69 protein-coding genes (1 of these 69 only partly in view) are annotated in these 82,403 nt (G+C 62.2%); 42 read left to right on the forward strand and 27 right to left on the reverse strand.

Annotated features, from left to right (window positions below; all coding sequences use genetic code 11):
* Positions 1-111 precede the first annotated feature (111 nt).
* The 6 genes from ACFOW7_RS16315 to ACFOW7_RS16340 form a co-directional block, all read right to left on the reverse strand.
* A complete protein-coding gene (locus ACFOW7_RS16315) occupies positions 112-1,419 on the reverse strand; it encodes a S1 family peptidase (protein ID WP_378166236.1) in 1,308 nt (435 codons plus the stop codon).
* Positions 1,420-1,552: 133 nt separating this feature from the next.
* Positions 1,553-2,845 (reverse strand): S1 family peptidase, encoded by a 1,293-nt coding sequence (locus ACFOW7_RS16320; RefSeq protein WP_378166238.1) that lies wholly within the window; start codon positions 2,843-2,845, stop codon positions 1,553-1,555.
* Positions 2,846-2,959: 114 nt separating this feature from the next.
* Positions 2,960-3,526, reverse strand: a complete 567-nt coding sequence (locus ACFOW7_RS16325) for a YceI family protein (RefSeq protein ID WP_378166240.1) — start codon at positions 3,524-3,526, stop codon at positions 2,960-2,962.
* A gap of 88 nt (positions 3,527-3,614) precedes the next feature.
* A complete protein-coding gene (locus tag ACFOW7_RS16330) occupies positions 3,615-4,160 on the reverse strand; it encodes a YceI family protein (RefSeq protein WP_378166242.1) in 546 nt (181 codons plus the stop codon).
* Positions 4,161-4,192: 32 nt separating this feature from the next.
* Positions 4,193-4,717, reverse strand: coding sequence for a cytochrome b (locus ACFOW7_RS16335; RefSeq protein ID WP_378166245.1), 525 nt, complete (start codon positions 4,715-4,717; stop codon positions 4,193-4,195).
* 96 nt (positions 4,718-4,813) lie between these two features.
* Complete coding sequence (locus tag ACFOW7_RS16340) at positions 4,814-4,984, reverse strand: hypothetical protein (RefSeq protein WP_378166247.1); 171 nt, start codon at positions 4,982-4,984, stop codon at positions 4,814-4,816.
* Here ACFOW7_RS16340 and ACFOW7_RS16345 point away from each other — a divergent pair.
* The 17 genes from ACFOW7_RS16345 to ACFOW7_RS16425 all read left to right on the forward strand — a co-directional run bounded on the left by ACFOW7_RS16345 (position 4,971) and on the right by ACFOW7_RS16425 (position 28,719).
* Positions 4,971-6,680: an Hsp70 family protein gene (locus tag ACFOW7_RS16345; RefSeq protein WP_378166250.1), complete on the forward strand. Its 1,710-nt coding sequence runs from the start codon at positions 4,971-4,973 to the stop codon at positions 6,678-6,680. The two genes, ACFOW7_RS16340 and ACFOW7_RS16345, sit on opposite strands and share 14 nt — an antisense overlap.
* A gap of 143 nt (positions 6,681-6,823) precedes the next feature.
* Positions 6,824-8,896, forward strand: coding sequence for a hypothetical protein (locus tag ACFOW7_RS16350; protein WP_378166252.1), 2,073 nt, complete (start codon positions 6,824-6,826; stop codon positions 8,894-8,896).
* 57 nt (positions 8,897-8,953) lie between these two features.
* Positions 8,954-9,820: a hypothetical protein gene (locus ACFOW7_RS16355; RefSeq protein ID WP_378166254.1), complete on the forward strand. Its 867-nt coding sequence runs from the start codon at positions 8,954-8,956 to the stop codon at positions 9,818-9,820.
* Positions 9,821-10,255: 435 nt separating this feature from the next.
* A complete protein-coding gene (locus ACFOW7_RS16360) occupies positions 10,256-12,757 on the forward strand; it encodes a CHASE2 domain-containing serine/threonine-protein kinase (protein ID WP_378166256.1) in 2,502 nt (833 codons plus the stop codon).
* Between the two features lie 15 nt (positions 12,758-12,772).
* Positions 12,773-13,603, forward strand: coding sequence for a Stp1/IreP family PP2C-type Ser/Thr phosphatase (locus ACFOW7_RS16365; RefSeq protein ID WP_378166258.1), 831 nt, complete (start codon positions 12,773-12,775; stop codon positions 13,601-13,603).
* A gap of 22 nt (positions 13,604-13,625) precedes the next feature.
* A complete protein-coding gene (locus ACFOW7_RS16370; RefSeq protein WP_378166260.1) occupies positions 13,626-14,348 on the forward strand; it encodes an FHA domain-containing protein in 723 nt (240 codons plus the stop codon).
* A 74-nt stretch (positions 14,349-14,422) separates the two neighbouring features.
* On the forward strand, positions 14,423-16,651 hold the full coding sequence (locus ACFOW7_RS16375) for a CHASE2 domain-containing protein (protein WP_378166262.1): 2,229 nt from the start codon (positions 14,423-14,425) through the stop codon (positions 16,649-16,651).
* A 56-nt stretch (positions 16,652-16,707) separates the two neighbouring features.
* Positions 16,708-17,430, forward strand: a complete 723-nt coding sequence (locus ACFOW7_RS16380) for an MBL fold metallo-hydrolase (protein ID WP_378166264.1) — start codon at positions 16,708-16,710, stop codon at positions 17,428-17,430.
* Positions 17,431-17,465: 35 nt separating this feature from the next.
* Positions 17,466-19,838 (forward strand): GspE/PulE family protein, encoded by a 2,373-nt coding sequence (locus ACFOW7_RS16385; protein ID WP_378166267.1) that lies wholly within the window; start codon positions 17,466-17,468, stop codon positions 19,836-19,838.
* 50 nt (positions 19,839-19,888) lie between these two features.
* Entirely contained in the window at positions 19,889-21,481 is a 1,593-nt protein-coding gene (locus ACFOW7_RS16390) for a GAF and HD-GYP domain-containing protein (protein ID WP_378166269.1), read from the forward strand.
* Between the two features lie 77 nt (positions 21,482-21,558).
* A complete protein-coding gene (locus ACFOW7_RS16395) occupies positions 21,559-21,756 on the forward strand; it encodes a type IV pilin protein (RefSeq protein WP_378166271.1) in 198 nt (65 codons plus the stop codon).
* Between the two features lie 84 nt (positions 21,757-21,840).
* A complete protein-coding gene (locus ACFOW7_RS16400; RefSeq protein WP_378166273.1) occupies positions 21,841-22,029 on the forward strand; it encodes a prepilin-type N-terminal cleavage/methylation domain-containing protein in 189 nt (62 codons plus the stop codon).
* Between the two features lie 44 nt (positions 22,030-22,073).
* Positions 22,074-22,433 (forward strand): hypothetical protein, encoded by a 360-nt coding sequence (locus ACFOW7_RS16405; RefSeq protein ID WP_378166275.1) that lies wholly within the window; start codon positions 22,074-22,076, stop codon positions 22,431-22,433.
* A 173-nt stretch (positions 22,434-22,606) separates the two neighbouring features.
* Positions 22,607-23,398 (forward strand): ABC transporter permease subunit, encoded by a 792-nt coding sequence (locus ACFOW7_RS16410; protein WP_378166277.1) that lies wholly within the window; start codon positions 22,607-22,609, stop codon positions 23,396-23,398.
* Positions 23,399-23,433: 35 nt separating this feature from the next.
* Positions 23,434-26,946: a tetratricopeptide repeat protein gene (locus ACFOW7_RS16415; protein WP_378166279.1), complete on the forward strand. Its 3,513-nt coding sequence runs from the start codon at positions 23,434-23,436 to the stop codon at positions 26,944-26,946.
* Positions 26,947-26,962: 16 nt separating this feature from the next.
* Positions 26,963-27,799 (forward strand): hypothetical protein, encoded by an 837-nt coding sequence (locus ACFOW7_RS16420; RefSeq protein WP_378166281.1) that lies wholly within the window; start codon positions 26,963-26,965, stop codon positions 27,797-27,799.
* Positions 27,800-27,804: 5 nt separating this feature from the next.
* Positions 27,805-28,719: an ABC transporter ATP-binding protein gene (locus ACFOW7_RS16425; RefSeq protein WP_378166283.1), complete on the forward strand. Its 915-nt coding sequence runs from the start codon at positions 27,805-27,807 to the stop codon at positions 28,717-28,719.
* Positions 28,720-28,789: 70 nt separating this feature from the next.
* On the opposite strand, the gene rpoH is transcribed toward ACFOW7_RS16425, so the two are convergent.
* From rpoH to ftsY, 4 genes are all read right to left on the reverse strand, one after another.
* A complete protein-coding gene (gene rpoH, locus ACFOW7_RS16430) occupies positions 28,790-29,641 on the reverse strand; it encodes an RNA polymerase sigma factor RpoH (RefSeq protein ID WP_378166284.1) in 852 nt (283 codons plus the stop codon).
* Between the two features lie 161 nt (positions 29,642-29,802).
* Entirely contained in the window at positions 29,803-30,708 is a 906-nt protein-coding gene (gene ftsX / locus ACFOW7_RS16435; protein WP_378166286.1) for a permease-like cell division protein FtsX, read from the reverse strand.
* 8 nt (positions 30,709-30,716) lie between these two features.
* Positions 30,717-31,370: a cell division ATP-binding protein FtsE gene (gene ftsE, locus ACFOW7_RS16440; protein ID WP_378166289.1), complete on the reverse strand. Its 654-nt coding sequence runs from the start codon at positions 31,368-31,370 to the stop codon at positions 30,717-30,719.
* Between the two features lie 22 nt (positions 31,371-31,392).
* Complete coding sequence (ftsY, locus tag ACFOW7_RS16445) at positions 31,393-32,808, reverse strand: signal recognition particle-docking protein FtsY (protein ID WP_378168059.1); 1,416 nt, start codon at positions 32,806-32,808, stop codon at positions 31,393-31,395.
* A 261-nt stretch (positions 32,809-33,069) separates the two neighbouring features.
* Here ftsY and rsmD point away from each other — a divergent pair, with 261 nt between their 5' ends.
* Both rsmD and ACFOW7_RS16455 read left to right on the forward strand, forming a co-directional pair.
* Positions 33,070-33,675 carry a 16S rRNA (guanine(966)-N(2))-methyltransferase RsmD gene (gene rsmD, locus ACFOW7_RS16450; protein ID WP_378166291.1) on the forward strand — a complete coding sequence of 202 codons (606 nt, stop codon included), beginning with the start codon at positions 33,070-33,072 and terminating at the stop codon, positions 33,673-33,675.
* 155 nt (positions 33,676-33,830) lie between these two features.
* Positions 33,831-35,192, forward strand: coding sequence for a cation:proton antiporter (locus tag ACFOW7_RS16455; RefSeq protein ID WP_378166293.1), 1,362 nt, complete (start codon positions 33,831-33,833; stop codon positions 35,190-35,192).
* Between the two features lie 114 nt (positions 35,193-35,306).
* Here the strand turns inward: ACFOW7_RS16455 and ACFOW7_RS16460 are convergent, their stop codons facing one another.
* Positions 35,307-35,750, reverse strand: coding sequence for an acyl-CoA thioesterase (locus ACFOW7_RS16460; RefSeq protein ID WP_378166295.1), 444 nt, complete (start codon positions 35,748-35,750; stop codon positions 35,307-35,309).
* A 127-nt stretch (positions 35,751-35,877) separates the two neighbouring features.
* On the opposite strand from ACFOW7_RS16460, the gene ACFOW7_RS16465 reads away from it, so the two are divergent.
* The 11 genes from ACFOW7_RS16465 (at position 35,878) to ACFOW7_RS16515 (ending at position 50,162) form a co-directional block, all read left to right on the forward strand.
* Complete coding sequence (locus ACFOW7_RS16465; RefSeq protein ID WP_378166297.1) at positions 35,878-38,019, forward strand: AsmA family protein; 2,142 nt, start codon at positions 35,878-35,880, stop codon at positions 38,017-38,019.
* A gap of 621 nt (positions 38,020-38,640) precedes the next feature.
* Positions 38,641-40,164, forward strand: coding sequence for a histidine ammonia-lyase (gene hutH / locus ACFOW7_RS16470; RefSeq protein WP_378166299.1), 1,524 nt, complete (start codon positions 38,641-38,643; stop codon positions 40,162-40,164).
* Between the two features lie 63 nt (positions 40,165-40,227).
* Positions 40,228-40,923, forward strand: a complete 696-nt coding sequence (gene hutC, locus ACFOW7_RS16475; protein WP_378166302.1) for a histidine utilization repressor — start codon at positions 40,228-40,230, stop codon at positions 40,921-40,923.
* Positions 40,924-40,963: 40 nt separating this feature from the next.
* Entirely contained in the window at positions 40,964-42,634 is a 1,671-nt protein-coding gene (hutU, locus tag ACFOW7_RS16480) for a urocanate hydratase (RefSeq protein ID WP_378166304.1), read from the forward strand.
* An 84-nt stretch (positions 42,635-42,718) separates the two neighbouring features.
* A complete protein-coding gene (locus tag ACFOW7_RS16485) occupies positions 42,719-43,486 on the forward strand; it encodes a substrate-binding periplasmic protein (RefSeq protein WP_378166306.1) in 768 nt (255 codons plus the stop codon).
* Between the two features lie 43 nt (positions 43,487-43,529).
* Complete coding sequence (gene hutI / locus ACFOW7_RS16490; protein WP_378166309.1) at positions 43,530-44,741, forward strand: imidazolonepropionase; 1,212 nt, start codon at positions 43,530-43,532, stop codon at positions 44,739-44,741.
* 235 nt (positions 44,742-44,976) lie between these two features.
* Positions 44,977-45,918, forward strand: a complete 942-nt coding sequence (gene hutG / locus ACFOW7_RS16495) for a formimidoylglutamase (RefSeq protein ID WP_378166311.1) — start codon at positions 44,977-44,979, stop codon at positions 45,916-45,918.
* Positions 45,919-46,213: 295 nt separating this feature from the next.
* Positions 46,214-47,224 (forward strand): ABC transporter permease subunit, encoded by a 1,011-nt coding sequence (locus ACFOW7_RS16500; RefSeq protein WP_378166313.1) that lies wholly within the window; start codon positions 46,214-46,216, stop codon positions 47,222-47,224.
* A gap of 15 nt (positions 47,225-47,239) precedes the next feature.
* Positions 47,240-48,154: an ABC transporter permease subunit gene (locus ACFOW7_RS16505; RefSeq protein WP_378166315.1), complete on the forward strand. Its 915-nt coding sequence runs from the start codon at positions 47,240-47,242 to the stop codon at positions 48,152-48,154.
* A 63-nt stretch (positions 48,155-48,217) separates the two neighbouring features.
* Entirely contained in the window at positions 48,218-49,198 is a 981-nt protein-coding gene (locus ACFOW7_RS16510) for an ABC transporter ATP-binding protein (RefSeq protein WP_378166317.1), read from the forward strand.
* Positions 49,191-50,162: a peptide ABC transporter ATP-binding protein gene (locus tag ACFOW7_RS16515; protein ID WP_378166319.1), complete on the forward strand. Its 972-nt coding sequence runs from the start codon at positions 49,191-49,193 to the stop codon at positions 50,160-50,162. Before ACFOW7_RS16510 ends, ACFOW7_RS16515 begins: the two co-directional genes overlap by 8 nt.
* A 420-nt stretch (positions 50,163-50,582) precedes the next feature.
* On the opposite strand, the gene ACFOW7_RS16520 is transcribed toward ACFOW7_RS16515, so the two are convergent.
* The 3 genes from ACFOW7_RS16520 to ACFOW7_RS16530 all read right to left on the reverse strand — a co-directional run bounded on the left by ACFOW7_RS16520 (position 50,583) and on the right by ACFOW7_RS16530 (position 53,960).
* The gene (locus ACFOW7_RS16520; RefSeq protein ID WP_378166322.1) at positions 50,583-51,233 is read right to left on the reverse strand and encodes a TIGR01621 family pseudouridine synthase; all 651 of its coding nucleotides are present in this window, start codon (positions 51,231-51,233) and stop codon (positions 50,583-50,585) included.
* A gap of 5 nt (positions 51,234-51,238) precedes the next feature.
* Complete coding sequence (locus tag ACFOW7_RS16525; protein WP_378166325.1) at positions 51,239-51,952, reverse strand: SapC family protein; 714 nt, start codon at positions 51,950-51,952, stop codon at positions 51,239-51,241.
* Between the two features lie 118 nt (positions 51,953-52,070).
* Positions 52,071-53,960, reverse strand: coding sequence for an outer membrane protein assembly factor BamB family protein (locus ACFOW7_RS16530; protein ID WP_378166327.1), 1,890 nt, complete (start codon positions 53,958-53,960; stop codon positions 52,071-52,073).
* A 253-nt stretch (positions 53,961-54,213) separates the two neighbouring features.
* Here ACFOW7_RS16530 and xth point away from each other — a divergent pair, with 253 nt between their 5' ends.
* The 4 genes from xth (at position 54,214) to ACFOW7_RS16550 (ending at position 58,778) form a co-directional block, all read left to right on the forward strand.
* On the forward strand, positions 54,214-54,984 hold the full coding sequence (gene xth / locus ACFOW7_RS16535; RefSeq protein WP_378166329.1) for an exodeoxyribonuclease III: 771 nt from the start codon (positions 54,214-54,216) through the stop codon (positions 54,982-54,984).
* A gap of 246 nt (positions 54,985-55,230) precedes the next feature.
* Positions 55,231-56,127, forward strand: coding sequence for a LysR substrate-binding domain-containing protein (locus tag ACFOW7_RS16540; RefSeq protein WP_378166332.1), 897 nt, complete (start codon positions 55,231-55,233; stop codon positions 56,125-56,127).
* A 114-nt stretch (positions 56,128-56,241) separates the two neighbouring features.
* Positions 56,242-58,113: a S9 family peptidase gene (locus tag ACFOW7_RS16545; protein ID WP_378166335.1), complete on the forward strand. Its 1,872-nt coding sequence runs from the start codon at positions 56,242-56,244 to the stop codon at positions 58,111-58,113.
* Between the two features lie 143 nt (positions 58,114-58,256).
* On the forward strand, positions 58,257-58,778 hold the full coding sequence (locus ACFOW7_RS16550) for a GNAT family N-acetyltransferase (protein ID WP_378166337.1): 522 nt from the start codon (positions 58,257-58,259) through the stop codon (positions 58,776-58,778).
* A 377-nt stretch (positions 58,779-59,155) separates the two neighbouring features.
* On the opposite strand, the gene ACFOW7_RS16555 is transcribed toward ACFOW7_RS16550, so the two are convergent.
* The 3 genes from ACFOW7_RS16555 to ACFOW7_RS16565 all read right to left on the reverse strand — a co-directional run bounded on the left by ACFOW7_RS16555 (position 59,156) and on the right by ACFOW7_RS16565 (position 62,639).
* Positions 59,156-59,491, reverse strand: a complete 336-nt coding sequence (locus ACFOW7_RS16555; protein ID WP_378166339.1) for a hypothetical protein — start codon at positions 59,489-59,491, stop codon at positions 59,156-59,158.
* Positions 59,492-59,653: 162 nt separating this feature from the next.
* The gene (locus ACFOW7_RS16560) at positions 59,654-60,316 is read right to left on the reverse strand and encodes a lytic transglycosylase domain-containing protein (protein WP_378166341.1); all 663 of its coding nucleotides are present in this window, start codon (positions 60,314-60,316) and stop codon (positions 59,654-59,656) included.
* Between the two features lie 607 nt (positions 60,317-60,923).
* Positions 60,924-62,639, reverse strand: a complete 1,716-nt coding sequence (locus ACFOW7_RS16565) for a proline--tRNA ligase (protein WP_378166343.1) — start codon at positions 62,637-62,639, stop codon at positions 60,924-60,926.
* A 225-nt stretch (positions 62,640-62,864) separates the two neighbouring features.
* Here ACFOW7_RS16565 and ACFOW7_RS16570 point away from each other — a divergent pair, with 225 nt between their 5' ends.
* From ACFOW7_RS16570 to ACFOW7_RS16585, 4 genes are all read left to right on the forward strand, one after another.
* On the forward strand, positions 62,865-63,605 hold the full coding sequence (locus tag ACFOW7_RS16570; protein WP_378166345.1) for a GntR family transcriptional regulator: 741 nt from the start codon (positions 62,865-62,867) through the stop codon (positions 63,603-63,605).
* Positions 63,606-64,021: 416 nt separating this feature from the next.
* Positions 64,022-65,608 (forward strand): ABC transporter substrate-binding protein, encoded by a 1,587-nt coding sequence (locus ACFOW7_RS16575; protein WP_378166347.1) that lies wholly within the window; start codon positions 64,022-64,024, stop codon positions 65,606-65,608.
* Between the two features lie 93 nt (positions 65,609-65,701).
* Positions 65,702-67,291, forward strand: coding sequence for an ABC transporter substrate-binding protein (locus tag ACFOW7_RS16580; RefSeq protein ID WP_378166349.1), 1,590 nt, complete (start codon positions 65,702-65,704; stop codon positions 67,289-67,291).
* An 82-nt stretch (positions 67,292-67,373) separates the two neighbouring features.
* The gene (locus ACFOW7_RS16585; RefSeq protein WP_378166352.1) at positions 67,374-68,966 is read left to right on the forward strand and encodes an ABC transporter substrate-binding protein; all 1,593 of its coding nucleotides are present in this window, start codon (positions 67,374-67,376) and stop codon (positions 68,964-68,966) included.
* A gap of 293 nt (positions 68,967-69,259) precedes the next feature.
* Here the strand turns inward: ACFOW7_RS16585 and ACFOW7_RS16590 are convergent, their stop codons facing one another.
* The 5 genes from ACFOW7_RS16590 to queG all read right to left on the reverse strand — a co-directional run bounded on the left by ACFOW7_RS16590 (position 69,260) and on the right by queG (position 74,962).
* Positions 69,260-70,807 (reverse strand): YdgA family protein, encoded by a 1,548-nt coding sequence (locus ACFOW7_RS16590; RefSeq protein ID WP_378166354.1) that lies wholly within the window; start codon positions 70,805-70,807, stop codon positions 69,260-69,262.
* 30 nt (positions 70,808-70,837) lie between these two features.
* Positions 70,838-72,208, reverse strand: coding sequence for an adenylosuccinate lyase (gene purB / locus ACFOW7_RS16595; RefSeq protein ID WP_378166356.1), 1,371 nt, complete (start codon positions 72,206-72,208; stop codon positions 70,838-70,840).
* Positions 72,209-72,349: 141 nt separating this feature from the next.
* Positions 72,350-72,835 (reverse strand): hypothetical protein, encoded by a 486-nt coding sequence (locus ACFOW7_RS16600; RefSeq protein ID WP_378166358.1) that lies wholly within the window; start codon positions 72,833-72,835, stop codon positions 72,350-72,352.
* 179 nt (positions 72,836-73,014) lie between these two features.
* Positions 73,015-73,821, reverse strand: a complete 807-nt coding sequence (murI, locus tag ACFOW7_RS16605) for a glutamate racemase (RefSeq protein WP_378166360.1) — start codon at positions 73,819-73,821, stop codon at positions 73,015-73,017.
* Between the two features lie 49 nt (positions 73,822-73,870).
* Positions 73,871-74,962 (reverse strand): tRNA epoxyqueuosine(34) reductase QueG, encoded by a 1,092-nt coding sequence (gene queG / locus ACFOW7_RS16610; protein WP_378166363.1) that lies wholly within the window; start codon positions 74,960-74,962, stop codon positions 73,871-73,873.
* Between queG and tsaE the strand changes: the two genes are divergently transcribed.
* Entirely contained in the window at positions 74,957-75,430 is a 474-nt protein-coding gene (tsaE, locus tag ACFOW7_RS16615) for a tRNA (adenosine(37)-N6)-threonylcarbamoyltransferase complex ATPase subunit type 1 TsaE (protein WP_378166365.1), read from the forward strand. The two genes, queG and tsaE, sit on opposite strands and share 6 nt — an antisense overlap.
* Positions 75,406-76,725, forward strand: coding sequence for an N-acetylmuramoyl-L-alanine amidase (locus ACFOW7_RS16620; RefSeq protein WP_378166367.1), 1,320 nt, complete (start codon positions 75,406-75,408; stop codon positions 76,723-76,725). Before tsaE ends, ACFOW7_RS16620 begins: the two co-directional genes overlap by 25 nt.
* 394 nt (positions 76,726-77,119) lie before the next feature.
* On the opposite strand, the gene ACFOW7_RS16625 is transcribed toward ACFOW7_RS16620, so the two are convergent.
* Both ACFOW7_RS16625 and rfbC read right to left on the reverse strand, forming a co-directional pair.
* Positions 77,120-78,127: a DUF475 domain-containing protein gene (locus tag ACFOW7_RS16625; RefSeq protein ID WP_378166369.1), complete on the reverse strand. Its 1,008-nt coding sequence runs from the start codon at positions 78,125-78,127 to the stop codon at positions 77,120-77,122.
* A gap of 48 nt (positions 78,128-78,175) precedes the next feature.
* Positions 78,176-78,721, reverse strand: coding sequence for a dTDP-4-dehydrorhamnose 3,5-epimerase (gene rfbC / locus ACFOW7_RS16630; protein WP_378166371.1), 546 nt, complete (start codon positions 78,719-78,721; stop codon positions 78,176-78,178).
* A 153-nt stretch (positions 78,722-78,874) separates the two neighbouring features.
* On the opposite strand from rfbC, the gene bioF reads away from it, so the two are divergent.
* Positions 78,875-80,032, forward strand: coding sequence for an 8-amino-7-oxononanoate synthase (gene bioF, locus ACFOW7_RS16635; protein ID WP_378166373.1), 1,158 nt, complete (start codon positions 78,875-78,877; stop codon positions 80,030-80,032).
* Complete coding sequence (gene bioH, locus ACFOW7_RS16640) at positions 80,029-80,793, forward strand: pimeloyl-ACP methyl ester esterase BioH (RefSeq protein ID WP_378166375.1); 765 nt, start codon at positions 80,029-80,031, stop codon at positions 80,791-80,793. Before bioF ends, bioH begins: the two co-directional genes overlap by 4 nt.
* A gap of 149 nt (positions 80,794-80,942) precedes the next feature.
* On the opposite strand, the gene ACFOW7_RS16645 is transcribed toward bioH, so the two are convergent.
* The 3 genes in view from ACFOW7_RS16645 to secB are tightly spaced (each overlapping or abutting the next) and all read right to left on the reverse strand, a layout consistent with a single transcriptional unit that may run on beyond the window.
* Positions 80,943-81,932 (reverse strand): NAD(P)H-dependent glycerol-3-phosphate dehydrogenase, encoded by a 990-nt coding sequence (locus ACFOW7_RS16645; protein ID WP_378166378.1) that lies wholly within the window; start codon positions 81,930-81,932, stop codon positions 80,943-80,945.
* Positions 81,929-82,390: an SH3 domain-containing protein gene (locus ACFOW7_RS16650; protein WP_378166380.1), complete on the reverse strand. Its 462-nt coding sequence runs from the start codon at positions 82,388-82,390 to the stop codon at positions 81,929-81,931. Before ACFOW7_RS16650 ends, ACFOW7_RS16645 begins: the two co-directional genes overlap by 4 nt.
* On the reverse strand, positions 82,359-82,403 hold the end of the coding sequence (gene secB, locus ACFOW7_RS16655) for a protein-export chaperone SecB (RefSeq protein WP_378166382.1). The gene runs 423 nt beyond the window's last position; only the last 45 of its 468 coding nucleotides appear in the window; its start codon lies beyond the right edge, outside the window — the gene reads right to left on this strand; the stop codon is at positions 82,359-82,361. The genes ACFOW7_RS16650 and secB overlap by 32 nt, the downstream gene beginning before the upstream one ends.

An 82,403-nucleotide genomic window follows, 5' to 3' on the forward strand; every position in this document is an offset into this window, starting at 1 on the left:
GCGATAGGGGACGCCCGGAGGCTTGACCGGAGCCGCTGCTTTTCTTGATGGCCGACGCCCCATACCAATGAAAAACCCCAGCACAGGCTGGGGTTCTGAGGGGCCCGACGCTCAATAGCGTGCCTGGAGGGCCTGACTCATAAAGCTCTCCAGACTGCCGAGCGGACTGATATTGCGGCCGTCGTAGAAGTAGACCGTGCGGCCGTCGCTGCCGATGGCGGTATTGCTGCTCGGGTAGTAGCGCGCATAGTAGGGCGCAAACATTGCCGAGCGCTCGTCGCCGGCCGGCTTCAGCACGCCGGCGGCAATCATCTCGCCCCAGGTGAACAGACGGTCTTCGTTGAAGCGCGGCACATAGCCGCCGATCCAGTCGAAGTAGTTGGCGAGCTTGGTGTAGACGCCGTAGTTGGTGGCACAGGTGCCGCCGAAGCTGACGACGCCGATCTGGCGCCAATCCTTGCCCTGCTTGACGAACAGCGGACCGCCGCTGTCGCCCTGGCAGGTGTCCTTGGGCTGATTGGTATAGCCCGCGCACAGCATATTGTCGGTGACTGGGTAGCCGGCACTGCGGCAGGTGGCGGCATCGACCAGCGGCAGATCGACCTGGCGGGTCTCGTCCGAGCCCGAGGCGGCGATCAGGATGGTCCAGGCCATCTGCTCCAGCGTGATGCCGCGGCGCTTCAGCCCATTGACGATCTCGCCAAGCGAGGTGCTGGCCTGGACCGAACCGCCCTGGCGCTTATACAGCGCCACCAGCTCGGCATAGCCGATGCCCTGACGTGGGTCGCGGCTGCCGTTGGCGCTCAGCATCACCCCGACGATCTCCACCGGGTCGGGATTGTCGGTCTCGATTTCCTTGAGACAGGCGGAAAACTGCTGATAGCAATCGGTGCGCGGCCGGTAGCGGTCCATCAGGAAACCGGTGGGCGAGGCCAGGCCGCCATGGCCGGCAGTGCGGGCCATGGTGCCGGCCGGCGGCATTTCGGCCAGGGCGCCCAGCTTGGAAACCGGCACCGAGGTAATCGGGGTGGCCAGCTCGACCAGGGCGATATCGTGGTCGGTATTGGGATCTTTGCCGTCGTAGCCCGGGTGCGGAATGATCCGCTTGATCGCCACCCGCTGACCGCCGCTGCCGCTCAGGCGGTGACGGCCAATCGTCACGGTCAGGCTGTCGCTCTCATCGGTCTCGCCGAAGCAGTGGGCAGCGGTCAGCACCCAGGACGGGTGGATCAGGCTGCCGCCGCAGCGGTGGGCATCGTAGGCATTGCCGACGTTCTTGCTGCCCAGCGAGATCAGCCAGGGGTAAGCGTTATTGGGCGACTCTTCACCATTGACGATGCTGAAATCGTTGGCCTGAGCCGGGCACAGCGCACCGGCCACCAGCAGCGCCGCCAGACGGCGCAAGGGGAATGACTGCATGGAATTCCTCAATGATCCAGGCAGTCCGCGCAGAACGCGGACCGTGGTTGAACAAGGTAGGACTCCGGCGGTCCGCTTGGCCGCCGAAGGACGCGCAGACTCGCATGCTGCGCGTGAATCCGAGCTGAACGGCTCAGTAACGGTCCTTGACCGCCATATTCAGGAAGCCGTCGAGCGCGCCGAGCGGCAGGATAGTGCGACCGTCGTAGAAATAGACCGTCTTGCCGTCACTGCCGATGGCGGTATTGCTGTTGGGGTAGAGGCGGGCGTAATAGGGGCCGACCATCACGGAGCGTTCATTGCCACCCGGTTTCAGAATCGAGCGAGCGGCGTTCTCACCCCAGGCGAACAGCCGGTCTTCGTTGAAACGCGGCACATGGCTGCCGATCCAGTCAACATAGTTGGCGAGCTTGGTATAGACGCCGTAGGTGGTGGCGCAGGTCGCGCCAAAGCTGACGATGCCGATCTGGCGCCAGTCATTGCCGTGCCGGACGAACAGCGGGCCGCCGCTGTCGCCCTGACAGGTGTCCTTGGGCTGATTGATATAGCCCGCGCACAGCATATTGTCGCTGGGGGAATAGCCGGCGCTGCGGCAGGTGGCGTTATCGACCAGCGGCAAGGTCACTTCATGCAGGGCGTCGGAGCCGATGGCAGCGTTGCGGATGGTCCGGACCATCTCAAGCAGTGTCACCTTCTTGGTTTCGAGTGCGGCGACCAGCGCCTCCACGCTCATCGAGGCGGTCGGCGTACCGCCGCGCTGGCGCAGCAGGGTCAGTAGCTCGGCGTAGCCGATGCCCAGGCGGCGGTCGGCGCTGCCGTTGGCGCTCAACATCACATCGATCATCTGGGCCGTGGTGACGCCTTGCTGCTCGATTTCGGCCAGACAGGCCGCGAGTCCGCTATAGCAATCGCCCACGGGCTGATAACGGTCAATCAGAAAATCGAGCGGAGCGGCCAATCCGCCATGGCCGATGGCCCGAGCGTCTGTGCCGGGGGCGGGCAGCTCGGCCAGCGAGCCTAGCTTGGCCACCGGTACGCCTTGGATCGGCTCGGCCAGCTCGACCAGGGCAATATCGTGGTCGTTATTGTCGAACTGGGGATGGCGGATCAGCCGTTTGACCGCCACCCGCACTCCCTCATTGCTGCGCAGCCGATGCCGACCCACCGTCACCGACAGGCTGCCTGCCTCGTCGTCGCTGTCGAAACAGTGGGCAGCGGTCAACACCCAGGACGGATGGATCAGACTGCCGCCGCAACTGTGGGCATCGTAGGCATCGCTAATATGCTTGACGCCGATCGATGCAAACCACGGATAGCTGTTGCGGGCCACCTCTTCACCATTGACGATGCTGAAGTCGTTGGCCTGGGCCGGCCACAGACTGGTGCCGAACACCAGTGCCGTCAGGGAGCGCGAAAGCAATGACATACCGATTTCCTCGAAGACTCGTTATTAGAGTGAAAACTGTGCGATAGCTCACGCCAGACGCAACGACGCCGGCCTTGCGGGCCGGCGTCGTCGGGAACATGACGATGGCGTATCTTACTTCTTCATTGCTTCGACTTGAATCGCGATCTTCACTTCATCACCGATAAACGGCAGATAGGTCTTCATACCCCATTCGCTGCGCTTGATGGTGGTGGTGACATCACCGCCGCAGACGTACTTCTGGTCAGCGCCACGCACCCCGCACTTCATCGGCTCGATCTTCAGGGTGACTGGCTTGGTGACGCCCAGCATGGTCAGGCTGCCGCTGGCTTCGACCGGATTCTCGCCGTCGAACTTGAATTCCTGCGCCTTGAAGGTCAGGGTCGGGTGCTTCTCGACATTGAAGAAATCGGGCTTGCGCAGATGCTCATCGCGCTTGGCGTAGCCGGTTTCGATCGAAGTGGCCTTGATGGTGGCTTCGATCGAGCCGGTCTTGGCGGCGCGGTCGAGCGTGAGCTTGCCTTCGGTTTCCTTGAACATGCCGCGCTGCGGCGAGAAGCCCAGATGGCTGATCTCGAACGACGGGTAGGTATGGGTCGAATCGAGTTCGAAGGTTTCGGGCGCGGCCAGGGCCGACAGCGACAGGGTAGCGGCCAGGGCGGCGATCAGTTTGCGTTGCATTGTGGCTAACTCCATGGGGGGTAAGAGTGCTGGAGGGCGACCGGCCGGCACAGGGCGCCGGGGGCTGCCGGTCGCATTCCGGCTGGGTTTAACGTGGGACGAACAGTTTGAATTTCACCTGGACCTGGTCGGCCACGGCGCCGACATCGGCCCACTCGCCTTCGCCGACCTTATAGGCCAGCCGCGACAGGGGAAAGCTGCCTTCGAGCCAGTGGCCATTGCCTTCGGCCCGGGCGGTGAACGGCACGGTCAGATTGGCAGTGCGGCCCTTGAGACTGAACTGGCCAGTGGCCTGGAACTTGTTGCCACCGAGCGACTTGAAGCCGGCGGCGCTGAAGCTGGCGCGCGGAAAGCGCGACAGGTCGAACCATTCCTTGCTCTTGAGCGCTTCATTGGCATCGGGGCTGCCGGCATCGACGCTGGCGAGTTCGACGCTCAGGCTGACCTTGCCGGTTTCGGGCTTGGCCAGGTCAAAGCTGATATCGCCTGCCACCTTTTTGAAATGGCCTTCGACCGGCACATTCATCTGGGTAAAACCGAAACGGACCTGGCTCTTGGCCGGATCGACCGGCGCGGCATAGGCGGCCGACAGGCTCAGCAGCGCGGCAAGGGTAAGGGACTTCTTGGACAGCATGGCAACCTCGTGGTGGCAAAAGTTGAACGGCCTTACAGCATCCGCTTGAGGATGTCGTCACGGTCGATCAGATGATGTTTAAGCGCGGCAGCGGCATGGCCCAGTGCCAGCGCGATCAGTACCCAGGCGCCCAGTTCGTGCAGGGTGCGCAGTTGGGCGGCCAGTTCCTGGTTGGTGCTGACCAGGTCGGGCAGACGCAGCAGACCCAGATAGACCACCGGATAGCCCTTGGCCGAGGACATCAGCCAGCCACCGAGCGGTACGCCTATCATCAGCACATAGAGCAGGCCATGGGTGACGTGGGCCGCGCGCGCCTGCCAGGGCGGGGTATCGGCCGGCAGCGCCGGCGGCCGGTGGCGCAGGCGCCAGAGCAGCCGTAGCGCGACCAGCCCCAACACCGTGATGCCCACCCATTTGTGGTAATTGATCAGCTTGAGCTTCGCCAAGCCAAGCGGCATACCGTCAAAGGACAGTGCCAGCAGAAAGGCAGCGATGATGCTGAGCGCGCTGAGCCAATGCAGCAGCCGGGCAGGCAAGGTGTAGCGGACGCGGGCCATGGGAAGCTCCTTGGTTCTATCAATTTTTTCGTTTGATGGGAGGCATTATTTACCTGAGCTTTTCTTCCATAAAGCTGTTTTTTTTCAACTGGTCATTCATGTATTTTGATGAAAATTGGCGCCGGCAAGCGGCGGCTGGCTGCTGTCAGCGCCGCCCCAGCGCAAGCGGTCTTCAGTAAAATAGACACTTTGTTCGGCGCCGTCGTCGGGACAGGCCCGTCGGCGCCGCAGCTTCTTATAGGGTTGAGCATCCATGATCATCGGCATCGATCTCGGTACTACCAACAGTCTGGTGGCGGTATGGCGCGACGGTCGCGCGGAAATGATTCCCAACGCGCTCGGCCATCATCTGACCCCGTCGGTGGTCGGCCTCGACGACAACGGCGACGTGCTGGTCGGCCTCGCCGCCCGCGAACGCCTGATCACCCATCCACATCTGACGGCGGCAGTCTTCAAACGCTATATGGGCTCGGACCGGGTCACCCGGCTCGGCCGGCGCGATTTCCGCCCCGAAGAGCTGTCGGCCCTGGTGCTCAAATCGCTCAAGCTCGATGCCGAGCGCTATCTGGGCGAACCGGTCGAGGAGGCGGTGATCACCGTTCCCGCCTACTTCAGCGACGCCCAGCGCAAAGCCACCAAGATCGCCGGTCAACTGGCCGGGCTGCGGGTCGAGCGTCTGGTCAACGAACCGACTGCCGCCGCGCTGGCCTATGGCCTGCACCAATCCGAACCGGAAAGCCGTTTCCTGGTCTTTGACCTCGGCGGCGGCACCTTCGACATCTCGATCCTGGAATTGTTCGAAGGTGTGATGGAAGTTCGTGCTTCGGCCGGCGACAACTTCCTCGGCGGCGAGGATTTCACCGAAGCCCTGATCGACGGCTTTATCGACGCCGTCGGTCGCCCACGCGGCCTCAGCGACAAGGCTGCCACCCCCGCCCTCTATCAAGCCCTGCGCAAGCAGGCCGAACAGGCCAAGCGGGCGCTGTCGTCCAATCAGGAAGCCGAGATGCAGGTGCTGCACGACGGCCAGACCCTGAGCTGGCAGATCAACGACGCCGCCTTCCAACGGCTGACCGAGCCGCTGTTGAAGCGTCTGCGCGAACCGATCGAGCGGGCGCTGCGCGATGCGCGGCTCAAGGCCATCGATCTCGACCAGATCGTTCTGGCGGGCGGCGCCACCCGCAAGCCGCTGGTGCGTAAGCTGGTGGCCAAGCTGTTTGGCCGGATGCCGGCGATGAATATCAATCCCGACGAAGTGGTGGCGATGGGGGCGGCGGTGATGGCCGGCCTCAAATCGCGCGACGAGTCGCTCAATGAAGTAGTGATGACCGATGTCTGCCCCTATACCCTCGGTGTCGAGGTGTCGGAGCAGATCGCCCCCAACCGCTTCCAGGCGGGCTTTTTCCTGCCTATCATCGAGCGCAACTCGGTCGTGCCGATTTCACGCGAGCAGACCGTCAACACCATCCAGGACCGCCAGCAGGCCCTGCATGTCCGGGTGTTCCAGGGCGAGAGCCGCCAGGTCAAGGACAATATCTTTCTGGGCGAACTGACCATCCCGGTGCCGCCCAAGCCTGCCGGCGAGATCAGCGTCACCATCCGCTTCACCTACGACGTCAACGGTCTGCTCGAAGCCGAAATGACGGTCGAGGACACCGGCGAAAAGCATCGCCTGGTGATCGAAGAAAACCCTGGCGTGCTGACGCCTGAAGAGATCGAACAGCGGCTGCGCGAACTGGCCCGGCTCAAGATCCACCCGCGCGAACATCTGCCCAACGCCACCTTGCTGGCCCGGGCCGACCGGCTGTATCAGCAGACGCTTGGCGAGGAGCGGCAGTGGATTTCCAGCGAAACCGCCCGCTTCCAGGCGGTGCTGGAAACCCAGGACGAGGAAAGAATCAGCGCGGCCCGCCAGGCGCTCAAGCAGCTGCTCGATGAGGTCGAAGGGGAGAGCTGGCTGTAAAGCCTGTCAGATCAAAATGTTAATAATTTTCTAAATTGAATATGTTCGGCTATGTGTTTTGCGATCAATTTGCAGATATTTTTCATTTTGCCGATTGATCCGACCCGGAACCGACATCACCTCGAGCGATTGCTTTTCTTATCATGCCTTGGGATCAACTTGGCCTGGTCGCTACCGACGACGAACGGGCCATCCGCCGCGCTTATGCCGCCCGCCTGAAAGTCACCCGTCCCGAAGACGACCCGGAAGGCTTCCGCCGTCTGCGCGAAGCCTATGAATACGCTTTGGCGCTGGCGCGTCATGGCATGGTCGGAGAAGAGGCGGTCGTGGTCGAGGCGGCCGATGCAGCGGTCGAAACGCGGGCGCCGGTGCAGTTTGCCGCCCCGCCCACCGCGCAGCCACCTGCGGCCTTGTCCACCGCTGACCCGACTCCACCGCCAGCGCCGGCGATCGACCCGGCCGAATTCACCCGGCTTGGGCGCGGTGTGCTGCAACGGGCGGTCCATGATGAGGATTTTCCCGACGACGAATTGCTCGAAGCCGCCGAGCACTATGGCTGGTTCGAGCCTGGTGCCGACCGGCGCTGGCCGGCCGAGCTGCTTGGCACGGCGCGGGCGCGGGTCCATTGGGTGCAGGCGCGTCGGGTCACCGATCTGCTGGAGCGCAGTCTGAGCCACGATGAGCAGCAGGTCTGTGCCCGCTTTGCGGTGATCGGTCGGCAGGCCCGCTGGGAATCGCTCGATGCGCGCGACATGCTCAAGCGGGTGCTGGCCGACTGGCTGGCCGAGCGCTCGCCGCCGCCGCTCAAATTGATGGCGATGGTGGCCGACTGGGCCGATTGGCGTGACGAGACAGGGCAACCGCGCGAAGGCTTGAGTTCAGGCGCGGCGCTGGTCTGCCATTGTCTGCTGCTGGCGGCAACCACAGCCGAGGCGGAAGCGGCGCCGGTACGGACCGTGTTCTGGCGCGATGTGGTGGCGGCCGATGAGGTGCAGCAGGCACTGGCCGCTTTGCGCCGGGCGGCGTTCGAGCGCGATCTCGATGATGAGACGCTATTGGGGTTTGCCGACCGTTTCGCCTGGTTTGAGGCCGATGCCGACCAGCGAGGCTGGCCGCTCGAATGGCTGCTGCGCGCCAGACTGCGCGTGCGCCAGGTCGAAACCCAGCGCGTGCTGGCGGCGATGACGCTGCGGCTGGAGCAGGGCGCCAGCGAAGATGCCTGCGATCTGATGCGCAGCCTGTTCGCCACCGGCCGGCAGCGGCTGTCGCAGGACGAGCGTCTGCTGCTCGACAGCATGGTGGCCGAATGGCTGCTGGCTCAGGAAGCGCCGCCGCTCAGGCTGCTGGGCGCCGCGGTCGAGGGCGGCAACTGGCGCAACGAGCAAGGCGAGTGGCGCGCCAATCTGCCGCGTCCGGCCTGTCTGGCCTGTCGCCGCTACGAAATGGAAACCTTGTGGGCGACCTGGGAACTCAAGACCCAGCCCAAGGCGCCGGTCGGGGTCGATCCGTGGGAGCGGCGGGTGCTGATGGCGCTGCTGCGGCCGCAGCCATGGCGCCGTCGCCTCGATGGCTTGCGGCTGGAATTGCAGTATGAGGTGCGCGATCTGATTGGCCGGATCAGCGAGGTCTACCCTGAGCTATTGGAGCGGCTCGATCGCGCCAATCTCGACTGGTGGCAGCAGCGCCGCTTCGGGGTGTTCGGCAGTTTGCGCCAGAGCTGGACCCTGATGCTGCTGCTGTGGCTGATTCCGATGTTGAGCACGATCTCGCACTACACTTCGGACGCGTCGTCGGTACTGCTGGGCGGTCTGACGGCGGCTGCGGCGGCCAGCGGCGTGTGTGCATCGATCTGGATATTGCTGCATACCGGCTATGTGCTGCTGCGACAGCGGCTGAGCGAGCGCTCGCCCGTATGGCGGCGCATCTGGGACAACGGCTACAGCCCGTTTCTGCTGGCGGCGCGTACCATCCCGACCGCGCTTGCCATCAGTCTCGGCTTGACGATCAATCCCGAGCTGATCGACCTGCTCATCTGGGTATGGCTGCTGTGGCTGCTGCTGCCTGCACTGGTGCTGCCGCTCTACCGGCCGGAGCAGCCCAAAGCGTGGCAGCGGGCGCTGCTGTTTCCGTTTAATGAGCTGAGATTGGTCGGATGGAGCGTGGTCGGCGGGCTGCTGTTTATGCTGTTGCTGTTGACCATCGTCCTGTCGGCCTGAGCCTCATCAACTTTGTTCGCCGCGCCGGCAGCGTATGGGCGCGAGCGGGATACCACTATGGCAAATCAAGATTGCTGGCAGCTTCTGGGCATTGCTCCCACACCGGAGGAGCGCGATATCAAGCGCGCCTACGCCAAATTGGTCAAATCGACCCGGCCCGAGGACGACCCCGATGCCTTCCAGCGGCTGCGCGATGCGTTCGAGCAGGCGCTGTGGGCCGCCGACGATCTGCGGCGGACACCGCCCGTCGCGCCTGCCGAGGAGCCGGCGACCGACCTCGATGGTCGAGCGGCCGAAATCGAGGCCAAGCTGAAGCCCTGGATCGAACATCTGGCCGACCTCAACGAGCGAGGCAGCAAGGAAGATGCGCTGGCCGCGCTCGAGGGCTATCTGGCCGACCCGTTTCTCGCCGGTGCCGCCGAACGTGATCCGCAGGTATGGGAACTGTTCGAGGACGGCATGATGTGGGTGTGCTGCGATATCACCGCCAATCACGACGACTTTCTGCGCCGGGCCATCACCATGTTCGACTGGCTCAACCCCGAAGGCTGGCTGGCCCAGCGCGATCCCAAGACCTTCGAATGGCTCAAGTTGCGGCTCCAGGAAGCCGAGGCGCTCGATGCGGTCGATGTGCTGCTCGACCTGCTCGAGCGCGAAGGCGAGCAGCAGTCGATGCTGTGGCTCGATGCGCTGCTCGAAGGCGAATTGCTGGTCAACGTCGATGTCCGCCATCTGTTCGAGGCCGAACTGATGGTCGGGCTGTCGGAATTCCAGCCGCTGCCTCTGTGCTTTGCCAGCCAAGCGATCGAACTGTTCGGCTGGCGCCGCGACCATCGCCATCTCGAGGAATACCACCCCGAAGCCTGGGCCGATTTCCGCAAGAAAAGCGGGGTGCTGGCGCTGCTGCAACGGGCCGGGCTGTAGCGGACACTGTTCAGACAAGGCCCGTTCCGGCCTCGGCGGGTTGTCACACCGGCCGGTTGCCGTATCTTTCTCCTTGGGAAGGGCGCCTATAATGGCCCTCTGCCCAGTCGGCGTCCTTAGCTAGTGTGCCGCCTGCTCTGTGGTTTTCCTTGGCATCTATGCCATAGGATGCGCGGGACGATTGGACGCTGTGTTGAAAGAGAATTCATATTGAGCGGCTGGCATGGAACAGCCATCGATCAGCCCCCGTCCGTGGCAGAAAAATGTACTTTGGCTTTCCGATAGTGCTGAGCTATGAGATATCATGCGAATGGCATGATTAGACAGCGTAACGATTTCCGACTGGTCGCCCCGTCTGCCTCCGCTAAACTGGCGACCCGCTTCACCGAAGGCTAATCTTCCAAGAGCCTCGGTACGCGAGTTTAGGGAGAGACAATGAAAACGGCGTTTTGGAAAGCCGACTGGTTTGTGGGGCTGCTGGTCTTGCTGGTGTTCTTCGTCGTCAACCGTGCCACTCCCTTGCTGCAAAGCCTCGAACTCAAGGCTTACGACGTCGGCTCCTCGCTGGCGCAGCGCCCGCCATCCGACAAGATCGCCGTGATCGCCATCGATCAGGCCAGCCTCGACAATATCGGCCGCTGGCCCTGGTCGCGCGATATCCATGCCCAGTTGCTCGACCGTCTCTCCACTGCCAAACCCCGGGTAGTCGCCAATACCGTGCTGTTTACCGAGCCGCAGCAGGACAAGGGCGCCACCTATATCAACCAGCTTCTCGACCTCTACCGCAAGGAAGCGGGCGCCGTTCCCGAACAGTTCGGCCGTGCGCTGCGCGAAGCGGCTGTGCGGCTCGATGTCGACCGTCAACTGGCCGACAGCGTGGCGCGGACCCGCAACGTGGTGCTGGCCATGCATATCGAAAAGGGCGAGCCACAAGGCAACCCCGACGAGCCGACTCCTCCCTATGTCGAGCGCCATACCCTGACGCCGGCGGGCGACCCGTCGGCTGGCATGCCCTATCCGGGCGTGCGGCTGCTGCCGCCGATCCAGTCGATCGGCGCCCGCGCCGCCGGGTTGGGGCATCTGGTGGTGTTTCCCGATCTGGCCGACGGCGTGGTGCGCAGCGAGCAGCTGGCGATGCGCTACTACAACCAGCTCTATCCCTCGTTCGCGCTGGCAGTGGCGGCGCGCAGCCTCAATATCGATCCGCAGCAGGTCCAGCTTACCTTCGGTGAGGGAGTCAGATTGGGCGGGCTCGACCTTAAGACCTCGCCCGAGGCCAATTATCTGCCCTATTTCTATCGCTATGCCGACAACCGGCCGCCGTTTGCGGTCGATTCGTTCTTCGATGTCTATTCGGGGAAGGTGCCGGTTTCCAAATACCGCGACAAGATCGTGCTGATCGGTACCAATGTCGGCGGGGTCGGCAGCCTGTTCGTGACGCCGGGCAGCGAAACCACCTCGCCGGTGATGCTGGCGGCCAACAATATCTCGAGCATCCTGCAACAGCACTATTTCGAGATTCCGGCCTGGGGCATCTGGGTCGAATATGCCTTGCTGCTGCTGGTCTGCCTCTATCTGACGCTGCTGCTGCCACGACTGAGCGCAGGCGCCGGTGCCGCGGCCACGGCCGGGGCCGTTGCCCTGTGCCTGGGGCTGGAATTCGGCCTGCTGGCGGGCAAGCTGGTCTGGCTGAGCCTGATGACGCCGGCTGCACTGCTGCTGGTCGGTCATCTGGTGCTGACCACCAAGCGTTTTCTGGTTACCGAGCGCGGCAAGGAGCAGTCCGAATTGTCGGCCGCCGAGTCGAACCGCATGCTGGGCCTGGCCTTCCAGGGCCAGGGCCAGCTCGATATGGCCTTCGACAAGTTCCGCAAGGTGCCGATGGATCCATCGATGATGGACCTGCTCTATAACTTGGCACTCGATTTCGAACGCAAGCGCCAGTTCAACAAGGCCGAGGCGGTCTACAGCCATATGGCGAGCTTCGACCCCAAGTACAAGGATTTGCAGCAAAAGCTCAACCGCGCCCGCCAGATGTCGGAAACCGTGATCCTGGGCGGCGCCAATACGCGCGGCAATGCCAGCACCCTGATGCTCGAGGGCGCCATCGAAAAGCCGATGCTGGGGCGTTATCAGGTCGAGAAGGAATTGGGCAAAGGGGCGATGGGGGTGGTCTATCTGGGGCGCGACCCCAAGATCGGCCGGGTGGTGGCGATCAAGACCATGGCGCTCAGTCAGGAATTCGAGGCCGAGGAACTGGACGAGGCCCGCGCCCGCTTTTTCCGCGAGGCCGAGACGGCGGGGCGGCTGAACCACCCCAATATCGTCACCATCTACGACGCCGGTGAAGAGCACGACCTCGCCTATATCGCGATGGAATTCCTCAAGGGCAAGGATCTGGCTCCCTATACCAAGGCCGGTCAGTTGCTGCCCGTCAAGGAAGTGGCGCAGATCGTGGCCCAGGTGGCCGAGGCGCTCGACTATGCCCACCGCCAGCAGGTGGTGCACCGCGATATCAAACCGGCCAATATCATGTACGAGCTCGATACCAAGACGGTCAAGGTGACGGATTTCGGTATCGCCCGGATCACCGATTCCTCCAAGACCAAGACCGGGATGGTGCTCGGTACGCCGTCCTATATGTCGCCGGAACAGCTGTCGGGCAAAAAGATCGACGGTCGCTCCGACCTGTTTTCGCTCGGGGTGACGCTGTACCAGATGACGGTCGGGGCCTTGCCGTTCCAGGGCGATTCGATGGCCGAGCTGATGTTCCGGATCGCCAACGACCCCTATCGCAATCCCCGCGATCTCAACCCCACCCTGCCCGCCGGCCTGATCCCGGTGATCGACCGGGCGCTGAAGAAGAACGCCGACGAACGCTTCCAGAGCGGCAATGAATTTGCGGCCGCGCTAAGGCAGTGCTTCGCCGCGCCATAAAAGGGAGAATCATTGATGACGCAACTCGCGCATGCGCTGGAAATGGTCGGTCTGACCGACCCGGGCATGGTTCGCGGCCATAACGAGGATTCCATCGTCTTCCACCCCGAGTGCGGTCTGGCCGTGCTGGCCGACGGCATGGGCGGCTACAACGCCGGCGAAGTGGCCAGCGGTATTGCCACCACGCTGATTTCCGAAGGGGTGCGGGCTTCGATCGAAGTGGTGGCACCGCACCAGCCCGAACCGATGAGCGGCAAGCCGGCGGCTCATCGCATCCTGCGCAGCGAAATCGAAAAGGCCAATTTGGCGATCTTCCAGACCGCCCAGTCGCAACCGCAGTGCGCCGGAATGGGGACCACCCTGGTGGCGGCGCTGCTCTACGACAACCGACTGACCGTGGCCCATGTCGGTGATTCGCGGCTGTATCGGCTGCGCGGCGACCAGTTCATGGCGCTGACCAAGGACCACTCGCTGTTGCAAGAACAAATAGACAGCGGCCTGCTCACGCCAGAGCAGGCGCGGCTGTCGCAGAACAAGAATCTGGTGACGCGGGCCGTCGGCATCGACCCGCAGCTCGACCCCGAGCTTAACGATGTCGAGGTCCGTCCGGGCGATCTGTTCCTGCTGTGCTCCGACGGCTTGAACGATATGGTGCCCGAGGAGGATATCGGCCTGGTACTGACCACGCTGACCAGCAATCTGCCGCTGGCTGCGCAACAATTGATTCAAATGGCGAACGATAACGGCGGACGCGACAACGTCTCCGTGATCTTGATTCGGGTGAAGCACGACTTCAGCGCCGAGCGCGGGCTATGGGCACGCCTTTTCGGGTGGTTCGGCCGCTGAAACAGGAATGGTGAGGATAACGATGGCTAAATTGATTCTGAGTCTCGACGGGATGGTGCTGCGCGAGTTCAAGCTAGACCGCGAGAAGGTCAAGCTCGGACGCAAGCCGCATAACGAACTGCAAATCGACAATCTCGCCGTATCGGGCGAGCACGCCCTGATCACCACGATCCAGAACGATTCCTTCCTCGAAGACCTGGAAAGCACCAATGGCACGCTGGTCAACGGCCAGCCGGTGCACAAGCATTTCCTACAGGACGGCGATGTCATCGAGATCGGCAAGTACAAGATCAAGTACCTGCGCGAGGCGGTGGCCAGCAAGGGACCGTCGCCCGAGGATTTCGAGAAGACCATGGTGATCCGCTCGCCGGTCAGCGCCAAGGCCGCCGCCCCGGCGCCAACGCCAGCGGCGGCCGCCGAAGCAACCCAGCCCACCACGCCGATCGGCGATACGGTGCTCGAACCGCCCAAGGGGGCAGGCGAGCGGGCCGGGGCGATCCGGGTGGCTTCGGGCAGCAATGCCGGCAAAACGCTCGATTTGGTAAAAAATGTCACTTCTCTTGGAAAACCTGGTATGCAGGTCGCCATTATTACCAGACGTCCGGCAGGTTATTTTATTACTCATGTGGAAGGCCCAAGCCGGCCGTTGGTCAACGGCCAGCAGATCGGCCTCCAGGCCCATGAACTCAAGGACCACGACATCATCGAGCTGGCCGGTACCAAGATGGAGTTCTTCTACAAATAAGGGCACTGCCGGTCGCCCGCGCCGCGACCGGCCCCTTGCCTAATCCGATCGTCACGCCGGGAAAGGGGCCGGGCATGAAGACGCTACGCAAGAACTGGCTCCAGATCCTGCTGTCGGCCCTGCTGCTGGTATTCCTGCTCGGTTACGCCACCGAGCGCTGGCGGCCGCTGGTGCTGGAGCGGCTCGATCTGTGGTTCTACGACACCCGGCTGGCCCTGACCATGCCCGACAGCGTTGACCCGCGGGTGGTGGTGGTCGATATCGACGAGAAAAGCCTGGCGGAAATCGGCCGCTGGCCCTGGCGTCGCGATGTGGTGGCCAAGCTGGTCGATCAATTGACCGGCCGCTATCAGGCCGCCGTGGTGGGCTTCGATATCGTCTTTGCCGAAAAGGACGACAGCTCCGGCCTGGCGGTACTGCGCCAGCTCGCCGGCAATGAACTGCGCGATAACCCGGCCTTCCAGGCCCAGTTGCCGACGCTGGAAAGACGGCTCGACTACGACAGCCTGCTGGCGCAGCATCTGCGCAATCGGCCGGTGGTGCTGGGCTACTATTTCAATTTCGGCGACAGCCAGGAAAAGTCCGGCCAGATGCCGGCCCCGGTATTGCCGGCCGGGCTGTTCAGCGGCAAGCAGGTGTCTTTTCTCAAGGCAGCCGGCTACGGCGCCAATCTGCCGGTGCTGACCCAGGCGGCCAGCGCCGCCGGCCATTTCAATCCCGTCTCCGACCCCGACGGCGTGCTGCGCCGTGTCCCCTTGCTGGTCGAATACCAGGGCAATTACTATGAGTCCCTGTCCCTGGCGATGGTGAGGGCTTTTTTAAATTATCCTGCCGTAGAGCCGGTATACCCGGAGCCAATTCTAGGGAAAAGTTATAAGCAACTCGAATGGTTCAAAGTCGGCCCGCTGCGTATTCCGGTAGATAACGCCGGCTCGGCCCTGATTCCCTACCGTGGCCCGCAGGGCAGCTTTACCTATGTCTCGGCCGCCGATGTGATCGGCGGGCGTACCCCGGTCGAGTCGGTGGCCGGTCGGATGGTGCTGGTCGGCACCACCGCACCGGGGCTGAAGGATCTGCGGGTTGCCCCGGTCAGTCCGGTTTATGCCGGGGTCGAGGCCCACGCCAATATGGTGGCCGGGATGATGAGCGGCAAGGTGCCGGCCATGCCGAGCTATCTGATGGGGCTCGAAGTGGTGACGCTGCTGCTGGTCTGGCTGGCGCTGCTCTGGATACTGCTGCGGCTCGCTCCCTTGCCGGCCACGCTGTCGGTGGCCTTGCTGCTGGTCAGTGTGCTGGTGCTGAATTTCCTGGCCTGGCGCCAGGGCCTGACCGCCGTACCGCTGGCCGCCACGGTGACGCTGATCGTGCTGATGTACGCGATCAGCATGGCTTACGGCTATTTCTTTGTCGCGCGCAAGCAAAAGCAGATGGCCAATCTGTTTGGCCAGTATGTGCCGCCTGAACTGGTGGAAAAGATGAGCGAGGAGCCCGAGAAGTATTCGATGGAAGGGCAGAGCCACGAGCTGACGGTGCTGTTTTCCGATGTGCGCAGCTTTACCACCATCTCCGAAAGCATGGAGCCGCGCGAATTGGCGCGCTTTATGAACGAATTCCTGACTTCGCTCACTACAGTGATTCGCAACAACCATCTGGGCACCATCGATAAATATATGGGCGACTGCGTGATGGCCTTCTGGGGAGCGCCGGTCTATGACCCCGACCATGCCCGCAATGCGGTATTGGCCGGGATCGAGATGCAAAAGGCGATCACCGAGCTCGGCCCCCAGCTCAAGGCTCGCGGCTGGCCCGAGATCCATATCGGGGTCGGGGTCAATACCGGCCGGATGACCGTGGGCGATATGGGCTCGCAGATCCGCAAGGCGTATACGGTGATGGGCGACGCGGTCAATCTGGCCTCCCGGCTCGAAGGGATCACCAAACAGTACGGCGTCGGCATGATCGTCGGCGAAATGACCCGGCAGGCGGTGCGCGAGGGCATTGTGTTCCGTGAGCTCGATCGGGTCCGGGTCAAGGGCAAGGACGAGCCGGTATCGATCTATGAACCGATCGGTTTGACCGAGGCGGTGGACCGTTCGGTGAAAAGTGCCGTTGAACTGTTCCATCAAGCACTTAAATACTACCGCGCCCAGAATTGGGATATGGCGGAATTGCAGCTGCTCAACCTGAAGAAACAGGATGTCCATTGCAAGCTATACCAGGTATATCTCGACCGTATCGCCCGTTTCCGGCAAGACCCGCCACCTCCTGACTGGGATGGCGTCTACGAGTTTGAGACCAAGTGATGAGGTAGGGCATGCGGCTTAAGGTGTTGGGATGTAGCGGAGGGATAGGGGGCAGCTTGCGCACCACTTCGTTTCGGGTGGGGAGCAACTGTCTGCTCGACGCCGGAACCGGGGTGGCCGATCTGTCGGTCGCGGAACTGGCGCAGATCGACCATGTGTTCCTGACCCACGCCCATCTCGACCATATCGCCATGCTGCCGCTGCTGGTCGATACAGTAGGCAGCATGCGCGACCGACCGCTACAGGTGTATGCCACCTCCGCCACGCTCGATATTCTGCGGCGCCATGTCTTCAACTGGCTGGTCTGGCCCGATTTCAGCGAAATTCCCGACCGGGCCAATCCCTATCTGCGTTTCGTGCCGTTTGAGCTGGGCGAGCAGCTCAGCCTTGACAGCGGCCTTACCGTGACGGCGCTGCCGGCGCTCCATACCGTGCCGGCCGTGGGTTACCGGCTCGATTCAGGCCGCAGCAGTCTGGTGTTCAGCGGCGACACCACGGTCAACGACGAGTTCTGGCCGCTGGTCAATGACATCGACAATCTGCGCCATCTGATCATCGAGACGGCGTTTTGCAATCGTGAATACGAGCTGGCGGTACTGTCCAAGCATCTGTGTCCGTCGATGCTGGCCACTGAACTGTCGCGTTTGCAGCGGCGGGCCGAGGTCTGGGTCACGCATCTGAAGCCCGGCGAGATCGAGCTGACGATGCAGGAAATCGGGCGCGACGCCGCGGCTTACCATCCCCGCATGCTGAAAAACGGCCAGATATTGGAGTTTTAGTGCCGGGCCGTTGACTGTTTCTGACGAGGTTGTGCATGACTTCTACCGACCATACTGCACCGGAACTCAATCTCGAATTGCAGTTCATCCGCAACCTACAGGCCGTGACCAACCGGATTCACGCCACCAGCAACGTCGACGAGATCATGCTCGAAGTCAGCCAGGCCATCTGTGACCTGGTCAATGCCGACCGGTTGACGATCTATGTGCTCAACGACGAGGGCAATGCCATCGTCTCCAAGGTCAAGACTGGCCTCAATTCATTCAAGGACCTGAAGCTGCCGCTGTCGGAGCAGAGCATCGCCGGCTTTGTCGGTTGGTCGAAGCGGCTGGTCAATATCCGCGATGTATACGATCAGGCCGAGCTGAAAGCCCTCCATCCCTCGCTGAATTTCCTGCAGGAAGTCGATCGTCGCACCGGTTATCGCACCAAGCAGATGCTGGTGGCGCCCATCCTCGACGAGAAAAGCCACGAGCTGATCGGGGTGGTGCAGATCATCAATAATCGGGCCGGCCGACCGTTTCCCGCCCTGGCCGAGCGCGGTGTGGTCGAGGTATGCAAGACGCTGGCGATTGCGCTCAAGCAGCGGAAACGCGGCGGCGCCTTCATGCCACGTACCAAGTACGACTATCTGGTGGCCGATGGGGTACTGTCGAGCGCCGAACTCGAGCTGGCGATCAAGGGAGCGCGTGAGCATGGGGTCGAGGTGGCCGAGATCCTGACGCGGGAATTCCACGTCACGCCGGCCCAGCTCGGCAGTTCACTGGCGCGCTTTTTTGATGTGCCCTACGAGCCGTTCAAACCCGACCGTATCAAGCCAATCGACCTGCTCAAGACCATCAAGCGCGAATTTGCCGAATCGAGCCAGTGGCTGCCGATCGAAGAAATCAAGGAAGGGGTGGTGGTGCTGACGCCCGACCCCGAGAAGGTCAAGAGCAGTGGTATGGCACGGCAGGTATTCTCTGGTAAGAATATTATCTATAAGGTCTGTAGCCAGCACGAATTCTCGCAGACACTTGACCTGTTTTTTGGTAGTAGCACCGGGCCGCTCGATACGGGCTCGATCGGCGACCTGCTGTCCAATCTCGACGGCGGCGATGATGAGGACAATGAGGGTGCCAGCGCCGATGCCATCTCGATGGCGCAGGACAATGAGCTGGTCAAGCTGGTCAATAAGATCATTATCGATGCCTATAACCAGGGTGTATCCGATATCCATATCGAGCCATATCCGGGCAAGGCCAAGACCGAAATCCGCTTTCGCCGTGACGGTTCGCTGGTGCCGTATATCGAAGTCCCGGCCGCTTACCGCGATCCTTTGGTGACGCGGCTGAAGATCATGTGCGACCTCGATATTTCCGAGCGGCGCAAACCGCAGGACGGCAAGATCAAGTTCAAGAAGTTCGCCCCGCTCGATATCGAGCTGCGGGTGGCGACCGTGCCGACGGCCGGCGGAATCGAAGATGTGGTGATGCGTATCCTGGCAGCGGGTGAGCCGATTCCGCTCGATAAGCTGGGATTGTCCAAACGCAACAACACCAACCTCAAATCGGTGATCTCGAAGCCCTATGGGCTGTTCTTTGTCTGCGGTCCGACCGGTTCGGGCAAGACCACCACGCTGCATTCGGTCCTCAAATATCTCAATACCCCGGAAACCAAGATCTGGACCGCGGAGGACCCGGTTGAAATCACTCAGAAGGGTTTGCGCCAGGTTCAGATGAATCCCAAGGCCGGCCTGACCTTTGCCGTGGCGATGAAAGCGTTTCTGCGTGCCGATCCCGATGTGATCATGGTGGGGGAGATGCGCGACAAGGAAACCACATCGACTGGTATCGAGGCCTCATTGACTGGCCACCTGGTGCTGGCGACGCTGCATACCAATTCGGCGCCTGAGTCGATTATCCGGTTGCTCGATATGGGGATGGACCCGTTCAATTTCTCCGACGCCCTGCTGGGCATCCTGGCGCAGCGGCTGGCCAAGCGCCTGTGCGGCAAATGCAAGCAGGCCTACCAGCCGGACGAGTCGGAAATGCGGCTGATCGCCACCGAGTACGCCGAGGAGCTCAAGGAGACGGAGAGCTGGCGCAAGGATCCGGCCCAGGCGCTGCAGGCGCTTCATGAGGAATGGCGACGCGAGTTCGCCGATGCCGAAGGGCGTTTTACCTTATATAAGCCGGTCGGGTGCGAGGCTTGCCAAGGGACGGGCTATAAGGGGCGGGTTGGTCTGCATGAGTTGCTGGTGGGGACCGACGCAATCAAGAAGAAGATCCAGGAACATGCCCGAGTGGCCGAGTTGTTTGCGGTAGCGCTCGACGAAGGAATGCGTACACTGAAACAGGACGGCATCGAGAAGGTCCTGCAGGGCGTTACCGATCTGTTGCAGGTGCGGGCGGTCTGTATCAAATAGGGCGCGCCGGCGCTCGACTTATTGCCGTTCGCGAGTCTGCGGGGACGATCATGCAAAGCGCCGACGAACTGATGCGCCGACTGGAAATGCTCAATGCTATCGGCGTGGCATTGTCGGCCGAACGCGATATCAACCGGCTGGTCGAGCTGATCCTGCTTGCGGCCAAGAATCTGGCCAATGCCGATGCCGGCACGCTCTATCTGGTCCAGGACGGCAAACTCAATTTCGAGATCGTGCGCACCCAGTCGCTGGGTATCTCGCTGGGCGGCAGTACCGGTAAGAAGCCGCCGTTTCCGCCGATCGCGCTCCATCATCCCGATGGCACGCCCAATACCAGTACTGTGGTGGCCTGTGCCGCCTTGATGGGCGAGACCATCAATATCCCCGATGCCTACCAGGTGGTCGGTTTCGACTTTACCGGCACCCGGCGCTTCGATGCCTCCAATGGTTACCGCTCCAAATCGTTTTTGACCGTACCGCTGCGTAATCACGAAAACGAGATTATCGGCGTCCTGCAACTGATCAATGCGCTCGACGCCAACGGCCAGATCGTCACCTTCAGCGAAGAAGCACAGCGACTGGTCGAGTCGCTCGCGTCGCAGGCGGCTATTGCGCTGACCAATCGGCAGTTGATCGACCAGTTGGAAAAGCTGTTCGAGTCCCTGATCAAGCTGATCAATACGGCAATCGACGATAAGTCGCCCTATACAGGTGGTCATTGCGAGCGGGTGCCGGTCTTGACCATGCTGCTGGCTGAAGCGGCCAGCAGTATCGACTACGGGCCGTTCCAGTCCTTCCGAATGAACGACAGGGATCGCTACGAACTCAAGATCGCCGGCCTGTTGCACGACTGCGGCAAGATCACCACTCCAGTCCATGTGGTGGACAAGGCGACCAAGCTCGAAACCATCTTCGACCGGATCGCCCTGATCGATACCCGTTTCGAGGTGCTCAAGCGCGATGCCGAGATTGCCTATCTAAAGCGCGAGATCGACGAGACCGAATACCAGAGGCGCCTGCGGGACTATGACGAAGATCGGGATTTCCTGCGTCATGCCAATATCGGCGGCGAATTCATGACGGCTGAGGCGCAGGAGCGGGTACGGCGGATCGCCGGTTATCCATGGAGTGACGAAAATTGTCAGACCGTGCCCTTCTTGAGTACCGATGAAGTCGAAAATCTGACGATTGTTCGCGGTACGCTGAATACACGCGAACGCGGTATTATTAACCATCACATTGAAGTCACGATCCAGATGCTCGAAGCCCTGCCGTGGCCGCGGCACCTGAAGCAGGTGCCTGAGTTCGCCGGCGGCCATCATGAGCGCATGGACGGTCGCGGCTACCCACGCGGTCTGACCCGCGAGCAGATGAGTATCCAGGCCCGCATCATGGGCATCGCCGATATCTTCGAAGCCCTGACGGCGCGCGACCGGCCTTACAAGCCGGGCAAGACGCTGTCGGAATCCCTTACCATCCTGGCCCGGATGGCCCGCGAACAGCATATCGACATCGATCTGTTCGAGGTGTTCATGCGCGAAAGCGTCTATCAGCAATACGCAGAGATGTTCCTGGAGCCGCAGCAGATCGACAGTGTCGATGTCAAGGCGCTGCTCGAACTGGCTGGCGTCAAACGAGCATAGCGAATCAGTTTTTTCCACCTGGCCCGGAAGTTGCTGTTACCTCTGCCATACAAGGTTGCGCTCTCGAAGGAGTTGCCATGAAAACAGTAAGAACAGCAAAGATGGCTGGTTTTACGCTGATCGAGCTGATGATTGTGGTAGCCATTATTGGTATTCTCGCGGCAATTGCGATTCCGCAATTCTCCGAATATCAGAAAAGAGCGAATGACAAGGCAGCTCAATCAGATGCCAAGGCTGCAATTACCTTGTTCATCAGTAACGGCGCACCGTCATAGTTGACCAGCCGCAAGATTGATGCTAATGTCATAAACCTTAACTCATCGTTTGTCGTCGTCAACGTTCCTACAGGAGTCAGGAGCATGAAAAAGCTGCAAAAGGGCTTCACCTTGATCGAACTGATGATCGTGGTTGCCATCATCGGTATTCTGGCCGCGATTGCCATCCCCCAATTCGCCGAGTACCAAAAGAAGGGTAACGACAAGTCCGCTCAGTCCGACGCCAAGAACGCCCTGACCGCGTTCATCGCCTCGAACACCGCCACGCAGTAAGCTGGCTAATTTCTCTCTAAACAGATTATCCTAGGAGACTACAAATGGATATGAAGAAAACGGCTGAACTGGTGATGATGGGCGGTATGCTGGTCATTTCCATGGCAAACGCTAATGCAGCTGCGACCACCATCACTGCTAGCACCAAGGCACAAACTGCAGACGTCGCGACCAGCGCTGCTGGCGGCTATGTGCTCGAAGCCTTCAAGCTGAACCTGTCGGCTAACGTGGCTCTCTCCTACGACGGCGATACCACCGCTGTTGGTGTGAAGACCGGTAGCGCCAAGGGTATGCACACCTTCGGTGGCAGCAGCAACGGTGGTTCGGTGAAGCAGTGCGAAGCTGCCAGCATCGCTAGCCCGAACTCCTCCACCACCAACGTTTCGATCAGCGCTGGCTGCTAATCAAACGTGGATGGTAAAAAGCCCGAACTAATGTTCGGGCTTTTTGTTATTCAAGCGCAATAAACCTCTCGGGCCTGTTCTTTCCTCCGGCCAAGCCAGCGTAAAATCCCACAGCATCGCTAGAATTGTCTCTCCCAACCTTCCTATAGGTAATCCGAACAATGATCCGCCATATGATGATCGCCTGGCTGGCAGGGATTAGAGGAAAAAGCCTCCGCGTCGTCTCCATCATTGCCCTTTGCTTGATCAGTGTCGCTTATCTATCGAGCACTTTTTCCGGTCGTCATCCACAGACCGTCGCATTGGATGTAGGGATGTCCGGGGCACGAATTGTTCTGGCCCTATTGGCTATTTTCTGGGTCTATGAACTGGTCGGAAAAGAACTGGAAAGAAAGACGATCTTTTTCAGTCTTTCCTATCCTGTGCCCAGATATTATTTCTGGCTGGGCCGATTCCTTGGCATATTCCTTCTGCTATTGGCCGCCGCTGCGATATTGGCCGGGGCGATATATCTGATGGTCTATCTTTCCGGCCTGGAATATCAACAGCAGTTCGGTATCTCCTTTGGCTTGTCCTATTTGCTGGTCTGGCTGGGCGTCATGCTCGATGTCCTGACGATCTGCGCCTTTGCGCTGCTGATGACCAGCTTTGCAACGACGCCTCTCATTCCGATTGCCGCCAGCCTGATCTTTATGCTGGTGGCCAGATCCTATGGCGCGGTAATGGCCGTGATGTCCAATCCGGCCAGTGAAACTGCCGATATGGCCAGTGATTTCCTGCCGCTGCTGAAAACGATCGCTTATGTGGTGCCCGATCTCGGCGCGCTCGATTTCCGCAGCCTGATCCTTTATGGTGAGCCGCTGGTCTGGTCCAACGCCAGCCTGTTCCTTGGTCAGTCCGTGCTTTATGCCTGCTTGGCCCTTGTTATTTCCTCCGTGATTTTTTCCCGTCGGGAATTCTCCTGAGCACTGCTGGCCGGCCCAAGAGGGAAGCTGAAAAAATGCAAAATTTGATTGAGAAGGCATTCGAACATCATCGGTCCGGGGATTTCGCGGCAGCGGAGGCGCTGTACCGGAGTTTTCTGCAAGAACAGCCCGACCATATCGATGCCTTGTTCCTTCTGGGCACCTTGCTGATGCAGCAGGAGAATCTGCAAGCAGCCCTGCCCCTGCTGGAGCGGGTGGTAACGCAGAATCCTGAGCATGGCCAGGCGCTCTATAATATCGGCCTGTGCCTGTTTGTGCTGGAAGAGTGGGGACAGGCCGCCGACTGTTTTGCCAAGGCAGACGATCTGCTCGATCTCGGCTGGGATATTCCTTATAAGCGCGGCTACTGCGCATTGATGCAGAACCAGGATGTACTGGTCCTGCATTTCATGCGGCGCGTTTTGACGCTCAATCCGTTTGCACCCAATGTGCGCTTCTATATTGTCTCGTCGGCCATTCAGCTAGGCAGATTTGCCACTGCCGCCGTTGAGGCCGAAAGATGGGCCCGCCTGCCTGGGCAAAAGGAGATCGCCCAGGCGATGCTGAGCCGGGCGCTGTCAAAAGGTCGGCTGTTCGACCATGCTGCGCAAATGTGGCAGCCATTGCCTTCCGACGATCCCAACTACTGGTTTGCCCTCGGCCATGCCCATCATCTGGCTGGCGAACTGGAACAGTCAGCGGTTTTCTATAAAAAAGCTATCGCGATTCAACCCCAGCATAGCGCTTCGCATTTCAATCTTTCCATTTTGCTGCTGACAATGGGCCAGCTGGAAGAAGGGTGGCGCGAGTTCGAGTGGCGTTTTTCCTCGGGCATGCCGGTGCATAAAAAAATGCCGGAAGTGCCAATGTGGAATGGCGAGGATCTGACCGGAAAAGTCATTTTCGTCCATAGCGAACAGGGTTTTGGCGATGTGATCATGTTTCTGCGCTTTATGCCCTGGTTGGAGCAGCGCGGCGGACGGGTGGTATTCCAGAGCTACGACGATATTGTCGGTTTATTGAAGAATCAGGCCGATGCCAGACCCGCCGAGCAAGTTTCGCTGGAAAACCTCAAATACGACTATCACATTCCTATGCTGAGTCTGGGGCGGATTTTCGCCAATGACCTCAGCACAATTCCTAGCAGTCCCTATCTCGATGTGCCCCCTGATCTATTGCAGAAATGGGCCGACCGTTTACGCGCCGACGAGACCCGGCTGAAGGTCGGCCTGGTCTGGTCCGGCAATCCACATCACATCAACGATTACAACCGTTCGGCCACGCTGGCCGAGTTTGTGGCGCTGGCCGAACTGCCGGGCATCCGTTTCTATTCCTTGCAAAAAGGCCCGGTTGCCGAGCAGGCCAGCTATCCGCCCGAGGGCTGGGATATCGAATCGCTCTCGGCCGAGATCAACGACTTCTCCGATACCGCCGCCATTATCCAGAACCTTGACCTGGTGATCTGCGTCGATACCTCGGTCGCCCATCTGGCCGGTGCCTTGGGCAAGCAAGTCTGGATGCTGCTGCCAAGCTATGGTGACTGGCGCTGGGGCTATCAGGGTTCGACCTCGCCTTGGTATCCCAGCATGCGGATTTTCCGCCAGACCCGGGAACAAGACTGGCCCGAGCTGATCGAGCAGGTCCGGCAGGCGCTTCTTGATGAGATGGTGTGTCCGGCGGCCGGGCAAGACCCGCTGCTCGACTGTCTGCAAGCCGCTGCCCGCGATAAAGGCGATCGGCTGCTTGCCGCCTTGCAGCAGTCGACGTGGCCCGAGCAGGCGATCCGCTGTGCCCAGCGTTATTTACGCCAGGCTGGGGCCGATGAGACATTGAGGACGGCACTCGAGCAGAAAGCCGCTGAATACGGGGCGGTATTGGACGGCATATCGTCCGAGGCCGACACGGCCCGGCAGGCCGCCAATGCCATTCAAGGCCCGTTCCCCAATCGACTGCGTCTGCATGGTTTCCGCCATCTGCTCAAGCAGGCTTGGGGCCGCGGTGACCTGGCGCAGATTCGCAGCCTGCTCGACGAGATGGCTGCCTCCGGCCTGTCGGCGTGTCCCGATATCCACTACTGGCAGGCCCAGCTCCTCAGAAAGGACGAAGCCTGGCAGGAAGCGGCCGACTGCTATGACAGATATTTGGAAGTCTATCCGCGTTCGCCCGAAGCCCTGATCAACCAGGGACTCTGCTTCTGGCGCCTGGAACGGTCCGATCAGGCGCTGGCCCAGTTCGAAAAGGCGGTGCTGTGCAATAAGAACCATGAGAAAGCCTGGTTCTATCTGGGTTGGTATTTGCACGAACTACAGCATCTGGAAATCTCCAAAGCGGTGTTCGAGCATGCGGTGGCCCGCTTCAGCCATTCGGCCGATATGCGGTTGTGGCTCGGTAATCTGCGCCAGCGCGTGGGTGAGTTCGCCCAGGCCTGGGAAGATGTCCAGCTGGCGGCTCGGATGAATCCTAATCTCGAAGGTATTCCATTTCGTTTGATAAGCGCCAGGGGCGATGCAGAGGGTTGGCAGGAAGCTGACCATTTGCTGACCCAGGCTTATCGGGCCAACCCCACCGATACGACGCTGGGCCTCAAATACGCGATCCGACAGTTCTTCCGGAAAAACTGGTCGGAGGGCTGGCCTGCCTGGGAAAGTCGGCAACGGTTGCCCAATGGCGATACCTTTGCCCGGACTTTTCCCGATTCGACCCTGCCGCGCTGGGACGGCCAAGCCTTGCAACAGCGACGGCTGCTGGTGTTCTGCGAACAGGGGCTTGGGGACACGATCCAGTTTGCCCGCTTTGTCGAGCGCATCGAAGGCCACGTTACCTATGCTGTCCATGATCGCCTGTTCGATCTGTTCAGCGCGGCGGATCTGCCGTATCCGCTGCTCAAGCGCTCCGAAGTGGGCGACAGGCTGGCGCAATTCGACTGCTACGCCGATGTGATGAGTCTGCCCTGGCTGCTGGGACTGGCGTCGGATGCCGAGATGGCGCCGCTCCAGGAGCCTTATCTGCGACCCATGCTCAGCGGTCATCGACTGGAAGGCCATCTGGCTGATTATCGACGGCCACGGGTCGGCATCGTCTGGGCCGGCAATCAGAAGCACGGCGATACCCATCGGCGTGACTGTCCGTTCGAGAAGCTGCTGCCTTTGCTGGCACGCCAGGATATCAGTTGGTTCAGCCTGCAAAAGGACGAGCCGTCCAATATCGTCCTCTACTATCCGGAAATCCATCCGCTGCTCAACAATGTGGCGCCCGAGATGGAAGGCTGGACCGACACCGCCTGCATCCTTCAGCAGTTGGACCTGTTGATCTGCGTCGATACCGCCCTGGCCCATCTGGCCGGGGCCATGGGACGGCCGGTGTGGGCCTTGCTGTCCAAGTGGAATGACTGGCGTTGGGGTGAACAGGGCGAGAGCACGGTCTGGTATTCCTCGATGCGCCTGTTCCGTCAGGACAAACTGAACGACTGGGCGGGCCTGGTGACACAGATCGATCAGGCGCTGAACGAGTTTGTCCGGCAATTCCCGGCGACAGGTGAGACAAGCTGAACCAGGGGCTGCCACTATGCATCAACGATTGATTCTGTCCCGGCCGTTCTTGGGGCTGACGCTGTTGCTCTGTGCCATGCTGGCTGCCTATGTCTCGGTGGTCAAAGCGCTCAACGAGCTGCCGCGCAAGTATCGGCTGATCGAAATGGAAGTCGCGATGCCGCCCGAGCTGCAACTGGTCGCGGCGGGCGGCGATAGATATCTGGCGGCCAATATCGGTGCTTTCCGCTCGCAGACAGTGGGGGTGCACGAGTTGCAGAAGAATACCTACAAGGTCTTGGCCAAGGTGCAGCTGGCGACGGCGGTGCTGAACCCGATGCACGAGGACAATTACTATACGGCGGCGGCCATTCTGCCGTGGAATGGCGAATTCCAGGCCGGCCAGACCATTCTGCAACTGGCTACCGAGGCGCGTAAGCGCGATTACCTGCCACCGTTCTTCCGGGGTTTCAACTGGTACTACTTCGAGAAGAACTACGCGGCGGCTGCGGCCGATCTGCGGATAGCGGCCTCGCGCGCCGAAGGCGTCAATCGCAATGCCCTGACGGCCATGGCGGCCCGCTGGACCGAACGTGGTTATGAGCCTGAACAGGCTTTGCAGATGGTCGAGGCGATGGCCAAGCAAAGTGCGCCGCCGCTTAAATACTTTTTGGAACAGCGGGCGGCCCGGCTGCGTAATCTGATTACGCTCAAGCAGGCAGTCGAGACTTATCGCCGCCGCCATGGCGCGGCGCCGACCGAACTGGCGCAGTTGGTACAGGAAAAACTGCTTCCCGCCATACCCCCGGACCCACTGGGCGGAAGCTATATCATCAAAAACGGCAACGTCGAGTTGCAAGTTGCGGCAAGGTGAGCTGGATGGCGATTGCAATAAAAATCCAAGATATCCGCAAAACATATCGCGATGCGCGGCTAAAGCGCAGCGAAGTGCTCAAAGGGATCTCGTTCGAGGTCGAGGAGGGCGAAGCCTTCGGCTTTATCGGTCCCAACGGGGCCGGCAAGAGCAGCACTATCAAGATCCTGGTCGGCGTCTCGCGTCCGACCAGCGGTGAGGCCGAGATCTTCGGCCGCCCGATTGCCGAGCATGCTTCGCGGATCGGTATGGGCTATGTGCCGGAGAGTCCGTATCTGAACGACTATCTGACGCCCTATGAAGTGCTGTCGGCCGGGATTGCGCTGCATAAGCTCAAGGTGCCCGATGTGCGGCGCTATTGTCTCGAATGGCTGGAGCGCTTTCGCATCGCCCATGTGGCCGACAAGAAGATCCGCAGCTTTTCCAAAGGTATGGTGCAGCGTACCGCTCTGGCCCATGCCTTGGCGGTCAAGCCGCGTCTGCTGATTCTGGACGAGCCGCTGTCGGGGCTTGATCCGATCGGGCGGCGCGAAACCGTCGATATCCTGCATGAATATCACAGCCAGGGCGGCACGCTGTTCTTCTCCTCCCATGTGCTGCACGATGTCGAGCGGCTGGCGCAGCGCTTTGGCTTTATCCACAAGGGCCTGATCAAGACCGTGCAGACACCGGCTGAATTGCTCAATAAGCACGGCAATTATTCGGTGTTCTTCTGCTGCACCGGTCAGATCGGGATTGAAGGTGCCGTCAGGCTCGATTCGAGTAACTGGTGCGTCGAGGTCTCCACGGCGGCGCTGTGGGATACCTTGCAGCGGCTGCGCGAGTGCGGGGCCGAATTGCGTGAGGTGCGGCCGATGATCAGCCTGGAAAAAGCCTTCCTCGAATTCATCGGCGAAGATATCAAGACCGTGGCGGTGTGAACCGACTGCGGCAACGAAAAGGCCGAGCATTGCTGCTCGGCCTTTTTCATGGGAAGTGGAGCCGCTGCGGCTAAGCCGCCGTCAAGGCACCCTTCATCTTCTGTAGCGCCTTGCCTTCGATCTGGCGGATACGCTCGGCCGATACGCCGAATTCGGCTGCCAGTTCATGCAGCGTGGCGGCTTCGTCATCGGCAAGCCAGCGGGCTTCGACGATACGGCGTGAACGGGGGTCCAGTGTGTCGAGTGCTTTTTCCAGTCCTTCGCCTTGCAACTGATCGAATGCCCGTCGTTGCAGCACGGCCACCGGCTCGTTGTCGTGGTCGGCTAGCCAGTCGATCGGGGCGTAATGATTGTCGTCGTCGTTGTCTTCGGCCATCAGGGCGATATCCTGGCCCGACAGACGGGTTTCCATTTCCAGCACTTCCTCAGGCTTGACCCCGAGGTCTTCGGCGATCTGGCGCGCTTCTTTGTGGGTCAGGGCGGCGAAGCTCTGCTTCATGCTGCGCAGATTGAAGAACAGCTTGCGCTGCGCCTTGGTGGTGGCGATCCGGACCATCCGCCAGTTGCGAATGATGTATTCGTGGATCTCGGCCTTGATCCAGTGCACTGCAAAGGAGAACAGGCGCACGCCCCGAGTCGGTTCGAAGCGTTTGACGGCCTTCATCAGGCCGATATTGCCTTCCTGGATCAGATCGGCCTGGGGCAGTCCGTAACCGGAGTAGCCACGGGCAATCGATACCACCACCCGCAGATGGGAAAGCACCAGCCGCCCGGCGGCTTCGAGGTCGTTGCCGCTGCGGTAACGCTGCGCCAGATCGGCTTCTTCCTCGGCGGTCAGCATCGGAATGGTATTGACCTGACGGATATAGCTATCAAGGCTATCGCCGGCGGAAATGACCGGCAGGCTCATGGTGGCGCTCATTATTCGACTCCTTCTTGGCCGGGGATAGAACCGACCCACTGCATATTAGCACTCGACATCTGAGAGTGCCAGACAGGGGCAGGAGTTCCTGGGTTGCAGAACTGGAACGAACTGTTCCAATAGGAGACCGGATCGGGGGTGCCAGCAAAAACCCTGCTATATCAAGGGTCTATGGCCTGGAGGTGACGCCGTACCGACAGGCTGGCTCCAGCCAGGCTGACGAGGGTGACGGTAAGCAGGGCCATGGCCAGGATATTGGCCGGCGGCAGGGTCAGTTCGAACCGGTCGTTATAGAGTCGGGCCAGTTCCGCTACCGGATGGGCCAGTCGCTCAACCGCCAGGGCGACCATGGCAAGGCCGATCAGGCTGCCCAATATCCCCTGTGTCGCCGCGAAATAGAGAAACGGCCGCCGGATGAATCCGTCAGTCGCCCCCATCAGGCGTGCCACTTCGATCTCCTCGCGTCGGGTCAGGATCTGCATACGGATCAGATTGGCCGTCACCAGCAATAAGCCCGCGCCGAACAATGCCGCCACCACCAGGGTGGCTTCCTGGCCCAGCGCTACCAGGGCCTGCAAGCGGCGCGCCCAGTCGGCGTCGAGCTGGACCGTCTCGACGGCCGGATCGGTCCTGACCTGCTCGGCCAGTGTGGTCAGTCTGGCCGGGTCGTTGTCCTTGAGTTCCACGGCAAAGGCATCGGGCAGCGGATTGCCTTCCAGCCCCGCCAGCAATTCGGCAATTCCGCTGCTTTGCTCAAGTGCTTTCAAGGCTTCGGCCTTATCGACAAAGCGGGCGCGCGCCACCTGCGGGCTGCCTTCGAGCTGCTTTTTCAGGCGGGCGATATCGTCGGGACTGGCATGGGTATGCAGAAACACCGTCAGTTGCGGCCGCACCGGCAGCTTGTCGGTAAGCTTGCCCAGATTGGCCACCACGGTATACAGCCCAAGCGGCAGGGCGACTGCCACGCCAATCACCAGCAGATTGACGAAAGTGGCGAATGGCGCCTGCCCCAGCAGCTTGACGGTGCGAGCGAGCGCCATGCGGTGCAGCAGCAACCATTGCTTCATGGCGGTCCTTACTGGGTGAACTGGCCGTGCGCCAGCCGCAGAATGCGGCGGCCATAGTCGGCCATCAACGATTCGTCGTGGGCCGCGATCAGAATCGTTACCCCGACCTGATGAAAGCTCTTGAACAGCTCCATGATGTCGTGGGCGTAATCGCGGTCTAGATTGCCGGTCGGTTCGTCGGCCAGCAGGATGGCGGGCCGGTGCACCACGGCGCGGGCAATGCACAGTCGCTGCTGCTCTCCACCCGACAGCGAGATGGGATTGAGCTTTTCCCGCCCCAGCAGCCCGACCTTGTCGAGCGCCGCCCGCACCCGCTTGCCGGCATCACGCCGGTCGTAGCCGAGGATGTCGAGCGGCAGCATCACATTGTCGAACACGCTGCGGTCGAACAGGATCTTGTGATCCTGGAAGATCAAACCGATATGGCGCCGTACAAAAGGCAGCGATTGCCGCGTGATGCTGGCCAGATTCTGCCCATTGACCACCACCGCGCCGGCGCTCGGCCGCTCTATCCCGGCAATCAGCTTAAGCAGCGTGCTCTTGCCCGCGCCCGAGTGGCCGGCCAGAAACACCAGCTCGCCCGTCTCGATCCGGAAGGTCAGATGCTTAAGCGCCTCGAAACCACCTGGATAGCGCTTGCTGACTTGATTGAACTGAATCATCGCGGGCCGTCGGCCGTTGGGCTTATTCGATCAACGCATCGACATAGTCGGCGGCTTCAAACGGCCGCAGATCGTCGATGCCTTCCCCGACGCCGATAAAGCGCAGCGGAATGGGTTTTTGCTTGGCAATCGCGGCGATGATCCCGCCCTTGGCCGTGCCGTCGAGCTTGGTCAGCACCAGACCGGTCAAGCCCAGCGCGTCGTCGAACGCCTTGACCTGATTGAGCGCGTTCTGGCCGATATTGGCGTCCAGCACCAGCAGAACCTCGTGCGGGCCGGCCGGATCGGCCTTCTGGATCACCCGCTTCACCTTCTTGATCTCTTCCATCAGATGAAGCTGGGTCGGCAGACGACCGGCCGTGTCGGCCAGTACCACGTCGATCTGCCGCGCGCGGGCGGCATTGATGGCGTCGAAGATAACCGCCGCCGAGTCGCCGCCGTCCTGCGCAATCACCGTCACATCGTTGCGCTCGCCCCAGGCCATCAGCTGCTCGCGCGCCGCCGCGCGGAAGGTGTCGCCAGCGGCCAGCAGCACCGATTTGCCCTGACTCTGGAAATACTTTGCCAGTTTGCCAATCGAGGTGGTCTTACCGGCGCCGTTGACCCCGGCCACCATAATGATAAAAGGCTTGTGGCCTTCGACCGACAACGGCGCTTCCAGCGGCGTGATCAGCTCGGTCAACGCTCCCTTGAGCGCTCCCTTGAGTTCGGCCGCATCCTTCAATCCGGCCAAGGTGACCCGCTCACGCACATCCTTGAGCAGATGGTTGGTCGCATCGATTCCCATATCCGCCGTCAACAGCACCGTTTCCAGCTCTTCATACAGATCCTCGTCGATCTGCCCGCCGCCAAACAGCGCTGCCAGCTCCTTGCCCAGCTTGTCGCGCGTCTTGGCCAGACCCGCCTTGAGCTTGTAACGCCAGACTTCCTTGCTCGCCTCGGCGACATCGCGGGCCAGCACCGTCACATCGGTATTCAGAATCTCGACCGTGCGCTGCCAGAACGACTTCTCGACCACCGGCTCCCCCGTCGCCTGTGGCTGCGGAGCTGGTTGCGGTGGCGGAGCTGGTTGCGGTGCCGGAGCCGGCTGAGGTGTCGGAGCCGGCTGAGGTGTCGGAGCCGGCTGAGGTGTCGGAGCCGGCTGAGGTGTCGGAGCCGGCTGAGGTGCTGGAGCCGGCAGAGGTGCTGGAGCCGGTTGAGGTGCTGGAGCCGGCTGAGGTGCTGGAGCCGGCTGAGGTGTCGGAGCCGGCTGAGGTGCTGGAGCCGGTTGAGGTGCTGGAGCCGGTTGAGGTGCTGGAGCCGGTTGAGGTGCTGGAGCCGGCTGAGGTACTGGAGCCGGCTGAGGTGCTGGAGCCGGTTGAGGTGTCGGAATCGACTGAGGTGCCGGAACCGGCTCAGGTGTCGGGTCCGGTTGAGGTGCCTGAGCCGGTTGCGGCATCGGCGCCTGGCTCAGCGCTTCGGGCTGAGGGGCGGGTGTCGGCGCGGAGGGTTCCACCGTGGGCGGCGTCGCCTTGTCGCCGCTCATCAGTTGGCCGATGTCGGTATTAAGTGCCTTCCAGAGCTTTTTGCCCCAGCCGGACGATTCGGGTTGTTTGTGCTTGCTATCCGTCATGCGGTAGAACCGAGTGGTGAAACGAGCCGGACCGGCCGGCGGTGGGGTAGGATTCTATCTTTTCCCGCCAGTCCCAAGAAGGGTGTCATGAAGAACGCGCCGCCCCGCACGGCTAAGTCGGGCAAGTCCAAGCCCGATGCCCATCGTAATCAGGTCCGCATCATCGCCGGGGAATTCCGCCGCCGCCTGCTGTCATTTCCCGATGGCGAAGGGCTGCGCCCCACACCCGACCGGGTACGCGAAACCCTGTTCAACTGGTTGGGACAGGAACTCCATGGCCTGGAATGCCTCGACCTGTTTGCCGGCAGCGGGGCACTGGCCTTTGAAGCCGCCTCACGCGGCGCCCGCCGGGTAGTGGCAGTGGAAAACAACCGCCAGGCCATCGCCGCCTTGCAGGAAAACCGTCGCCTGCTCGACGCCCGCCAGATCGATATCGTCGGCCGCGACGCCCTGAGTTTTCTTGCCAGCGACCGCCAGCAGTTCGACCTGATCTTTCTCGACCCGCCGTTTGCCTCCGATCTGGCCGCCCGTGTGCTGCCGCAGATGCGCGACCGGCTCCAGCCCGGCGGCCGGGTCTATCTCGAATGCGCCGCCTTTCCACCACTCGATGGCTGGGAAATCGTGCGCCAGGGCCAGGCCGGACTGGTCCACTACGCTGTTCTGCAAGCCGCCGCCACAACTGAACCAGCCTAGCGCCTCAGCCTGCCATTTGCCGGCAATTCGCCCGGGGTTTCAATGGGGTTATTTATTTTTTAATAAAAACCGCTACTGATCTTGCAAAGAAAATGCAGATAGTTTTCTATCAAGCAGCCCTTCTTTGCTGACCCGCTATCCGAGGCGATTTGTCGATGATCAAAGCTTCCTTCTCGCTGCGTTTTATCCTGCCAGCCCTGGCGCTGCTCGGTATGGCACCGGCCTGGGCCGCTGCTGGCGAACCGGCTGGCGAACGTTTCCTGTGGATCATGTTGCTGCTGCTGCTGGCCCGACTGTCGGGGCTGGTCGAGCGGATTGGCCAGCCGGCGGTGCTGGGCGAGCTGACCATCGGCATCTTGCTGGGCAATCTGACCTTGCTGGGTTTTGGCGGGCTGGAACCGCTGAAAACCGACCCGATCCTGCATTTCCTGGCCGAGCTTGGCGTGGTGGTGCTGCTGTTTCAGATCGGTCTGGAGTCCGATCTGCGCGCCATGCGGCAGGTCGGCTGGCGTGCCTTTCTGGTGGCGGTGGTCGGGGTGGTACTGCCCTTCCTGCTCGGCACCTGGGTGATCGGACCGTGGCTGCTGCCTGATGTGAGCTTTACTGCCCATCTATTCCTGGGCGCTGCCCTGACTGCCACCTCGGTCGGCATCACCGGCCGGGTGTTCAAGGACGCGGGCAGCCTGCAAAGCCCCGAAGCGCGCACCGTGCTGGGGGCGGCGGTGATCGACGATGTGCTGGGGCTGATCATCCTGGCGGTGGTTTCGGCCATTGCCAGCCGTGGCGGCGTCGGTGCGCTCGAAGTCGCCCGGATCACGGGCCTGGCGCTGGGCTTCCTGATCGGCGCCATCGTGCTGGGCCAATGGCTGGCGCCGCGTCTTGCCCGACTGCTTGCCCGCGTCGATTCGGGCGCTGCGATGCAATTCACCGTGCTGCTGAGTTTCTGCCTCGGTTTTGCCTATCTGGCCCATCTGGTGGGGCTGGCGCCCATCGTCGGGGCGTTTGCTGCCGGTCTGATTCTGGAAGCGGGCTTTTACCGCGATTTCGACCACGACGGTTTCCATGTCGCGCTGCGTGAGACGCTGAAGCCGGGCGAAGCATCACTCAAGGCCGAAGTGCATGACCTGCTCGAACGCGAGCATGCCCACCGGATGCAAAGGATGGTCGAGCCAATCGGCTTTATGCTGGTGCCGCTGTTCTTTGTTCTGACCGGGATGCAGGTCAATCTGCAATTGCTGGCCGACACCTCAACCGTGCTCGTTGCACTGCTGGTCACGCTGGTGGCGGTGCTGGGCAAGATCGCGGCGGGGCTGGCGGCCGGGCCGGTCGATAAATGGCTGGTCGGCTGGGGCATGGTGCCGCGTGGCGAGGTCGGCCTGATCTTCGCTGCGATCGGCCGTCAGCTCGGGGTGGTGTCGGACGCGCTCTACTCGGTGATCGTGGTGGTGATCGTGCTGACCACCCTGGTGACGCCACCGGTGCTGGCCTGGCTGCTGCGGCGGCGTGGCCGCGGCTGAGGCAGAGCGAAAGGAAAATTACAGGAAAAATCTCTGCAAGATACAGAGCTGGATATGAATAAAAATAAATAAAGCGGCGTGGACTTGATGGGGTCCGCGCCGTTTTTCCTTCTATCAGGCAGAGGCAGCCGCTTCAGGCCAGGTCGGCAGCGACAGGAAGCGCTCGCGCAGTTCGCCATCGAGTGCCACGGCGCTGCCGCGCTTGCCGTCGAACATCACAAAGGTGACGTCGGCCTGGGCGATCAGGGTGTCGGTGCCCTTGAGTTTGACGGTCTGGTGGATCACGGCGCTGCGGTTGCCGACCTTTTTCATGGCGGTTTCGATCAGCAGCGCTTCGCCCATCATGGCCGGGCGGCGGTAATCGATATTGATATTGACGATCACGAAAGCCAGGCCGCTATCGATCACCCATTGCAGGAAGCCCTGGTCTTCGGTGAACCCCCAGCGTGCTTCTTCGAGGAATTCGAGGTAACGGGCGTTGTTGACGTGACCGTACAGGTCGAGATGGTAGCCGCGTACTTTGATTTCGGTCAGATGGGGCTGGAAGGGGGTGGTCATGGGGCGATTCCGTAGCGGTAAAGCGGCGATGTTAGCGGGCCACGCCGTTTTCGCAAGCGAGACGGGGGGCTGATCTGGTCCTAATCGATTTGGGGGAGGCGGCATGAATCTGGAATAATCGGCCCCCATGCATCTGCGTCAACTTTCTCCCCGCCGGCGTCGCTGGCTTTTTTCTGCGGTTGCGGTCCTGCTGGCCGTGATTGTCCTGCCTTTGCTGGACATCGCGCCCCTGAAGGAACGGATCGCGGCCGATGCCTCGGAATCGCTGGGCCGGCGCCTGGAAGTCGGCGCCCTGCGGCTGGCGCTGCTGCCCCGGCCAAGCATCACGCTCGAAGACGTCACCCTGGCCCAGCCCGGTGGTACCGAATTCGCCAAATTCGAATCGGCCCGCTTTTCCCTCGGTTGGGGCGGCCTGCTGCAAGGGCGGGCCGAATTTGTCGATGGCCGGGTCGAAGGTCTCAAACTCAAGGTTCTGCAATACGAAGACGGCAGCCTCAGTTGCGACGACCTGCTACAGCGCAAGCCGCGTCGTGGCCGGGTCGAATGGCATCTGAACCGGGTGCAGCTGGTCGATGCCGGCCTCGATTGGCAAGACCGCTTCGGCGAGCGGATGCGGCTCGACGGAATTGAACTGCACGCGGTCGACCCCGAAGCCGAAGGCGGCGTGATGACGGTGCAGGGCCAACTGGCCGCCGCCGACTGGCGCGGCGCCCTCAAGATCGAAAGCGGCCTGCGTTTCGATCGGGAGAAATTGACGGCGCAACTGAGCCAATTCCGCCTGGGACTCAGGGTGGAAACCCCCGAATGGCGCGAAGGGGTCTTTGCGCTGCAAGGCGACTTCCATGCCGCCGCCTTGCCCTGGCGGGCCAGCGCCAGCCGGGTCAGCGCCAACGCCAGCGTCAAGCGCGGCGAATCGCTGTGGCGGGCCGGCTTCAAGACGCCGCAACTGCAATTTGGCGAGAATGGCTTTGGCACGGGCCAGCTCGATGCCGATTTTCTGATCAAGGGCAGCCGTACCGAACTCAGCGGCACGCTGGGCGTGGCGCGGCTCAGCGCCGTCACCCACCGTGGCACGCTGGCGGCCGATAGCGCCGACCTCAAGCTCAAGCTGATGGACCCGGTGCAGAGCGTCTCGCTCGATGTCAAAAGCCCGCTGCGACTCGATGGCTGGCAGCGGGTTGAACTCTCGCAACTGGCGCTGACCGGCGCCTACCGTCACCGTTCGCTGCCGCGCGGGGCGATCCAGCTGGCGCTGGGCGGCCGCGCCCGGGTCGATCTGCAACGCGAGCGGCTCGATTGGGAAACCAGCGGCAGTCTCGACGGCGCGGCCCTGCAAGCCAAGCTGTCGCTCGAAGATTTCGTCAGCCCGCGTTATGCCTTTGGCCTGGATCTGGCCAAACTCGACCTTACCCCCTATCTGCCGGTCGCCAGCGAGACCGAGCTGGTCAGCGGCGCCGCCCCGCTCGATTGGAGCTGGCTCTATGGCCTTAATGCGCGCGGCGATCTGCGGCTGGGCCAACTCGATATTGGCCGCTTCAAGGTAAACGAGCTGCGCACCCATATCGAAGCGGCCGACCGGCGCGCTACCTTGGAGCCGCTTGAAGCCGAAGTCTATGGCGGCCGCCTCAAGGGCCGGCTCAGCATCGATGTGCGCAAGGAGCCAAAGCTCGCGCTGCGCCAGTCCCTGACCGGCATGGAAGTCGAAGCGCTGCTCGGTGATGTGCTGCAACTGGACCGTATCGCCGGACGCGGCAATCTCCAGCTCGATCTCTACAGCCGGGCCGACAGTGTCGAGTCGATCCGCCGTCATCTGGGTGGTGCAATCGAAGTGAGTCTGACCCGAGGCACCTTGAGCGGCATCGATATCGGCGACACGCTGCGCAGCCTGCGCGCCAATCTGGCCCAGCTGACCGGCGTGCCGCTGCCGGCCGATTCGGGCCGGCGCACCCGCTTCTCCGAATTGCAGGCTCGGTTTGAAGTGCGTGAGGGCGTGGCCAACGGCCGCCATCTGGCCGTGCAGGCGCCGTTTATCCAGATGGGCGGTGAAGGCAAGGTCGATCTGATCCAGGGCGAGGTCGACTATGACCTCAAGGCCCGGGTGGTGGGCGGCAGCGGCATTCCCGAACTCGATGCGCTCAAAGGGGTGATCGTGCCGATCTCGATCAAGGGTGCACTGGCTTCGCCGGCTTATCGGGTCGATACCAGCGCCCTGTCGGCCAAGTTGGGTCAGGCGGTGAAGCCGACCTTGAATTCGAATCGGAAGAAGTAAGAATTTTTCTTTTTTTAAATATCCGGTTATTTATCTAGCACAGGTTTTGCCTGATTTTTGATTCTGCCTATCCAGGGCCGCCCTCCACCCCCATGGACGGCGGCCTTGCTGTTTTTCGCCTCACTTTTCCCCGCAAGCAGCCTAAACCCGCAGCGCAATGGGCCTTTGCTGGACACCAGCCCTCGGCACAGGCTGCCATGGCACCAGATGGTGTGGGTGACTGTTGCATGAATGAAGTATCGGACCGGAGAGCGGGGGAGGCGTTGGGGAGGCGGTTGCCCGGCGTGGCTGGCGGCTCGTCTTGGCCGTCTTTTCCATAGCAATTGTAAAATTTGCCCAGTCTTGTGGCGGATTGACGCGATTCTTGTAATTTTTATCCGCTGTTTTGCTGACCGATGGCTGCTCGGTTTTCTGGGCTCCCGTTCGGGGCTTTCCGCTTGTCGATCAGCGGGTTCTGTTGCCTGTGGAGTAGGCGTGGCCTTCGCTTGGGCAAGCGTAAAACTCACTGTCTATACTACCGCCGCCAGACGACAGCCTTGTATGTATAAGCGAATGGTTGTCTATACAAATGTCTGCTTGTATAGTCAACGCACCGATTTGCGACAGAAGGACGGAGAGGATATGCCCCTGCTGACCCTGACCCCGGGTAAGCTGACCCTGGAACACCTGCGCGCCGTGGCCCGTGGCGGCGTGCATCTGGCACTCGATGCGTCGGCCGTGCCGGCAATCGAGGCAAGTGCTGCCACCATCGACGCCATCGTGGCGGCTGGCCGTCCGGCCTACGGCATCAATACCGGCTTTGGCCGGCTGGCCCAGACCCAGATTCCCGACGATCAACTGCAACAGCTGCAACGTAATCTGGTGTTGTCGCACGCCGTCGGTATCGGCGAGGCGATGACGGCGGAAGTGGTGCGGCTGCTGATGGTGCTCAAGCTATCGAGCCTTGGCCGTGGCTATTCGGGCGTGCGGCTGGAGACGATGCAGCGGCTGATCACCCTGTTCAATGCCGAGGTATTGCCGCGTATTCCGGTCAAGGGTTCGGTCGGTGCATCGGGGGATCTGGCGCCGCTGGCCCATATGTCGGCCATGTTGCTTGGGGTGGGTGAAGTCACCATCGAAGGCCGCGCGGCATCGGCGCTCGACGGCCTGCGGCATGCCGGGCTCGAGCCGCAGGAGCTTGCCGCCAAGGAAGGTCTGGCGCTGCTCAACGGCACCCAGGCGTCTGCCGCACTGGCCTTGTCTGCCCTGTTTTCGATCGAGAATCTGTACCAGACCGCCCTGGTCTCGGGTGCCCTGTCGGTCGATGCGGCGCAAGGCTCGGTGGTGCCGTTCGATGCACGCATCCATGAATTGCGCGGCCATCGCGGCCAGATCGATGCGGCGGCGGCGTATCGGACCCTGCTGCAAGGCTCGGCCATCAACGCCTCGCACCGTGACTGCGGCAAGGTGCAGGATCCGTACTGCCTGCGCTGCCAGCCGCAGGTGATGGGCGCCTGCCTAGACCAGATCCGCCATGCCGCCGCGGTGCTGCTGACCGAAGCCAATGCGGTCTCGGACAACCCGCTGATCTTCTCTGATACCGGTGAGGCAATCTCGGGTGGCAACTTCCACGCCGAACCGGTCGCTTTCGCCGCCGACAATCTGGCGCTGGCTGCCAGCGAAATCGGCGCGATTGCCGAGCGGCGCATTGCCCTGCTGATCGATTCCTCGATGTCGGGCGGCCTGCCGGCCTTCCTGGTACGGGAAGGCGGGCTGAACTCGGGCTTTATGATCGCCCATGTGACGGCTGCGGCGCTGGCGAGCGAAAACAAGACCCTGGCCCATCCGGCCTCGGTCGACTCGCTGCCGACCTCGGCCAACCAGGAAGACCATGTGTCGATGGCCACCTTTGCCGCGCGCAAGCTCGGCGAGATTGCGGCCAATGTGGAACATATCCTGGCGATCGAACTGCTGGCGGCAGCCCAGGGTATCGATTTCCGTGCCCCGTATCAGAGTTCGGCCGTGTTGCAGACGGCCCATCAGGCCATCCGTGCCCGGGTGCCGTTCTACGAGAGCGACCGCTATTTCGCCCCCGATATCGACGCCATTGCCGCGCTGGTACGTTCGGGCGGGCTGGCGGCGCTGGCACCGCATCGTTTCGACTGACGATCTCGCGCCCCGGTCCTGTCCGCAGGGGCAGGCCGGCGGCCCAGCCAAGGAGGAAGCCCTATGACCGTACCCGCTTACCAACGCATCAAGGATTACGTTCTCGGCGAGATCCATGCCGGCACCTGGCGTGCCGGCGATCTGGTGCCGTCGGAGAACGAGTTGTCGAAGCGTTTCAGCGTAGCGCGGATGACGGTCAACCGGGCGATCCGTGAGCTGACCACCGACGGGGTGCTGACCCGTACCCAGGGTTCCGGCACCTTTGTCGCCGCCACCAAGTACCAGTCCACCCTGGTCGAGATCAAGAACATCGCCGACGAAATCCGGGCCCGTGGCCATCTGCATACGGCCGAGCTGCTGGTGCTCGACGAGGTCTACGCCGATGCGGCGCTGGCGATGGAAATGGATATGGAAGTCGGCGAAAAACTGTTTCATTCGCTGGTGCTGCACCGCGAGGACGGCAGCCCGATCCAGCTCGAAGACCGCTGGATCAAGCCGCTGCTGGCGCCTGACTATATGAAGCAGGATTTCACCCGCATCACCCCCAACGAGTATCTGACCCAGGTCGCCCCCTTATCGGGCGCCGAATACCGTATCGAGGCCAAGATGCCCGAGCGCACCACCCGACAGCGCCTGGCGATGGAGCGCGACGAGCCTTGCCTGGTGCTCCATCGACGCACCTTCTCGCGCGGAACGGTGGCGACCGTGGTCAACCTCTATCATCCCGCCGGACGCTACCAGTTCAGCGGCTTCTATTGACCGTGGCGCGGCGTTCGCGCCTTCCGCCGGAGAACCGAGCATGACCGACCCCCGTTTCGACCCCAATCGTGTGGTGCGCGCACCGCGTGGCACCGAACTGAGCTGCCGCAGCTGGCTGACCGAAGCGGCTTTCCGCATGCTGCAGAACAATCTCGACCCCGAAGTGGCCGAGCATCCGCAATCGCTGGTGGTCTATGGCGGCATTGGCCGTGCAGCCCGCGACTGGGCCTGTTTCGATCAGATTCTGGCCAGTCTGAAGGCCCTGGGCGACGACGAAACCCTGCTGATCCAGTCGGGTAAGCCGGTCGGGGTATTCCGCACCCATGCCGACGCACCGCGCGTGCTGCTGGCCAATTCCAACCTGGTGCCGCATTGGGCCAACTGGGACCATTTCAACGAACTCGACCGCAAGGGCCTGATGATGTACGGCCAGATGACGGCCGGTTCGTGGATCTATATCGGCTCGCAGGGCATCGTCCAGGGCACTTACGAGACCTTCTTCTCGGTCGCTGACCGTCATTTCGACGGCCAGCCGCAAGGCCGCTGGATCCTGACCGGTGGCCTGGGCGGCATGGGTGGCGCCCAGCCGCTGGCCGCCACCATGGCCGGTTTCTCGATGCTGGCCGTCGAATGCGACGAGAGCCGGATCGATTTCCGCCTCAAGACCCGCTATCTCGACCGCAAGGCCGGCACGCTCGATGAGGCGCTGGCCATGCTGGAGGAGGCGCGCAGCCGTCGGCAGGCCATCTCGGTCGGTCTGCTTGGCAATGCCGCCGATGTCTTTACCGAACTGGTCCGGCGCGGCATCACCCCCGATGTGGTGACCGACCAGACCTCGGCCCACGACCCGGTGCACGGCTATCTGCCGCAGGGCTGGAATCTGGCCGATTGGCGCGCCCGTCAGAAAAGCGACCCGCAGTCGGTGGTCGAAGCGGCCAAGCGCTCGATGGCGGTACAGGTCGAAGCGATGCTGACGCTGCAAAACCGGGGCGCCGCCACGCTCGACTACGGCAACAACATCCGCCAGATGGCCTTCGAGATGGGGGTGAAGAACGCCTTCGACTTCCCGGGTTTCGTACCGGCCTATATCCGGCCGCTGTTCTGCAAGGGGGTCGGGCCGTTCCGTTGGGTGGCCCTGTCGGGTGACCCGGAAGATATCTACAAGACCGATCAGAAGGTCAAGGAACTGATCCCGGACGACCCGCATCTGCATAACTGGCTCGATATGGCGCGCGAGCGGATCGCCTTCCAGGGCCTGCCGGCGCGGATCTGCTGGGTGGGCCTGGGCGACCGTCACCGGCTGGGGCTCGCCTTCAACGAGATGGTGCGCAAAGGCGAACTCAAGGCACCGATCGTGATCGGGCGCGATCACCTCGACTCGGGCTCGGTCGCCAGCCCCAACCGCGAAACCGAAGCGATGCGCGATGGTTCGGACGCCGTCAGCGACTGGCCACTGCTCAATGCGCTGCTCAATACCGCCGGCGGCGCGACCTGGGTGTCGCTGCACCATGGCGGCGGTGTGGGGATGGGCTTCAGCCAGCACGCCGGGGTGGTGATCGTGTGCGACGGCAGCGAAGCGGCCGACCGCCGACTGGAGCGGGTGCTGTGGAACGACCCGGGCAGCGGGGTGATGCGCCATGCCGATGCGGGCTATCCCGAGGCCATCGAGCATGCGCGGCGGATGAAGCTCAATCTGCCGATGTTGGGCTAGTGTCTGGCTCGGCGTCGCCGACGCCGGTCCGAGCGGGTGGCCCGGGAACGGGCCGCCCGGCCTGTAGCGCAAGGAGCCACTTTGATGAAGACGCTGGCACTGCTGGGAATGATCGCCTTGCTTGGTCTGGGCCGGGCTCAGGCGATCGAGGTCGAGGTGGTCGGCAACGACTACTCGGTTCCGAAGATCTACAACGAACAGGGCGAGGCGCGCGGCATTCTGGTCGATATCCTGCGCTATCTCGACCGCGAACTGCCACAGGATACGCTGTCGCTGCGGCTCTACCCGTGGGCGCGCGCCTACAAACTCGCCGAGTCGGGCCAGGTGGCCATTGTCGGTCTGAGCCTGACCAAGGAGCGGCTGGCGATCTTCGACTATTCCGAGCCGCTGTTCTACGACGAGGTGGTGATGGTGGTGAGAAAGGGACGCGAGTTCGAATTCACCGGCATCGAGGCGCTCAGCGGCAAACGGCTCGGCATCGGCTCGGGCGGCACGTTCGGGGACGATTTCGAGCAGGCTCGCCGCAGCGGGGTCTTCATGGTCGATGAAGACAACGGCCCCACGGTGCGGCTGAAAAAGCTGCTGACCGGCCGGATCGACGTGGCCCTGATCAACCCGGGCCGGGCCGGGCTCAATGCGGCGCTCAAGCGCGATCCGGCGCTGATCGGCCGCGAGGACGATTTCTCGGTGCTCGACCGGCCGCTCAAGCGCGATGCCAATTATCTTGGCGTGCCCAAATCGCTCAAGCTGGGCGATTTCCTCGAACGCTTCAATCAGGCGGTGCGGCGCGGTTATTCGAACGGCGCGATTCCGCGCCTGATCGAGCAGTACCAACCCAGACCCACCCCCTGATCCCGGCTCCGGCCGGTTTTCTCAACGATTGACCGATCCGACCATGTCCTACGACACGCTTTTCCGCAGCGTCCATCTGGCGACCTTCGCCGACGCCACTCCCTATGGCGAATTGCGCGACGCCGCCTTGCTGGTGCGCGATGGCCAAATTGCCTGGCTGGGCCGCGAGGCCGAACTGCCGGCCGATCTGATCGACGACGAGACGCTGGAACTCGACTGCGAGGGGCGCTGGCTGACCCCGGGCCTGATCGACTGCCATACCCATCTGGTGTTTGGCGGCGACCGGGCCGCCGAGTGGGAACAGCGGCTCGAAGGGGTGAGCTATGAAGCGATCGCCCGCGCCGGCGGCGGTATCCGCTCCACTGTCCGCGCCACCCGCCAAAGCAGCGAGGACGAGCTGGTCGATGCCGCGCTGCCCCGGCTCGATTGCCTGTTGGCCGAAGGTGTGACCACGCTCGAAGTCAAATCGGGTTACGGTCTCGATTTCGAGCACGAGCGCAAGATGCTGCGCGCCGCGCGGCGCCTGGCTGAGGAGCGCGAGCTGACCGTGCATACCACTTTTCTGGGCGCCCATGCGCTGCCCGAGGAATTCACGGGTCGCGCCGACGACTATATCGATGCCTGTATCGACTGGATGGGACGGTTGGCGCACGAACAGCTGGTCGATGCCGTCGATGCCTTCTGCGAGCACATCGCCTTCAGCCCGGCCCAGGTCGAGCGGCTGTTCGAGGCGGCTGCCGCGCTGAAGCTGCCGGTCAAGCTCCATGCCGAACAGCTGTCCGACCAGGGCGGTGCCGGGCTGGTGGCGCGGCGGCACGGCCTATCGGCCGACCATCTCGAATGGCTGTCGGAGCAGGATATTGCCGCGATGGCCCAGTCGGGCACCACGGCCGTGTTGTTGCCGATCGCCTACTACTGCCTGCGCGACACTCGTCCGCCGCCGATCGAGGCGCTGCGCCGCGCCGGGGTGCCGCTGGCGGTGGCGACCGACTGCAATCCGGGCACGGCGCCGGCGAGCAGTCTTTTGCTGGCGCTCAATATGGCCTGCACCCTGTTCCGCCTGACCCCGGCCGAGGCACTTGCCGGCGTCACGCGCCATGCGGCAGGTGCCCTGGGGCTCAAGGACCGTGGTCGTCTGGCGGTCGGGCTGCGGGCCGATCTGGCGCTCTGGTCGATCGAGCGGCCGGCGCAGTTGTGCTACTGGCTGGGCGGCGCACCGATGGCCGGCCGCTGGTGTGGCGGCGAGGCGGTATAGCGACAAATAGAAATATTTCTGAAAAACATGTGCAAGACATAAGGCGGTGAAGAAGCCATATATAAATATATATGCACCGCCTCCTCAGCAATGTCACATCGACTCCCCTCTGTCCTTCGCCCAGCTATTGACGCGCTCAAGGGCGCGTCCCCCGGACGGTTCCGCGCTGGCCACTTGATCCATGTCAGCACCGGCGAGGGTGGAGGTTTGTTTTCCCTTTCCCGAGGATTTCCCGATGTATTACCCCGCAGACATGAGCAACTGGACCGGCCGGGTCGATGCCGAAGAAGGGGCGTTGGCGCGGCGCTGGCATGAGCGTGTGCTGCCCTGGCGTGCCGAGGAGGTGCCGCTGGGCACGGTGCTGCTCGGCTTTGCCTGCGATGCCGGCGTGCAGCGCAATCAGGGCCGCCCGGGCGCCAAGGCTGGGCCGATGGCGCTGCGTAAAGCGCTGGCCAGTCTGGCCTGGCATCAGAAACGTCCGGTCTACGATGCAGGCGACGTGGTCTGTGAAGGTGACGAGCTAGAAGGTGCCCAGGCGGAGTTGGGCCGCCAGGTGGCTGGACTGCTCAATGCCGGTCATCTGCCGCTGGTGATGGGTGGCGGCCATGAGATTGCCTACGGCAGCTTTCTCGGACTGGCCCGTCATGCCGAACTGCACAGCAAGCCGCCGCGTATCGGCGTGATCAATCTCGACGCCCATTTCGATCTGCGCGCCTCGATTCTGCCGTCGAGCGGCACGCCGTTTCGGCAGATCGCCGAAGCCTGCAATGAGAATGGCTGGCCGTTCCGTTACTGCGTGTTCGGGATTTCGGAGCCAGCCAATACCGAAGCGCTGTTCCACCGGGCGCGCGAGCTGGGGGTGCTGTGGCGGCTCGATGACGAATGCGGCATCGATCAGCTTGAGGCCTTGCGCGATACGGTGACGCTGTTTGCCGACGAGGTTGACTGGCTCTATCTGACCATCTGCCTCGATGTGCTGCCCGGGGCGGTGGCGCCCGGCGTGTCGGCGCCGGCGCCGCGCGGTATCGATCTGGCGGTGGTCGAAGCGCTGATCGACAGCGTGCGGAGCAGCGGCAAACTCAAGCTCGCCGATATCGCCGAACTCAATCCGGCCTTCGACCAGGACCAGCGTACCGCCAAGGTGGCCGCCCGGCTGCTGTGGCGGCTGGCCCGCTGAGCCTGTCAAGGGAAATTTTCCTGCCAGCTTGGTGCAAGGCTGGTAATATCCAATATTCGTTTATTAAAAAACGATAAATCTACGTGCCGGAGCGGCCTCAATAAAAGCCGATCCGGCTCGTCTTGTTTGGCGCTGTCCTGGCGCAACACCGATAGTTTTACGCTGCGCTGCAAATTGCCCCTGGTCGTGATCAGGGTTTAATATCGCGCGCTTTTCCCGTTTCGCCCGTTCTTTCCGGAACGGGCGATCGATCAACCAGGGCCGTGTTCACGGCTTTCGAGGAAGGAGTGAGGGGATGTTTTCCTTCATCCTGCGCAAACTGGCGACGGTGATTCCGACTTTCATCGGCATCACACTGGTTGCTTTCGCGCTGATACGCATGATTCCTGGCGACCCGATCGAGGTCATGGTAGGCGAACGACGCCTTGACCCCGAGATGCACGCCGCCGCCATCAAACGCCTCGGGCTGGACCAGCCGCTGCCGGTGCAATATTTCGATTACCTGGGCAAATTGCTCCAGGGCGATCTGGGTATTTCGCTGGTGACGCGCGAACCGGTGATGAAGGAATTCCTGGTGCTGTTCCCGGCCACGATCGAACTGGCACTGTGTGCGCTGTTGTTCGCCACCCTGCTGGGGCTGCCTGCCGGGATGATCGCCGGCCTCAAGCGCGGTTCGGTGTTCGACCATGGCGTGATGGGCGCCTCGCTGACCGGCTTCTCGATGCCGATCTTCTGGTGGGGTCTGGTGCTGATCATGTTCTTCTCGGTCAAGCTGGGCTGGACACCCGTGTCGGGCCGGATCGACATCGAATACGACATCGCCCAGAAAACCGGCTTTCTATTGATCGACAGTTATCTGTCGGGTGAGGAAGGCGCCTTCAAATCGGCGCTGATGCACCTGATCCTGCCCACCATCGTGCTGGGCACCATTCCGCTGGCGGTGATCGCGCGGATGACCCGTTCCTCGATGCTTGAAGTGCTCAAGGAAGACTATATCCGCACCGCCCGCGCCAAGGGCCTGGCGCCCACCCGCATCGTGGTGATCCATGCGCTGCGCAATGCCCTGATTCCGGTGATTACCGTGATCGGGCTCCAGACCGGCGCCTTGCTCGCTGGCGCCGTGCTGACCGAGAGCATCTTCTCCTGGCCCGGCATCGGCAAATGGCTGATCGAATCGATCCAGCGCCGCGACTACCCGGTGGTACAGGCCGGCATTCTGATTTCCGCCACGATCTTTATCGTGGTCAACCTGGTCGTGGACGTGCTCTACGGCATCGTCAACCCGCGCGTGCGCGGCGGCAAATAAGCCCAGGAGACGATAGTGACGACATCCCTGCCCGGTAGCACGACCGTCGAGGTCGTGCCGAATTTCCCCTCGCCGCTCAAAGAGTTCTGGCAGAGCTTCTCGGCCAACAAGGGCGCGCTGGTGGCGCTGCTGATCTTTGTGTTCCTGCTGCTGTGCGCACTGTTCGCCGGCTGGATCGCTCCGCATGACCCGGTCGAGCAGTACCGCGACCATATGCTGACGCCGCCGTCGTGGATGGAAGGCGGCCTGTCACAGTTTGTGCTGGGCACCGACGAACTGGGACGCGATATTCTGTCGCGGCTGATCTACGGCGCCCGCGTCTCGTTGCTGATCGGCTTTATGTCGGTGCTGCTGTCGATGATCCCGGGCATCGTGCTCGGTTTGCTGGCCGCGTTCTATCCGAACCGGCTCGGCTCCGCGATCATGCGGCTGACCGATATCATGCTGGCGCTGCCCTCGCTGCTGCTGGCCATCTGCATCATCACCATCCTCGGCCCTGGCCTGATCAATACCATGCTGGCGATCGCCATCGGTACGCTGCCGTCCTATGTGCGGCTGACCCGGGCGGCGGCGCTGGCCGAGATCAACAAGGAATACGTCACCGCCTCGCGCGTGGCCGGTGCCGGCACCCTGCGACTGATGTTCCTGACCGTGCTGCCCAACTGCATGGCACCGCTGATCGTGAATGCCACGCTGGGTTTCTCCTCGGCGATTCTCGAAGCGGCGGCGCTGGGCTTTCTGGGTCTGGGCGTGCAGCCGCCCACGCCTGAGTGGGGAACGATGCTGAGTTCGGCGCGCGACTATATCGAGCGTGCCCCGTGGGTCGTGACCATGCCCGGCCTCACGGTGCTGGTCTCGGTGCTGTCGATCAACCTGATGGGCGACGGTCTGCGCGATGCGCTCGACCCCAAGCTCAAGCGCGCGGCCTGACCGCAGCGTCAGTCTGATCCGGCGGGCTTCGGGCCCGCCTCGCCAACTCCCCGGGATTCGCTTATGAGCCTGCTGCAAATCAACAATCTTTGCGTCGAGTTCGGCGCCAAGAACCATCCGTTCCCGGCCGTGGATGGCCTCGATTTCCAGATCGACCGGGGCGAAATCGTCGGTATCGTCGGGGAATCGGGTTCGGGCAAGTCGGTCACCATGATGGCCCTGATGGGCCTGGTGGACGCTCCCGGCCGCGTGACTGCCGATACCCTGCGCTTTGATGGCCACGACCTGCTCAAGCTCAGGGAGAGCGAGCGGCGGCGTATCGTCGGCAAAGATATCTCGATGATCTTCCAGGACGCGCTGACCAGCCTCAACCCGTCCTATACCGTCGGCTACCAGATCATGGAGTCGCTCAAGGTCCATCTGGGCCTGCGCGGCGCCGAGCTGAAGAAGCGGGCGCTGGAGCTGCTGGAAATGGTCGAGATTCCGGCCGCCGCCAGCCGGCTCGATGCCTATCCGCATCAGCTGTCGGGCGGGATGAACCAGCGCGTGATGATCGCGATGGCCATTTCCTGCAACCCCAAGCTGCTGATTGCCGACGAGCCGACCACGGCGCTCGATGTGACCATCCAGGCCCAGATCATGGATCTGCTGGTGCGCTTGCAGAAAGAGCACCATATGGCGCTGATCCTGATCACCCACGATCTCGGGGTGGTGGCCGAAGCGGCGCAGCGGCTGTGTGTGATGTACGCCGGCCAGGTGGTGGAGCAGGCCGAGGTCAATACGATCTTCTCGCAGCCGCGCCATCCGTATACCCAGGCATTGCTCGACGCCATTCCCGAACACAATAAGGGTGCTCGTCGTTTGTCGGCGCTGCCCGGCATCGTGCCCGGTCATTACGATCGTCCCAAGGGCTGTCTGCTCAGTCCGCGCTGCCGCTATGTCCAGGAGCGCTGCCGCCAGACGCGGCCGACGCTCGACGGCGAGATCGCCAAGGTCCGCTGTTTTTTCCCGCTCGACGCCGAAGGAAAGCCGACCCATGTCTGAATTGCTGATCGCTCGCGACCTGACCCGCCATTACCAGGTGAGCCGGGGCTTTCTCAAGGGCCATGCCACGGTCAAGGCGCTCAACGGAGTGTCGTTCTCGCTGGCGCCGCGCCGCACGCTGGCGGTCGTGGGTGAGTCGGGCTGTGGTAAATCGACCCTGGCGCGCCAGCTCACCATGATCGAGTCGGCGACTTCGGGCGAACTGCGTATCGATGGGGTCGAGGTGGCGCACGCCAGCCTTGCCACGATCAAGCAGATGCGCAGCAAGGTGCAGATGGTGTTCCAGAACCCTTACGCCTCGCTCAATCCGCGCAAGCAGATCAGCTCGACGCTCGATGAGCCGCTCAAGATCAATAGCGCGCTGTCCAAGGCCGAACGGCTGGAAAAGGTCAAAGCCATCGTCGCCAAGGTCGGTCTGCGGCCCGAGCATATCCACCGCTATCCGCATATGTTCTCGGGCGGCCAGCGCCAGCGGATCGCGATTGCCCGCGCCATGATCCTCAACCCGAAGATCGTGGTGGCCGACGAGCCGGTGTCGGCGCTCGATGTGTCGATCCAGGCGCAGATTCTCAATCTGTTCATGGATTTGCAGGACGAGTTCGGCACTGGCTATGTGTTCATTTCGCATAACCTGGCGGTGGTCGAGCATGTGGCCAACGATCTGCTGGTGATGTATCTGGGCTCGGCGGTCGAATACGGCGACAAGGCCAAGATCTACGCCCGGCCGCTCCATCCCTATACCCAGGCGCTGATGAGCGCGACCCCGGCGATCCGGCCGGAAGACCGGCGCATCAAGATCAAGATCCAGGGCGAGTTGCCCTCACCGCTCAATCCGCCCACGGGCTGCGCCTTCCATAAACGCTGCCCGTATGCCGTGGAGCGTTGCAGCCAGGAAGTGCCGCTGCTGCGCCAGATCGACGGCCGCCTGGTGGCCTGCCACCGGGTCGAAGAGATCAACGTCTAAGGCCACCTTGCAGAAATCTGGCCGAAATTCAATATTTCGGCCAGAACCTTGCAAGACGAAGTAACAAAGCTAGTAAAAATATATATTTTTCTGTCCAACCTTCTATTGGGCAGCCGCATCCTCCCCCGACCGGAATCCTTCCGGACTCCCCCCGTCTCCCAGCCCTGTCGCCGCCAGACCTGCTGTAGCGCCGCGTCGGACGCTGCTGATCTCGGCAGCAAAGCTCTTCAATCGATAGCACCTGTGGTGCATTGCCGCAGAGGCTGGCGTCTCCCGCATCGCCAAGTGACGACTTGCGCCCATGGCGGCTTCCGTTCCAGCGGACGGGCGTTGGTTGCCAAGCGGCAGCAGGCAGCGTTGTCCTGTGGGTCTTGCTGGGAGGTGGCGGGAGGCCGGGGAGGCTCGGGTGGTGTTGAACGCTCAGGTGCCTTGGATCAGCGCGTCGAGCGCCGGGCCGATGTCGGTCCACAGTTGGCCATGGTGGGGCGGGCACTCGAGCCGGATCGCTTCACCCTGCCAGTCGAATTCAAGGCGCCAAGCGTGCAGATAGCCGCGGTCGGCGGGACTGCCGCCGTAGCGCTCGTCACCGATGATCGGGGCGCCCAGGCTTTTGAGTGCCACGCGCAATTGGTGGGTGCGGCCGGTGTGCGGTTCGAGCAGGAACAGACGCAGTCCGGGCCGGACGGTCTGGCTGCGAAAACGGGTGATGGCGGGATCGCTGCGTTCGCGGCTGAGTCGCCAGCAGCCGTTGCGGCCCTTTTCCATATCGCCGCTGATCAGCCCCTGCTTCTTGAGCGGCTTATGGTCGGACAGCGCCAGATAGGTCTTATGGATACGCCGCTCGGCAAACAACCGACCAAGCTCGGCGGCAGCCGAGGGATGGCGGGCGAGCAGCCATAGGCCCGAAGTGAGGCGATCGAGCCGGTGCACCGGATGCAGGCCATCGAGGCCGCTGGCGCTGCGGGCGAGATCGAGTGCGCTGGTGCCGTCCTGATCGCGGTGGACCGAGAAGCCGGGCGGCTTCTCGACCACCAGGAAGTCGGCGTGGCGATACAGCAGTTCCACGCCCATCAACGTCAGGCTGCCGTCTTCTTTTGCAGACGATCGACCAGCACGTCGAGATTGCGCAGCGAGAACAGGTGAGCGTAGATCAGCGACATCAGACCGTTGGCGAACCACTTGTAGGCGGTTTCCTTGGGCAGCTTGCGCAGCTTTTCGTCGTCGATCACGAACATGCCGTCCATGCTGATGTTCTCGCCGCCGGGCAGTTCGGCCGAGGCCGAGACTTGCTTGAACAGGCCGGCATCGGCCAGTTCCTTCGACCACTCGGCACAGCGCTTGGCGTCGTCGCGCAGGGCGAACAGGGTCTGGGCGATCTGTTTCATGCGCTCGCTGGGCTTGCCGTCTTCGAACACCGGCATGCCGTCATCACGCTTGAGGCTTTCAATGGCGGCTTCGTCGATGCAGACCACGGCCTGGTTGTCCGGGGTTTCCGAGGTGACGAAGGGGTAGCGGCTGATATAGAGCGGGATATAGCGGGCTTGCCAGTGGCCTTCGGCATCGACGAACAGATTCTCGTCGGCGCGCATACCCAGCATCACGGTGGGCAGATAGGCGCCGTTCTCGTCGACGGCGAACACGATCGGGTAGTCACGCATCGCATCGATGAATTCGAAACCGACCACCGGCAGGGCGTGCATGGTATTGGCGAAGCTGAAGTCCGTGACCGGGCCGAGCTTGAGATCGCCGTGGCGGGTCGGATCAACGGGCATGACGTCGCGGTAGAACATGGGTAAGTCCTCGAATCTGGCGCAGGGCGCCGGCTGTGCAGTCAAATAAAACGCTGGGTCGGGAGAGGCCCGACCCAGCGCCGATGCCGCGCCGCCGGAGGGCGGCGGGATGATCCGTCTAGTTTACCGTGTAGACCAGCTTGTAGTCGCCACGTGCCAGCATGTCTTCGAAACTGACACCCATCCCGGCATAGACATTCATGCCACGGGTAGCGCTCAGATCGTTGCCCCGGAACACCGGGATGGTCTTGGGCAGCAATTGGCCGGTAAAGACCGAGGCCAGCGCTTGCGTGCCGTTCCAGGGCACCCACGATTGGCCGTTATAGGCGCTCCAGGCACCCTGGTACTCGGTGGCGATATAGATGCGGCCCATCTTGTTGGCCGCGGCCGAGGACGGCGACACCAACACCGACAGCGTCAGGTTGTTGGCCGTACCGCTGACCTGGGCGGTGGCGTTGAACGGATTGTTCGGCGTCACCACGCTGCCGGCGGTGATGTCGAAGGGGAAGGTACCACTGCCCAGCTTCAGGGTGACCGTATTGGTCTGACCGGTGACACCGGGCACCCGGCCGTATACGGCGATCTTGTCGCCTTCCTTGACCAGGCCCGGCGTGCGGGTCATGGTCTGGCCGTTGACCGAGTAGTCGCCGTTATCGACCGAGATCGGGATCAGCGAATTGACGCCCTTGATCTCGACCACATTGGACATCACCAGCACATTGAGGTTGGTGGTGTAGTAGGCGTCGAAAGCGAAGTCATCGGGCATATCGTCGAGCTTGCCCGGCGCCAGCTTGATCAGATTGCCGTCGTCGGTGGCAATCAACATGGCATTGCGGGTCAGGGCGATCTGGCCGCTGGCGTTGTAGACCCAGTCGGTCTGGCCGCTGTTGAGCGAGATGGCGAACAACTGGCTCAGGCCCGACAGGAACAGGTGACTGTCGGTGACGATCAGATGACCGCGCAGCCATTCGGGGGCCGGGGCGGTCCAGCGCCACAGCAGCCGACCGTCGGTTTCGTCACGGGCCACCACCGAGTGGTTGCCTTCGCGGGCATAGGCGACGCCGTTGGCCACCGAGACCTGGCCCATATGCTGGCCGTCGGCCATCCAGGCGATGCGTCGGTTGGCAAGGTCGATGCTGACCAGACGGCCGCTGTCCGTCACCAAGGCATTGTTATAGCTGCCCAGCGCCGGTGCCTGCTGGTCGAGGTCGCGCCGCACACTGGCGTAGGGCACGTTGACGATAAAGTCGCCCTGACCGGTGACACGGTTTTGCGCCGTCAGCGCACCTTGTGCATAGGTCAGCACATGCTGGGAGTTGATCGAGGGAACCAGCAGCTTGTAGGCACCGGCATTGGCTCCCCAGGTACGTGCCCCGGTGGAGAGGCTGATGCTGTCGACGCCACCGTTGACCGCATTGGCTAGATAGGCCTGGTTTTCATAGAGCGTCGGCGACAGGAAGGAACCCCACAGGGTCGGCACGCCTTCGTTACGCTGAAACAGCGGCTCGCCGTTGAGCGAGTTGTAGATACGGAATAGCGAGCTTTCGTTTTCCTTGGCGGTCTGGGCGTAGATACGGCCATAACCCGGGGCACAGCTGTGGGTGGCACGCTCATCTTCGCTGCAAGGCGGGGCAAAGAGGCTTTGATAGGTGGGGCCGCTCGCGGTGGTCGGGATGCCGAAGTTCATGCGCCAGACCGGCTGACCCTTGTCGAGTTCGAGTGCGACGATATATTTGGAGGCGCAGCGGTCGGTCAGATAGACCATATGGCCGCCGATTACCGGCTGGTCGTTCAGATCGAGGCACGGGCCGCTGACCAGACGGAAGCGAGTACTCCACTTTTTCAGATTGAAATGGTCGCCGACGAAGAACGGTTGATAGCCATTATGGGAGGCGTTGTTCTGGTACATCGGCCAGATGTCGGCGCCTTCGTCTGGGTCGGCGGCATAAGCCGGCAGCGCACCCAGGATCGAAGCCAGTATGGTCAAGTGAGCGATCTTCTTGGACATGGTAATCGAGATAGCCTATGTACGTTGAACTTGGGGCGGGGCCGGCCGGTCCGTGGACGCCGGGTCGATGAAGCCGGGCGGGCGCAAATGCTGTATTCGTAAACGGTTGTATAGTAAAGCAAATCGCTATAAGGCGAAAGCGCGCCAGCACACCGTCATCAAATCTTAGACCAAGTCGCGGCTCCGGTGCGATGGTGGCATCGTTTAGACTATTGGCCATTTTCACGGCCGAGAACTTCCTAACGAGACCGCTATGCAAATTGCCACCTGGAACGTCAATTCCCTCAAAGTCCGCCTGCCGCAGGTGCTCGATTGGCTGGCCGCCCGCCCGGCACTGACCGTGCTGGCCTTGCAGGAGACTAAGCTCGAAGACAATGCCTTCCCGCGCGAGGAATTGGCCGCCGCCGGCTTTCATGTGGCCTATACGGGGCAGAAGACCTATAACGGCGTCGCGCTGATCTCGCGTCTGCCGCTCGAGGACGTGGTGCTGGCACTGCCCGATTTCGTCGACCCGCAAAAGCGCCTGATTGCCGCGACGGTAGGCGGGGTGCGGGTAGTGGGTGGCTATTTCCCCAATGGCCAGAGCCTCGATTCCGACAAGTATCTCTATAAGCTGTCCTGGCTCGATGCGCTGCTGTCCTGGCTGCCGGGCGAGCTGGCCCGCTATCCGAAGCTCGCCCTGGTTGGTGACTACAATATTGCCCCGGAAGACCGCGATGTCCACGACCCGGCCAAATGGGTCGGCGAAGTGCTGGTCAGCCCCGAAGAGCGCCGGCGTTTCCAGCAACTGCTAGATCTGGGTCTGGTGGACAGCTTCCGGCTGTTCGAGCAGGCCGAGCAGAGCTTTTCCTGGTGGGATTACCGCGCCGCCGGCTTTCGCCGCAATGCCGGACTGCGGATCGACCATATCCTGCTGTCGCCGGCGCTGCGCGATCTGTGCCGGAGCTGTGAAATCGACAAAGTGCCGCGCCATGCCGAGCGACCGTCCGACCACGCGCCGGTGATTGCCACGCTCGATATTTGAGTGATATGAGAAAAACGAATAGCTATTCTGGATAAATGCCAAGCAGGATGTGGCATTGGACTCGATAGATATTCCTGAATGGCATGGCTGGTGCTCAATGCCCTTTTTACGCTAACTCACTGGCCGCTATGCGTTTTCCACATGGCGGTTTTTTTATATTGTCTGTCCAACTAGGGCAGTGGCTGCGCCAAACGACTTTATGGCATGTAAGCTATGAGCATTCCTCATAGCTTTAAAGGTCCTGCCATGAACCGTTTGCCGCCGCTCGACGCCCTGCATTGTTTTGTCGTGGTCGCCCGTGAGGGCAATATGAGCCGGGCGGCCGAGCGGCTGTTCATTACCCAGAGTGCGGTCAGCCGGCAGATTCGGCAACTGGAGAACCATCTCGGTCTGGCGCTGTTTGTTCGCGAACCCCGCGGACTCAGCCTCACCCTCGAAGGCCGCACCCTGCTGCCGGCAGCCGAAGCTGCGTTTGACGGGCTGGCGCGGGCGGTCGAGGCACTCGCTGGGCGACCGGCCGAGTTGCAGCTCAAATTGCCGCCGCTGTTTGCCCTGCGCTGTTTCCTGCCTCGTCTGGGCGAATTCCAGGCCCGCCATCCCGATATCGAAGTGCGGATGAATGCCGTGCCGTTCCAGCGCATCCATTTCGAGCGCGAGGACTTCGATGCCGCCATCCTGTATGCCCGCACCCCCCCGCCCGAGGTATATGCCGAAGCGTTGGCCAGCGAACGGCTGACTGTGGTCTGCTCGCCTGCGACAGCCGCGAGGCTGGAGCGTCCGGCCGATCTGGCCCTGCAACCGCTGATCCGACTCGGCGCCGATCTGGGCCCATGGACTGCCTGGCTCACGGCCGCCGGCATCAACCATCCGGCCGTGCAGACCGGCCCTGAGCGGGCTCAGCTCGAGGGCGCCATCGATGCGGCCAGCCAGGGTCTTGGCGTATTGCTGACCGATCCCCTGTTGATCGCCGGCGAACTGGCCAGTGGTCGTCTGCTTGAACCTTTCCCGACCCTGCGGCTCGATAGCGGCTTTGCCTACTGGTTCTGCTGCCCGCGCACGCGGCGCGACGAGCGGCCGCTGGCGGCCCTGCGGCAATGGCTGCGCGAAAGCATGGCGATGTCGATGCCACAATCCGCTGGCTGAGCCTGGTCCACTATTGACCATACTCACCGGTATGTTTATTGTCGCGAAGGCTGCTGCCTCGGCCGGGTCGGCGTGGCGCTTTACTAGGATCGATTCATAAGGAGAGAGAAACTGATGCCCAAGATGCTCAAGCCCCTGGCGCTGGCGACATTACTGGCGCTGGGTCAGGCCCATGCCTCGACCGAGGTTCCGCTGCGCGATTTCTTCCGTAACCCGGAGAAGGCGGGCTTCCAACTGTCGCCCAACGGCAAATATGTTTCCTTCGTTCAGCCGCATGAAAATCGGCTCAATATCCATGTGATGGAGCGGGGGGGCGAAGCCCGGCGCGTGACGGCGGTCAAGGATCGCGACATCCGCAATTACTTCTGGAAGGGCAACGATTTCCTGCTCTATCTGAAGGACAACGGCGGCGACGAGAATTTCCATCTGTTCACGGTGGACCGCGAAGGCAAGTCCAGCCGCGATCTGACCCCGTTCGATGGCGTCAAGGTAACGTTGATCGACGATCTGGAGCGCCATCCGACCGATGTGATCATCGGCCTCAATAAGCGCAAGAAAGAGGTGTTCGATCCCTACCGCCTCAACGTCAAGACCGGCGAACTGACCCAGATCGCCGAGAATCCGGGCAATATCATCGGCTGGCTGACCGACCACGAGGGCAAGCTGCGGGTGGCGATTGCTTCCGATGGCGTCAATACCAGCTTCCTGCACCGCACCGACGAAAAGTCGCCGTTCAAGAACGTGCTGACCACCGGTTTCAAGGACCTGCTGGCGCCCCTGTTCTTCACGCCCGATAACCAGCGCCTCTACGTCGCTTCCAATATCGGCCGCGACAAGGCGGCCATCGTCGAGATCGACCCCAATACGGCCAAGGAAGTCCGGCTGGTGTACGAGCACCCCGAGGTCGATGTGACCCAACTGGGCTACTCGGAAAAGCGCAAGGTGGTGACGGCGGCGGTCTATGAAACCTGGAAGTACGAACGCAAATTCCTCGATGCCGAAGCCGAGAAGCTGTACGGCAAGGTCGCGGCCAAGCTGCCGGGCTACGAGGTGTCGCTGACCAGCAGCGACCTCGACGAGCAGACCTATACCGTCTCGGCCTGGAACGACCGCACCCGTGGCAGCCAGTACCTGTACGACGTCAAGACCGACAAGCTGGAAAAGCTCGCCGATATCGCGCCGTGGATCGACGAAAAGAAAATGGCGCCGATGCGCCCGATCAGCTACAAGAGCCGCGACGGCCTGACCATCCATGGCTATCTGACCCTGCCGCTCAACCGCGAAGCCAAGGGCCTGCCGGTGGTGGTCAATCCGCACGGTGGTCCATGGGCACGCGATTCCTGGCGCTTCAACCCCGAAGTCCAGTGGCTGGCCAACCGTGGCTATGCGGTGCTGCAAATGAACTTCCGTGGCTCGACCGGCTACGGCAAGCAGTTCTGGCAGTCCTCGTTCAAGCAATGGGGTCTCAAGATGCAGGATGACGTCAGCGATGGCGTCAAATGGCTGGTCGATCAGGGTATCGCCGACCCGAAGAAGGTCTGCATCTACGGCGCGAGCTACGGCGGCTACGCCACGCTCGCCGGCGTGACCTTCACGCCCGACCTGTACAGCTGCGCGGTCGACTATGTCGGGGTGTCCAATCTGTTCACCTTCCTGCAAACCATTCCGCCTTACTGGAAGCCCATGCTCGACAAGATGTACGAGATGGTGGGCCATCCGGAAAAGGACAAGGAACTGCTGAAGAAGACCTCGCCGGTATTCCACGTCGATAAGATCAAGACCCCGCTGCTGGTGCTGCAAGGCGCGCGCGATCCGCGCGTGGTTAAGGCCGAGTCCGACCAGGTGGTCGAGGCGCTGAAAAAGCGCGGTGTGGCGGTCGAGTATCTGGTCAAGGACAACGAGGGCCACGGTTTCTCCAACGAGGAAAACCGCTTCGAAGCCTACGAGACCATGGAGCGCTTCTTCAAGAAGCATCTGGGCAGCTGATCCGCCCACGGGCAAAGAGAACGGACGCTTCGGCGTCCGTTTTTCTATTTCTAACGTATGGACGAGTATATCTTGCACACGCTTTGCAGAAAATTCACTAATCGGCATGGATCGATGACGCCGACCAATCGGGAGGAACGGTGATGACCCAAGACTGGATCCGCAGCGAGCGTCTGCGGCTGCGTCCGTGGCACGAGGATGATCTCGATGTGTTTGCGGCGCTGACGGCCGACCCGCAGGTGGTGCGCTATGTCGGCGACGGCCAGCCGCTCGATCGGGCACAGACCGCCTATTGGCTGGAGCAGGCCAATCGCAACCGACGCCGCTGGGGACTGGGTACCCATGCCATCATCGAGCGCGCCAGCGACCGGCCGATAGGCTGGGCCGGCCTGATCCATAACGACAACGCCCCAGCACCCATGGCCGCCGAAATCATCTATGCCCTGGCACCCGACTGCTGGGGCCGCGGCTATGGCTCGGAACTGGTCGCCGCCCTGGTCGATTGGGCCTGGCAACAGCGTGGGCTGGCCAGTCTGCTGGCAACCGTCGACCCGGACAATGCCGGGTCGATCCGGGTATTGCAGCGCAATGGCTTTGTGTTCGAACAGATCGCGGAGGAGGCGGACGGGGCGAAGACGGCTTATTACTGGTTGGGGAGAGGCTGAGGCGTCTTTTGACAGAAAAAGGCGGACTGAGCAGGAATTACTTGCGGGGCGGCTGGTGGACAGTGCTGCAGCACGGCTTCGAGATCGGCCACGTTGCAACCCCCGGTCGGTGTTCGATCAGAAAGATCAGGGTTTTCGGGCCGAATCGGCGAGTCAGCGTCACATAAGCGCCGAGTTGGGACCACTACGGTCGGCAAGCGCCACTGCTCCAGCGGTCAGGGATGACCACAGCTGCTTATTCTGGCCGCGGCCGTGGTGCTTGCGGCTAATGGTGCGATGGTGACGAGTTGGGGCTTCAGCCAGGACGCCTGAGAGAGCTTGAGGGGAGAGTTCAGAAGACGCCGCATCCCGGGCAGGGGACGCAGCGTCCGGCGGGCTTAGCCGCCTACGGTCATCGGACGCCGCATATGCTGCATCATCCGATCAGCTTCGACCGATTCGATGCCGGGCTGCTGGCGCAGCTTGGCCATCAGGGCTTCCAGCGCGGCTTCGTTGAGCCGGCTGGGCAGTTTGACGATCCAGCTGCGTTCGCCCATCTGCCGCACGAACACCATATCGGTGCCGACAGCCTGGCTGAGTGAGGGCAGATGCTTGCTCGGCTCGGCGAGCAGGGCCGGGGTGACGCCGATAATGAGCTGGTCGGTGGTTTCGGCAGCGTGCGGGCTGATGGCCGCAGCCAGGATGACGGTAGCGAGTGGGGCACGTAATGCCATGGCAGAACTCCCTTGTGCGCTCGATGGCGCATCGTCTTTGGTTTGGATAATCGATCAGCTTAGTGAATTTTTGGCCGGGCTGGGCCGTGATCGACAGCAAAGCCGCGACCGGGAAGACCGATCGCGGCAGGTTCTGCCAGGAGCAAACGTAGTGCCCGCGCTTTAGCGTTTGATCTGGACCGGCTGGGCCGGCTCGTAGGATGCCCGGCGGACGGTGACCGGATTGGCCGGTGCACTGTAGCTCCAGTGATGACGCCAGGCGCCCAGCACCAGATTAGGGTATTCGGCCCGACCAAGGCTGCCGTTGTAGCGACCCAGCGCGCGGAACAGGTCGCCTTTTTCGATATCGAGATAGTGGCGCAGGATGGTGCAGCCATAGCGCAGATTGGTGGACATATCGAACAGGCTGTGGTCCTTGTTGCCGATCTGGCGTACCCAGAACGGCATCACCTGCATCAGGCCCCGGGCGCCAGCCGAGGAAATCGCGTATTTGCGAAAACCGCTTTCGACCTGGATCAGCCCCAGCACCAGTTGCGGATCGAGTCCGGCGCGGGTGGCTTCGTAGTGGATGGCGGTCAGCAGTTTTTCCCGCATATAGGGGTCGGGAATCTTCTTGGCCAGCCGGCCCGACATCTCGGACAGCCAGGCATCGCCTTCACCCGGGTTGGCAAAGACCAGCCGCGGGGCCAGCGAATCGTTGATCGAGCGCTGCATCGTGGTCGCGACCGAGGAGGACAGGGCTTCCTCTTTCTGGGCACCGGCATGGACGACCGTGGCGGTGAGCAGCAGGGTGACAAGGGCAGGAACGAAAGCAGACTTTTTCATGTACACCAGCTTAATTCGGTTTTGGGACATTTGCCGCAGCACAGCATGGTCGGTCATGCCGACTGTGCTTGCGGACCGGGGAAGGGCGATAGACCGGCTCAGCCAATAAGTGTTCCGAATCAAGGAACTGGCTAGGTATTTCCCCGGCCATCCCCGCCAGTGTCATGACTGATGGGGATGGAGAAATAATCCATTAGCATAAACTGAATCCGGGCCTTGCGGCCAACGTTGTAAGGAAAAAAATCCAGTCCTGTCGTCTCTGATGACCGGTTTTGCTTAAAAACGATGTCCAGGCCCAGACAAACTACAAAATCCTGGTCAGTGGCCGGTAAGCCGACGCACGCTGCAAGGTGCCCTGAGACGGTTTCCTGCCCACTCGGGCCTGGCTGGCATATCGCAGAATTGTAGGGAGGGTGAGCTGCAAAGCCAGGTAAGGCACCGTTGGTTTTCCTGGGCTAACCAGGCAGCTCAGGGCTTATCACCCGATCCCCTGACTGCTCGGCTAGCGCGGACGCAAATGGCCGATGGGGAGATAAGTCAGCAAAACGACAGCTGCAATGCCGCCGACCTGACTCGGGTCGGCGGCTATCTGACTTGATTCAGTTGATTAAATGCCGAATTTGGCGCGGATAAACGCCAGTGCTTCCTCGACACCCACCATCTCGGTCTCGCCGCCGGCGCGGCTGACATATTCGAGACGGCCCTCGGCCAGCGACTTGTCGCCGATGGTGATCCGGTGCGGGATGCCGATCAGTTCCATATCGGCGAACATCACACCCGGCCGCTCGTTGCGATCGTCAAGCAGCACTTCGATGCCGGCTGCGACCAGTTCGGCGTAGAGCTTGTCGGCTGCGGCCTTGACTGCTTCCGAGCGTTGGTAGCCGACCGGCACCAGGGCCACGCCGAACGGGGCGATAGGCTGCGGGAAGATGATGCCGCGAGCGTCATGGCTCTGCTCGATGGCGGCAGCGACGATACGGCTGACGCCGATACCGTAGCAGCCCATTTCCATCGGCCGGGTCTGGCCTTCGGCGTCGAGATAGGTGCAGTTGAGCGCTTCGGAATACTTGGTGCCGAGCTGGAAGATATGGCCGATTTCGGTGCCACGGCAGATTTCCAGCCGGCCCTTGCCATCGGGGCTCGGGTCGCCGGCCACCACGTCGCGGATATCGGCGACCAGATCGGCTTCAGGCAGATCGCGGCCCCAGTTGACGCCGGCCAGGTGGAACTTGGGCTTGTTGGCGCCGCAGACGAAGTCGGCCAGCGCGGCCACGCTGCGGTCGGCGATCAGTCGGATACGGCTGCGGTCGATACCGACCGGACCCAGGAAACCGGGCGGGCAGTTGAGGTGTTCGCGGATCTCGGCTTCGGTGGCGAAGCGGAAATCCTCCAGACCGGCGAGCTTGCCGGTCTTGACTTCATTGAGGTTATGGTCGCCGCGCAGCAGCATCATATGGAAGCGCTCGCCGGCCATCAGGGCGATCACCTTGACGGTGCGCTCAAGACCGATGCCCAGCAGTTCGGCCACCTGTTCGCAGGTGGTCTGCTTCGGGGTATCGACATCGCGCATCGCTTCGGCGGCAGCCGGACGGGCCGCGGCCGGGGCCAGCGCTTCGGCCAGCTCGACGTTGGCGGCGAAATCGGAATCGGGGCAGTAGGCCAGTGCATCTTCGCCCGAGTCGGCCAGCGCATGGAATTCATGCGAGGCATCGCCACCGATGGCGCCCGAGTCGGCTGCCACGGCGCGGAACTTGAGGCCGAGCCGGGTAAAGATATTGGTGTAGGCCCGGTGCATCACCACATAGGTTTCCCGCAGGCTGGCCCGGTCGGTATGGAAGGAGTAGGCGTCCTTCATGATGAATTCGCGCGCCCGGATCACGCCGAAACGCGGGCGGATCTCGTCGCGGAACTTGGTTTGAATCTGGTAGAAATTGAGCGGAAGTTGCTTGTAGCTCTTGATCTCGCTGCGGGCGATATCGGTGATGACTTCCTCATGGGTCGGGCCGAAGCAGAAATCGCGCTGGTGGCGATCCTTGATCTTGAGCATCTGCGGCCCCATGGCCTCCCAGCGGCCCGATTCCTGCCATAGCTCGGCCGGTTGCACGGCCGGCATCAGGACTTCGAGCGCCCCGGCCTTGTTCATCTCGTCGCGTACCACGGCTTCGACCTTGCGCAGCACCCGCAGACCCAGTGGCATCCAGGTATAGAGCCCGGAACCGAGCTTTTTGATCAGGCCGGCGCGCAGCATCAGTTTATGCGAGGGCAGTTCGGCTTCGTTCGGGGCTTCTTTGAGCGTGGCGAGGAAGAATTGCGAGGTGCGCATGGCCTTGTTCTTGTAAGAAAACGTAGAAAAAACGCGAGTTTACTCTAGCTCCACGCCCGGCGGTAGCGCTGCTTTCGGCCTTGACTGGTATTTCCCGGCATAGCCCCAGGGCTCGATCGATGTCACCATCGCCGCGCCGCCTGCCGCCTTTCTTCGTGGCGGCAAACATGGCACAGTGGCCGAGCAATTGCTCGAACGCCGCCGTGCCCAACCCTTACCGGAATCATGGAATCCCTGTCTCCCGTCTCGAAGTCCCCGCGCTATCGTCAGGTGGCCGACGAGCTGTCGGCCGCCATCCTGGGTGGCCGCTACCCGGTCAACAGCCTGTTGCCGACCGAAAAGGAACTGTGTCGCCACTATGCGATCAGCCGCCATACCGCGCGCGAAGCGCTGCGACTGCTGGAAATCGCCGGTCTGATCTCGCGTCGTCAGGGCGCAGGCTCCCTGGTGATCGCCGACACCCCGCCCGATCGCTATAACCAGTTCGCCCAATCGGTCGAGGATCTGCTCCAGTACGGCAATGCCACCCGCTTTCATATCGAGCGGGCCGAATCGATCGCAGCCGATACGCTGGCCGCCAGCCTGTTGGGCATTGCGCCCGGTACCGCCTGTGTGCGGCTCTACGGCATCCGCCGGCCGCGCCACGATCGTCGGCCGTTGGCCGTCACCGAGGTCTATCTGCCCGAGCCCGAACCGGCTGCCCGCTCGGCCCTGCTCGATCTGGGTCAGAGCATCTACCGGCTGCTCGATATTCTCGACCTGGCCAAACTGGGTTCGGTCGAACAGAACTTCACTGCCGTCTGCGCCGACCCCGAGCGGGCCACGGCGCTCGGGATGGCCCCGGGCGCGGCGGCCCTGCGTACCGTGCGGCGCTACTTCGACCGACAGGGCGAGTTGCTGGCCGCTGCGGTCAGCCTGCATCCGGGCGAGTCGTTCAGCTACTCGACCGTGCTGCGGCGGGCCTGAAGGGTGGCCTGGGCTTTATAGGAAGATTTCCTGCAAAACATCTGCAAGATGTAATGCTTAAAATCAAAAAAAATAAAAAAGCCCGCATAACTTTGCGGGCAGTGGTGGCGGCCGCCGACCGGACTCGGCGACGCGACCCCCGGTTTTTTCCCGCGCCAAGAGCTGGTACGGAAAAAAGGCCGAGCGGCATTCTGCCGTAAATAAAAACCCTGTTTCATGGCGTCGAGTTCTTTGTTTAGACGTTCCGGTATCTGCCTAAACCCCTGCTTCGTTGCGTTTACGCTACGCCTCTGTCGTTTCCCCGAACCCTTGTGTTACCGTTCTGCCGCCGCGCGGCCTGCCGCAATGCCTTGCCCAGGCTGGTTCCAGGCCCTGCTATGAAGATCACCAGATCACCTTTTCGAGGATTGACACCGATGAAGCGAAACACCGTGTTGCAGCTCGCCGTTATCGCCGCCCTGACTGCTGGCGTCCAGGCTGCGGGAACCCTGAAATACTGCTCCGAGGGCAGCCCCGCCGGTTTCGACCCGGGCCAGGTCACCGCCGGTACCGACTTCGACGCATCGGCCGAACCGATCTTCAACCGCCTGGCCGAATTCCAACGCGGCGGCACCACCGTTCAACCGGGCCTGGCCGAGAGCTGGACCGTCTCGCCCGATGGCCTGCAATACACCTTCAAGCTGCGCCGTGGCGTCAAATTCCATACCACCGACTGGTTCAAGCCCAGCCGTGAGTTCAACGCCGACGACGTGCTGTTCACCTTCGAGCGGATGCTGAGCAAGGACCATCCGTTCCGCAAGGCTTACCCGTCCGAATTCCCGTATTTCACCGATATGGGCATGGACGAGAACATCGCCAAGATCGAAAAAGTCGACCCCTACACCGTGCGCTTCACGCTGAAGAAGGTCGATGCCGCCTTTGTGCAGAATCTGGCCATGTCGTTTGCCTCGATCCACTCGGCCGAATACGCCGACCAACTGCTCAAGGCCGGCAAGCCCGCCCAGATCGTCAGCCAGCCGATCGGCACCGGTCCCTTTGTGTTCAAGAGCTACCAGAAGGACTCGGTGATCCGCTACACCGCCAACAAGGACTACTGGAAGAAGGGCGAAGTCAAGATCGACAACCTGATCTTCGTGATCGCCACCGACGGCTCGGTTCGCTACCAGAAGCTCAAGGCCGGCGAATGCGATGTGATGGCCTATCCGAAGCCGGCCGATCTGGCCCTGGCGCTCAAGGAACCCAAGCTGCAAGTGCCGTCGCAGGCCGGTTTCAACCTGGGCTACCTGGGCTATAACGTCAAGCACGCTCCGCTCGACAAGCTCGATGTGCGCCGCGCCCTCGATATGGCGATCAACAAGAAGGCCATCATCGACGCCGTCTACCAGGGCGCCGGTCAGCCGGCCGTGGCACCGATGCCGCCGACCCAGTGGTCGTACAACAAGAACCTCAAGGACCAGGGCTATAACGTCGAGCAGGCCAAGGCGCTGCTGGCCAAGGCCGGCGTCAAGGACCTCGAGATCACCCTGTGGGCCATGCCGGTGCAGCGCCCGTACAACCCCAATGCCAAGCTGATGGCCGAGATGATCCAGGCCGACTGGGCCAAGATCGGCGTCAAGGCCAAGATCACCAGCTACGAGTGGGGCGAGTACCTCAAGCGCGCCAAGGCCGGCGAGCACGACAGCGTGCTGGTTGGCTGGACCGGCGACAATGGCGACCCGGACAACTGGCTCGGCACCAACCTGAGCTGCGACGCCGTGGGCGGCAACAACTACGCCCAGTGGTGCGACAAGACCTTCAACGATCTGATCGTCAAGGCCAAGCAGACCACCGACGTCAAGCAGCGCACCGAGCTGTACACCAAGGCCCAGGAAATCTTCAAGCGCGAGCTGCCCTGGACCACCATCGCTCACTCGACCGTCTATGTGCCGATGAGCAAGCGGGTCGAAGGCTTCAAGATCAGCCCGTTCGGTCTGATGTCGTTCTACGGCGTCTCGATCAAATAAGAAGACGACAGGGCGGCCGGTCACGGCCGCCCTGGCTTGTGCACGGAGGATGTGGCGGCGCCCGGTGCCGCTGCACGAGAGGACACCCCTATCATGAAAAAAGCACTGCGTATCCTGCCGCTGGCCGGGCTGCTGGCCCTGGCGGGCGCGGCCGGCGCCAAGCCGCTGGTCTTCTGTTCCGAAGCCTCGCCCGAGGGGTTCGACGGTGGCATGTTCACCGCAGCCACCACCCAGGATGCCTCAAGCGAAGCCGTCTATAACCGGCTGGTCGATTTCGAGCGCGGCACCACCAAGGTGATCCCCGGACTGGCCGAACGCTGGGAGATCAGCAAGGACGGCCTCGAATACACCTTTCATCTGCGTCGTGGCGTCAAATTTCATACCACCGACTGGTTCAAGCCCACGCGCGATTTCAATGCCGATGATGTGCTGTGGACCTTCCAGCGCATGATCGACCCCAAGCACCCGGGCGCCAATGCCTCGCCGCAGGGCTGGCCTTATGCGGCCGATATGGGTTTCCCGACGCTGATCAAGAAGATCGAGCGGCTTGACGACTACAAGGTCAAGTTCGTGCTGAGCAAGCCCGAGGCGCCGTTCCTGGCTGACCTCGGCATGGGCTTCGCGAGCATCGTGTCGGCCGAATACGCCCAGCAATTGCACAAGGCCAATAAGCCGGGCCAGATTGCCCTGCTGCCCGTCGGCACCGGCCCCTATGTGTTCAAGCGCTACGACAAGGGCGCCCAGACCCGCTACGAAGCCAACCCACAGTATTGGCGCGGCAAGCCCGGCAGCGACAAGCTGATCTTCGCCATTACCGAAGACCCGGCCGTGCGGGTGCAGAAGCTCAAGCGTGGCGAATGCAATTTCACCGTCTATCCGAAGCCGGCCGATATTCCGCAACTGAAGGCCGACCCCAAGCTGCAAGTGCTGTCGACCAAGGCGCTGACGCTGGCCTATCTGGCCTTCAATACCCAGAAAAAGCCGTTTACCGACAAGCGGGTGCGCCAGGCCCTGGCGCTGGCGATCGACAAGGGTGCGATGGTCAAGGCGGTCTACGAAGGTTCGGCCGCCCCGGCACATTTGCCGCTGCCTTCGTCGATGTGGAGCTATAACAAGTCGATCAAGCCGTATTCGCTCGATCTGGCCCAGGCCAAGAAGCTGCTGGCCGAGGCCGGTCTGCCCAATGGCTTCGAGACCACCATGTATGTGCGCAACGGCGGTGGCGGCACCAATCCCAATCCCAAGTTGACGGCCGAGATGGTGCAGGCCGACTGGGCCAAGATCGGCGTCAAGCTCAAGATCGTGCCGATGGAATGGGCCGAACTGCTCAAGCGCACCAAGGCGGGCGAGCACGACACCACCATCAACGGCTGGGCCGGCGACAATGGCGACCCCGATAACTTCCTGACGCCCAACCTGACCTGCGCCTCGGCCCAGAGCGGCGAAAACCGCGCCCGCTGGTGCAACAAGTCCTTTGATGATCTGGTGGAAAAAGCCAAGCGCGCCACCGACATCAAGGAGCGCACCAAGCTGTATGAGCAGGCGCAGCAGGTGTTCATCGATGAAATGCCGTGGGCTACCCTGGTCGAGCCGATGACTACCGTCGTGTTCCAGAAGACCGTTACCGGCTTTGTGCCCAGCCCGTTCACCAACAACAATTTCGAAGCGGTGGCGATACGCTGAGGCGCTAGCGGCAAAGCATTAAAAGGCTCTGGACGGACCTCGTGTCCGTCTTTTTTTATCCAGCAGAAGGAGGAGGAGGACCATGAAGACGCAACAAAAGCGTATCGGTATCTGGACTGCGCTGGTATTGACGGCGCTGACGGCGCAAGCCAAGCCGCTGGTGTTCTGTTCCGAGGCCGAGCCCGAAGGCTTCGACTACGCCATGTTTACCGCCAGCTCGACCTATAACGCGGCCTCGGCCACGATCTACAACCGTCTGGTCGAGTTCGAGACGGGCGGCACCCGGCTGGTGCCGGGGCTGGCCGAGAGCTGGACCGTGTCGCCCGATGGCCTGCAATACACATTCAAGTTGCGGCGTGGCATCAAGTTCCATAGCACCGACTGGTTCAAGCCCACCCGCACCCTCAATGCCGATGATGTGCTCTATAGCTTCCGGCGCCAGCTCGACCCCAAGCATCCGGGCGCCCGGGCTTCGCCGCAGGGTTGGCCTTACGCCGAGAGCATGAGCATGGCCGCGCTGGTGGCATCGATCGATAAGCTCGACGATCTGACGGTGCGCTTCACCCTCAAGTCGCCCGAGGCGCCTTTCCTGTCCAATCTGGCGATGGGCTTTGCCAATATCGTGTCGGCCGAATACGCCGGCCAGCTCGAAGCCGCCGGCCAGCCGGGCCGGATCAATACCCAGCCCATCGGTACCGGTCCGTTCATCTTCAAGCGCTACGAGAAGGGCGCCCAGATCCGCTACGAGGCCAACCCCGACTATTGGCGCGGCCGCCAGCCCATCGAGAAGCTGATCTTCGCCATTACGCCCGACCCGGCCGTGCGGGCACAGAAACTCAAGGCAGGCGAATGCAATTTCATCAGCTACCCCAAGCCCGCCGATATGGTCGAACTCAAGCGCGACCCACGTCTGCATGTCGATACCCAATCGTCGCTCAGCGTGGCCTATCTGGCCTTCAATACCGAACGTAAACCGTTTACCGATAAGCGGGTGCGTCAGGCCCTGGCGCTGGCGACCGACAAGGAGGCAATCAGCCGCAGCGTGTTCGAGGGCTACGCCAAACCGGCCCATCTGCCGCTGCCGTCTCAGATGTGGAGCTACGCCAAGTCGATCCAGCCCTACCGGCCCGATCTGGCCCGTGCCAAGAAGCTGCTGGCCGAAGCCGGCTATCCGCAAGGTTTCCAGACCCGGATCTGGGTGCGGATCGGCGGTGGCGGCGCCAACCCCAATTCCCGCCTGACCGCTGAATTGATCCAGGCCGACTGGGCCAAGATCGGTGTCAAGGCCGAGGTGGTGGCGCTCGAATGGGCCGAACTGCTACGCCGCACCAAGGCCGGCGAGCATGAAGTGACGATCAACGGCTGGGCCAGCGACAACGGCGACCCCGATAACTTCCTGACCCCCAACTTGAGCTGCGTCGCCGCCCGCAACGGCGAAAACCGGGCACGCTGGTGCAATCCGAAGTTCGATGCGCTGCTCAACCAGGCCCGGGTCAGCAATGACACGGCCCTGCGCAGCAAACTCTACCAACAGGCCCAGGCGATCTTTATCGAGGAAATGCCGTGGATCACCCTGGTCGAGCCGCTGGTGTCGGTGGTCTACAGCAAGAACGTGGTCGGCTTTAAACAGAACCCGTTCCTTAATATCGGGTTTTCAGGGGTGGCGGTGAAGTAGGGGAGGAGAGATAAGACAGAGGTTGGGTTTTGCCTGGATTTTGATAAAACGTTTAAATCTTGCACTGGATCTTGCACAAGATTTGCCGATTTATTTATTCTGGGTTGCACCACTTTCCCTTCCTCTGTTTCAGCGAGCATGGGCGAGTAGGGTACCTGGCGCGTTTGCGGTAAATCGCTGGAAATGCGCTGAGGCCCCGTTGCGTCCGCACTTGCCGCAGTCTGCGAGGGCTTCGGTGCGGACGCGACAACGCCCGGTCGGGACGGACCGGGCGTTGTCAAATGGCGTGGCGATCAATCGGGTTCTTCGTTTTCCTCGACGGTCGCCTCGTCACCGCCCACCTGGGGCAATTCGCTGCTCTTGGTCGGGATCTGCCAGGGCAGCGGCACATGATTGCCGTTGACCAGCAACTTGCCGGCCTTCCACTCGGCGGTGGTGGCCAGGTCTTTGCCCTCGACCCGGATCAGCTTCTGCTGGGTCAGCCGCTTGATCTGCACTTCCATCAGATTGCGCGCCAGATTGTCGAGATCGGCGGCATTGGGCTGCTCACCCTCGGCGGTATCGGTGGCGATCATGCTGCGGGCCTGCCACAGCACATAGGTTTCCAGCACCTGCTTGGGCACCCGCAGATCGGCCCGTGCGTTGAGCTTGCTGAGCAGTTGGGCCGGGTTGTCGATATCGGGGTCCTGGAAGCCCTTGAGCGCCAGATCGGCCCGGAAGCTGACCTCACCATCAGGCAGCTTGACCGACAGCTGGCGGATGGCCAGTTGCGGCTCGTTGCGCAACAGCGGCAGACCTTCCTTGAGGAACAGATCGAAGCCCTTGCGTGCCTGCACGCGCGGATCGGGATTCTCACGCTGGATCTTGGTCAGCAGCGGCGACAGCTTGCCGAGGGTCGGGCCATGCAGATGGTTGGCTTCCGCCACCAGCTTGGCCGGGCCGTAGGTCTTGCCGTTGAGCACCATCTGTTCAAGGCCGACATCGCGGCGCGAATCGACGAATTCACCCTGGGCGGTGGCGCCGGTCTTGTAGACCATATTGCGCAGCAGCAGCTCGACCGGCAGCCCGCTGTCCTTGGCGCTCGCTTCGACCAGCTTGAGCTGGCTGTCGCCCAGCATCACATCGCCAAAGGCGCGGGTATGGCGGGCGGTGAATTCCATTCCCTTCAATTCGATGCGCCGGCTCCGTTCCTGATTGACCTCGAACAGGAAGTAGGGCGCCTTGGCATCGATATCGACCCGGGTGAAATCGCGACCGTAGCGGATCTGGGCTTCCAGCCCTTCCCAGATCGAGCGGGCCTTGGCGAGCTTGCTCTGCCGGTTGAATTTCGGGATACGCAGGGCAAACGCCCCTTCATCGTCGAAACGGATACGGTTTTCCAGCTGCAAGGGCGGCTGTTCTCCGAAGATTTCACTCAGCGTCTCGCGCAGGTCGGGCGAGAACTGGAAATCGGTGGTGACCGCAGCCTTCAGCAGCGAGAAGTCGCCCTGCTTGAGCAGCGGGAACGGGCCGTGGCGCACGGTCTGGACATAGGTGAATTCGAGCTTGGACAGATCCTGGCCCGTCATCCCTTCGATATCGTGGCCGGCGAGCTTGAGCAGCTCGGCGTAGGGCTTGACGATATTGGGGTTCAGGGCCAGCGTCGCCCGCTCGCTCGACGAGAACCAGCCGCGCTGGTACTCGTGCGACTTGATCACGAAATAAGGTAGATCGGTCAGCAACTGACGCTGGCGCTCCAGGGTCCGCTCGGCCTCGACCCCGGCCCAGCGGGTGGTGCCGAGGTAGCCGAGCGCCAGCGCGCCGACAGCGGCGGCCGAAATCACAAGCGCTTTGTATTTCACAGTAGGTTTCCGTCCAGGATTCGGTAAGGATCAGACCCGACGCGCCAGGGCGCTGGCCTGACCGAGGTAGGTCCAGGGCGTCAGGGCCAGCAGGCGCGCCTTTTCCTCCTCGGGAATGGTGAGATTGCGGATAAAGGCGTGCAGCGTTTCCCGGTTGATGCCAGCATTGCCGCGCGTCAGATCCTTGAGCTGTTCATAGGCATTGGCCACCCGGTGGCGCCGCATCACGGTCTGGATCGGTTCGGCCAGCACTTCCCAGTTGGCGTCGAGATCGTCACGCATCGCCTGCGGATTGGCCTCGAGCTTGCCCAGACCCTTAAGCGCCGAGCTGTAGGCCAGCAGGCCATAGCCGAACGCCACGCCCATATTGCGCAGCACGGTGGAATCGGTCAGGTCTCGCTGCCAGCGCGAGATCGGCAGCTTCTGCGACAGATGGGTCAGCATGGCGTTGGCCAGACCCAGATTGCCTTCGGAATTCTCGAAGTCGATCGGATTGACCTTATGCGGCATGGCCGAGCTGCCGACTTCGCCCGCCTTGACCTTCTGCTTGAAGAAGCCGAGCGAGATATAGCCCCAGATGTCGCGGTTGGCGTCGATCAGGATGGTATGGATACGGATAAAGGCGTCGTACAACTCGGCCATATAGTCGTGCGGCTCGATCTGGATCGTGTAGGGATTGAAGCTGATCCCGAGCGATTCGACGAAGCGGCGCGCCAGACGTTCCCAGTCGACATCGGGGTAGGCCACCAGATGGGCGTTGTAGTTGCCGACGGCGCCGTTGATCTTGCCCAGCAGTTCGACTGCGGCGATCCGTTCGAGCTGACGGTCGAGCCGGTAGGCGATATTGGCCATTTCCTTGCCAAGCGTGGTCGGCGTGGCCGGCTGGCCATGGGTGCGCGACATCATCGGCAGATCGGCCAGTTGATGGGCCAGCGCGCGGTAGGCGGCGTGGACCTCGCGCAGCTTGGGCAGTAGGACTTCGTCGCGCGCCTGCTTGAGCATCAGCGCGTGCGACAGATTGTTGATGTCTTCCGAGGTGCAGGCGAAATGGATGAATTCGGTGATCGGGCCGATCTCGGGGTTGCCGGCCAGTCGTTCCTTGAGCCAGTACTCGATCGCCTTGACGTCGTGGTTGGTGGTGGCTTCGATCACCTTGATCTCTTCGGCATGGCTGACCGAGAACTGCTCGATGGTCTCATCGAGTTCGGCCAGCGTGGCAGCCGAGAAAGGCGGGACTTCGCCGATGGCCGGTTCGGCAGCCAGGGCCTTCAGCCACTCGACTTCGATTTTGACCCGCTGGCGGATCAGGGCGTATTCGCTGAAACAGTCGCGAAGGGCGTCTACCTGCTTCTGATAGCGGCCGTCGAGAGGGGACAGGGCGGTCAAGGCGGAAAGCGTCATGGCGATACGGCGTCGGGTGGAAACAAGCCCGGCATTCTAGCACGCCCCGCGCCCGGCTTAGGCGGCCCAAGCCAAGAAAAAAGCGACGTTGCCGTCGCTTTTTCTTCAATCTGCCTAAGGACTTAGCGCCGATTGTTGAGCTTATTTCTTGTCGACCCGCAACCGGCCGGTATAGCTGCCGGTATCGGTGTTGTAGGTCAAGGGGCCGTTGAGGCGCGGTTTGCCGTCCTTGTCGCCCAGCGTCAGGGTGTAGGCGGCATTGGTCTTGTGTTTGACGTCGAGCTTCTGACCGTCGAAGCTCGCCTGCTCGAACGCTTCGGTCAGATCGCCGTAGGGGGTGTCGTACATGGTGGCGCGGCCGACCACCCGATTGCCTTCAAGGCCGGTGATTTCAAGAATGGCGCGGCCTTCATAGCCCATGCTGTCGACGGTCCACTTGCCTTCCCAGGTGCCCAGCAGCGGCGATTGGCTGCTCGGGGCGGCCGACACCGGGGCGACCGGGGCAGGACTTGCTGGGGTGGCCGGCGGGGTCGGCGCTGCCGGCGCGCTCGACGGGCCGGACGGACTGGCACAGGCGCCCAGCAACAGGGTGGCTGCAAGGCCGCTCAGGGCGACGATACGCTTCATGGAAACTCCTTGGTTGCGATCTGACATGGCTTTGAATGATGGCATGCCCGCCCACGGCTCGCCAGTACTGGCCGATAAAGCGGCGATGCTGGGCAGGCAATAGAAAAATTTTTCACATTTTTTTGTAAAAACAACAAATGGTGCTGTGGACCTTACAACGGTTTTGCAGAATATTTTCTTTAGAGCTGGACCATTTCCAGATGCTGCAAACTGCGGCCAAGAAAGCGCTCGCCCACGGTCTGAAAGCGCAGCGGAATGTCGGTGACGTAGTAGCGGTAATGCGCCATCTCGCGATTCGGGGTGGCCAGATCGAGTTCGGCCAGCGTGCGCGCCGCCTGCTCGGCCACGCTGACCGCCGAGTCGACCAGCGCCACCGACGGCCCGGCCAGCTCGGCCAGCAAGGGCTTGAGCAGCGGGTAGTGGGTGCAGCCCAGCACCAGGGTATCGACCCCTTCGGCCAGCACCGGCTTGAGATATTCCTGGGCGGTGAGCCGGGTGACGGGATGTTCGAGCCAGCCTTCCTCGACCAGCGGCACCAGCAGCGGACAGGCTTGCGAATAGACCCGCATCTCGGCATCGAGCGCATGGATGCCCCGGGCGTAGGCATTGCTGTTGACCGTGGTCGGGGTGGCCATCACGCCGATCGAGCGCGAACGGGTGGCGGTCACGGCGTTGCGGCTGCCGGCGTCGATCACATCGAGCACCGGGATGCCGGCATGGGCGCGCACCTTGGCATCGGCCACCGCCGCGATGGTATTGCAGGCGATCACCAGCATCTTGACTTCATGGCGCAGCAGGAAATCCACCATCTGGAGGCTGAACTGCTCGATGGTGGCAACCGATTTGACCCCGTAGGGCACGCGGGCGGTATCGCCGAAGTAGACGATATCCTCGAACGGCAGCCGTTCCATCAACGCACGGGTGACGGTCAGGCCGCCGATACCGGAATCGAACACACCGATCGGACGTTGGGCAAGGCTGGGCATGGCGAGGGTCGGGAAAGACGGGACGCGCGATTGTAGCAGCACCGTGCAGCTAGCCAGCAGCCTTGTCGCGCTGGCAGGCCAGTGCCCAGTCGATATGTTCGCGTACCAGCTCGGACGGATGATCGGCCCGGGCTTCGAGCGCCGCTACGATGGCCGGGTCGGCCGGGGCATTGCCCAGTCCCACCGCGATATTGCGCAGCCAGCGCTCATAGCCGATCCGGTAGATGGCGGTGCCGGCGAGCCGGTTCTGGAAGTCGGTTTCGCTCCAGCTGAACAGTTCGAGCAAGGTGACGTCGTCGAGCCCGTTTCTGACCGCGAAATCGGCTTCGCGGCTATCGACGGCAAAGCGGTTCCACGGACAGAACAGTTGGCAATCGTCGCATCCATACACCCGATTGCCGATCAATGGCCGCAGTTCAGGCGGAATCGGGCCTTTGAGTTCTATGGTGAGATAGGACACGCAACGGCGGGCATCGAGCCGGTAGGGTGCGACGATGGCGCCGGTCGGGCAGACGTCGAGGCAGCGGCGGCAGCGACCGCAGTGTTCCTGGGCGGCGGGTGGGTCGAGCGGCAGCGGCAGATCGGTGAAGAGTTCACCCAGAAAGAAGTAGGAACCGTGTTCCCGGGTCAGCAGCAGCGTATGCTTGCCTCGCCAGCCGAGCCCGGCCCGGGTGGCCGCCTCGACTTCGAGTACCGGCGCTGAATCGACAAAGGCGCGATAGCCGAACGGGCCGATGGCCGTTTCGATCCGTTCGGCCAGCTGCTGTAGACGCCGGCGCAGCACCTTGTGATAGTCGCGCCCCAGCGCATAGCGCGAAACGAAGGCGCGCCGGCCGTCCTGCAATACGGTCTCGGCCGGGAAGGCGGCCGGGGCGCGGTAGTTCATCCGTACCGAGATCAGTCGCAGTGTGCCGGGCACCAGCTCGGCGGGCCGAGCCCGTTTCATCCCGTGGCTGGCCATATAGTCCATGTCGCCGTGGTAGCCGGCTTCCAGCCAGTCAGCCAGGCCGCGTTCGGCGCTGGCTGACGGGTCGGCCGGGCCGATTGCCAGGGCATCGAAGCCCAATTCTTGACCCCAGTGCTTGATTTGTTGCGCCAATGCCGCAAAATCGAGGGGTTTGTCGGAAGAGCCTTTATGCATAGTCGCCATCACATCCTGAGCGAATTCCTGCCGGACGAGGCCGCCACCTTGGCCTGTGGCGCCCGGCTGGCCCGGGCTTTGCGGCCGGGTACCGTGGTCTATCTTGAAGGGGATCTGGGTGCCGGCAAGACCACCCTGACGCGCGGTATTCTGCGCGGCATGGGCTATGCCGGTCGGGTGAAGAGTCCTACCTATACCTTGGTTGAACCGTACTCTTTGCCTAATTTATACTTCCATCACTTTGATTTATATAGATTTGCCGACCCGCTGGAGTGGGAAGACGCCGGTTTCCGCGAGTATTTCAACCGCGAATCGGTCTGCCTGGTCGAGTGGCCGGATAAGGCCGAGGGCTTTCTGCCCGAGCCTGACTGGCGAATCGCCCTGCGACCCGAGCAAACCGGTCGTCGTCTCACCCTCGTCGCTCCGACGACTCACGGACAAGCATGCCTCGCTCAACTGACCGCCTGAATCCCGATCGCCGCTTTTTCCTGCGCGGCGCCGTTGCCACCCTGCTGCTGGGCGTTGCCCCGCGGGCGCTGGCCGGTCCTTCGGTGGTCGCGGTACGGGTCTGGCCGGCCCGAGCCTATACCCGCGTCACCCTGGAGTCGACCGCTCCGCTGAAATTCAACCAGTTCATGGTGCCCGACCCCGACCGCCTGGTGGTCGATCTCGAAGGCGTCGATTGGAATAACGAACTCGCCACCGTGCAAGGCCGCGTCGGCAGTGACGACCCTTATATCAAACAACTGCGCGCCGGCCGCTATAAACCGGGCACGGTGCGCATGGTGCTCGATCTCAAGGCCGAGGTGAAACCGCAGGTCTTTCTGCTTGAGCCGTTCGGCGAATACAAGCACCGTCTGGTGATCGACCTCTATCCGACCAAGCCGGACGACCCGCTGCTCGCGCTGCTGGGCGAAGACGACCCGCCACCTGCCGATGCCAAGCCGCCCGCCGAGGTCAAGCCCGAGCGCCCTGCCAAGCCCGACAGCAAACCGGTCGAGGCCAAGGCCGAGGAGCCGGCCATCGACCGCAAGAAACTCGATGTGGCACGGCTGGTCACCATCGTGATCGATCCGGGCCACGGCGGCGAGGATCCAGGCGCGGTGGGCAAGGGCGGTACCTATGAAAAGACCGTGACGCTGGCCATCGGCAAGAAGCTGCAGGCGCTGATCGACAAGGAAGCCAATATGCGCGCGGTGCTGACCCGCGACGACGACTTCTTCGTCCCGCTCGGCAAGCGCGTCTCCAAGGCGCGCAAGGTCGGCGCCGACCTGTTCGTCTCGATTCACGCCGATGCCTTTGTCCGGCCCGATGCGCGCGGCTCCTCGGTGTTTGCCCTGTCCGAGCGCGGCGCCACCAGCGCCGCTGCCAAATGGCTGGCGCAGAAGGAGAACGAGGCCGACCTGATCGGCGGTGTCCGCCTCAATATCAAAGATCCGCATCTGGCGCAGACCCTGTTCGACCTGACCCAGACTGCCACCATCAACGACAGCCTCAAGTTCGGCCGCGCCGTGCTGTCTTCGCTGGGCGAGATCAACCGCTTGCATAAATCGCAGGTCGAACAGGCCGGTTTTGCCGTGCTCAAGGCACCTGATATTCCCTCGATCCTGGTCGAGACGGCATTCATCTCCAATCCCGAAGAGGAAAAGCGCCTGTCCGACGATAAATACCAGGACAAGATGGCCGAGTCGCTGCTGGCCGGCATCAAGCGCTATCTGGCCAAGAATCCTCCCCTGTCGCGTAATAAGCTCGCTGTCCTCTGAATGGCTGCGCCGGTTCCCTGCGAATCGGCGTACCAGCCTCTGTTTTCCGGAAATTTTCCTTTTTGATTGTGCTTTGCAGCAAAGCTTGCACGGGTTTTTCCGAATATTTTCTTATATGATCTGGCGCCACCATGATGGCGCAAAGGTCCAAGCCTGGGAACGGCATCTGCGTCAAACGCGACGTAAGACCGGCGCGACGGTCGCGCCCCGCTTGGATCGAGGAGGTAACAATGAGACTGATCAAGCCCAGAACCCGGGAAAGGAAACAGAGCCGGCTGGCCGCTTTGACGACCCTGTGTGTACTGGTGGTAGTCCGCGTCCTGATCAACTAGGGCATCCCAATAAAAAACGGCCTGTGCAAACAGGCCGTTTTCATTGGCAGACGGAAAACCGCTTATGTCTGGCTCGCTTCACGCGCATTGGCGCGCTTGGAGCTCCAGAACGCGATACCGATCAGGGCCAGACCGATACCGCCGGTCAGGGCTTCGGGGATATGGAACGACACCCCGCCCAGCATGATGGCCGCCAGGGCACCGATGGCCCAGAAGGCGCCGTGTTCGAGATAGCGGTAGTTCGACAGCGTGCCCTGATCGACCAGCATCAAGGTGAAGCTACGCACGAACATCGCCCCGACACCGAGGCCCAGTGCAATCACGAACAGATCGTTCGACAGCGCAAAGGCAGCGATCACCCCGTCGAAACTGAACGAGGCATCGAGCACTTCCAGATACAGAAAGCCCGCCAGACCCTGCTTGGCCGCACCGCCTGCCACATCATCGCTGCCGACCAGTCCGCCGATGCCGTCAGCGAGCACGAAGGTAATGATGCCGAACATGCCGGCGATCAGGAAATCCTGCTGGTGCTTGATATCGAGCGTCTTGCTGGCGGCGTAGAGCGCCAGGATGGCAAGGGCGATTTCAATCGTATCGAGCTTGCCGAGCTTGGTGAGCTGGGCTTCGATCCAGCCGAGCCAGTGGTGATCCTTGGCCTGGTCAACGAAGAACTTGAGGAACACCAGCAACAGGAAGGTGCCGCCAAACGCCGCAATCTGCGGGTGGGCGCTGGTCAGGACGCGCGAATATTCGGCTTTTTCGAAAATGGCCAGTCGCAGCACATCGATCGGCCCGAGCTGGGCGATCACGCCGACGATCAGCAGCGGGAAGATCAGCCGCATCAGGAACACGGCGATCAACATCCCCCAGACCAGGAAGCGCTGACGCCAGACCGGGTCCATATCCTTGAGAATCCGGGCGTTGACCACGGCATTGTCGAACGACACCGAGGTTTCGAGTGCGGCCAGAACCAGCACGATCCAGGCGCCACCGAGGCCGCCCAGCATATAGCCGCCTACCACCGAGAGGGCGGTAAAGATCAGCGAACCGCGAAAATACTTGAGTACCACGGGACTATCCTTTCCTTCGCCTGCCGCCATCCCCGGCGGCCAGGACGATCAAGCGTAGAGATCGGCCTCGGCAAGGCTGCGGCCGACCTGATCCTTGGCCGAGAGTTGCGGGGCGAAATCGATCGGCCATTGCACGCCGACCGCCGGATCGTTCCACATCAGGCAGCGTTCGTGGGCAGGGGCGTAATAGTCGGTGGTCTTGTAGAGGAATTCGGCGCTGTCCGACAGCACCACGAAACCGTGGGCAAAACCGGCCGGCACCCAGAGCTGGCGCTTGTTGTCGGCTGACAGATGGACGCCGACCCATTTGCCGAAGGTAGGCGAGCTGCGCCGCAGGTCGACTGCGACATCGTAGACTTCGCCGGCCACTACCCGCACCAGCTTGCCCTGGGCCTGTTCGATCTGATAATGCAGGCCACGCAGCACGCCGTGTGCCGACTTGGAATGGTTATCCTGCACGAAGTCGACCTGGCAGCCGGTCAGCTCGGCAAAACGCTGGGCATTGAAACTTTCGTAGAAGAAGCCTCGCTCGTCGCCGAACACCTTGGGTTCGAGAATCACGACGTCGGGAATGGCGGTTTTGATCGCTTGCATAAGCTGGATGGGAGCGGTTTTTTATTGACGGTCGAACGATAGCAGATTCACTCCGGGCGCGCTTATGACAAGGCGATGATTGACCGCTGGCAAGGAATGAAATGCCCGCTTTGGCACTACAATGCCAGACTTCGTTTTTACCGGGCCATCGTCATGAGCGATTGTTCCGCGCTGTTCGCCCCCTTGCAGCAGGGATTGGCACGTCTGGAGCAGGAACGGCTCCGTCGCCGCCACCGGGTGGTCGATTCGGCCACCGGCCGTTTCGCCCTGGTCGAAGGTCGCCAGCTGCTCAATTTCTGCGCCAACGACTATCTGGGTCTTGCCACGGCCCCCGCGCTTGCCGGGGCTGCCCAGGTCGCGTTGAGCCGCTATGGCAGCGGCAGTGGCGCCTCTCATCTGGTGTGCGGTCATCTGCGTCCGCATCAGACGCTGGCTGAGCGGCTGGCGCAATTTCTCGGCCTGCCGGCCGCGTTGACCTTTGCCACCGGCTATCTGGCCAATCTGGCTGTCCCGACTGCGCTGCTCGGTCGTGGCGATGCGGTGTTCGCCGACCGACTCAACCATGCTTCGCTCAACGACGGCTGTCTGCTGAGCCGGGCCGATTTCGTGCGCTATCCACATAACGATCTGGACGCACTGGCACGCAGGCTGGAAGCCTCAAGCGCCCGGGTCAGGCTGATCGCGGTCGATGCGGTCTTCAGTATGGATGGCGATCTGGCCCCGCTTGACCGCTTGCTCGCCCTGGCCGAGCGCTACGATGCCTGGCTCTATCTCGACGATGCCCATGGTTTCGGCGTCCTGGGTCAGGGGCGCGGCAGCCTCGCCCACTGGGGTATCGCTTCGCCCCGGATCATCTATATGGCCACCTTGGGCAAGGCCGCCGGCTCGGCTGGTGCCGTGGTGGCGGGCGATCCGGTACTGATCGAATGGCTGCAAAACCGGGCCCGCAGCTATATCTATACCACCGCCGCTCCCCCAGCCGTGGCGGCCACCACGCTGGCCGCGCTCGATCTGATCGAGGCAGATTCATGGCGACGCGAGCAGCTCCGGCAGCATATCGAGCGGCTGCGCAGCGGGCTGGCCGGGACATGCTATCGATTGATGGACTCGACCACCCCGATCCAGCCGATCCTTCTGCCTGATAACGCCACCGCGCTGGCCCTGGCCGAGGCCCTGTTCGAGCGCGGTCTGTGGGTTGCGGCGATCCGCCCGCCCACCGTGCCGACCCCACGCTTGCGCATCACCCTGTCGGCTGCCCACGAAGCTGCTGACATCGACCGCCTGCTCGAGGCACTCAAGGATTTGCAATGACGATCCATATCGACAGCGACGGTCGCGGCGATGACCTGGTGCTGATCCACGGCTGGGGTATCCACGGCGGCGTCTGGCAAAGTGTGGCCGAACGGCTCGCCGAGGATTACTGCGTCCATCGGGTAGATCTGCCCGGCTGCGGCCACAGTCCGATGGTCGAGCCCTATACCCTGGCGGCCCTGGCGGCTGAACTGGCAGCGGCCTTTCCCCTGCCGGTCCATGTGCTGGGGTGGTCGCTTGGCGGCGCTGTTGGCGTCGAATGGGCACTGAGCCAGCCCGAACAGGTACGCTCGCTCACGCTGTGCGCGTCCTCACCCTGCTTTATGGAACGACCCGACTGGCCGCACGGCACCCCGCCGACCGTACTGGGTCAGTTCGCCAGCAGTCTTGCCGATGACTATGCCGCGACACTCGAGATGTTCCTCGGTCTGCAAGTGATGGGCAGCCGCGATGGCCGTGCGGTCCTGCGTGCCTTGCAAGGTCATCTGGAGGCCCGTCCGGCGCCAAGTCGCGCTGCCTTGTTCGAAGGACTCGCCATCCTGCGCCAGACCGATCTGCGCCCACGGATGGCTGGGCTGGTCTGCCCACTTCTGCTTCAATACGGCGACCGCGACCGGATGACCCCGCCGGCCGCTGGCCATTGGCTGGCTGAAGTCACCGGTGCTCAGCTGGTGCTGCATCAGGGAGCCGGCCATGCGCCGTTTATCTCGCACCAGCAGGCGTTTATCGAGACTCAGCGGGAATTTCTGGCGCGATGCTGAGTGGACGTGTGGTCCCGTGGAGGCTTTGGAGAGAGGAAAAGAGGTATAGAAAAAAACAGGAAAAACGTCTGCTATATATGGGGCGGAGTTTAAAAGAAAATGAAAAAAGCGCCATAAATGGCGCTTTTTCTTGCGGAATGGCGTGATGATCAGGCCGCTTCTTTCTTGCTTTCCCGTCCCATCAGGGCGGCTACGGTGTCCTGAGCACTGGTGCCTTCGAACAGCATCCGGCAGACCGCAGCGGTGATCGGCATCTCGACGCCGAGTTTCTCTGCCTGGCGCAGCACTTCACGGGCGGTATTGACCCCTTCGGCCACATGGCCGAGATTGGCCAGAATATCGTCGAGCGACTGACCTGTCGCCAACAGCAGACCGACCTTGCGGTTACGCGACAGATCGCCGGTACAGGTCAGCATCAGGTCACCCATGCCGGACAGACCGGTAAACGTCTCGGGCCGTGCACCGAGCGCGACGCCAAAACGGGTGATTTCCGCCAGACCCCGGGTGATCAGGGCGGCCCGGGCATTGTTGCCGAGCGCCAGACCGTCGCAGACACCGGTGGCGATTGCCATCACGTTCTTGACCGCACCGCCGATCTCGGCGCCGATCACATCGCCGCTCGAATAGACGCGCAGTCGGCGCGAATGCAGTGCTGCGGCCATCTGGCGGGCAAAGGCTTCGTCCTCGGCTGCCAGGGTCAGTGCGGCTGGCAGCCCGGCGGCGACTTCCTGGGCAAAACTCGGACCGGTCAGAATGCCACGCGGCACATCGGCCGGCAGTTCGGCCGCCACCACCTGGTGTGCCAGCAACATGCTGCCCGCTTCGAGACCTTTACAGGCCCACAGCAGCGGCGCGCGCCGGCCAAGCCGGGCCAGCGCTTGCAGGGTAGGGCGCAGACCGGCGGTCGAGGTCACCACCAGGATCAGCTCGGCATCCTGAGTGGCGGCCGCCAGATCGTCGCTGATCGCCAGGGTATCGGGAAAACGTTGACCGGCCAGATAGCGCTCATTGCTGCGCTGCTCGCGCAGGGCGGCCATCTGGGTGGCATCGCGACCCCACAGCGTCACGGCGTGACGCTGGGCGAAACTCATGGCGAGCGCCGTGCCCCAGGCACCGGCGCCCAATACGGCAATCTTCATACTCCCCATACCTCCTCGATCCGGGCATAACCGACGGCGCCGTCACGGTGCTTGACCTTGACCCAGCCGCTTTTGCCCGCCTCGATCAGCTCGAACACCACATTGCGTTCGGCATTGAACAGCAGCGCCGACTTGGCATCGGGCATGGCATGGACGCCGCATTTCTGCGCAGTCACCACCACGGTGCGGCGCGGCGACAGTGATGCCCGACTGACCCAGGCCAGTGCGCCGGACTGATCGCGTACGCGCAGCCAGTCCTTGTTGTCGATCAGCACTTCGACCGGATAGCCACGACTGACGACGAACAGCTTCTTGGCCTTATCCGACGGCGCGTCGTAAAAAACCGCGCCGTGTTCCGCCGCGGAGCGGAATTCGAGCGCGGTCGCCGACAGCGCCGCCAGCGTCAGCATGGCGGCGGCGAAGCCCTTACTGAACGGTAGAGGGGGCTTCTTGGGCATTGGCTTGCTGCTG

Origin of the sequence: Chitinimonas lacunae (assembly GCF_042650885.1) — a bacterium.
Classification (GTDB): domain Bacteria; phylum Pseudomonadota; class Gammaproteobacteria; order Burkholderiales; family Chitinimonadaceae; genus Chitinimonas_A; species Chitinimonas_A lacunae.

Excerpts from the sequence above, each read along its gene's own strand:
- ACFOW7_RS16555 (WP_378166339.1), bottom strand. The coding sequence starts at position 59,491 with ATGGCATTACGTGCCCCACTCGCTACCGTCATCCTGGCTGCGGCCATC.
- ACFOW7_RS16375 (WP_378166262.1), top strand. The coding sequence starts at position 14,423 with ATGAAGACGCTACGCAAGAACTGGCTCCAGATCCTGCTGTCGGCCCTG.
- ACFOW7_RS16360 (WP_378166256.1), top strand. The coding sequence starts at position 10,256 with ATGAAAACGGCGTTTTGGAAAGCCGACTGGTTTGTGGGGCTGCTGGTC.
- hutH (WP_378166299.1), top strand. The coding sequence starts at position 38,641 with ATGCCCCTGCTGACCCTGACCCCGGGTAAGCTGACCCTGGAACACCTG.
- hutC (WP_378166302.1), top strand. The coding sequence starts at position 40,228 with ATGACCGTACCCGCTTACCAACGCATCAAGGATTACGTTCTCGGCGAG.
- ACFOW7_RS16390 (WP_378166269.1), top strand. The coding sequence starts at position 19,889 with ATGCAAAGCGCCGACGAACTGATGCGCCGACTGGAAATGCTCAATGCT.
- ACFOW7_RS16465 (WP_378166297.1), top strand. The coding sequence starts at position 35,878 with ATGCATCTGCGTCAACTTTCTCCCCGCCGGCGTCGCTGGCTTTTTTCT.
- ACFOW7_RS16320 (WP_378166238.1), bottom strand. The coding sequence starts at position 2,845 with ATGTCATTGCTTTCGCGCTCCCTGACGGCACTGGTGTTCGGCACCAGT.
- ACFOW7_RS16485 (WP_378166306.1), top strand. The coding sequence starts at position 42,719 with ATGAAGACGCTGGCACTGCTGGGAATGATCGCCTTGCTTGGTCTGGGC.
- ACFOW7_RS16600 (WP_378166358.1), bottom strand. The coding sequence starts at position 72,835 with ATGAAGCGTATCGTCGCCCTGAGCGGCCTTGCAGCCACCCTGTTGCTG.
- bioH (WP_378166375.1), top strand. The coding sequence starts at position 80,029 with ATGACGATCCATATCGACAGCGACGGTCGCGGCGATGACCTGGTGCTG.
- hutG (WP_378166311.1), top strand. The coding sequence starts at position 44,977 with ATGTATTACCCCGCAGACATGAGCAACTGGACCGGCCGGGTCGATGCC.
- ftsY (WP_378168059.1), bottom strand. The coding sequence starts at position 32,808 with ATGCCGCAACCGGCTCAGGCACCTCAACCGGACCCGACACCTGAGCCG.
- ACFOW7_RS16330 (WP_378166242.1), bottom strand. The coding sequence starts at position 4,160 with ATGCTGTCCAAGAAGTCCCTTACCCTTGCCGCGCTGCTGAGCCTGTCG.
- ACFOW7_RS16545 (WP_378166335.1), top strand. The coding sequence starts at position 56,242 with ATGCCCAAGATGCTCAAGCCCCTGGCGCTGGCGACATTACTGGCGCTG.
- ACFOW7_RS16460 (WP_378166295.1), bottom strand. The coding sequence starts at position 35,750 with ATGACCACCCCCTTCCAGCCCCATCTGACCGAAATCAAAGTACGCGGC.
- ftsE (WP_378166289.1), bottom strand. The coding sequence starts at position 31,370 with ATGATTCAGTTCAATCAAGTCAGCAAGCGCTATCCAGGTGGTTTCGAG.
- ACFOW7_RS16410 (WP_378166277.1), top strand. The coding sequence starts at position 22,607 with ATGATGATCGCCTGGCTGGCAGGGATTAGAGGAAAAAGCCTCCGCGTC.
- ACFOW7_RS16370 (WP_378166260.1), top strand. The coding sequence starts at position 13,626 with ATGGCTAAATTGATTCTGAGTCTCGACGGGATGGTGCTGCGCGAGTTC.
- ACFOW7_RS16585 (WP_378166352.1), top strand. The coding sequence starts at position 67,374 with ATGAAGACGCAACAAAAGCGTATCGGTATCTGGACTGCGCTGGTATTG.
- xth (WP_378166329.1), top strand. The coding sequence starts at position 54,214 with ATGCAAATTGCCACCTGGAACGTCAATTCCCTCAAAGTCCGCCTGCCG.
- ACFOW7_RS16570 (WP_378166345.1), top strand. The coding sequence starts at position 62,865 with ATGGAATCCCTGTCTCCCGTCTCGAAGTCCCCGCGCTATCGTCAGGTG.
- tsaE (WP_378166365.1), top strand. The coding sequence starts at position 74,957 with ATGCATAGTCGCCATCACATCCTGAGCGAATTCCTGCCGGACGAGGCC.
- ACFOW7_RS16620 (WP_378166367.1), top strand. The coding sequence starts at position 75,406 with ATGCCTCGCTCAACTGACCGCCTGAATCCCGATCGCCGCTTTTTCCTG.
- ACFOW7_RS16425 (WP_378166283.1), top strand. The coding sequence starts at position 27,805 with ATGGCGATTGCAATAAAAATCCAAGATATCCGCAAAACATATCGCGAT.
- ACFOW7_RS16510 (WP_378166317.1), top strand. The coding sequence starts at position 48,218 with ATGAGCCTGCTGCAAATCAACAATCTTTGCGTCGAGTTCGGCGCCAAG.
- murI (WP_378166360.1), bottom strand. The coding sequence starts at position 73,821 with ATGCCCAGCCTTGCCCAACGTCCGATCGGTGTGTTCGATTCCGGTATC.
- ACFOW7_RS16525 (WP_378166325.1), bottom strand. The coding sequence starts at position 51,952 with ATGTTCTACCGCGACGTCATGCCCGTTGATCCGACCCGCCACGGCGAT.
- ftsX (WP_378166286.1), bottom strand. The coding sequence starts at position 30,708 with ATGAAGCAATGGTTGCTGCTGCACCGCATGGCGCTCGCTCGCACCGTC.
- ACFOW7_RS16315 (WP_378166236.1), bottom strand. The coding sequence starts at position 1,419 with ATGCAGTCATTCCCCTTGCGCCGTCTGGCGGCGCTGCTGGTGGCCGGT.
- rfbC (WP_378166371.1), bottom strand. The coding sequence starts at position 78,721 with ATGCAAGCGATCAAAACCGCCATTCCCGACGTCGTGATTCTCGAACCC.
- ACFOW7_RS16550 (WP_378166337.1), top strand. The coding sequence starts at position 58,257 with ATGACCCAAGACTGGATCCGCAGCGAGCGTCTGCGGCTGCGTCCGTGG.
- ACFOW7_RS16500 (WP_378166313.1), top strand. The coding sequence starts at position 46,214 with ATGTTTTCCTTCATCCTGCGCAAACTGGCGACGGTGATTCCGACTTTC.
- ACFOW7_RS16420 (WP_378166281.1), top strand. The coding sequence starts at position 26,963 with ATGCATCAACGATTGATTCTGTCCCGGCCGTTCTTGGGGCTGACGCTG.
- hutI (WP_378166309.1), top strand. The coding sequence starts at position 43,530 with ATGTCCTACGACACGCTTTTCCGCAGCGTCCATCTGGCGACCTTCGCC.
- ACFOW7_RS16395 (WP_378166271.1), top strand. The coding sequence starts at position 21,559 with ATGAAAACAGTAAGAACAGCAAAGATGGCTGGTTTTACGCTGATCGAG.
- ACFOW7_RS16325 (WP_378166240.1), bottom strand. The coding sequence starts at position 3,526 with ATGCAACGCAAACTGATCGCCGCCCTGGCCGCTACCCTGTCGCTGTCG.
- ACFOW7_RS16650 (WP_378166380.1), bottom strand. The coding sequence starts at position 82,390 with ATGCCCAAGAAGCCCCCTCTACCGTTCAGTAAGGGCTTCGCCGCCGCC.
- ACFOW7_RS16350 (WP_378166252.1), top strand. The coding sequence starts at position 6,824 with ATGCCTTGGGATCAACTTGGCCTGGTCGCTACCGACGACGAACGGGCC.
- ACFOW7_RS16520 (WP_378166322.1), bottom strand. The coding sequence starts at position 51,233 with ATGGGCGTGGAACTGCTGTATCGCCACGCCGACTTCCTGGTGGTCGAG.
- ACFOW7_RS16385 (WP_378166267.1), top strand. The coding sequence starts at position 17,466 with ATGACTTCTACCGACCATACTGCACCGGAACTCAATCTCGAATTGCAG.
- ACFOW7_RS16355 (WP_378166254.1), top strand. The coding sequence starts at position 8,954 with ATGGCAAATCAAGATTGCTGGCAGCTTCTGGGCATTGCTCCCACACCG.
- ACFOW7_RS16645 (WP_378166378.1), bottom strand. The coding sequence starts at position 81,932 with ATGAAGATTGCCGTATTGGGCGCCGGTGCCTGGGGCACGGCGCTCGCC.
- ACFOW7_RS16405 (WP_378166275.1), top strand. The coding sequence starts at position 22,074 with ATGGATATGAAGAAAACGGCTGAACTGGTGATGATGGGCGGTATGCTG.
- bioF (WP_378166373.1), top strand. The coding sequence starts at position 78,875 with ATGAGCGATTGTTCCGCGCTGTTCGCCCCCTTGCAGCAGGGATTGGCA.
- ACFOW7_RS16560 (WP_378166341.1), bottom strand. The coding sequence starts at position 60,316 with ATGAAAAAGTCTGCTTTCGTTCCTGCCCTTGTCACCCTGCTGCTCACC.
- ACFOW7_RS16530 (WP_378166327.1), bottom strand. The coding sequence starts at position 53,960 with ATGTCCAAGAAGATCGCTCACTTGACCATACTGGCTTCGATCCTGGGT.
- hutU (WP_378166304.1), top strand. The coding sequence starts at position 40,964 with ATGACCGACCCCCGTTTCGACCCCAATCGTGTGGTGCGCGCACCGCGT.
- rsmD (WP_378166291.1), top strand. The coding sequence starts at position 33,070 with ATGAAGAACGCGCCGCCCCGCACGGCTAAGTCGGGCAAGTCCAAGCCC.
- ACFOW7_RS16335 (WP_378166245.1), bottom strand. The coding sequence starts at position 4,717 with ATGGCCCGCGTCCGCTACACCTTGCCTGCCCGGCTGCTGCATTGGCTC.
- ACFOW7_RS16455 (WP_378166293.1), top strand. The coding sequence starts at position 33,831 with ATGATCAAAGCTTCCTTCTCGCTGCGTTTTATCCTGCCAGCCCTGGCG.
- rpoH (WP_378166284.1), bottom strand. The coding sequence starts at position 29,641 with ATGAGCGCCACCATGAGCCTGCCGGTCATTTCCGCCGGCGATAGCCTT.
- ACFOW7_RS16540 (WP_378166332.1), top strand. The coding sequence starts at position 55,231 with ATGAACCGTTTGCCGCCGCTCGACGCCCTGCATTGTTTTGTCGTGGTC.
- ACFOW7_RS16415 (WP_378166279.1), top strand. The coding sequence starts at position 23,434 with ATGCAAAATTTGATTGAGAAGGCATTCGAACATCATCGGTCCGGGGAT.
- ACFOW7_RS16565 (WP_378166343.1), bottom strand. The coding sequence starts at position 62,639 with ATGCGCACCTCGCAATTCTTCCTCGCCACGCTCAAAGAAGCCCCGAAC.
- ACFOW7_RS16400 (WP_378166273.1), top strand. The coding sequence starts at position 21,841 with ATGAAAAAGCTGCAAAAGGGCTTCACCTTGATCGAACTGATGATCGTG.
- ACFOW7_RS16515 (WP_378166319.1), top strand. The coding sequence starts at position 49,191 with ATGTCTGAATTGCTGATCGCTCGCGACCTGACCCGCCATTACCAGGTG.
- purB (WP_378166356.1), bottom strand. The coding sequence starts at position 72,208 with ATGACGCTTTCCGCCTTGACCGCCCTGTCCCCTCTCGACGGCCGCTAT.
- ACFOW7_RS16580 (WP_378166349.1), top strand. The coding sequence starts at position 65,702 with ATGAAAAAAGCACTGCGTATCCTGCCGCTGGCCGGGCTGCTGGCCCTG.
- ACFOW7_RS16365 (WP_378166258.1), top strand. The coding sequence starts at position 12,773 with ATGACGCAACTCGCGCATGCGCTGGAAATGGTCGGTCTGACCGACCCG.
- ACFOW7_RS16340 (WP_378166247.1), bottom strand. The coding sequence starts at position 4,984 with ATGCCGATGATCATGGATGCTCAACCCTATAAGAAGCTGCGGCGCCGA.
- queG (WP_378166363.1), bottom strand. The coding sequence starts at position 74,962 with ATGCATAAAGGCTCTTCCGACAAACCCCTCGATTTTGCGGCATTGGCG.
- ACFOW7_RS16345 (WP_378166250.1), top strand. The coding sequence starts at position 4,971 with ATGATCATCGGCATCGATCTCGGTACTACCAACAGTCTGGTGGCGGTA.
- ACFOW7_RS16575 (WP_378166347.1), top strand. The coding sequence starts at position 64,022 with ATGAAGCGAAACACCGTGTTGCAGCTCGCCGTTATCGCCGCCCTGACT.